This is a genomic window from Eisenbergiella sp. OF01-20 (genome assembly GCF_003478085.1).
Classification (GTDB): Bacteria; Bacillota; Clostridia; order Lachnospirales; family Lachnospiraceae; genus Eisenbergiella.
The window spans coordinates 594320-709662 of sequence record NZ_QUES01000001.1; the positions used below are offsets into that span (position 1 = coordinate 594320).

121 protein-coding genes (1 of these 121 cut by a window edge) are annotated in these 115343 nt (G+C 47.8%); 87 read left to right on the forward strand and 34 right to left on the reverse strand.

Annotated elements, in window-relative coordinates; translation table 11 throughout:
- Window positions 1-1838, forward strand: a 1838-nt coding sequence (locus DXA36_RS33455) for a glycosyltransferase (RefSeq protein ID WP_243114549.1), incomplete at its 5' end; no start/stop codon positions are given.
- A gap of 13 nt (window positions 1839-1851) precedes the next feature.
- A complete protein-coding gene (locus tag DXA36_RS02870) occupies window positions 1852-2316 on the forward strand; it encodes a pyridoxamine 5'-phosphate oxidase family protein (RefSeq protein ID WP_182478895.1) in 465 nt (154 codons plus the stop codon).
- 80 nt (window positions 2317-2396) lie between these two features.
- Here DXA36_RS02870 and DXA36_RS02875 read toward each other — a convergent pair whose 3' ends face one another.
- A complete protein-coding gene (locus tag DXA36_RS02875; protein ID WP_118676069.1) occupies window positions 2397-2969 on the reverse strand; it encodes a hypothetical protein in 573 nt (190 codons plus the stop codon).
- A 226-nt stretch (window positions 2970-3195) separates the two neighbouring features.
- On the opposite strand from DXA36_RS02875, the gene DXA36_RS02880 reads away from it, so the two are divergent.
- From DXA36_RS02880 to ilvC, 6 genes are all read left to right on the forward strand, one after another.
- Window positions 3196-5721: a homocysteine S-methyltransferase family protein gene (locus tag DXA36_RS02880; protein WP_118676070.1), complete on the forward strand. Its 2526-nt coding sequence runs from the start codon at window positions 3196-3198 to the stop codon at window positions 5719-5721.
- Window positions 5708-6196 carry a hypothetical protein gene (locus tag DXA36_RS02885; RefSeq protein WP_118676071.1) on the forward strand — a complete coding sequence of 163 codons (489 nt, stop codon included), beginning with the start codon at window positions 5708-5710 and terminating at the stop codon, window positions 6194-6196. Before DXA36_RS02880 ends, DXA36_RS02885 begins: the two co-directional genes overlap by 14 nt.
- Window positions 6197-6232: 36 nt before the next feature.
- Entirely contained in the window at window positions 6233-7849 is a 1617-nt protein-coding gene (gene ilvB, locus DXA36_RS02890) for a biosynthetic-type acetolactate synthase large subunit (RefSeq protein ID WP_118676072.1), read from the forward strand.
- A gap of 23 nt (window positions 7850-7872) precedes the next feature.
- Window positions 7873-8361: an acetolactate synthase small subunit gene (ilvN, locus tag DXA36_RS02895; RefSeq protein ID WP_118676073.1), complete on the forward strand. Its 489-nt coding sequence runs from the start codon at window positions 7873-7875 to the stop codon at window positions 8359-8361.
- Between the two features lie 184 nt (window positions 8362-8545).
- Window positions 8546-9055 (forward strand): acetolactate synthase small subunit, encoded by a 510-nt coding sequence (gene ilvN, locus DXA36_RS02900; RefSeq protein WP_118676074.1) that lies wholly within the window; start codon window positions 8546-8548, stop codon window positions 9053-9055.
- An 80-nt stretch (window positions 9056-9135) separates the two neighbouring features.
- Window positions 9136-10146: a ketol-acid reductoisomerase gene (gene ilvC / locus DXA36_RS02905; protein ID WP_118676075.1), complete on the forward strand. Its 1011-nt coding sequence runs from the start codon at window positions 9136-9138 to the stop codon at window positions 10144-10146.
- Window positions 10147-10239: 93 nt separating this feature from the next.
- Here ilvC and DXA36_RS02910 read toward each other — a convergent pair whose 3' ends face one another.
- A complete protein-coding gene (locus DXA36_RS02910) occupies window positions 10240-11184 on the reverse strand; it encodes a LysR family transcriptional regulator (protein WP_118676076.1) in 945 nt (314 codons plus the stop codon).
- A 166-nt stretch (window positions 11185-11350) separates the two neighbouring features.
- Between DXA36_RS02910 and leuC the strand changes: the two genes are divergently transcribed.
- Both leuC and leuD read left to right on the forward strand, forming a co-directional pair.
- Window positions 11351-12613: a 3-isopropylmalate dehydratase large subunit gene (gene leuC / locus DXA36_RS02915; protein WP_118676077.1), complete on the forward strand. Its 1263-nt coding sequence runs from the start codon at window positions 11351-11353 to the stop codon at window positions 12611-12613.
- Between the two features lie 54 nt (window positions 12614-12667).
- Entirely contained in the window at window positions 12668-13159 is a 492-nt protein-coding gene (leuD, locus tag DXA36_RS02920) for a 3-isopropylmalate dehydratase small subunit (RefSeq protein ID WP_118676078.1), read from the forward strand.
- A gap of 88 nt (window positions 13160-13247) precedes the next feature.
- Here the strand turns inward: leuD and DXA36_RS02925 are convergent, their stop codons facing one another.
- Window positions 13248-14123: a DegV family protein gene (locus DXA36_RS02925; protein WP_118676079.1), complete on the reverse strand. Its 876-nt coding sequence runs from the start codon at window positions 14121-14123 to the stop codon at window positions 13248-13250.
- 320 nt (window positions 14124-14443) lie between these two features.
- Here DXA36_RS02925 and DXA36_RS02930 point away from each other — a divergent pair, with 320 nt between their 5' ends.
- The 15 genes from DXA36_RS02930 to DXA36_RS32855 all read left to right on the forward strand — a co-directional run bounded on the left by DXA36_RS02930 (window position 14444) and on the right by DXA36_RS32855 (window position 27263).
- A complete protein-coding gene (locus DXA36_RS02930) occupies window positions 14444-15091 on the forward strand; it encodes a hypothetical protein (protein ID WP_118676080.1) in 648 nt (215 codons plus the stop codon).
- A complete protein-coding gene (locus DXA36_RS02935; RefSeq protein ID WP_118676081.1) occupies window positions 15092-15853 on the forward strand; it encodes a tetratricopeptide repeat protein in 762 nt (253 codons plus the stop codon).
- 5 nt (window positions 15854-15858) lie between these two features.
- On the forward strand, window positions 15859-16248 hold the full coding sequence (locus tag DXA36_RS02940; RefSeq protein WP_243114560.1) for a NusG domain II-containing protein: 390 nt from the start codon (window positions 15859-15861) through the stop codon (window positions 16246-16248).
- 10 nt (window positions 16249-16258) lie between these two features.
- On the forward strand, window positions 16259-16753 hold the full coding sequence (locus DXA36_RS02945) for a Gx transporter family protein (protein WP_118676083.1): 495 nt from the start codon (window positions 16259-16261) through the stop codon (window positions 16751-16753).
- A gap of 105 nt (window positions 16754-16858) precedes the next feature.
- Window positions 16859-17464 carry a Holliday junction branch migration protein RuvA gene (gene ruvA, locus DXA36_RS02950; protein WP_118676084.1) on the forward strand — a complete coding sequence of 202 codons (606 nt, stop codon included), beginning with the start codon at window positions 16859-16861 and terminating at the stop codon, window positions 17462-17464.
- A gap of 53 nt (window positions 17465-17517) precedes the next feature.
- On the forward strand, window positions 17518-18513 hold the full coding sequence (ruvB, locus tag DXA36_RS02955) for a Holliday junction branch migration DNA helicase RuvB (protein WP_118676085.1): 996 nt from the start codon (window positions 17518-17520) through the stop codon (window positions 18511-18513).
- A 68-nt stretch (window positions 18514-18581) separates the two neighbouring features.
- Window positions 18582-19016, forward strand: coding sequence for a cell division protein ZapA (zapA, locus tag DXA36_RS02960; RefSeq protein ID WP_118676086.1), 435 nt, complete (start codon window positions 18582-18584; stop codon window positions 19014-19016).
- 96 nt (window positions 19017-19112) lie between these two features.
- On the forward strand, window positions 19113-21350 hold the full coding sequence (locus DXA36_RS02965) for a peptidase U32 family protein (protein ID WP_182478897.1): 2238 nt from the start codon (window positions 19113-19115) through the stop codon (window positions 21348-21350).
- 5 nt (window positions 21351-21355) lie between these two features.
- Entirely contained in the window at window positions 21356-22960 is a 1605-nt protein-coding gene (locus DXA36_RS02970) for an FtsW/RodA/SpoVE family cell cycle protein (RefSeq protein WP_243114550.1), read from the forward strand.
- Window positions 22961-23087: 127 nt separating this feature from the next.
- Window positions 23088-24359 (forward strand): peptidoglycan D,D-transpeptidase FtsI family protein, encoded by a 1272-nt coding sequence (locus DXA36_RS02975; protein ID WP_243114551.1) that lies wholly within the window; start codon window positions 23088-23090, stop codon window positions 24357-24359.
- A gap of 173 nt (window positions 24360-24532) precedes the next feature.
- Window positions 24533-24985, forward strand: coding sequence for an NUDIX hydrolase (locus tag DXA36_RS02980; RefSeq protein ID WP_009252656.1), 453 nt, complete (start codon window positions 24533-24535; stop codon window positions 24983-24985).
- Window positions 24986-25268: 283 nt separating this feature from the next.
- On the forward strand, window positions 25269-25577 hold the full coding sequence (locus tag DXA36_RS02985; RefSeq protein WP_243114552.1) for a hypothetical protein: 309 nt from the start codon (window positions 25269-25271) through the stop codon (window positions 25575-25577).
- A 17-nt stretch (window positions 25578-25594) separates the two neighbouring features.
- Window positions 25595-26602, forward strand: coding sequence for a DUF2953 domain-containing protein (locus tag DXA36_RS02990; protein WP_118676090.1), 1008 nt, complete (start codon window positions 25595-25597; stop codon window positions 26600-26602).
- Window positions 26592-27002 carry a GerW family sporulation protein gene (locus tag DXA36_RS02995; protein ID WP_118676091.1) on the forward strand — a complete coding sequence of 137 codons (411 nt, stop codon included), beginning with the start codon at window positions 26592-26594 and terminating at the stop codon, window positions 27000-27002. The genes DXA36_RS02990 and DXA36_RS02995 overlap by 11 nt, the downstream gene beginning before the upstream one ends.
- 108 nt (window positions 27003-27110) lie before the next feature.
- Complete coding sequence (locus tag DXA36_RS32855) at window positions 27111-27263, forward strand: hypothetical protein (RefSeq protein ID WP_182478898.1); 153 nt, start codon at window positions 27111-27113, stop codon at window positions 27261-27263.
- A gap of 100 nt (window positions 27264-27363) precedes the next feature.
- Here the strand turns inward: DXA36_RS32855 and rpmB are convergent, their stop codons facing one another.
- Entirely contained in the window at window positions 27364-27549 is a 186-nt protein-coding gene (rpmB, locus tag DXA36_RS34175; RefSeq protein WP_118676092.1) for a 50S ribosomal protein L28, read from the reverse strand.
- Between the two features lie 194 nt (window positions 27550-27743).
- Between rpmB and DXA36_RS03005 the strand changes: the two genes are divergently transcribed.
- The 10 genes from DXA36_RS03005 (at window position 27744) to DXA36_RS03060 (ending at window position 40554) form a co-directional block, all read left to right on the forward strand.
- Window positions 27744-28097, forward strand: a complete 354-nt coding sequence (locus DXA36_RS03005) for an Asp23/Gls24 family envelope stress response protein (RefSeq protein WP_118676093.1) — start codon at window positions 27744-27746, stop codon at window positions 28095-28097.
- Window positions 28098-28111: 14 nt separating this feature from the next.
- Complete coding sequence (locus DXA36_RS03010; RefSeq protein ID WP_118676095.1) at window positions 28112-29800, forward strand: DAK2 domain-containing protein; 1689 nt, start codon at window positions 28112-28114, stop codon at window positions 29798-29800.
- Between the two features lie 2 nt (window positions 29801-29802).
- On the forward strand, window positions 29803-31917 hold the full coding sequence (recG, locus tag DXA36_RS03015) for an ATP-dependent DNA helicase RecG (RefSeq protein WP_118676097.1): 2115 nt from the start codon (window positions 29803-29805) through the stop codon (window positions 31915-31917).
- 87 nt (window positions 31918-32004) lie between these two features.
- Window positions 32005-32874, forward strand: a complete 870-nt coding sequence (locus DXA36_RS03020; protein ID WP_118676099.1) for a DegV family protein — start codon at window positions 32005-32007, stop codon at window positions 32872-32874.
- Between the two features lie 343 nt (window positions 32875-33217).
- Window positions 33218-35143 (forward strand): DNA gyrase/topoisomerase IV subunit B, encoded by a 1926-nt coding sequence (locus tag DXA36_RS03030; protein WP_118676103.1) that lies wholly within the window; start codon window positions 33218-33220, stop codon window positions 35141-35143.
- A 75-nt stretch (window positions 35144-35218) separates the two neighbouring features.
- Window positions 35219-37417 carry a DNA gyrase/topoisomerase IV subunit A gene (locus tag DXA36_RS03035; protein WP_118676432.1) on the forward strand — a complete coding sequence of 733 codons (2199 nt, stop codon included), beginning with the start codon at window positions 35219-35221 and terminating at the stop codon, window positions 37415-37417.
- A 175-nt stretch (window positions 37418-37592) separates the two neighbouring features.
- Window positions 37593-38150 (forward strand): 16S rRNA (guanine(966)-N(2))-methyltransferase RsmD, encoded by a 558-nt coding sequence (gene rsmD / locus DXA36_RS03040; protein WP_118676105.1) that lies wholly within the window; start codon window positions 37593-37595, stop codon window positions 38148-38150.
- A gap of 4 nt (window positions 38151-38154) precedes the next feature.
- Window positions 38155-38649, forward strand: coding sequence for a pantetheine-phosphate adenylyltransferase (gene coaD, locus DXA36_RS03045; protein WP_118676107.1), 495 nt, complete (start codon window positions 38155-38157; stop codon window positions 38647-38649).
- A 38-nt stretch (window positions 38650-38687) separates the two neighbouring features.
- Window positions 38688-39314 (forward strand): vacuolar family H+-ATPase subunit H, encoded by a 627-nt coding sequence (locus DXA36_RS03050; protein WP_118676109.1) that lies wholly within the window; start codon window positions 38688-38690, stop codon window positions 39312-39314.
- 196 nt (window positions 39315-39510) lie between these two features.
- Window positions 39511-40554 (forward strand): N-acetylmuramoyl-L-alanine amidase family protein, encoded by a 1044-nt coding sequence (locus DXA36_RS03060; RefSeq protein ID WP_118676113.1) that lies wholly within the window; start codon window positions 39511-39513, stop codon window positions 40552-40554.
- Between the two features lie 7 nt (window positions 40555-40561).
- Here DXA36_RS03060 and DXA36_RS03065 read toward each other — a convergent pair whose 3' ends face one another.
- Window positions 40562-41626: a nucleoside recognition domain-containing protein gene (locus tag DXA36_RS03065; protein WP_182478899.1), complete on the reverse strand. Its 1065-nt coding sequence runs from the start codon at window positions 41624-41626 to the stop codon at window positions 40562-40564.
- Between the two features lie 187 nt (window positions 41627-41813).
- Here DXA36_RS03065 and DXA36_RS03070 point away from each other — a divergent pair, with 187 nt between their 5' ends.
- The 37 genes from DXA36_RS03070 (at window position 41814) to rsfS (ending at window position 74792) form a co-directional block, all read left to right on the forward strand.
- Complete coding sequence (locus DXA36_RS03070) at window positions 41814-42572, forward strand: pseudouridine synthase (RefSeq protein ID WP_118676117.1); 759 nt, start codon at window positions 41814-41816, stop codon at window positions 42570-42572.
- Entirely contained in the window at window positions 42569-43243 is a 675-nt protein-coding gene (locus DXA36_RS03075; protein ID WP_330424967.1) for an HAD family hydrolase, read from the forward strand. Before DXA36_RS03070 ends, DXA36_RS03075 begins: the two co-directional genes overlap by 4 nt.
- Before the next feature lie 2 nt (window positions 43244-43245).
- Window positions 43246-45168 (forward strand): YgiQ family radical SAM protein, encoded by a 1923-nt coding sequence (locus DXA36_RS03080; RefSeq protein ID WP_118676119.1) that lies wholly within the window; start codon window positions 43246-43248, stop codon window positions 45166-45168.
- Window positions 45169-45212: 44 nt separating this feature from the next.
- A complete protein-coding gene (locus tag DXA36_RS03085; RefSeq protein ID WP_118676121.1) occupies window positions 45213-46130 on the forward strand; it encodes a helix-turn-helix transcriptional regulator in 918 nt (305 codons plus the stop codon).
- Between the two features lie 107 nt (window positions 46131-46237).
- Window positions 46238-47071 (forward strand): endonuclease VIII, encoded by an 834-nt coding sequence (locus DXA36_RS03090; RefSeq protein ID WP_118676123.1) that lies wholly within the window; start codon window positions 46238-46240, stop codon window positions 47069-47071.
- Window positions 47072-47183: 112 nt separating this feature from the next.
- A complete protein-coding gene (locus DXA36_RS03095) occupies window positions 47184-48890 on the forward strand; it encodes a DUF4153 domain-containing protein (protein WP_118676125.1) in 1707 nt (568 codons plus the stop codon).
- A 14-nt stretch (window positions 48891-48904) separates the two neighbouring features.
- Window positions 48905-49666, forward strand: a complete 762-nt coding sequence (locus DXA36_RS03100; RefSeq protein WP_118676127.1) for an SDR family NAD(P)-dependent oxidoreductase — start codon at window positions 48905-48907, stop codon at window positions 49664-49666.
- 448 nt (window positions 49667-50114) lie between these two features.
- The gene (locus DXA36_RS03105) at window positions 50115-50615 is read left to right on the forward strand and encodes a GNAT family N-acetyltransferase (RefSeq protein ID WP_182478900.1); all 501 of its coding nucleotides are present in this window, start codon (window positions 50115-50117) and stop codon (window positions 50613-50615) included.
- Window position 50616: 1 nt separating this feature from the next.
- Window positions 50617-51201: a GNAT family N-acetyltransferase gene (locus DXA36_RS03110; protein WP_182478901.1), complete on the forward strand. Its 585-nt coding sequence runs from the start codon at window positions 50617-50619 to the stop codon at window positions 51199-51201.
- Window positions 51202-51268: 67 nt separating this feature from the next.
- Entirely contained in the window at window positions 51269-51832 is a 564-nt protein-coding gene (locus DXA36_RS03115; protein ID WP_118676133.1) for a hypothetical protein, read from the forward strand.
- Window positions 51833-51841: 9 nt separating this feature from the next.
- Complete coding sequence (locus DXA36_RS03120; protein WP_118676135.1) at window positions 51842-52909, forward strand: RluA family pseudouridine synthase; 1068 nt, start codon at window positions 51842-51844, stop codon at window positions 52907-52909.
- Complete coding sequence (locus DXA36_RS03125) at window positions 52882-53418, forward strand: Holliday junction resolvase RecU (RefSeq protein ID WP_118676137.1); 537 nt, start codon at window positions 52882-52884, stop codon at window positions 53416-53418. Before DXA36_RS03120 ends, DXA36_RS03125 begins: the two co-directional genes overlap by 28 nt.
- A gap of 1 nt (window position 53419) precedes the next feature.
- Complete coding sequence (locus DXA36_RS03130) at window positions 53420-53950, forward strand: NUDIX hydrolase (RefSeq protein WP_118676139.1); 531 nt, start codon at window positions 53420-53422, stop codon at window positions 53948-53950.
- 110 nt (window positions 53951-54060) lie between these two features.
- On the forward strand, window positions 54061-55341 hold the full coding sequence (gene hisZ / locus DXA36_RS03135) for an ATP phosphoribosyltransferase regulatory subunit (RefSeq protein ID WP_118676141.1): 1281 nt from the start codon (window positions 54061-54063) through the stop codon (window positions 55339-55341).
- Window positions 55342-55393: 52 nt separating this feature from the next.
- Complete coding sequence (hisG, locus tag DXA36_RS03140; protein WP_118676436.1) at window positions 55394-56038, forward strand: ATP phosphoribosyltransferase; 645 nt, start codon at window positions 55394-55396, stop codon at window positions 56036-56038.
- 14 nt (window positions 56039-56052) lie between these two features.
- Entirely contained in the window at window positions 56053-57342 is a 1290-nt protein-coding gene (gene hisD, locus DXA36_RS03145; protein WP_118676143.1) for a histidinol dehydrogenase, read from the forward strand.
- Window positions 57343-57362: 20 nt separating this feature from the next.
- Complete coding sequence (gene hisB / locus DXA36_RS03150) at window positions 57363-57980, forward strand: imidazoleglycerol-phosphate dehydratase HisB (protein WP_118676145.1); 618 nt, start codon at window positions 57363-57365, stop codon at window positions 57978-57980.
- Window positions 57981-58057: 77 nt separating this feature from the next.
- A complete protein-coding gene (gene hisIE / locus DXA36_RS03155; RefSeq protein WP_118676147.1) occupies window positions 58058-59350 on the forward strand; it encodes a bifunctional phosphoribosyl-AMP cyclohydrolase/phosphoribosyl-ATP diphosphatase HisIE in 1293 nt (430 codons plus the stop codon).
- Window positions 59351-59501: 151 nt separating this feature from the next.
- Complete coding sequence (locus tag DXA36_RS03160; RefSeq protein ID WP_118676149.1) at window positions 59502-60878, forward strand: MATE family efflux transporter; 1377 nt, start codon at window positions 59502-59504, stop codon at window positions 60876-60878.
- Between the two features lie 90 nt (window positions 60879-60968).
- Window positions 60969-61355 (forward strand): hypothetical protein, encoded by a 387-nt coding sequence (locus tag DXA36_RS03165; protein WP_118676151.1) that lies wholly within the window; start codon window positions 60969-60971, stop codon window positions 61353-61355.
- Between the two features lie 183 nt (window positions 61356-61538).
- A complete protein-coding gene (locus tag DXA36_RS03170; protein ID WP_118676153.1) occupies window positions 61539-62528 on the forward strand; it encodes a MerR family transcriptional regulator in 990 nt (329 codons plus the stop codon).
- A gap of 12 nt (window positions 62529-62540) precedes the next feature.
- Entirely contained in the window at window positions 62541-63476 is a 936-nt protein-coding gene (locus tag DXA36_RS03175) for a hypothetical protein (protein ID WP_118676155.1), read from the forward strand.
- A gap of 326 nt (window positions 63477-63802) precedes the next feature.
- Window positions 63803-65815 carry a TIGR03960 family B12-binding radical SAM protein gene (locus DXA36_RS03180; RefSeq protein WP_243114553.1) on the forward strand — a complete coding sequence of 671 codons (2013 nt, stop codon included), beginning with the start codon at window positions 63803-63805 and terminating at the stop codon, window positions 65813-65815.
- Window positions 65812-66525, forward strand: a complete 714-nt coding sequence (locus tag DXA36_RS03185; RefSeq protein WP_118676157.1) for a TIGR03936 family radical SAM-associated protein — start codon at window positions 65812-65814, stop codon at window positions 66523-66525. The genes DXA36_RS03180 and DXA36_RS03185 overlap by 4 nt, the downstream gene beginning before the upstream one ends.
- Window positions 66522-67772: a ribonuclease E/G gene (locus tag DXA36_RS03190; RefSeq protein WP_243114554.1), complete on the forward strand. Its 1251-nt coding sequence runs from the start codon at window positions 66522-66524 to the stop codon at window positions 67770-67772. The genes DXA36_RS03185 and DXA36_RS03190 overlap by 4 nt, the downstream gene beginning before the upstream one ends.
- Window positions 67773-67787: 15 nt before the next feature.
- Entirely contained in the window at window positions 67788-68375 is a 588-nt protein-coding gene (locus DXA36_RS03195) for an NUDIX hydrolase (protein ID WP_118676159.1), read from the forward strand.
- Window positions 68372-69193 carry an HAD family hydrolase gene (locus DXA36_RS03200; protein WP_118676161.1) on the forward strand — a complete coding sequence of 274 codons (822 nt, stop codon included), beginning with the start codon at window positions 68372-68374 and terminating at the stop codon, window positions 69191-69193. The genes DXA36_RS03195 and DXA36_RS03200 overlap by 4 nt, the downstream gene beginning before the upstream one ends.
- Before the next feature lie 119 nt (window positions 69194-69312).
- A complete protein-coding gene (locus DXA36_RS03205; protein WP_118676163.1) occupies window positions 69313-70023 on the forward strand; it encodes a hypothetical protein in 711 nt (236 codons plus the stop codon).
- 139 nt (window positions 70024-70162) lie between these two features.
- Window positions 70163-70372, forward strand: coding sequence for a hypothetical protein (locus DXA36_RS03210; RefSeq protein ID WP_118676165.1), 210 nt, complete (start codon window positions 70163-70165; stop codon window positions 70370-70372).
- A 79-nt stretch (window positions 70373-70451) separates the two neighbouring features.
- On the forward strand, window positions 70452-70757 hold the full coding sequence (gene rplU / locus DXA36_RS03215) for a 50S ribosomal protein L21 (protein ID WP_118676167.1): 306 nt from the start codon (window positions 70452-70454) through the stop codon (window positions 70755-70757).
- Between the two features lie 9 nt (window positions 70758-70766).
- The gene (locus DXA36_RS03220) at window positions 70767-71096 is read left to right on the forward strand and encodes a ribosomal-processing cysteine protease Prp (RefSeq protein ID WP_118676169.1); all 330 of its coding nucleotides are present in this window, start codon (window positions 70767-70769) and stop codon (window positions 71094-71096) included.
- Window positions 71097-71101: 5 nt separating this feature from the next.
- On the forward strand, window positions 71102-71386 hold the full coding sequence (rpmA, locus tag DXA36_RS03225) for a 50S ribosomal protein L27 (protein ID WP_009252724.1): 285 nt from the start codon (window positions 71102-71104) through the stop codon (window positions 71384-71386).
- A gap of 137 nt (window positions 71387-71523) precedes the next feature.
- The gene (obgE, locus tag DXA36_RS03230; RefSeq protein ID WP_118676171.1) at window positions 71524-72813 is read left to right on the forward strand and encodes a GTPase ObgE; all 1290 of its coding nucleotides are present in this window, start codon (window positions 71524-71526) and stop codon (window positions 72811-72813) included.
- A 24-nt stretch (window positions 72814-72837) separates the two neighbouring features.
- A complete protein-coding gene (gene yhbY, locus DXA36_RS03235; RefSeq protein ID WP_118676173.1) occupies window positions 72838-73128 on the forward strand; it encodes a ribosome assembly RNA-binding protein YhbY in 291 nt (96 codons plus the stop codon).
- A gap of 32 nt (window positions 73129-73160) precedes the next feature.
- Window positions 73161-73817: a nicotinate-nucleotide adenylyltransferase gene (nadD, locus tag DXA36_RS03240; protein ID WP_118676175.1), complete on the forward strand. Its 657-nt coding sequence runs from the start codon at window positions 73161-73163 to the stop codon at window positions 73815-73817.
- Window positions 73810-74436, forward strand: coding sequence for a bis(5'-nucleosyl)-tetraphosphatase (symmetrical) YqeK (gene yqeK / locus DXA36_RS03245; protein ID WP_118676177.1), 627 nt, complete (start codon window positions 73810-73812; stop codon window positions 74434-74436). The genes nadD and yqeK overlap by 8 nt, the downstream gene beginning before the upstream one ends.
- The gene (rsfS, locus tag DXA36_RS03250) at window positions 74433-74792 is read left to right on the forward strand and encodes a ribosome silencing factor (RefSeq protein WP_118676179.1); all 360 of its coding nucleotides are present in this window, start codon (window positions 74433-74435) and stop codon (window positions 74790-74792) included. Before yqeK ends, rsfS begins: the two co-directional genes overlap by 4 nt.
- An 89-nt stretch (window positions 74793-74881) precedes the next feature.
- Here the strand turns inward: rsfS and DXA36_RS03255 are convergent, their stop codons facing one another.
- Window positions 74882-75784: an AraC family transcriptional regulator gene (locus tag DXA36_RS03255; protein ID WP_118676181.1), complete on the reverse strand. Its 903-nt coding sequence runs from the start codon at window positions 75782-75784 to the stop codon at window positions 74882-74884.
- Between the two features lie 158 nt (window positions 75785-75942).
- Between DXA36_RS03255 and DXA36_RS03260 the strand changes: the two genes are divergently transcribed.
- Together DXA36_RS03260 and DXA36_RS03265 are read left to right on the forward strand one after the other, a co-directional pair.
- Window positions 75943-76794 (forward strand): GNAT family N-acetyltransferase, encoded by an 852-nt coding sequence (locus DXA36_RS03260; RefSeq protein WP_182478902.1) that lies wholly within the window; start codon window positions 75943-75945, stop codon window positions 76792-76794.
- Window positions 76795-76921: 127 nt separating this feature from the next.
- On the forward strand, window positions 76922-77152 hold the full coding sequence (locus DXA36_RS03265; RefSeq protein ID WP_147366532.1) for a hypothetical protein: 231 nt from the start codon (window positions 76922-76924) through the stop codon (window positions 77150-77152).
- 111 nt (window positions 77153-77263) lie between these two features.
- On the opposite strand, the gene lexA is transcribed toward DXA36_RS03265, so the two are convergent.
- Window positions 77264-77884 carry a transcriptional repressor LexA gene (lexA, locus tag DXA36_RS03270; RefSeq protein WP_118676187.1) on the reverse strand — a complete coding sequence of 207 codons (621 nt, stop codon included), beginning with the start codon at window positions 77882-77884 and terminating at the stop codon, window positions 77264-77266.
- 195 nt (window positions 77885-78079) lie between these two features.
- Between lexA and DXA36_RS03275 the strand changes: the two genes are divergently transcribed.
- The 7 genes from DXA36_RS03275 (at window position 78080) to DXA36_RS03305 (ending at window position 87394) form a co-directional block, all read left to right on the forward strand.
- Window positions 78080-78433 (forward strand): peptidoglycan-binding protein, encoded by a 354-nt coding sequence (locus tag DXA36_RS03275; protein WP_118676189.1) that lies wholly within the window; start codon window positions 78080-78082, stop codon window positions 78431-78433.
- Window positions 78434-78783: 350 nt separating this feature from the next.
- Window positions 78784-79497 carry a response regulator transcription factor gene (locus DXA36_RS03280; RefSeq protein ID WP_118676440.1) on the forward strand — a complete coding sequence of 238 codons (714 nt, stop codon included), beginning with the start codon at window positions 78784-78786 and terminating at the stop codon, window positions 79495-79497.
- Complete coding sequence (locus DXA36_RS03285; protein ID WP_147366533.1) at window positions 79472-82333, forward strand: HAMP domain-containing sensor histidine kinase; 2862 nt, start codon at window positions 79472-79474, stop codon at window positions 82331-82333. The genes DXA36_RS03280 and DXA36_RS03285 overlap by 26 nt, the downstream gene beginning before the upstream one ends.
- Window position 82334: 1 nt before the next feature.
- Complete coding sequence (locus DXA36_RS03290) at window positions 82335-83012, forward strand: response regulator transcription factor (protein ID WP_118676193.1); 678 nt, start codon at window positions 82335-82337, stop codon at window positions 83010-83012.
- The gene (locus DXA36_RS03295; RefSeq protein ID WP_118676195.1) at window positions 82982-84136 is read left to right on the forward strand and encodes a sensor histidine kinase; all 1155 of its coding nucleotides are present in this window, start codon (window positions 82982-82984) and stop codon (window positions 84134-84136) included. Before DXA36_RS03290 ends, DXA36_RS03295 begins: the two co-directional genes overlap by 31 nt.
- Window positions 84137-84245: 109 nt before the next feature.
- The gene (locus tag DXA36_RS03300; RefSeq protein WP_118676196.1) at window positions 84246-84926 is read left to right on the forward strand and encodes an ABC transporter ATP-binding protein; all 681 of its coding nucleotides are present in this window, start codon (window positions 84246-84248) and stop codon (window positions 84924-84926) included.
- Entirely contained in the window at window positions 84923-87394 is a 2472-nt protein-coding gene (locus tag DXA36_RS03305) for an ABC transporter permease (RefSeq protein ID WP_118676198.1), read from the forward strand. Before DXA36_RS03300 ends, DXA36_RS03305 begins: the two co-directional genes overlap by 4 nt.
- Window positions 87395-87452: 58 nt before the next feature.
- Here the strand turns inward: DXA36_RS03305 and DXA36_RS03310 are convergent, their stop codons facing one another.
- Window positions 87453-88505 carry a tyrosine-type recombinase/integrase gene (locus tag DXA36_RS03310; protein ID WP_118676200.1) on the reverse strand — a complete coding sequence of 351 codons (1053 nt, stop codon included), beginning with the start codon at window positions 88503-88505 and terminating at the stop codon, window positions 87453-87455.
- A gap of 34 nt (window positions 88506-88539) precedes the next feature.
- Window positions 88540-89277, reverse strand: a complete 738-nt coding sequence (locus DXA36_RS03315) for a tRNA lysidine(34) synthetase (RefSeq protein WP_118676202.1) — start codon at window positions 89275-89277, stop codon at window positions 88540-88542.
- 159 nt (window positions 89278-89436) lie between these two features.
- Between DXA36_RS03315 and DXA36_RS03320 the strand changes: the two genes are divergently transcribed.
- Genes DXA36_RS03320 through DXA36_RS03335 form a run of 4 tightly spaced genes read left to right on the forward strand, consistent with a single transcriptional unit; the run spans window position 89437 to window position 91835 of the window.
- A complete protein-coding gene (locus DXA36_RS03320) occupies window positions 89437-90726 on the forward strand; it encodes an AI-2E family transporter (RefSeq protein WP_118676204.1) in 1290 nt (429 codons plus the stop codon).
- A gap of 29 nt (window positions 90727-90755) precedes the next feature.
- Complete coding sequence (dtd, locus tag DXA36_RS03325) at window positions 90756-91205, forward strand: D-aminoacyl-tRNA deacylase (protein ID WP_118676206.1); 450 nt, start codon at window positions 90756-90758, stop codon at window positions 91203-91205.
- Window positions 91206-91246: 41 nt separating this feature from the next.
- The gene (locus DXA36_RS03330) at window positions 91247-91645 is read left to right on the forward strand and encodes an AAA family ATPase (protein WP_330424968.1); all 399 of its coding nucleotides are present in this window, start codon (window positions 91247-91249) and stop codon (window positions 91643-91645) included.
- 28 nt (window positions 91646-91673) lie between these two features.
- Window positions 91674-91835 (forward strand): PD-(D/E)XK nuclease domain-containing protein, encoded by a 162-nt coding sequence (locus DXA36_RS03335; protein ID WP_243114555.1) that lies wholly within the window; start codon window positions 91674-91676, stop codon window positions 91833-91835.
- Between the two features lie 276 nt (window positions 91836-92111).
- Here the strand turns inward: DXA36_RS03335 and DXA36_RS03340 are convergent, their stop codons facing one another.
- Entirely contained in the window at window positions 92112-93065 is a 954-nt protein-coding gene (locus DXA36_RS03340) for an AraC family transcriptional regulator (protein WP_118676442.1), read from the reverse strand.
- Between the two features lie 304 nt (window positions 93066-93369).
- Between DXA36_RS03340 and DXA36_RS03345 the strand changes: the two genes are divergently transcribed.
- Together DXA36_RS03345 and DXA36_RS03350 are read left to right on the forward strand one after the other, a co-directional pair.
- The gene (locus tag DXA36_RS03345; protein ID WP_118676212.1) at window positions 93370-94623 is read left to right on the forward strand and encodes a galactokinase; all 1254 of its coding nucleotides are present in this window, start codon (window positions 93370-93372) and stop codon (window positions 94621-94623) included.
- An 80-nt stretch (window positions 94624-94703) separates the two neighbouring features.
- Window positions 94704-95330 (forward strand): DUF6320 domain-containing protein, encoded by a 627-nt coding sequence (locus DXA36_RS03350; RefSeq protein ID WP_118676213.1) that lies wholly within the window; start codon window positions 94704-94706, stop codon window positions 95328-95330.
- Window positions 95331-95337: 7 nt separating this feature from the next.
- Here DXA36_RS03350 and DXA36_RS03355 read toward each other — a convergent pair whose 3' ends face one another.
- From DXA36_RS03355 to DXA36_RS03470, 24 genes are all read right to left on the reverse strand, one after another.
- The gene (locus DXA36_RS03355; protein WP_118676444.1) at window positions 95338-95691 is read right to left on the reverse strand and encodes an MGMT family protein; all 354 of its coding nucleotides are present in this window, start codon (window positions 95689-95691) and stop codon (window positions 95338-95340) included.
- A 23-nt stretch (window positions 95692-95714) separates the two neighbouring features.
- On the reverse strand, window positions 95715-95840 hold the full coding sequence (locus DXA36_RS33835; protein WP_279221536.1) for a hypothetical protein: 126 nt from the start codon (window positions 95838-95840) through the stop codon (window positions 95715-95717).
- Between the two features lie 203 nt (window positions 95841-96043).
- The gene (locus DXA36_RS03365; protein ID WP_118676217.1) at window positions 96044-96685 is read right to left on the reverse strand and encodes a cytidylate kinase-like family protein; all 642 of its coding nucleotides are present in this window, start codon (window positions 96683-96685) and stop codon (window positions 96044-96046) included.
- A gap of 81 nt (window positions 96686-96766) precedes the next feature.
- The gene (locus tag DXA36_RS03370; protein ID WP_118676219.1) at window positions 96767-97312 is read right to left on the reverse strand and encodes a hypothetical protein; all 546 of its coding nucleotides are present in this window, start codon (window positions 97310-97312) and stop codon (window positions 96767-96769) included.
- A gap of 105 nt (window positions 97313-97417) precedes the next feature.
- Entirely contained in the window at window positions 97418-98344 is a 927-nt protein-coding gene (locus DXA36_RS03375) for an RluA family pseudouridine synthase (protein WP_118676222.1), read from the reverse strand.
- A gap of 10 nt (window positions 98345-98354) precedes the next feature.
- Window positions 98355-98930, reverse strand: a complete 576-nt coding sequence (lspA, locus tag DXA36_RS03380; protein WP_118676224.1) for a signal peptidase II — start codon at window positions 98928-98930, stop codon at window positions 98355-98357.
- A complete protein-coding gene (gene aroB / locus DXA36_RS03385) occupies window positions 98923-100032 on the reverse strand; it encodes a 3-dehydroquinate synthase (RefSeq protein WP_118676226.1) in 1110 nt (369 codons plus the stop codon). Before aroB ends, lspA begins: the two co-directional genes overlap by 8 nt.
- A gap of 96 nt (window positions 100033-100128) precedes the next feature.
- On the reverse strand, window positions 100129-100635 hold the full coding sequence (locus tag DXA36_RS03390) for a cell division protein SepF (protein WP_118676228.1): 507 nt from the start codon (window positions 100633-100635) through the stop codon (window positions 100129-100131).
- A gap of 37 nt (window positions 100636-100672) precedes the next feature.
- Entirely contained in the window at window positions 100673-101371 is a 699-nt protein-coding gene (locus tag DXA36_RS03395) for a YggS family pyridoxal phosphate-dependent enzyme (protein ID WP_118676230.1), read from the reverse strand.
- Window positions 101372-101393: 22 nt separating this feature from the next.
- Window positions 101394-102818, reverse strand: coding sequence for an HlyD family efflux transporter periplasmic adaptor subunit (locus DXA36_RS03400; RefSeq protein ID WP_118676446.1), 1425 nt, complete (start codon window positions 102816-102818; stop codon window positions 101394-101396).
- 114 nt (window positions 102819-102932) lie between these two features.
- Window positions 102933-103352 carry a twitching motility protein PilT gene (locus DXA36_RS03405; protein WP_118676232.1) on the reverse strand — a complete coding sequence of 140 codons (420 nt, stop codon included), beginning with the start codon at window positions 103350-103352 and terminating at the stop codon, window positions 102933-102935.
- Window positions 103353-103441: 89 nt separating this feature from the next.
- A complete protein-coding gene (locus DXA36_RS03410) occupies window positions 103442-104449 on the reverse strand; it encodes a D-alanyl-D-alanine carboxypeptidase family protein (protein WP_243114556.1) in 1008 nt (335 codons plus the stop codon).
- Window positions 104433-104828: a methylglyoxal synthase gene (locus DXA36_RS03415; RefSeq protein WP_009252765.1), complete on the reverse strand. Its 396-nt coding sequence runs from the start codon at window positions 104826-104828 to the stop codon at window positions 104433-104435. The genes DXA36_RS03410 and DXA36_RS03415 overlap by 17 nt, the downstream gene beginning before the upstream one ends.
- Window positions 104829-104845: 17 nt before the next feature.
- The gene (locus DXA36_RS03420; protein ID WP_118676234.1) at window positions 104846-105958 is read right to left on the reverse strand and encodes an FtsW/RodA/SpoVE family cell cycle protein; all 1113 of its coding nucleotides are present in this window, start codon (window positions 105956-105958) and stop codon (window positions 104846-104848) included.
- A gap of 87 nt (window positions 105959-106045) precedes the next feature.
- A complete protein-coding gene (minE, locus tag DXA36_RS03425) occupies window positions 106046-106309 on the reverse strand; it encodes a cell division topological specificity factor MinE (protein ID WP_118676236.1) in 264 nt (87 codons plus the stop codon).
- Window positions 106306-107115, reverse strand: coding sequence for a septum site-determining protein MinD (minD, locus tag DXA36_RS03430; RefSeq protein ID WP_118676239.1), 810 nt, complete (start codon window positions 107113-107115; stop codon window positions 106306-106308). The genes minE and minD overlap by 4 nt, the downstream gene beginning before the upstream one ends.
- A 48-nt stretch (window positions 107116-107163) precedes the next feature.
- On the reverse strand, window positions 107164-107847 hold the full coding sequence (locus DXA36_RS03435) for a septum site-determining protein MinC (RefSeq protein ID WP_118676241.1): 684 nt from the start codon (window positions 107845-107847) through the stop codon (window positions 107164-107166).
- A 46-nt stretch (window positions 107848-107893) separates the two neighbouring features.
- The gene (locus DXA36_RS03440; RefSeq protein ID WP_118676243.1) at window positions 107894-110776 is read right to left on the reverse strand and encodes a penicillin-binding transpeptidase domain-containing protein; all 2883 of its coding nucleotides are present in this window, start codon (window positions 110774-110776) and stop codon (window positions 107894-107896) included.
- Entirely contained in the window at window positions 110777-111286 is a 510-nt protein-coding gene (gene mreD / locus DXA36_RS03445) for a rod shape-determining protein MreD (RefSeq protein ID WP_118676245.1), read from the reverse strand.
- A 15-nt stretch (window positions 111287-111301) separates the two neighbouring features.
- The gene (mreC, locus tag DXA36_RS03450) at window positions 111302-112270 is read right to left on the reverse strand and encodes a rod shape-determining protein MreC (RefSeq protein ID WP_118676247.1); all 969 of its coding nucleotides are present in this window, start codon (window positions 112268-112270) and stop codon (window positions 111302-111304) included.
- Window positions 112267-113277, reverse strand: coding sequence for a rod shape-determining protein (gene mreB / locus DXA36_RS03455; protein ID WP_118676249.1), 1011 nt, complete (start codon window positions 113275-113277; stop codon window positions 112267-112269). The genes mreC and mreB overlap by 4 nt, the downstream gene beginning before the upstream one ends.
- A 17-nt stretch (window positions 113278-113294) precedes the next feature.
- The gene (gene radC / locus DXA36_RS03460; protein ID WP_243114557.1) at window positions 113295-113996 is read right to left on the reverse strand and encodes a RadC family protein; all 702 of its coding nucleotides are present in this window, start codon (window positions 113994-113996) and stop codon (window positions 113295-113297) included.
- Window positions 113997-114091: 95 nt separating this feature from the next.
- On the reverse strand, window positions 114092-114331 hold the full coding sequence (locus DXA36_RS03465; RefSeq protein ID WP_118676452.1) for a DUF4321 domain-containing protein: 240 nt from the start codon (window positions 114329-114331) through the stop codon (window positions 114092-114094).
- Between the two features lie 152 nt (window positions 114332-114483).
- Window positions 114484-115343 carry the 3' portion of a methionine gamma-lyase family protein gene (locus DXA36_RS03470; protein ID WP_118676251.1) on the reverse strand. The gene runs 433 nt beyond the window's last position, so 860 of the gene's 1293 nt are visible here — the last part of the coding sequence; its start codon lies off the right edge, out of view; its stop codon occupies window positions 114484-114486.

Here is a 115343-nt window from a genome sequence, read left to right on the forward strand (position 1 = left end):
TGGCGCACACCCTGTCGGCCCATGGACATGAGGTGCGTGTGGTAAGTACGGGAAACTCAGGCAACGGGAAGTATCTGGTAAAGGAATATTTTCTTCCCCCGGTGGTTCATCATATTGTGACGAAGCAGGGAATGGTTTTTGCCAGACCGGACGAAGAGGTATTGAGGGAAGCGATTGGCTGGGCGGATTTGGTACATTTCCTGCTGCCTTTCCTGCTGGGGATGAAGGGGCTGGAAATTGCCCGGGAACTTGGGGTCCCTCATACGGCGGCCTTCCATGTGCAGCCGGAAAACATTACCTATACGCTGCATCTGGGAAAGCAGCAGGCCGTGAATGCCTGGCTTTACCGTTTTTTCTGGGAACGGTTTTATAAATATTTCCGGCATATCCATTGTCCCAGCAGCTTTATCGCGGGGGAATTGCGGGCAAATAATTACAGTTCAAAGCTTCATGTCATATCCAATGGCGTGGATCCGGATTTTACTTATCGGAAAAGGCCGAAACCGGCGAAACTGAAGGATAAATTCATAGTACTCATGATCGGAAGGCTTTCCAATGAAAAAAGGCAGGATATCCTTATTGATGCCATAGCCAAGTCCAAATATGAATCCCGCATCCAGCTGGTGCTTGCCGGTCAGGGGCTGAAATACGGAAGCTACCGGTATCGTTCCAGGAATCTCACCAACAAACCTGTTATGCGTTTCTTTTCCCATGAAAAGCTTCTGCATCTGCTTTCCATAACCGATTTATATGTCCATGCGGCGGATGCCGAGATCGAAGCGATATCCTGTATCGAGGCATTTTCAAGCGGTGTGGTTCCGGTGATTGCCGACAGCCCCAAATCGGCAACGCCGCAGTTTGCCCTGGATGAGAGAAGTCTGTTTAAGGCAGGAGACAGCGACGAACTGGCCGCAAAAATTGATTATTGGCTGGGAGCGGCTGATGAACGAAAGCGCATGGAAAAAAAGTACAGTGAACACGGCAGGGAGTTCGCTCTGGAGGACTGTGTACGCCGTATGGAGCAGATGTTTGAGGAAGAGCTTCAGGATTACCGGAAGGAAAACCGCCGTATGGAAAACCGCAGAAAGTTTACGGAAGGGATAAAGGAGACAGCAGGTGTCGTTTATGAGGAAAAGCATATTGTGAAAATGTGGACACCTCTTCCCTTTCATGTGAAGGACTCCTATCATTTTTTCCCGTCCAATCCCTTTTTCCTATTGGGCGGGGGACTGGTAAGGCTTCTGATATATTTGCTGGTGGTATTGTTCATAAAACCTGTCTGGGGGCTGAAAATAGAAGGGCGTAAGAACCTGAAAGCCGTGAAAGGCGGTGCCGTCACGGTTTGTAACCATGTCCATCTGCTGGATTGTGTGATGGTTTCTTATGTCCTGCGGTGCAGGAATGTATGCTTCCCCACACTGGAATCTAATTTCCGGATCCCCTTTATCCGGCATATCATCCGTCTTTTGGGAGGAATCCCCATACCGGAAAGCGGACAGGGTTTTAAACGTTTTATGGAAGCAACCGGAAGCTGGGTAGCAAGAGGCAATTGGATCCACTATTATCCCGAGGTGGTGTTACATCCGTATTACCAGGGAATCCGCGGCTTTAAACGCGGCGCCTTCTTAACCGCCTGTGAAGCCGGGGTGCCGGTAATCCCCATGGTGATTTCCTACAGACATCCGGGAGGTGTGGCAGGCCTTATGAGGAGAAAACCTTGTCTTACCCTGAAGATACTGCCTCCGATCAAGCCGCCTGCCTGTGAGAACAAGAGACAGCAGACGATAGAACTGATGGATACGGTATATGAAACCATGCATAACGCTTACTGGGAGTGAAAGAAGGAGAGACATGATAAACACAGAAAAAACAGTAACGGATCTGGCCGGAAGGCTGAAAATCGTGGACAGCTGTGATATGTGCAGGCTGGGGCTGACGGACGGGAAACGGGTATCAGTGATTCCGGTTTCCTTTGGATATACGTTTCTGAACGGGAACTTCACCTTTTATATGAAAGGGGATTGGGATGACAGGGTAATGAAACTGTTGCGGGAAGCAGAGGAAATTGCTTTCCAGATGGACTCGGATCATTGTATGCTTCCTGTGGAAAACGGGGAATATACCATGTTTTATAATTGCGCAGAAGGCTATGGAAAGCCGGTTTTCCTGGAGGATACCGAAGAAAAGAAAACCGCGATGAAACATCTTCTGGCCCACTATCTTCCCCGGGAAGATACGGCAACCGATATACCGTGGGAAGAGGCCTGTATGCTGAAGCTGGAGGTTACGGAACTGGACTGTAAAGTCTGTAGATAAGAAAACCCGCCTTCCGGTGCGGAGCCTGTCAGGAGGACAGTTTCGTTCGATCAGAAGGCGGGTTTGTTTTCGTGACGGATTTATTCCGAAGGCGTATCAGTCCCTTCCGGTTCCCCATCGGGATCCCCTGTATTTCCCGAGTCTTCCTGGGAGTCTTCCTTGAAGCCGGGGGCTTCATTTTCCGTAATGATGGTAATGGAAGCATCGGTAGGCAATTCTCCCTGAAGGATCTGGGAGATATAGTCCAGACGCTTCACTGCGCGGTTATAATATTCCAAAGCGGCGGAAGCTACATTCTCATTATATTCTTCCCCGCCGTAAGCTTCCCGGTACAGGCTGGCGGCTTCCGCCATATATTCACCGGCTTCATCCGCCAGATCTTCCACTGCGGAGAACTGCCTGGGTACATCGATTTCGGCGAGCAGCGTAAATTTGGCGGCGAGATCATCCATAGCGGCAAGCATGTCCTCCACACTGGTTTCCGATTCGGGATCCACATTATTCAGGGTGTCGAAGGAGGCGTTGACCTGTGTGGTAAAATCCTCCATCTCTCCGTAAAATTTATCTAATTCCGCATCCTTGCCGCAGCCTGTCAAAAGGGCGGAAACAAGCAAAACAGCGGTAAACAGGTATTTTTTATTATTCTTTTTCATCCTTGCTGTACCTTTCTGTCCGCCGGACGTATCAGGTGCCGGCGCCTCTATTCAACTTACCATATTATCCGTATGAAATCAAGTGAGGAAAGATTGCAGCAGTTCGGACGGCCCCTTGTGTCCTGTGACATCGTCCGAACTGCTGCGAAAGATTTCTGTGGCTGGCGCTTTCTTTTTGCCCTGTTTCATGTTAGAATATTAAATATTTAAAAACGGAGAACAACTTATGACAAAACAAGAATTCAGAGAATATGTAAAAAACAGGATGATTTTTCTGGATGGGGCGACGGGATCCAACCTGATACGCAGAGGTATGCCCGGAGGAGTCTGCCCGGAAAAATGGATTATGGAAAACAAACAGGTGCTGATCGGCCTACAGAAGGAATATGTTGCCGCTGGCACCAATATTTTATATGCGCCCACGTTTACCGCGAACCGGTGCAAATTAAAGGAATACGGCCTGGAGGACCGGCTGGTGCAGATAAATACCGCTCTGGTGGCAGCTTCTAAAGAGGCCGCCGGAGGAAAGGCACTGGTGGCAGGGGATCTGACTATGACCGGGGAACAGCTGGCCCCTGTGGGCAATATGGATTTTGAAGAGCTGGTCGGTATCTATAAAGAACAGATACATTGTCTGGAAGCGGCAGGCGTGGATCTTCTGGTGGTGGAGACAATGATGAGCCTGCAGGAATCCAGGGCCGCTCTGCTGGCGGCAAAGGAGACCAGCCCCGGGCTGCCTGTGATGGTCACCATGACCTTTGAAGGGGACGGCAGGAGCCTGTACGGGACAGATGCGGTGACGGCCGCTGTGGTACTGGAGAGCCTGGGGGCGGCGGCTGTCGGCGCCAACTGTTCCGCCGGACCGGAACAGTTGGCCGGCATAATCCGCCGGATGGCTGCTGTTACCCGGATACCTGTGATTGCAAAGCCTAATGCAGGGCTTCCGTCCCTGAACGAAGAGGGAAAAACGGTCTATGAAATGCAGCCCCGGGAATTCGCGGAGGAAATGCAGGCAATCTATGAAGCCGGGGCAGCGATAGTGGGCGGCTGCTGCGGAACCACGCCGGAGCACATCGCATGTCTGTATGACAAATTCGGGAAATTACCGCCGGCGCAGGTTGGCAGACGGCCCTCCGGTATCCGTTACCTGACTTCCGAACGGAAAACAGTTGCTTTTGGGCTGGACGATCCGTTCCTTATTATCGGGGAAAGAATTAACCCTACCGGAAAGAAAAAGCTGCAGGCCGAACTGCGGGAAGGCAGTTTCGAAATGGTTACCCGTTTTGCAGAAGAACAGGAGGCCGGCGGGGCATCCATCCTGGATGTGAATATGGGGATGAGCGGCATCGATGAAAAAGAAAGGATGCTCAGCGCCCTGGAGGAGGTGGGAGGCGTAAGCCAGCTGCCTCTGTCACTGGATTCCAGCCATGTGGAGGTTATGGAAGCCGCCCTGCGCCGTTACCCCGGCAGGGCCTTGATCAATTCTGTTTCCCTGGAAAAAGAAAAGTTTGAAAAACTGATACCTATGGCTGAAAAATATGGAGCCATGTTTATTCTCCTTCCGCTTTCCGATGCGGGGCTGCCTGAAAGCCTGCAGGAAAAGAAGGATATTATTGAAACTATACTGGAACGGGCTTATTCATGCGGCCTGGCCAAAGAAGACATTATCGTGGACGGACTGGTTGCCACAGTGGGAGCCAACCCCCGGGCAGCCCTGGAGACGCTGGAAACGATCCGTTACTGTAAAGATAAACAGCTGGCCACTGTCTGCGGGCTGTCCAATATATCTTTCGGCCTTCCGGAACGCAGCTATGTGAACAGTGTATTCCTAACGATGGCAATCCAGGCAGGGTTGACAATGGCGATTGCCAATCCTTCCCAGGAACTTCTGGTAGCCAGTGCTTTTGCCTCCGATATGCTGTTATGCAAACAGGAAAGCGCCCTGCGGTATATTGAATATGCGGGGACCTGCACCGGCGGTAAACCTGCGCCGTCTGTTCCGCATACAGCAGGGGGAGGAGAGAGCGGCCAACAGACACCACACCCTACAGGGAAGGCCGGCGGGGAAAAGGCGGCGGCAGAGGATACCCCCTCTACAGCCGTTTACGAAGCGGTCCTGAAGGGGAACCGAAACGGGATTGAACAGCTTACCCGCCGTGCCCTGGAGGCAGGCGCTGCGGCCAGAGAACTGCTGGATACGTATTTACTGCCCGCCATTAATCAGGTGGGGGAGCTTTTTGATAAAGGGAAATATTTCCTGCCGCAGCTGATCTCCAGCGCGGAAGCAATGAAGCTGTCCATCGGTGTGCTGGAGCCTTTGCTTTCTGTTGACGGAAAACAGGAGCAGATGCCGGTTGTGGTGATTGCCACTGTGCAAGGGGATATCCATGATATCGGCAAAAACCTGGTAGCTCTCATGCTGCGTAATTATGGTTTCCGGGTTATTGATTTGGGAAAAGATGTGCCCAAAGAGAAAATAATTGCGGCGGCAAAGGAATATGGTGCAAGCATCATCGGACTTTCCGCATTAATGACCACCACCATGCAGGAAATGCGGCATGTGGTGGAACTGGCCCATGAAGAGGGCCTGGATGCCAGGATCATTATCGGCGGCGCTGTGGTCACCCGGGAATATGCGGAGGAAATCCATGCGGATGGCTATGCCTCCGATGCGGCGGATACGGTAAGGCTGGCAAAACGGCTGCTGGGTCTTGACGGGAAAGCAGAGGGAGACAGTCATGGAAAGGAATGACAATACAGAACAGACGGAAGCATTATGGGATGATTTACCCGGGGACATCCAGCATGAATCCCTGTGGGAAGCAGAAGGGACCGAACTGGCAGTCAGGCAGCTCATGGAACAGCTGAAAGCTTCGGAAGCCAGGCAGCAGAGTCTGATGAAAAAGCAGCTTCTGTTTACCCGGATATTTGCCGTCTCCAATTGTGTTCTGGTACTGCTGTTTCTGGTTTTTGTGGCGGGAGTGCTGCCAAGGCTTACAAATGCCCTGGATAAGGCATCGGAAACGCTTGTCGCGGTGGACGGGGCGCTGGAGGATTTCGGAGAGGTGTTTGATAACGTGAATTCTCTGGTGGATTCCAGCAGCAAGGCCGTGGAACAGACAATGGATAAGGTGGAGCAGATGGATATTGAAAGCCTGAATGAAGCGATTTCCGATTTGAATGACGTAGTGGCTCCTATGGCGGAATTTTTCGGCAGATTCCGGTAGCCGGAAGGATGAATAGATAAATGGAGGGATTGGAAGATGAATGGTGCGGATGCGATTGTAAAGTGTCTGGAATTAGAAGGAATAACGGAAATATTCGGTTATCCCGGTGTGGCTATCTGCCCTTTTTATAACAGTATCCTGGATTCCGATATCAGTACTGTTTTAATCAGGACAGAACAGAATGCGGCCCATGCGGCGAGCGGACTTGCCAGAGTGACAGGAAAAGTGGGCGTATGTGCGGTAACCTCCGGCCCCGGGGCCACAAACCTGATCACCGGTATTGCCACCGCTTTTGCGGACAGTATTCCCCTTGTCTGTATCACCGGACAGGTGAACAGCGAGCTTCTGGGAAGCGATGTATTCCAGGAAGCGGACATTACAGGGGCGGCGGAGTCCTTTGTGAAATACAGCTATCTCGTAAGAGACGTGAACGATATCCCCCGTATTTTTAAAGAAGCTTTTTATGTGGCCAATACAGGTAGAAAAGGTCCTGTCCTCATTGATATTCCCATGGATGTGCAGAATGCCCAGATTGCTAAATTCCGTTATCCGGAAGAGGTGAATATGAGGACCTACAAGCCCACTGTCAAAGGGCATATTGTCCAGATTAAAAAAGTAATGCGGGAGCTGGAAAAGGCAAAACGGCCGTTGATTTACGCCGGAGGCGGCGTTACCCTGAGCGGAGCCTGTGAGGAACTGCGGAAGTTTTCGGAGAAATTCCGCATTCCTGTGGTTTCCACAATGATGGGAATCGGTGTAATGCCCACAGAGCATCCCATGTACTTCGGCATGGTGGGAAACAACGGAAAACCCTATGCCAACCGGGCCATGAATGAATCGGATCTTCTGATTATGGTAGGGGCCCGTGTAGCCGACCGTTCCGTGAACCAGCCGGATCTGATCACCCATGATAAGGTGCTGGTACATATCGATGTGGATCCCGCTGAAATCGGGAAAAATGCCGGCCCCACCATTCCGCTGGTGGGAGACGCAAGGCATATTTTTGAGGATTTCGAAAAACAGGAATTTGATTGCGAGCATGAGGATTGGCTTGAGACGCTTGAAGGCTACCGGAAAAACATGAAGCTGGTGCGCCGGCCTAATCCGGATTATGTAGATCCGGAAGAACTGATACACAGGATCTCTTATAAAATGCAGCCGGACGGTGTCTATGTTGCGGATGTGGGACAGAACCAGATTTGGTCCTGCGCATTCCACGTTGTCAGGGAAGGACGTTTCCTTACCTCCGGCGGTATGGGAACTATGGGATATTCCATTCCGGCAGCCATGGGTGCCAAGCTGGGAGATATGTCCAAGCAGGTTATTGCTGTCTGCGGCGACGGCTCCTTCCAAATGTCCATGATGGAGCTGGCTACCATCCAGCAGTACCGCATCCCTGTTAAAATCGTGGTATTCCGGAATAATTATCTGGGTATGGTGCGGGAATACCAGCATTATTCCTATAAAGACAGCTATTCGGTGGTGGATATTTCCGGCGCTCCCCGCCTGGATAAGCTGGCTGAGGCCTACGACATCCCCTATATCCGTGTTTCCCGGAATGAAGAAATCGATGGGGCTTTGGAAGAATTCCTGAAGGATGACTGCTCTTATCTGATGGAATGTATGATTGATCCCATGGATCTGGTAAAATAAACGGAAAGAAAAGAGGTTTGGCAATGAAAAAAATATATTCTGTTCTTGTTGAAAACAGATCCGGTGTTCTGTGCAAGGTAGCCGGCCTGTTTTCCAGAAGATGCTTTAATATCAATTCCCTTGCTGTGGGGGAAACGGATGATCCGGCGGTGTCCTGCATGACAATTGTGAGCAGCGGTGATCAGCGTACGATTGAACAGATCGAGAAGCAGCTCAACAAGAAACTGGATGTCATCAAGGTAAAAACCTTTGACGAAACCTCCAGTATCAGCCGTGAACTGATGCTGGTAAAAATAAAGTACAACCGGAATAACAGGAAGGATATCATGGAGAACTGTGCGATTATGCATGCCTCCATTGTGGATATGTCAAAACACATGATGCTGATTCAGATATGTGATGCCCCGGAGCGTGTCCAGCTTTTCCTCACCATGCTGCAGTCCATCAGTATTGTGGAGGTGGCAAGAACCGGGACACTGGCGCTTCCCAAATGCATGGAGAGCGATATCTGACAGCGGGAGGGCAGCTTTATATAACACATATTACAGGGTTAACAGCCGATCATAACCTGAAGTTATAAAAACTATGACTGACTATCATACGTTGACAAGGGTTATAAATGTTGCTAGAATAATTGGAAAGACAGCACCGGTGGGACTTTAGCGTCCCTTGTGCGGGAGGGGCGTGATACATATAATGCGTAAAAGAGTTTTTCAGCTTCTGGTGGATAATACCTCAGGTGTCCTGAGCCGGATATCCGGCCTGTTTTCCAGGCGCGGCTATAATATTGAGAGCATTACGGCAGGGGTGACCGCAGATTCCAGAATCACCAGGATCACCATTGTTGCCAATGGGGATGATGAAATCCTGGAGCAGATTGAAAAGCAGGTTTCCAAGCTTGTGGACGTGAGGGATATCAGGGAGCTTAAACCGGATGAGAGCGTCTACCGCGAACTGGCGCTGATCAAGGTTAGTGTGTCCGTGGAAAAGAGGCAGGACGTTATCGCCATTACCAATATTTTCCGGGCCAATATCATTGACGTGGGGCCGGAAAGCCTGATTGTGGAGATTACAGGCAATCAGAGCAAGGTGGATGCCTGTATCAACCTTCTCAGCAATTATGAGATCCTGGAGCTGGCCAGAACCGGTATTGCGGGTCTTGGACGCGGAAACGGCAATGTGGTATATCTGGATCCGCTGGAATAATAATTTTAGGACTCTGAGGTTCAGCCATCCGCTGCGGCCTTTCAGTTATATAGTCATTCAAACAAATGGAGGAAAGAAAAATGGCAAAGATTTATTATCAGGAAGATTGTGACCTGTCATTATTACAGGATAAAACAATCGCAGTAATCGGCTACGGCAGCCAGGGACATGCACATGCCCTGAATTTAAAGGAGTCTGGCTGTAATGTCATTGTAGGACTTTATGAAGGTTCCAAATCCTGGGCAAAAGCAGAAGCCCAGGGCCTTACAGTATATACAGCTGCGGAAGCTGCCAAGAAAGCGGATATCATCATGATTCTGATCAACGATGAGAAGCAGGGGGCGCTTTACAAAGAATCCATTGAACCCAACTTAAGACCCGGTATGATGCTTATGTTCGCACATGGCTTCTCCATCCATTTCGGACAGATCAAGCCTCCCGCAGATGTGGATGTTGCCATGATCGCACCTAAGGGACCCGGACATACCGTAAGAAGCGAATACCAGGCAGGCAAAGGCGTACCTTGTCTGATCGCAGTAGCCCAGGACGCTACCGGAAAAGCAAATGATCTGGCCCTGGCTTATGCGCTGGGAATCGGCGGAGCAAGAGCAGGCGTTCTTCGCACCACCTTCCGTGAAGAAACCGAAACGGATCTGTTCGGCGAGCAGGCTGTACTGTGCGGCGGTGTCTGCGCACTGATGAAAGCTGGTTTTGAAACTCTGGTAGAAGCAGGATATGAACCGGAAAGCGCATATTTTGAATGTATCCATGAAATGAAGCTGATCGTTGACCTGATTTATGAAAGCGGATTTGCCGGAATGAGATACTCCATCTCCAATACGGCTGAATACGGTGATTATATTACCGGACCCAAGATCGTTACCGAGGATACCAAGAAGGCTATGAAGAAGGTCCTTACCGATATCCAGGATGGTTCCTTTGCAAAGGAATGGCTGCTGGAAAACCAGGTTGGATGCCCTCATTTCAATGCCATGAGAAAGAGAGAAGGCGCCCATCAGCTGGAGAAAACCGGCGCAGAGCTGCGTAAGCTTTACAGCTGGAACGATACCAACAAGCTGATTGATAACTAATCCTACAGCGCTATTCAGAAAAAAACAGGAAAGAGCTGCCGGTAAGGCAGCTCTTTTTTTGATACAAAGCCGGAGAGGGAAACAAAGCAGCCGTTATATGGCTGGGGAGGTTTTGGATACAGAGGTAAACAGCATATGCTCCCTGCAAAAATCTACGAATTTTTCCATAGTAGCGGAAAAAGCCTGGTTTTTCATATAGGCAAAGCCCACTTTTCTGGTTGGAACGGATACCGGAAGGGGCAGGCAGAGGAGTTTTCCCGAATCCAGTTCCTCCTGTACAAAGCTTTCTATTACACAGGCAATCCCCAGATCGATTTTGGCAAAATCAATGAGAAGATCCATGGAAGTGATTTCTATTGTCTGTGCCGCAGAGATTTCCTCCATTACCAGATATTTTTCCATATACTGCCTGGTGATATTTTCCTTATCCAGCAGCATGAGGGTAGCATGGGAGATAATATCCTTTGAGGAGGGCCGGCCGGAAAAGGAGACTCTTTTACACAGGTTATCCAGGTACCTTTGGGTACAGACGAAAACATCCCGTATCTCCTGAACCGGATGGAAAAGGAATTTCTCCATCCGGTCATTTTCACCGATCAGCCCGATATCCACCGTTCCTTTTTCCAAAGCGTCCATTGTCTGATACGTGGACTGGCAGGAAATCGATATCTGGATGTGAGGGTTTTCACGTGTAAACAGGCTCAGATAAGGTAGCAGTACATATTTGCACAGTGTGGTGCTCACGCCGATGGATAAATGCCCCATTCCCAGCTCCTGTACTTTGCGAAGCTGTTCCTCTCCCTGGCTGATTGCCTGAAACGCGCTTTCCACCTGGCGGTAAAGAAGTTCGCCGGTTTCCGTAAGCCGGACGCCTCTGGAGGAGCGCAGGAATAACACCGTATTCAGATTCTGCTCCAGACGGGATATCGCCTTGCTGATAGCCGGCTGGCTGATAAAAAGCTCCCTGGCCGCCCCCGATATATTCCGGCATTTCGCAACGGTATAAAAAATATGATATAAATTCAGATTCTGTTCCATAAAGGCCCCTCCTATAACTTTATTGCATTTTACAAAATTATACTATAACTTGAAATTATAGTAAACATGAAAGAAAAGTATTTTCCCAATAACTTATGTTATGGTAAACTGAACGTATGGAAGGCCCGGGTGCGGCCTGAATCAATGGAAACGGAGGAATAAAGAAATGGGTATGACAATGACACAGAAGATCCTGGCAGCCCATGCGGGCCTGGAAAAAGTGGAAGCGGGCCAGCTGATCGAGGCGGATTTGGATCTGGTGCTTGGCAACGATATTACCAGTCCGGTAGCGATTAAGGAAATGGAAAAAATGAAGGTGGACGGTGTTTTTGATAAAGATAAGATCGCCCTGGTGCCCGATCATTTTGTCCCCAATAAGGATATCAAATCCGCGGAACACTGCAAATGCGTAAGAGAGTTTGCTTACCGCAACCAGATTACCAACTACTTCGAAGTGGGAGAGATGGGAATCGAACATGCCCTTCTTCCGGAAAAAGGTCTTGTGGTGGCAGGAGATGTAGTGATTGGAGCGGATTCCCATACCTGTACATACGGCGCTTTGGGTGCATTCTCCACAGGAGTGGGAAGCACGGATATGGCTGCAGGAATGGCAACCGGTAAAGCCTGGTTTAAGGTTCCCGGAGCTATCCGGTTTACTCTTACCGGACAACTTTCCCGCTGGGTGAGCGGAAAAGATGTTATCCTGCATATTATCGGCAAAATCGGTGTGGACGGCGCCCTTTACAAATCCATGGAATTTGTGGGGGACGGTGTTGCGAACCTGTCGATGGATGACCGCTTTACGATTGCCAATATGGCGATTGAGGCCGGGGGCAAGAACGGTATTTTCCCTGTGGATGATCAGGCACTGCTTTATATGAAGGAGCATTCCATGAAAACGCCTGTTGTGTACGAAGCGGATGAGGACGCGGTATATGAGGAAGAGTATACCATTGATCTGAGTACACTGCGCCCTACCATTGCCTTTCCCCATCTTCCTGAAAATGCGAAAACGATTGATGAAATTACCGACGAGGTTTCCATCGACCAGGTGGTTATCGGGTCCTGTACCAACGGCCGTATCGGGGATCTCCGCTGTGCCGCCGCCGTACTGGAAGGCCGGCATGTGGCGCAGGGCATGCGCTGTATCGTAATTCCGGCCACACAGGCTATTTATCTGCAGGCAATGGAAGAAGGGCTTCTGAAAATATTTATTGAAGCCGGTGCTATCGTCAGCACCCCTACCTGCGGTCCCTGTCTTGGCGGTTATATGGGTGTCCTGGCTGCCGGGGAGCGTTGTGTGTCCACAACAAACCGGAATTTTGTCGGCCGTATGGGACATGTGGATTCCGAGGTTTACCTTGCCAGCCCCGCGGTAGCGGCTGCGAGCGCTGTAACCGGGAAGATTTCCAGCCCTGAACAGCTGTAATTTACGGCTGGTTTGCAGAATACATAGCCTGAAAGGCGGAAGGTGAGGTTTTTTATGATTAATGCAAAAGGAACCGTTTTTAAATACGGTGATAATGTGGATACCGATGTGATTATCCCCGCCCGTTATCTGAATTCATCAGATCCGGCGGAGCTTGCCGCACATTGTATGGAAGACATCGATAAAGAATTTATTAAAACAGTGAAAAAAGGCGATATAATTGTAGCGGAGAAGAATTTCGGCTGCGGATCCTCCAGAGAGCATGCGCCTATCGCTATCAAGGCCGCAGGTGTCAGCTGCGTGATTGCGGAAACCTTTGCACGCATTTTTTACCGGAATGCTATCAATATCGGGCTTCCTATCATTGAGTGTCCGGAGGCTTCCCGGGCAATCGAGGCAGGAGATGAGGTGGAAGTTGATTTTGATTCCGGCATGATTACGGATATTACGAAAGGAACCAGCTTCAAAGGGCAGGCATTTCCCGAATTTATGCAGAAAATTATTGATGCGGAAGGCCTTGTGAATTATATTAATAATAAAAATTAGGTTAATAAAGCCGGAACGGAAAGGACCGCATAGATGCCTTATCAAGGCTCCCTGCGGTCCTGTTGTATGTAACGGCAAAGGAATACCGTTAATTTTTCTTTTCTTCTCCGTAATAAAGGATTCCCAGCGCTCCGGGGCCGGCATGGGTTCCGATGCTCGGGCTGATATCGTTGATAATGATATCCGTTAGCCCCGTAAGCTCCGTGATAAAGTCCGCTGCCAGACGGGCATCATCCGGACAGTTTCCGTGGACAATTCCCACAGGGACCGTCTTGTCGGGAGCATCACCTAATGTATTTTTCATCCTTTCCACCAGTGTGCGGATGGATTTTTTCCTTCCTCTGGCGGTGCCGTCGGAGACAAGACTGCCATTTGTTCCCACATAAAGGAAAGGCTTCAGGTTTAAAGCCGTTCCCACGGCAGCAACAGCACCGGATATCCGGCCCCCTCTTTTTAAATGGAACAAATCATCCACTGTAAACTGCACATGCAGATGTTTTTTGTATTCTTCCAGCAGAGACGCGTTTTCTTCCAATGTTTTTCCTTGCTGAAAAAACTGGTTCGCCTTGATTACCAGAATCGTTTCCGCAAGGGAGACATTCAGGGAATCCAGAACGACTATCTTCCTGCCGGGATATTCCTCACAAAGTTCCTGCGCGGTAACATAAACATTATTATAGCTGCCGCTCAGTGCGGAAGAAAAAGCAATGTGAAGGATATCCATTCCTTTTTTCAGAATTTCTTCAAACCGTTCCCGGATAACAGCCGGATTATTCGCCATGGAAGAGGGGGGTTCTCCTTTTTTCATCCGTTCATAGAATTCTGCCGGAGGCATGTTTTTCTCGTCTCCATACACCTGATCGCCGAAGGCATAGTATTGAGGGATAATTACGGTTCCGAATTTTTCTCCGTAGGAAGAGGGAAGATCGGAATTGGAATCGGTGGTAATACAATAGTTTTGCATAAAAACTCTCCTGTGCTTGAAACTGTTCAGCCCCGTGCAGTAAATATGCAGATCTGACTGAATCGTTTCCTTTTTTTCTAATCAAATGTTTTGATTTTCAAAACAATATTGATTATACCGTTTTTCTTACCCGGTGTCAATGAATGCAGGGAACAGAACGAGGGGAGAGACAGGCAACGATAACGAAAGATTTTTGTATCAGCTTTGCCTTGTCGAACCGTTGCCGATTTTTTTCATGACTTTTAAGGCAAGATGGTGTAGAATAGGAGAGAAATGTTGTCTGTTGAATTTTTATGGAATCAGGAAGGACTGTTGCGGAAATGAGTTTTAAAGAGGATGTTTTTGCCAAGGTTATTACCTACATTACCATTGCCGTACTGTTAGGTGCGATGCTGGTGGAGGCCTTTGTTATTTATACGGAACGCAGCGAGAAAAAGGACACGGAGGCGAGACTGGCCTCCGCACAGGATACGATCAGCAACCTCTCCCAGGTAAATCTGAACCTGCAGGAGGAAAATCAGGAACTGCAGGAATTCAAGAATAACTGGGAAAATCTGGTGATCGTGGCGGATGATGAAACCTGCCAGATGCTGCGGGAGGATTTGTATGCCCGGCCGGAACTGATACCCCGGGAAGCGGCGGAAGCATCCCTGCTTGCGGAACAGGAAGAATTGACGGATGAGGAAGCGGAAGAACTTCTCGAAGAAGTACGGTTTGCTTTTCCGCCGCCCGGGGACAAAGAATGGCTTCTTCCTCTGAACCTGGGAAACCAGCCCAGTGTGGAATATCTTTTTTATGCCAGGGCAGTGGATGAGGAGCGGGACCGGTCTATTGATCTTTTGTATGAGGTGCCGGTAAGAGGGGAAGATGAAAAGCCCCTTACGGATGAAGACGGAGAAATTATCTGGAAATGCATGGCTTATGACGCGGGTCTTGGCTGGCAGCTGGTTACAGAGGAAGAGGAATAAATGAGGACAATTGACGGGATATTTGGAGAACTGAAGGAAATAGTGGACGGGCAGAAATGGGAAGAGGTTGCGCCTTTTTTGATAAAATGTCTGGAGGAAGCCCGGGAAGAGGAGAATTACGGTATTTATATCGGAACCGGTAATGAACTTCTCCGGTTTTACCGGGAAACAGAACAATTTAAAAAGGCATTTGACTTGTCTGAGGATCTTTTGCTGCTGATGGAAGAGCTTCAGCTGGAGGAAACCGAACACTTTGCCACAGTGATGCTCAATGTGGCGGCTGCCTGTCAGGCGGCCGGAAAGGCAGAAGAGGCCCGCCGTTATTATGTCCGGGCGCTTAAAATCCTGGAGGGCAAGCCGGAAACAGAAGAAGTGAGAGCGGATGTTTTTACACAGATGGCGCTTTTGTTTTTGAATCAGGAGAATTATGAAGAGGGAGAAGCCATGCTGAAGAAGGCGCTTCCTCTTTATGAACAGCTGGCGGATGAGCCGGACGCGGATCAGGAAAGGAAAATGAACCGTCTGGTGCATTATTCCACCGTGCTGTCAGGACTGGGGGAAGCCTCCTTCCGCAGAGGCGATCTGGAAAATGCCCTGTCCTATTATGAACAGGCGGCATCCCTGAGCCAGAAATGCTTTGGAGAGACGGAGGGAACCAGACTGCTGCGGGAAAATTGCGCCTCCATAGCGGGCCGGCTGAAAGATGCGGAAAAAGCGGCATATTATACCGGCCTGAACAGGAAGGAGGAACCACTTCCTTGAAACATATGTTCAGGCATGGTATAATGACAAAAGCGGATTTTTGGCTTATTGCCGCCGTACTGGTTCTGGCATGTGTGATTCTGGCCGGCCGGCTGTTCGGCCGGCCGCAAGAGGGCTGGGTGGTGGTAAGCCGCAGCGGCGTGGAGGAAGAACGGATTCCTCTTGGAGAGGATACCAGACTGCTCCTCCGGGATGAAAAAGGACAGGAGAACCTGCTGGTGGTGGAAAACAAGAGCGTATGGATAGAAGACGCCGACTGCCCGGACGGATTGTGTATCCGGCAGGGGCATATCAGCCATTCAGGCGAAAGCATCATATGCCTTCCTCATAAGCTGGTGGTGACAATAGAAGGAATGGAGCGCACTGCTTCCGTCCCGGATGCGATGGTTAACTGAGGACTGTAACATGAAAAAAACGGCTTTGCTCAGTATGCTCTTGGCATTTGCCCTGATTTTAGGCTATGTGGAGGCCCTGATTCCCCTGCCCTTTGGTATGCCGGGAATGAAGCTGGGCCTGCCTAATCTGGCAGTGCTGCTTACAATGTATCGTTTCGGAAATAAAGAGGCGCTGACAGTAAACGGGGCGAGAGTACTGCTGAGCGGCTTTTTGTTTGGAAATTTTTCTGCGATCCTTTACAGCCTTTCCGGTGCGGTGGTCAGCTTCCTTGTAATGGCGGGCTGTAAAAAGTTCTCCTGCTTCTCCGTGACAGGAGTGAGTGTGGCGGGAGGTACCGCGCATAACTGTGCCCAGCTTCTGGTAGCCATGCTGGTGGTACAGACATACCGGACCGTCTATTATCTGCCCTATCTGCTGGCAGCCGGGTGCGTGACAGGCCTTTGTCTGGGCCTTATAGCCGGACAGGTTATGAAACGGCTTCCGGAGGCCAGAGACTTATCATAAAAAGCCATAAAACGTGCATGCAACGGTAAAGCTGCGGAACAGCTGCAATGCCGGATAAAAATACAGGAAAGCGCGGCAGAGAGGCCTGCGCGGACAGGAGTGATAATGTTTGCATATCTGATCGGCAAAATTGCCGATGTTTCCGAGGATAATCTGGTGCTGGAGGTAAACCGAATCGGTTTTAATATCAAGATACCGTCCAGCCTCCTTTCGGCCCTGCCCGGTCTGGGGGAAGAGGTGAAAATACATACCTATACCTGCGTGCGGGAAGATTCCTTCCAGCTGTTTGGTTTTTTGACAAAGGATGATCTGGATATGTTCCGCCTTCTTATTACGGTAAACGGAATCGGGCCGAAGGGCGGTCTGGCGGTCCTGTCGGTTCTGAGCGCGGATGACATCCGCATGGCCGTGCTGTCGCAGGATGCCAAAACGATTGCAAAAGCGCCCGGAATCGGAGCCAAAACGGCCCAGCGTGTTATACTTGATTTGAAGGATAAGGTCTCTTTGGAGGATACCTTTGTGGCCAAAGAGAGCGTGGCTTATTCGGCAAACCTGTCCGGATTGACCGAAAGCAGAAATGAAGCGGTGGAAGCCCTTACCGCCCTTGGTTATTCGGCCACGGAAGCCCTTCGTGCCGTAAAACAGGTGGAAAATGCAGAAAATATGGATGTGGAAGAACTGTTGAAGGCAGCGCTGAAGCATATTTTATAAAGATACCCCGGGCGTGGAAGCGAAGCATTTCATGAAGGGGGTGGAGGAAACAAATGCCGAGAGTAATAGAAACTAATATTACGGAAGAAGATATCCGGATCGAAGGGACGCTGCGTCCCCAAAGCCTGGATGATTATATCGGGCAGGAAAAAGCCAAACAGAACCTGAAGGTTTATATCGAAGCGGCAAAGCAGCGAGGGGATGCCCTGGATCATGTACTGCTTTACGGGCCTCCCGGCCTTGGCAAAACCACTCTGGCAGGTATTATTGCCAATGAAATGGGTGTGAATATGAAGGTGACCAGCGGGCCTGCAATTGAAAAACCGGGAGAAATGGCCGCTATTTTGAATAATCTCCAGGAGGGGGATCTGTTGTTTGTAGATGAAATCCACCGTCTGAACCGCCAGGTGGAGGAGGTCCTTTATCCGGCTATGGAGGATTATGCCATTGACATCATGATCGGAAAGGGCGCTTCTGCCCGCTCCATACGTCTTGATCTGCCTCATTTCACACTGGTGGGGGCCACTACGAGGGCCGGTTTGCTGACTGCGCCTCTGCGGGACCGTTTTGGAGTGATTCATCGGCTGGAATTTTATACGGTAGAGGAACTTAAAAGCATTGTCATTCATTCCGCCAGGATCCTTGAGGTAGGTATTGATGAAGGCGGGGCAAAGGAACTGGCCCGGAGAAGCCGGGGGACGCCGAGACTGGCTAACCGGCTGCTGAAGAGAGTCCGTGATTTCGCGCAGGTCCGTTTTGACGGTGTCATAACAAGGGATGTGGCAAATCAGGCGTTGGATTTGCTGGATGTGGACAAGATGGGATTGGATCATGTGGACCGCAGTATGCTGGATACCATGATTTACAAATTCAGCGGCGGGCCTGTGGGATTGGATACTCTGGCTGCGGCTATCGGTGAGGACGCGGGGACCATCGAAGAGGTTTATGAGCCATATCTCATAAAAAACGGATTTATTAACCGGACGCCGAGGGGCAGAGTGGTGACGGATTTGGCCTATCATCATTTGGGGCTTGAAATTCCGGAGTAGTTTGTCTATAATTAATTCTATATAAAATGAACAGTACAATTCCTGATATTGTATGAAGGAGCAAATAAATGGCCGTTAAGACAGATACGGAAGTAATTATAGGTGGCAAGGTATTTACTCTGAGCGGTTATGAGAGTGAGGAATATCTGCAGAAGGTAGCCTCCTATATAAACAACAAAATGACAGAATACAGTAAGCTGGACAGCTTCAGAAGGCAGCCGGTGGACAGGCAGAATGTTTTGCTTCAGCTCAATATCGCGGACGATTACTTCAAAGCCAGGAAACAGATCGCACTTTTGGAAGAAGATATCCGTGCGAAGGAGAAGGAACTGTATGATTTAAAGCATGAACTGATCGCTTCCCAGATTAAGCTGGAAACTTCAGAGAAATCCCTGAAGGGCCTGCAGCGTGATTTGAATGAAAGTTCTAAAAAGATCATACGGCTGGAAACCGAACTGGCTGATAATAAGAAAAAAGGAACCGGTGATCCCCGGCAGAAATAAGTGCCGGCAGAGATATCGAAAAAGATAAATATGTGTACAAAGGCTGTCTATACAGGACAGCTTTTTTATATCCATATTACAGGGAAAGGAAGGCAGATGGATACAGCGACGAAAAAACCGGAGTTATTGGCGCCCGCAGGAGACTATTCCTGTTTTCAGGCAGCTTTAAAGGCGGGAGCTGACGCCGTTTACATAGGAGGGCAGAGGTTCGGGGCAAGAGCTTTTGCAGGGAATTTCAGTGATGAGGAAGTAGTGGAAGCGCTGCAGGAGGCACATTTTTATGGAAGGAAGCTGTATCTTACCGTAAATACGCTTCTTAAGCAGGAAGAGATAAAACAGCTGCCGGAATTTATGGCGCCCTTCTATGAGGCGGGGCTGGATGGCGTTATTGTGCAGGATATAGGGGCGCTGTCCCTGCTGGGGAACTGTTTTCCCGGTCTGGCGCTTCATGCCAGTACCCAGATGACAATTACCGATGTGAGAGGGGCCGTATTCCTGAAAAAGCTCGGCGTATCGAGAGTAGTTCCCGCCAGAGAGCTGACGCTGCCTGAAGTGGAGGCTTTGTGCCGGGAAAGCGGTATGGAGGTTGAGGCTTTTATCCATGGTGCAATGTGTTATTGTTACTCCGGACAATGTCTGTTCAGCAGTCTTTTGGGGGGACGCAGCGGTAACAGGGGAAGATGCACCCAGCCCTGCCGCCAGCCTTACCGGATTCGGACAGATAAAACAGGGGCGGAATGCTATCCGCTGAGTCTGAAGGATATGTGTACCATACAGTTTCTTCCGGATCTGATTAAGGCGGGCATTGATTCCTTTAAAATAGAAGGCAGGATGAAAAAGCCGGAATATGTGGCCGGGGTCACAAGTGTATACCGGCGCAGGATTGATACGTATCTGCAGGATCCGGAAAAGGACAGAGGGGTGTCAGACAAGGATATGCATATCCTTTCCTCCCTTTATATACGGAGTGAAATCAGCGGAGGCTATTATCACCGCCATAACGGAAAAGAGATGGTTACCCTGGAACAGCCGGGCTATGCGGGCTGCGATGAAGATGTACTGCAAACGGTGCGGACGGAAATCCTTGGAAAAGAGCTTTCCGTCCCGGTTGCCCTGAAGGCATATCTGTATCCGGGAAGCCCTCTGCGCCTTGAAGCGTGGGAAGGTACATCGCCGGAAGGGGCTGCTGCCGTCTTTGCGGAGGGGCAGCTGGTGCAGACGGCTTCCAACCGGCCTCTTGGCGCTGCGGATGTGAAAAAGCAGCTGGGAAAAACCGGAGGGAGCGGATTCCGGGCGGAGTGTATCCAGGTGGAGATGGCAGACAATGCATTTCTTCCCATAAAGGCTCTGAATGAAGTCCGGAGACAGGTGCTGGAATTACTGAAGGAAAAGCGGACGGCGAAGCAGAACCGGCTGGAAGCATTGCCGGCCTGTCCGTCCGGTGCCGGAACAGGAACCGGGAACGAAGAGGAATTTCCTGCGGTTTTGGGAAAAACACGGCTTCATGTTTCGGTGCGGACACAGGAACAGCTTCAGGCCTGCCTGCGGGAAGGTGTGGAACGGATTTACCTGTCTCATTCCCTCCTGTACGGCATGGATGAAGTACAGCTGTGGGATGGGAAGAGAAAACGGAACAATACAGAATGGTTTCTTTCGCTTCCGGCCATTGTGCGCAGAGGCGATGAACGCAGGTTGGAGAGACTGGCCAAAATCCTGAAAACAGGTATTTTTGAGGGCGTACAGATCGCCGGGCCGGGTGAAAAGCAATGGCTGGAGGAGATTGGCTGGCAGGGAAAAACAGCTTTGGATCACCGCATATATATATGGAACAGGGAAACCTATGATTTCTGGGCGGATCGGATGGACACCTATTGCGCCCCTCTGGAACTGAACCGGAGAGCGCTGTTTGAACTGCCGGGAGAGAAGCAGGAGCTTCTCGTTTATGGGAAAATACCTATGATGGTTACTGCGAACTGTATCCGCAAAACATCAGGCAGATGTCTGAAGGAAAGGGGAAATACAGATGTCTGCGCGCAGAGCAGGGTATGTCTGCTGGACAGATACCAGACCGGGTTCCCGGTGGAGACAGACTGCGGCTATTGTTACAATATCATTTATAATTCCGTCCCTCTTTCCCTTCATGCGTATATGGGGGAAATAGGAAAACACAAAGTCGGAGCTGTCCGTCTGGATTTCCTGGATGAGAAGGAAGAACAGGCCAGACAGAGGATTGCTCTTTTCCGCAGACTTCCGGAAAAGGACAAAGAGTCCGGGCTGCTTTCAGACATCGATTGGAAATTTACAACAGGGCATTATAAAAAAGGAGCTGAATGACGGAAATGGAGCAATATATTATTGTCTATTCCAGGTATATAATCACTCTGTTCATGGTATTGTATTCGGTCCTTGCCTTTATCCGGATTTTTTCCCGGGGAAAGCAGGGGCGTAAAAAAGCCCCGTTTTCGGGGCTTGACAATGTACAGAGCATTCTTATCTTTCTGATACAATTTGCCGCATTTTTAACCATCTGTGTGGAAAAAGGGGATGTGGATTATCTGTTTTTTTACGCACTGGCCCAGATAGCCCTGTTTTCCTCAATGATGATATTTTCTATGGCGTATCCGGAAATAAACCGCCTTCTGGTAAATAATATGTGTCTGCTTCTGGGGACGGGTTTTATAATGCTTACCAGGCTGGATATTGCCAAGGCGGGCAAACAGCTGCTCATTGCTTCCGCATCCCTGGCAGTCAGCATGGCGGTTCCGTTTATTATCCGACGGTTCCGGTTCTGGATGGAGCTGACCTGGGTTTATGCAGGCGTGGGGATAACAGCTCTGGGGGTTGTGCTTATCCTGGGGCAGGTCACCCATGGATCCAAGCTTTCTTTTTCTTTGGGCGGAATCACTTTTCAGCCGTCGGAATTTGTGAAGATCCTGTTTTTGTTTTGTATGGCGGCCATACTCTGGGAGGACGCTTCCCTGAAAAATGTGGTTATAAGCGGTGTGACGGCCGCCGCCCATGTGCTCATACTTGTCCTATCCAAAGATTTGGGGAGCGCTTTGATTTTCTTTGCCGCTTACGTGTTTCTGGTGTTTTTTGCCACGGGTAAAATAAGGTATCTCCTTGCGGGAGGCGCAGGAGGCTGTGCGGCTTCCTATCTGGCGTACCTGCTGTTTGCCCATGTAAAGGTAAGGGTACAGGCATGGAAGGATCCCTGGAGTGTGATTGACAGCCAGGGATATCAGATTACACAGTCACTGTTTGCCATGTCCCGGGGAAGCTGGTTCGGGCTTGGCATCGGCCAGGGGACGCCGAAAGATATCCCCTATGTGGAGACTGATTTTATATTTGCCGCTATTACGGAGGAACTGGGGATAGTGTTTGCTATATGCATTATCCTGATATGCATTTCCTGTTTTTTTATGATTCTCAAGATTGCAGCATCTTCCGGCGATTCTTTTTTCCGGCTTGTGGCATCCGGCTTTGGTATAATGTATATCTTTCAGATTTTTCTTACCATAGGAGGCGGTACTAAATTCATACCGCTGACGGGGGTAACCCTCCCGCTGATCAGCTATGGGGGAAGCAGCGTTATGACCACACTGATCTTGTTTTCCATAATACAGGGGATCTGGATCCGGGAGCGGGATGCGCGGGAAAAACGGCGGATGAACTATCCCTACGTTCAGGAAGAACGCAGGAGGCAGAAAGATTTGGGAGTTCGCGGACCTTATGAGGACGAGGAACCGGAAGAGGATGAATGTGAAGAAGAAGGCTGGGACGGAAATGAGTACGAAGAAGAATACGAAGACGACTTTGAAGAAAGCTACGACAACGGGCCGGAAGAAGAAATCATCTGGGACGACGAAATGGAAGCAGAGCGTTCCCGGGAAGAGTTCCTCAGGCGCGGAAGTAAAAATATACGATACCCGAAAGGGAAATAGAAACCTGATCGGGAGCGCGGTATTTTTCTGTTGTCTCTTTGCCGGCCTGATTGTTTATCTTTGTGTGTATGTTTCCTCAAATTCCGAGGCTTTGTTTAATAACAGCTATAACAGCAGACAAAGTGTATTGGCAACAAAAAATGCGAGAGGGACGATTTATTCCTCCGGAGGGGATATTCTGGCCCAGACTGTGACAGCCGGGGATGGAAAAGAAACGAGGAGTTACCCTTATGACAATATGTTCGCCCATATCGTCGGCTATTCCACAAAAGGAAAGACAGGCCTGGAGAGCCTGGCCAACTATTATCTGATCAATACCTCCGCCACCGTAGCACAGCAGGCCGAAAACTCCGCCGCGGGGCGGAAAAATCCCGGTAATAACCTGTATACCACACTGGATTTGGGACTCCAGCAGACGGCCTACAATGCCATGGGGATTTACAAAGGGGCGATTGTGGTTATGGAGGTGGATACCGGGAAGATACTCGCCATGGTATCAAAACCGGATTTTAATCCCAATGAAATTGCACAAATATGGGAGAAGGTAACTTCCGATACGGAAAATTCCCCCCTTTTAAACCGGGCGGCCCAGGGGATCTATCCTCCCGGATCCACCTTTAAAATTGTTACTGCCCTGGAATATATAAAAGAGAATCCTGACACCTGGAAAAGCTACAGCTACCAGTGCAGCGGAAGCTTTACCCACGGGGATAACACTATCCGCTGTTATCATGGCAGCAAACACGGACAGGTAAGCTTTGAACGTTCTTTTGCTAAATCCTGCAATTCCTCCTTTGCCAACATTGGCATGTCGTTAAATAAAACGGAATTTATCAGTACCATGCAGGATTTGCTTTTCAATCAGGAGCTTCCCGTGGATATTCCCTATTCCCAGAGCCATATCCAGCTGACACAGGACAGCGATGACGAAGATATGATTCAGACAGTTATCGGCCAGGGCAAGACACAGATCACCCCTCTGCATCTGTGCATGATTACCTCAGCTATTGCCAATGACGGAATTCTCATGCGGCCCTATGAAATGGAACGGATAGAAAGCGCGGAGGGTAAAATTATAAAACAGTTTCAGGCGGAGCAGTATGGGGTCTTGATGACACCGGAGGAATCGGCCTCCTTACGTGAGTTGATGACGGATGTGGTGGAGGAAGGAACCGCCTCCAAGCTTTCCGGCCTTTCCTACACGGCTGCGGGTAAAACCGGTTCTGCGGAATTCAATGCAGTAAAAGGGGATTCCCATGCATGGTTTACCGGTTTCGCCCCTGCGGATGACCCGGAAATCGCCGTGACGGTGATCATTGAAGGGATTGGATCCGGAGGAGACTATGCTGTCCCCATTGCAAAAAGAGTGTTTGATGCCTACTTTGAATCCGGTTTTTAAAGGCCATTCCCCATCCCGCCGCCCTGCGCCTGCCGTCTGCCCTTAGCGGCAGCATCAAATTTATACTTGCCTTACCTACTCTTTTGGGATATACTTGAACTAGTTTAGCATGTATATGCTGCCGCAGAGCGGCATTCGCAGGGCGGCATTCACACCATACAGGAGGAATTGCAATGATAGAAGCAACTAGCTGTGGCGGTGTGGTTATTTTCCGTGGGAAAATTCTGCTTTTGTACAAGAATTTCAAGAATAAGTACGAAGGCTGGGTATTGCCAAAGGGAACGGTAGAGGCAGGAGAGGAATACAAGGATACGGCGCTCAGGGAGGTTCTTGAAGAAAGCGGTGCGAGAGCATCGATAATCAAGTATATCGGAAAGAGCGAGTATACCTTCAATGTGCCGGAGGATACTGTGGACAAGGAGGTTCACTGGTATTTGATGATGGCCGACAGTTATTACAGTAAACCACAGCGTGAGGAGTATTTTGTTGACTCAGGATTTTACAAATATCATGAGGCTTACCATCTTCTTAAATTTGCCAATGAAAAGCAGATTCTGGAAAAAGCCTATCATGAATATCTGGAATTAAAGAAAAAAAATTTGTGGGGAAACAAAAAGTATTTTTGAGATTTCCGGCGTAAGCCGGAGACCGATACAGAAGGAAGGTGAGGCGGAATGGACATATTCCATGCCGCCTTTTTATTCCCGCGGGGTACAAAACAAACGAGTGCGCCTGCTGCGGGGTGTTTGACTAACATAAGAACGGCCGCAAAGCGGCAGTTGCAGGTCTGAGGGCCTGCAGACGGTTCCTAAAAATAAGTCCCTGCTATGAATAAAAAAGGTAAAATCAGGCAAATGTTAAGATAGCGGTACCATGTTGGCTGCCTGAGGAAAGAAAGTGATAGGCACAATGAAGTTCTACAGACATTTGTATGTCAGCGACAGTATCCGAAACCTGGAGAAGGTGAAGTGGAAGCTCCGCCATAATGCCGGACAGATTACGGTCTATATTATTGCACTGGCAAAATCCGACGATCAGCTGGATATTTTCCACTGCGCCCTTCTGCAGCAGAAATTCTATGAAAAGAAGGAGCTGTTTGTGGTGGGCCTGGCTTCCGGTTATGGGGAAGCGGTAGATATGGTGGTGGCTATGACGGAAAAGGTGGTTGCAGAAACAGGCGGGGCGGATATCAAAAAATATATTTTGGAGCACAGGTAACAGGAGCTGGGTAGCCTATGGGATTGGTAATTAGCATTTTAAAAATACTGGGCATGATCCTGCTCGTCATACTGGCTGTTCTTCTTTTACTTCTGCTCGTTATCCTTTTTATTCCCGTCAGATACCGGGCAAAAGGTGAAATCCCTGCAGAAGGCCGGCCGCACGGCATGGTAAGGGCCACATGGTTTCTCCGTGCTGTCAGTCTCCGTCTGGAATATGATTCCGGTAAATACAAGGATAACATCCATTACGAGCTCCGCATTCTGGGAATTTTGTTCCGGTTCAGACAAAAGGTGCGACCCCCTGAAAAATCGCAGGAGGAAGAAAAAGAAAAGGAAAAAGAAAGCAAAGAAAATACGGTTCCCGACCGGAAACAGCAGCCGGATAAGTCCGGTGAAGCCCTTGCGGAAAAGCCGGTGGAAGAGAAAAAGCAATTAGGTAACAGCCGGGAACAGACGGAACCTGCTAAGAAAGACAGGAAGCCGGGAAACTTTTCCGAAAAACAAGGGAAAGAAGAACAGAAAAAAGACAATTTTTTCACCCGGCTCTACAGGAAAATTTATTCTTTCTTCATTACTCTTAAGAAAACTTTTCAGAATATCAGGTACACAATTACCCGGCTCTGTGATAAAATAAAGCGGATCCTGAAAAATCTGGAATATTATATGGATATGTTAGGCCGGGAGGAAAACCTTCTGGTGCTCGGCAAAGTAAAAGGACAGACAGGAAGGCTTCTCAGGCATATACGGCCACAGAAGGCGGATGTGAATTTTATTGTGGGAACCGGAGATCCCGCTTCCACGGCGCAGATTCTTGCGGTACATGGAATATTATATCCTGTGATTGGCGAGACTGTTCATATCACTCCTGATTTTGATGATATCCGTCTGGAAGGGGATTTTGATATCAGGGGAAGAGTCCGGGTTGCAGTGGTGCTGGATGTGGTGCTGCGAATTATATTGGATAAAAAGACCTGGAGATTTATCAGACAGCTTAAAAAGGAGGAAATGACAAATGGCAGATAATAATAACGGTATCAATTCCGTAATGGAATCCCTTCTTAAGGGGGCAAATGCGTTGATGTCGACAAAGACAGTGGTAGGAGAGGCAACGAAAATTGATGATACCATTATTGTCCCTCTTGTTGATGTGAGTTTCGGAGTGGGGGCCGGAGCCAGCCGCAACGGCGGTAAGGACGGAGGTGCCGGCGGGCTTTCCGGAAAAATGACGCCAAGTGCCGTTCTTCTTATTAAAAATGGGCAGACAAAGCTGGTGAATATCAAAAACCAGGACAGCATAACAAAGATTCTTGATATGATTCCGGATCTGGTTGATAAGTTCACAACCAAGGAAGAGACTATGATGAGTGATGAGGATGCCGAGAAAGCAGCATTCCCGTCCGGTGACGAAGATATTGTGGATTGACCGTAAAACAGGAAAGGGCCGTCCGATTCATACAGCCGTGAGGATGTTGTATGAATCGGACGGCTCTTTCCTGCATATGATAATAGTAAAGCCGGCAGGAGTAAGCAGATGCGAGAGATGTGGAAAATAGTAGGAATTGTTGTATTCAGCATCGCCTTTGGTATGGTCCTTACGGTTCTCATTTCCAACAGGCTTGCCAGCCTGATTGTGGCAATTATCCTGCTGCTGGTCAGCTATAATATTATTTTCTGTGAAAGATAGGCACAAAAAAAGACTGTCTGTAAATTCTCATTGAATTCTGGCAGTCTTATCTTTGTGTCAAATATTGCAGCAGAAGCGAAAATAAGGGACACATGCCCAATTATGCTCTTTCAACTCTGCCGGACTTCAGACAGTTGGTACATACATGTAATTTCTTGGATGCGCCGTTAACCTTGCATTTTACATTTTTAACGTTCGAATTCCAGATATGATTGGATCTTCTATGGGAATGGCTTACGTTGTTTCCAAAATGAGCACCCTTACCGCAAATATCACATTTTGCCATCTTCGCACCTCCTAAACCAAATAAATTTTCAGACCACAACATGTGTATAATACCAGAAAAGTTATAGTTTGGCAAGCAAAATTTACAGCAAATTTTGTTTGCGATTTCTCTGAAAATGAAATAAGACTTCCATTTTTTTCGGAAAGCGGTTATAATAAGCATATATTTTTCGGTAAGAAAGAAGGAGGTACTACATGAAGGGCTCTTCTATGAACACCCATATGGGCAATATAACCATCGATAAAGAAGTTATTGCACAGTATGCGGGTACCGTAGCCACGGAATGCTTCGGTATTGTCGGCATGGGAATCACTGTGAAGGACGTAGTAAAGCTTTTAAGAAAAGATAATCTGACGAAGGGCATTACCGTTACGATTACTAACAATAAACTGACGCTGGACTTCCATGTCATTGTTTCCTACGGTGTAAGCATTCTGGCTGTCTCGGACAACCTTATAGATAATGTGAAGTATAAAGTGGAAGAATTCACCGGAATGGAAATTGAGAAAATCAACATCTTTGTAGAAGGTGTGCGAGTGATTGATTAAGGAGGACTTTAGTTGTGAGTTTAAATACGATAGACGCTAAGGTATTTGCAAAGATGTTCTTAGCAGGCGCCAAGAATCTTGAGAGTAAAAAAGAATGGATTAACGAACTGAATGTATTTCCGGTCCCCGACGGCGATACGGGTACTAATATGACGCTTACCATCATGTCTGCGGCCAAAGAAGTGGCGGCAATGAAAGAACCTGACATGATGACTCTTGCAAAGGCAATTTCTTCCGGTTCCCTCCGCGGTGCGAGAGGGAATTCTGGTGTTATCCTTTCCCAGCTTTTCCGCGGTTTTACCAAAGGGATCCGGGAAAATGAAGAAATTACCATTCCCATTCTGGCCGCTGCGGGGGAAAAAGCGGTGGAAACGGCTTATAAGGCGGTTATGAAGCCCAAGGAAGGTACGATTCTCACCGTTGCCAAGGGTGCGTCGATGAAGGCCCGTGAACTGGCAGATGCCGGAGAGACCGATATGGCCGTATTTATTAAAGAAGTGATTGCTCATGCGGAGTATGTGCTCAGCCAGACACCGGAAATGCTTCCCGTATTAAAGCAGGCGGGTGTAGTGGACTCGGGCGGACAGGGACTGATAGAGGTTCTGCACGGGGCTTATGATGCATTTATGGGAAAAGAAGTGGATTTTTCCATGAATGAGCCTGCCAGGGAGACTACCAGACAGACATTGGTTAATGCCAGTCTTGAGGCTCAGGCCGGTATGGAAATCAAGTTCGGTTACTGTACCGAATTCATTATTATGCTGGGCAAAACCTTTAATATCAAGCAGGAAATGGATTTCAAAGCCTATTTGGAATCGATCGGTGATTCTATAGTTGTGGTTGCGGATGAAGATGTGGTCAAGGTACATGTACATACCAATGACCCTGGTCTTGCAATCCAGAAGGCATTGAAGTATGGCGCACTTTCCAATCTGAAAATTGATAATATGAGGCTGGAGCATCAGGAGAAGCTGTTTAAATTATCGGAAGATGCAGCGGCGGCGGATGCTTCTCCCGCGGCGGAGGAAGCTCCTGCAGAACGTAAGGATGCCGGCTTTATAGCGGTTTCCGTCGGGGAAGGGATCGATGAGATCTTTAAAGGCCTGGGTGTCGATATCATCATTGCAGGCGGACAGACCATGAACCCCAGCACCGAGGATGTGGTAAATGCCATCAACCAGGTGAATGCGGACACGGTCTATGTGCTTCCCAATAATAAAAATATTATTCTTGCCGCCAACCAGGCCAAATATCTGGTGGAAGACAAGAAAGTGGTGGTAATCCCCTCCAAGACAATCCCGCAGGGCATTACGGCTGTCATCAATTATGTGCCCGATATGGGTTCCGAAGAGAATGAAGCCGCTATGTCGGAGGAAATCGGTCATGTAAAGACCGGTGAGGTTACTTATGCCGTAAGAGACACCATGATTGATGATAAGGAAATCAAACAGGGTGACTATATGGGAATCGGCGATGCCGGTATCCTTTCTGTCGGAGCGGATATCGAAGCGGTTTCCTTTCAAATGGTAGAAGCCATGATGGATGAGGAGCTGGAACTGATCAGTATTTATTATGGGGCCGATACCACGGAAGAAGCTGCCCAGAGGCTGAAGGCCAGAATTGAAGAAAAATATCCCTCCTGTGATATTGAACTGCAGTACGGCGGACAGCCAATTTACTATTATATTATTTCAGCTGAATAAAAATGGAAATTAATACGGAATTAACTGCAATAAAAGGAATTGGAGAAAAGACGGCAGGTCTTTTCTCCAAACTGCATATAAGGACAGTAGGGCAGCTGCTGGAGCACTATCCGCGGGATTACGAAAAAATGGAGCCTGCGGTAACTGTTTCTGCCCTGTGCCCGGGGAAAATCAGTGCGGTGAAGGCCTCCGTAATCGGAATGCCCTCCACCAAACGGGTGCGTAATCTATTAATCACTACCGTTCAGGCCGGGGATGCAACCGGCCTTTTTCGTATTACCTTTTTTGGAATGCCGTATCTTAAAAATATACTGAAACCCGGCATGACTTATGTTTTCCGCGGAGTCTGCCAGCACGGCTCTCCCTTGCGTATGGAACAGCCCAGGCTGTTCCGGGTGGAAGAATATACGCCGCTTCAGGGAACTCTGCAGCCTAAATATGCCCTTACCCAGGGCCTTACCAATAACGGTGTGAGCAAAGCGGTGCGGAAAGCATTGGACAGTACGGCGGAATGGGACAGGCCGCTGGAATTCCTTCCGGAAGAGATACGGGAAGAATTCCAGCTGCTTTCCCGGGGGGATGCCCTGGAAAAAATCCATTTTCCGGTCAGTACCCAGGATTTAATCGCCGCCCGCAGAAGGCTTGCGTTCGATGAGTTTCTTGAATTTTTTCTCGCACTCAGGAAATTCAAGGAAGAAAACCAGGTCCGGAAGGTGGATGAGCCTTTGGAAAAGGTGCCGGATACGGACCGGCTTATCGCCAATCTTCCCTACCGGCTTACCGGGGCACAGCATCGGGTCTGGAAGGAAATAGAAGAGGATCTTCAAAAAGAAAACGCCATGAACCGCCTGGTACAGGGGGATGTGGGCAGCGGAAAAACCATACTGGCTTTTCTGGCCCTGCTGATGTGCGCTGCCAACGGCAGACAAGGCTGCCTTATGGCGCCTACAGAGGTCCTGGCCAGACAGCATTATGAAGCTTTGCTTCAGATAGGCATGGAAGCAAAGCATTCCATGGAAGCAAAGCATTCCATGGAAGCAAAGCATTCCGAGGATCAGGGGCTGTGTGTACGCCCGGTTTTGCTCACCGGTTCCCAGACGGCAAAAGAAAAAAGAGAGATCTATGCCCGGATTGCGGAAGGGGATGTGAATGTAATAATAGGAACACATGCACTTATCCAGGAAAAAGTGGTTTACCGCCGTCTGTCCCTTGTGGTGACAGATGAACAGCACCGGTTCGGTGTCAGGCAGAGGGAACTGCTGGCGGATAAAGGGACCGGCACCCATGTCCTCGTCATGAGCGCAACGCCTATCCCAAGGACGCTTGCCATAGTGGTATACGGAGATCTGCATGTGTCCGTCCTTGATGAAATGCCTGCCGGAAGAAAGCCGATAAAGAACTGTGTGGTCAATACTTCCTACCGGCAGACCGCTTATAACTTTATCCGTAAGCAGACGGAGGAGGGACGCCAGGTTTATGTAATCTGCCCTATGGTGGAAGAAGGGGAAATGGACGGGCTGGAAAACGTAATGGATTATACCGACAAGCTGAAAGCCGTGCTGCCGTCTGCCATACGTGTCGCCGCCCTCCACGGGAAAATGAAGTCTGCGGAAAAAAACAGGATTATGGAAGCCTTTTCCCGTAAGGAGATCGATGTACTTGTTTCCACAACGGTAATCGAGGTGGGAATCAATGTTCCCAACGCCACGGTTATGATGGTGGAAAATGCGGAACGCTTCGGACTGGCACAGCTTCATCAGCTTCGCGGACGGGTGGGAAGAGGCGATTTCCAGAGCTATTGTATTTTTATCAGCGGAAATGATAATGAACAGACAATGAAACGCCTGAATATCCTCAATACCTCCAACGACGGCTTCCATATAGCCAATGAAGATCTGAAGCTGCGCGGCCCCGGCGATTTGTTCGGAATACGGCAGAGCGGACTGCTGGATTTCAAAGTGGGTGATATCTATCAGGACAGTGATTTGCTTCTCACTGCCAGCAGCCTTGCCGAGAGGATCGCTTCTCAGGATCCGGAGGAAAAACAGGAGAAGTACAGGCGTTTGTATGAGAGAATGAAAGAGAATGGGAATTCCATTGACTTTAAGACTATCTGACTGTAGAATAATTTTAACCTGTTTTATTGATTTTTAATATCAACAATCGGATTGACACATGAAAAGACATTCAGAAGGAGCGTAATTATGTCAAAGGTTGCAATTGTCACGGACAGTAACAGCGGCATCACCCAACAACAGGCGGAGGAGCTGGGTATCAGCGTATTGCCCATGCCCTTTATGATAGAAGGAAAGACCTATTTTGAAGGGATCAACCTGAGTCAGGAAGAATTTTACCGGAAACTGAAAACCGGCGCTGCCATATCCACTTCCCAGCCGTCCCCGGAATCCGTTTTGCAGCTGTGGAACGAGCTCCTGAAAAGCTATAATGAGATTGTTCATATCCCTATGAGCAGCGGCTTGAGCGGCTCATGCCAGACGGCACACATGCTCGCGCAGGATTATGAAGGAAAGATACAGGTGGTGAATAACCAGCGTATTTCCGTTACCCAGCGGCGTTCCGTCCTGGATGCCGTTTACCTGGCGGATCAGGGAATGGAAGCGGCGGAGATCAAGGAGTTCCTGGAGAAAGATAAGCAGAATTCCAGTATTTATATTATGGTGGATACCCTGCTCTATCTGAAGAGAGGCGGAAGGATCACCCCTGCCGCCGCGGCCCTGGGGACCATCCTTAAAATAAAACCGGTGCTTCAGATACAGGGGGAGAAACTGGATGCTTTTGCCAAAGCCAGGACTACCGCCCAGGGAAAGCAAATCATGGTTAATGCCATAAAGAATGACCTGGTGAAGCGTTTTGGCCGGCCCCTGGATCATGCGGATATGTGGCTGGATGTGGCACATACGAATAATGATGAGGCGGCATATGCCTTCCGGGACGAAGTGTTAAACAGCTTCCCCGGAAATGAAAGCTATGTGGATCATTTGTCCCTGAGTGTCGCCTGCCATATCGGGCCAGGCGCCCTGGCGGTTACCTGCACTGCCAAAAACCAGGAATAAAGCAGGATAATCCATCCTTACGTGCAATCGAAATACATGATATGGAAAAGCCAGGATCACTGTTTAGGCCGCCGGGTGAACAGTAATTACGCAGAATGGAAAGTTCCATATCATGTATTTTTTGCCTTTTCTTACCCAAACATTTGTGCTACAATATCCCGGGAGGACAGGCGGCTGACCTGTTTTTTTCTTGAGCATCCGGATAGCCCGCAGGCCGCAGCATCCGTAAATGATAGGTTGTAACTATTCAGTCAGGTCTGCACATTTTTGGCAGTAACGGACTGGACCGTTACCAGGTTTTAAAAGTTCATAATGCCGTAAAACGGCAGAATGCGAGGTTTACATGACTAAAAATAACAGCAATTATGACGCTTCCAGCATAACCGTCCTGGAGGGGCTGGAAGCGGTAAGGAAAAGACCCGGTATGTACATCGGAAGCGTATCCACCAAGGGTCTGAACCACTTAATATATGAAATTGTGGATAACGCGGTAGATGAGCATCTGGCAGGATATTGTGACCGGATCAGGGTTACTCTGGAAGCGGACGGCTCCGCTACGGTGGATGATAACGGCCGCGGTATCCCAGTGGGAATGCATGAAAAGGGAGTGAGTGCGGAACGGCTTGTATTTACCACCCTGCATGCAGGAGGAAAATTCGATAACTCCGCTTATAAAACGAGCGGCGGCCTGCATGGCGTAGGCTCTTCTGTGGTAAATGCCCTTTCCACCCGGCTGACCGTACGGGTCAGGAACGGGGGACTGGTGTATGAGGACAGATATGAACAGGGAATCCCTGTTGTGGAGCTGGAAAACGGCCTTCTCCCTGTTGTTGGAAAAAGCAGGGAAAGCGGGACCTGGGTTAATTTCCTTCCGGATGATACCATATTTGAAAAGACCCGTTTTAAAGAGGATGAGGTGAAAAGCCGGCTTCACGAAACGGCTTATCTGAACCCGCAGCTCACCATTGTTTTTGAAGATAAAAGAAAGGATACGCCGGAAACAAAAGAGTATCACGAGCCCGACGGGATTGTCGGCTTCATCAAGGATTTGAATAAATCCAAGGAAACGGTGAGCGATGTTATCTTTTTTTCCGGGGAAAGCGAAGGGATCTCCGTGGAGGTGGCCCTGCAGTATGTCAATGAATTTCATGAGAATGTGCTGGGCTTCTGCAATAACATATACAATGCGGAAGGCGGAACCCATCTTACGGGCTTCAAGACCATGTTCACCAGCGTTATCAATTCCTACTCCCGGGAACTGAATATCCTGAAGGAAAAAGATGCCAATTTTACCGGGGCGGATGTACGCAACGGTATGACGGCGGTGGTTTCCATCAAACATCCGGATCCCCGTTTTGAAGGACAGACCAAGACAAAGCTGGACAACCAGGACGCCTCCAAGGTGGTCAGCAAGGTGACAGGGGAAGAGATCACCCGGTATTTTGACCGTAACCTGGAAAACCTGAAAAATATTATCGGCTGTGCGGAAAAGGCTGCCAAAATCCGTAAAACGGAAGAAAAGGCAAAAACGAACATGCTGACCAAGCAGAAATTTTCCTTTGATTCCAACGGAAAGCTTGCCAACTGTGAATCCAGGGACGCGTCCCGGTGTGAGATTTTTATCGTGGAGGGGGATTCCGCCGGCGGCAGCGCTAAGACGGCGAGAGACCGTTCTTATCAGGCGATTCTACCTATCCGGGGAAAGATTCTGAACGTGGAAAAAGCCAGCATTGACAAGGTGCTTGCCAATGCGGAAATAAAAACCATGATAAATGCGTTTGGCTGCGGGTTTTCGGAGGGCTACGGAAATGACTTTGACATTACCAGGCTGCGTTATGACAAGATCATTATCATGGCGGATGCGGATGTGGACGGTGCCCATATTTCCACCCTTCTTCTGACGCTTTTTTACCGTTTTATGCCGGAACTGATATTTGAAGGCCATGTATATATCGCCATGCCGCCTCTTTATAAGGCCATGCCTTCCAAAGGAAATGAAGAATACCTGTATGATGATAAGGCGCTGGAACGTTACCGGAAACGGCATAAGGGGCCTTTTACCCTGCAGCGCTACAAAGGGCTCGGGGAGATGGATGCCCAGCAGCTGTGGGAGACAACACTGAATCCGGAAACCCGTATGCTCAAGCTGGTGGAAATCGAAGATGCCAGAATGGCCTCCGAGGTGACGGAAATGCTGATGGGGACGGATGTTCCCCCCAGAAAAGCTTTTATTTACGAATATGCCCCGGATGCGGAGCTTGATATTTAAACAGGTTTGTAATCGTTAGAAAGGAAGCAATAGAAATTGGAAGAGAAGATTATAAAAACAGAGTATTCTGAGGTCATGCAGAAATCCTTTATCGATTATGCCATGAGCGTTATCGTAGCCCGTGCCCTTCCCGATGTCAGGGACGGGCTGAAGCCGGTACAGCGCAGAACCCTGTATGATATGCATGAGCTGGGCATCCGTTATGACAGGCCTTACCGAAAGAGCGCCCGTATTGTGGGAGATACCATGGGTAAATACCATCCCCACGGAGACAGTTCCATCTACGATGCACTGGTGGTAATGTCCCAGGATTTCAAAAAGGGCCTTCCCATGATTGACGGGCACGGCAACTTCGGCAATATCGAAGGGGACGGCGCCGCTGCCATGCGTTATACGGAAGCCCGTCTGGAGCAGGTGACGCAGGAAGCGTTTCTTGCGGATCTGGACAAGGATGTGGTGGATTTTATACCCAACTTTGATGAAACGGAGAAGGAACCAAGCGTCCTTCCTGTCAAATTTCCCAACCTGCTGGTAAACGGTTCGGAGGGGATTGCGGTAGGTATGGCTACAAGCACGCCGCCCCACAACCTGATTGAGGTTATAGATGCCACCAAGGCCTATATGAATAATGAAAACATAACTGCCAGGGAACTGATGCGTTATATCCAGGGGCCGGATTTTCCTACCGGCGGAATCGTTACCAACAAGGACGATCTGCTGTCCATTTATGAAACGGGAGCCGGGAAAATCAAAATCCGGGGCAAGGTGGATGTGGAAAAGGGGAAGGGCGGTAAAATAAATATAGTCATTTCCCAGATCCCGTATACGATGATCGGATCCTATATCGGCAAATTCCTTTCCGATGTGGCAGCTCTTGCAGAAACGAAAAAGACCCAGGATATCAGCGATATTTCCAATCAGTCTTCCAAGGAGGGCATCCGTATTGTCATTGAACTTCGCAAGGATGCGGATGTGGATAACTTTATCAATATGCTCTACAAGAAAACCAGGCTGGAAGATACCTTCGGAGTGAATATGCTTGCTATTTCAAACGGCAGGCCGGAAACAATGGGGCTTAAAGAAATCATAAAAGCCAGCGTGGATTTCCAGTATGAAACCACAACCCGGAAATATGAGAACCTGCTTGCCAAGGAAAGCGCAAAGAGGGAAATCCAGGAAGGCCTGATCAAAGCCTGCAATGTCATTGATTTAATCATAGAAATCCTCCGCGGATCCAAGGACCGGGCTATGGCAAAGGCCTGTCTGGTGGAAGGAAAGACGGAAGGGATCCGGTTTAAATCCAGGGAATCCGGAATCATGGCCCAGCAGCTTAAATTTTCGGAAAACCAGGCGAATGCGATTCTGGAAATGCGTCTGTACAAGCTGATCGGACTGGAGCTGGAAGCGCTTATAAAAGAACATGAAGAGACGGTGGCAAATATTTACCGGTATGAAGATATCCTTGCCAGAAAGGATTCCATGGCCCAGGTTATCATGAACGAACTGGACGCCATCAAGAAAAAATTCGGCCGCAAACGCAGGACTGTGATTGATAACTGCAAAGAGGCTGTCTATGAAGAAAAACGGCTCGAAGAAATGGATGTGATTTTCCTCATGGACCGTTTCGGGTATGCGAAAACCATCGATCTTTCCGCTTATGAAAGGAATAAAGAAGCGGCGGATTCGGAAAATAAATTTGTATTCCCATGCAAAAATACGGGAAGAATCTGTATGTTTACTAACATGGGCCAGCTTTATACCGTGAAGGTACAGGACCTGCCTTTCGGAAAGTTCCGTGACAAAGGGATTCCGGTGGATAATGTGAGCAATTTCAATTCCTCACAGGAGGAGCTTCTTCTGGTCTCTGCGCAGTCCGAACTGAATTTGTACCGGGTGATCTTTGCTACACGGATGGGTATGGTGAAGATCGTGGACGGCGGAGAATTTGATGTGGCCAAACGTACGGTGGCCGCCACGAAGCTGCAGGAAGGCGATTCTGTGGTAAGCGTCGTGGTTATGAAGGAGCAGAAAAATATAATCCTGCAATCCAAAGCCGGTTATTTCCTGCGTTTTTCCGTGGATGAGATCCCGGAAAAGAAAAAAGGAGCGATCGGCGTACGCGGAATGCGCCTGAGTGAGGGCGATACCATAGAAGCGGTTTATTACACCCGTCTTTCCGATGAAGCATCTGTCCCCTATAAGAGCAGGGAGCTTGTTCTGAACCAGATCAAGGCGGCAAAAAGAGACGGGAAAGGAATAAAAGTACGGGCCTGATTCCCTGGATTAGATTATAAAATCTTTGATATGGCATTGCCTTTTTTTTCACAAGCAATTATAATGTGAAACAACGGATGTCCCGCTGTGCGGGTCATCCTTATGCGCAACAGAATCCGTATGGCTTCGGCAGTCCGTGGCGGTACCGGAAAATCAGATACAGTCAGGAGATAATATGAGAGTGATTGCAGGCGAGGCGCGAAGCCTTCCGTTAAAATCCCCGGAGGGGCAGGATACCAGGCCTACCACTGACCGGATAAAAGAGACGTTGTTTAATATTCTGCAGGGGGACATACCCGGCAGTATCTTTGTGGATTTATGCAGCGGCAGCGGTTCCATTGGTATAGAAGCTGTCAGCCGCGGCGCGAAAAGGGCCTATTTTGTGGAAAATGCGGCGAAAGCGGCAAAGTGTATCCAGGATAATCTGAACTTTACCAAATTTACGGACCGGTCAGTCCTTCTGAAACAGGATGTGGTATCCGCGTTGGGAAGTATTCATGAGAAAGAGGTGGATGTGATTTTTATGGATCCCCCTTATCAGGCCGGACTGGAGGAGCCTGTCCTTTCCGCCCTGGGACACGCTTCCTATGTGACGGAGGATACGCTTATTATTATTGAAGCAGAGCTGCATAAGGATTTTTCCTTTACGGCAGAATATGGTTTTGAAGTGGTAAGAGAAAAAAAATACAAGACGAATAAGCATGTTTTTATAAAAAGACAGAAGGCGGAGTAAGATTATGAAAGCAGCGATTTATCCCGGTAGTTTCGATCCGGTTACCTTCGGACACCTCGATGTCATCCGTCGGGCGGCGTCGATCTTTGACGAATTAACAGTCAGTGTGTTGAACAATACCCAGAAGACTCCGTTGTTTTCTGTGGAAGAACGTGTTAGAATACTAGAAGAAGCCACAAAAGAGATGCCCAATGTCAAGGTGGACTCTTTTTCGGGATTATTGATCAATTATGCCAGGGAAAAGGACGTGCATGTCGTTATCCGGGGGCTGCGTGCCATTACGGATTTCGAATATGAATTGCAGATAGCCCAGACAAACCGCAAGCTTTCCAATGGCGGGCTGGACACGATATTCCTTACGACCAGTCTGGAATATGCCTATTTAAGTTCCTCCAGTGTAAAGGAGATTGCGGAATTTCATGGAGATATTTCTCAGTGTGTACCGGAGTTTGTGGCAAGGCTTGTATATGAAAAATATGGACATGAGTATAAGCAATAAGTCTTTGTACCGGCGTATTGCTTGTGAAGGAGAAAAGGATGAGCAGCAGAATCGAACAACTAATTGACGAAATTGAAGAATATATCGACAGCTGTAAATACCAGCCCCTTTCCAACAGCAAAATCATTGTGAATAAGGAAGAGCTGGAAGAGCTGCTTCGGGAACTTCGGATGAAAACCCCCGATGAAATCAAACGCTATCAGAAAATTATTAATAATAAGGAAGCTATTCTGAATGACGCCCGGGAAAAAGCGGAAGCCCTGATCAACGAGGCTACCGTACATACCAGTGAACTGATTAACGAGCATGAAATCATGCAGCAGGCTTATGCCCAGGCAAATGAAGTGGTTTCTCTTGCCACCCAGCAGGCGCAGGAGATTCTGGACAGCGCCACGGTGGAGGCGAACAGTGTCAAGGCATCCGCTATCCAATATACGGATGATATCCTTGCTAATCTGGAAAGCATCATCGGTCATGGTATCGATATTGCCGGCGAGCATTATGGGCAGCTTATCAACGATCTGAATAATTGTTTAGGGGTTGTGCAGTCCAACCGGATGGAGCTTCGTCCGGACGAGGAGGACGACACCTCCTCTCTTCCTAACCTTGGAGGGATGGATGTTTCCGGAGGGGATGGAAGTGATCTGAATCTGGATATCCTGTAGTCCTCATGATTCCTTTTGTTCCTGCGGGAAGCAAGTTAAATGGACGCCTTCTTTTGGAAGGCGTTTTTTGCTGTCCGGGAGCGGGACATCCATTGTTTTCCATCTGGAAGATGCGCATTTTTTATGGTATGATAAAAAAGCTGATATTCCTGCGGGAGTATAGCTATACGAAAGAAGATAAAGGCAGGTATGGAAAGTGAAGAAAAAGACGGCAATAATAACATGTTTCCTGGCGGTGTGTATGCTGGCGCTGCTGCCCGGAGTACAGGCGGATGCGAAGGAACCGGTAGTCGTGGTTATCGATCCCGGACATGGCGGTGAAGAAAACAGGGGAGGAGAGGTGCTTCCCCATTATGTGGAAAAAAACCTGACGCTTCAGGTGGCTCAGGCTATGAAGCAGACACTGGAACAGTTTGAAGGTGTGGAGGTATATCTGACACGTACGACGGATCAGGAACTGTCCCTGGAGCAAAGGGCGCAGATAGCCAGGTCGTATGGTGCGGATTTTCTGTTTTCCCTCCATTTTAATATGTCCGCAGAACATAATCTGTACGGAACAGAGGTCTGGACCTCGGCTTTCGGTAAATACTATTCTGCAGGACAGACCTTTGGTAAACTGCAGCTGGCGGAAATGACACAGTACGGTCTTTTCAATAAAGGGATTAAAACAAGGCTGAACAGCCGCGGTACGGATTATTATGGCGTTATCAGGGCTTCCCGTGCCCTGGATGTACCCTGTGTTATTATTGAGCATTGCTATATGGATCATCCCATAGACAGCCCCCAGGCCAATTCTCCCCAGAAACTGGCCGCTTTCGGAGTCAGTGACGCCATGGCGGTTGCCAAGTATTTTCGGCTGAAATCCCCCGCTCTCGGACTGGACTTCAGCAATTATCCGTATGAATTGGTTGCTGCGCCGGCAGGCGGCATTTCCGTACCGGATTCCACGCCTCCGGAAAATGTGGCCATGACAGTTACCAGTGCCGATCTGAATACCGGGAAAGTGGATATTTCCCTGAGCGCTTCGGATCCCCAGTCCGGTATGCTGTACTACAGTTATAGTATTGACGGCGGTGCGACCTGGTCGGTACTGACTCCGTGGACAGGAGGAAATACGATACAGTTTTCCATTACGGTGCCCGGAGGGAGCCAGCCGGTCATCATGTGCCGGGCCTATAACGGCTATGATTACCATACGGACAGCAATTTCGCCGTTCCCGGCGTATTTGCCGCCAGATAGATTCTATCTAAAAGGCGTAGAGAAACGTATAATATACGAATGCCAGAGCGGTTTGCACGGCCTTATGGCCCACATAACAGCGCAGGGAAAGATCGGTTTCCCGTATCATGCTGTAGGTCTGTGCGATACAGGAAAGACCGCCAAAAGGAAGAATGACATATCCCCAAAAGGCCATGGAATGAGGCAGACGCGACAGGCCGCTGGTGATTTCCAGTAAACAGCCGATGATATCCTGTACGGCGGTCATTTTTGAAGGAAGCAGGATTTCAGGAATCAGATTCAGCAGATTAAAAAGAATCATATATCCGCCCAGGGATGCGATTGCGCACAGGGAGGATACAATGGAATCCTGCATTTCTTCAAACAGGGAAGGATCACCCGGCCGTTTTTTCCGTCCCGGTGAAGGAGGAATTACTGCCGGCGAAGGCGTCTGGGCCGCGTGAAGGCTGTTCAGCCTGCCGGAGGCCTGTATGGTTTCTTTCAGCCGGTTCCCTGCCAGGGACGGCTTCGGAATATCCCGGTAGGAGGTATACCGGAGGAATAGGCCATAGAGCAGAGGCAGCAAATACATGCCTGCCAGGAAAGCCCATGGATGGTCTACCGGAAACAAGAGGAAAACAAAGCCTGTAAAATAAATCGGACCGATGTTGTTGCAGAAGGCCAGCAGCAGTTCGGCCTCCCTGCGGGAGATTTTGCCTCGCTGATAGCTTTCCGCCGTTACGCGTGCACCCATGGGAAATCCGCACAGGAAGCCGATAACCAGCACATAAATGCAGGAATCGGACAGGCGGAATAAGGGTTTTAACAGCGGTGAAAATAAGCGGGCAAAGCTGTCGGACAGATTCATACGGATAAGGATACCGGAGAGTATCATAAAAGGGAGAAGCGTTGGAATCATTTTCTGAAACCACAGGTTCAGGCCTGTCAGGGAAAGGACCAGCGCTTTTTCATTTTCCAGAAGCATCGCTGTGGTAAGGAAGGCAAACAGGCAGAGGAAAAGTACTTTTTTCAGGTATTTTATTCGTGCTTCTTTCTTTCTCGAAGAGTACGGATTTGGCTTATAATCGTGCATCAGGCAGCCTCCTTTGGCAACTGTTATAACTGGTAACCTTGTAAGAATTCGGGGGATCATGTATACTTGACATGAATACGCTTGCTTCTCATTAGTAAATGCTATGTTCTTCGGAGGCGCGGAATGACTGCGGAATGGATTTTTCGTCAGAATACTGTCTGTCCGGGAACGTTGGAAGGAAAACAGAATGCTTCGTTTGGATAAATTTTTATGTGAAATGAAAACCGGGACAAGGAGCCAGGTAAAGGTATTTATCAGAAAAGGGCTTGTGACGGTGAATGGTACGACGGTGAAAAGCCCGGAACAAAAGATAAATGAAAAGGCCGATACAGTCTGTGTAAACGGAAAGAGGGTGTCTTATCAGAAATATGCCTATTTCATGCTGCATAAGCCCGCCGGCTATGTCAGCGCCACCAGGGACAGCCATGATAAAACGGTACTGGATTTGATGAAGGAACCCGGAAATCCGCTGCTTGACAGGGAACTGTTTCCGGTAGGGCGGCTGGACAAGGATACGGAAGGACTGCTTGTTATAACGGACGACGGCGAACTGTCCCACCGGCTGCTGTCCCCATCCATGCACGTCCCTAAGACCTATTATGTGGAGATTGACGGCAGCCTGTCAGCAGGCCAGCAGGAATGCTTAAGGCAGGGGGTGGATATCGGGGAAAAGCATGGGAAAACCCGTCCCGCCGTGCTGACGGAGGCGGAGAAGGGCGGTTTTTGCTGTGCGGAGGCGGAATCGGCCTGGCTTCTTACGATTACGGAAGGAAAATTCCATCAGGTAAAACGGATGATGCAGGCGGTGGGAAGGAATGTGGTATATTTAAAGCGTCTCAGCATGGGTGCTTTGCAGCTGGATGAAACGCTGCCCAGGGGAGCCTTCCGCCCCCTCACGGAGGAGGAACTGGAGAAGCTGCTGAAGGAGGGGGAAAGCAGGCTATGATGATGGATGGAATGGAAGCGGTAATCTTTGATCTGGACGGTTCCCTTGTGGACTCCATGTGGATTTGGAAGGATATAGATATCGAATATCTGGGGCAGTTCGGCCTGGAACCGCCCCGGGAGCTGCAGCGTGAAATTGAAGGAATGAGTTTTTCGGAAACGGCGGTGTATTTTAAGGAACGCTTCGGACTTCCGGATTCCCTGGAACAGATCAAAGAGACCTGGAACCGGATGGCCTGGGATAAATACAGGAACCAGGTGCCTCTTAAGGACGGCGCGCGGGAATATCTCGCCTGGTGCCGGCGGCACGGGATAAAAATGGGGATCGCAACGAGCAATTCCCGGGAGCTGGTGACCAGCGTAGCCCGGGTTCATGGGCTGGAACAGGATTTTGGTTGTATTATGACCAGCTGCGATGTGGGGCGGGGGAAACCGGCCCCGGATATTTATCTTGCGGTGGCGGACCGACTGCAGGCAGCTCCGAAGTCCTGTCTCGTCTTTGAGGATATCGTTCCCGGCATTCAGGCCGGAAAGGCGGCGGGGATGAAGGTATGTGCCGTGGAAGACGCGTATTCCCTGAACCAAAAGGAAGAGAAAAAAGCACTTGCTGATTACTATATCAGGGATTATTCAGAAATCCTGCAGGATATGCAGACAGGAGGATTACAATAGAAATGACAGCCAACGGATTTTTACCGGTAACAAGAGAAGAGATGGAAGCCCGGGGGATTACCCAGCCGGATTTTGTGTATGTGACAGGAGACGCCTATGTGGATCATCCATCCTTCGGACATGCCATCATTACCCGTATTCTGGAGGCACACGGCTACAGCGTATGCATTCTGTCACAGCCGGATTGGAAGGAGGAGGACAGCATCCGTGTGTTTGGCTGCCCCAGGCTGGGTTTCCTGGTTTCCGCCGGAAATATGGATTCCATGGTTAATCACTATTTCGTATCCCGGAAACGCCGTCCCTCAGATGCCTATACACCGGGAGGAGAAGCGGGGAAACGCCCGGATCACGCCACCGTGGTTTACTGTAACCTGATCCGCCGGGTATACCGTACAGTCCCGGTTATTATCGGGGGGATTGAGGCCAGCCTGCGGCGTCTGGCCCATTATGACTATTGGAGCGATTCCTTCAAACGTTCTATTCTTCTGGACAGCCAGGCCGACTTGATTTCCTACGGCATGGGGGAAAAATCCATTGTGGAGATAGCAGATGCCTTAAACAGCGGAATCGCAGTAAAGGATCTCACCTTTATCCCCGGGACGGTTTATAAAACGAAAGATATATCCGGCCTTTATGATTATCATATTCTGCCTTCCTACGAAGAGATGAAGGCAGATAAGAAAAAATATGCGGAAAGCTTTATGGTGCAGTATTCCAATACCGATCCCTTTAACGGAAAAGCCCTTGCGGAAGGGTATCCGGGAGGGCAGTATGTGGTGCAGAACCCGCCCCAGGCACCTCTTACCATGGAAGAGATGGATGACGTTTACGCCCTTCCGTATAGGAGGACCTACCATCCCTCCTACGAGGAAAAAGGCGGCGTCCCTGCAATCAGTGAAATCAAGTTTTCCCTGATCAGCAACCGGGGATGCTTCGGCGGCTGTAACTTCTGTGCATTGACTTTTCACCAGGGACGTACCGTACAGGTACGGAGCCATGAATCCATTCTGGAGGAAGCGGAGCTGATCCGTAAGGATCCGGAATTCAAAGGCTATATTCATGATGTGGGAGGACCCACAGCCAATTTCAGGGCGCCTTCCTGTGATAAGCAGCTGACCCAAGGCGTATGCAAGATGCGGCAGTGCCTTTTCCCGAAGCCCTGTCCTAACCTGAAAGCGGATCATCAGGATTACCTGGAGCTGCTGCGAAGCCTGCGTGCCCTTCCCGGTGTGAAAAAGGTCTTTATCCGTTCCGGCATACGCTTTGATTATCTGCTGGCGGATAAGGACGACACCTTTTTCCGGGAGCTGGTAAACTACCATATCAGCGGGCAGCTGAAGGTTGCCCCGGAGCATATTTCCGATGCGGTCCTGACCCGTATGGGCAAACCGGAAAACGCCGTGTATGAGAAATTCCGTAAAAAATATAAAAAGTTGAATGAAGAACTGGGGAAAAACCAGTTCCTCGTCCCTTACCTGATGTCCTCTCATCCGGGTTCCACACTCAAAGAAGCGGTGGAACTGGCGGAATATCTCCGGGATTTGGGGTATATGCCGGAACAGGTGCAGGATTTTTACCCTACCCCCTCCACCATATCCACGGTGATGTATTATACGGAAATCGATCCGAGAGACGGCCGGCCGGTATATATCTGCAAAAACCCTCACGAAAAGGCCATGCAGCGGGCGCTGATCCAATACCGGAATCCCAGGAATTACGATTTGGTATACGAGGCCCTGACCAGGGCGGGAAGAACGGATTTGATCGGATTTGATAAAAAATGCCTGATCCGTCCCAAAAGTGTGCCATATAACCGGGTCGGCGCCGCTGTCGGAGCAGGGAAGGGTACCGGCAGGACAAAGGGGAAAGCGGAAGCGAAACCAACGAAAAAAAAGACAATCCGCAACGTACACAAGAAGAAATAGAGAAGTAACTGTGAAGATACGGAACAGTTATATAGAGGGAAAACATGGTTAACCGACTGTTTGGGATCTGCTACCAGCTGATGCAGCGTGATAAAATACCGGCAAAGGAGCTGGCGGAACGATATGAGGTATCGGTGCGTACCATTTACAGAGATGTGGATATGCTCAGTATGGCAGGTGTCCCGGTTTATGCCAGCCAGGGAAGAAGCGGAGGCATATCCCTGATGGATCACTGCGTTATCGATAAGATGTTCCTCAATAATGAAGAAAAGTCACAAATCCTCGCTGCGCTGGAGGGGCTTAGAGAGGCCGATCCTTCCGACAGCCCTGAGCTTTTGCGTAAGCTTGGGGATTTTTTCCAGACTCCGGGCAGCAGTTGGGTGTCCATTGATTTTTCCGATTGGAGCGGAGAACAGGAAGCCTTGTTCTCCCTGTTAAAGCATGCCATCCTGCAGTGCCATGTCATTGCCTTTGATTATTATGGCAGTGACGGGAAAATGGAGCGCCGCACCGCGGAGCCTGTCCAGCTGTGGTTTAAAAGCCATAACTGGTATCTGCGCGCTTGGTGCAGGAACCGGCAGGCGATGCGTACCTTCAAGGTACTTCGTATCAAACGTCCTCAAATCCTGGACGAGACTTTTACAGCCCGCAGTTTCCCCTGCGGGGAAGAGGATGCCGCCGCAGCCGGTAACGAAGAGGATAAAACGTCCGCTGCCGCAGGATTGACCCCTGTGGTTCTGGAAGTGGACGGCTCTCAGGCATACCGGATTTATGACAGCTTTGGGGAAGAAGAAATTTCCTGCGGGGAAAACGGGAATTTTCTCATAAGGACAGCTTACAGTATTGATGACTGGGTATACGGAGTGATTTTGTCCTACTGTCCGTATATCAGGGTCCTTGAACCAGCGTGGCTGAGAGAAAAGATACATTGTATCCTCCGGGAAGCTGCAGAACAAATATGACATACTGTTGTCAGCTTTTAAATGCTATCATGTAAAAGTAACCGTTCAGACAGATCCGTGCATTTGCGGAACAGACCCGTGACGACAGAAAAAGGGAGGACAAACCTATGCTTGAAATACCGGAAAGCTATGTACTGGCAGAACAATTAAATGAGACAATACAGGGAAAAATCATTTCTTTTGTCCAGGCAGGACATTCCCCGCATTCCTTTACCTGGTATTCGGATAATCCGGACGGTTACGATGAGCTTTTGGCCGGAAAACAGATAGGGATATGCCGTGGAGTGGGCGGAATGCTGGAAATAGAGGTGCAGGACAGCCGTATCCTGCTTGGGGACGGCGTTTCCCCAAAATATCATGAGGATTGTAAAAAGGCTCCCGCCAAGCATCAGCTGTACGTGGAATTTGATGATAAGACGGCAATAACCTGCACCGTCCAGATGTATGGGGGGATCTGGGCCTACCGGGAGGGAACCAACGACAATCCTTATTATCTGGCGGCCTGTGAAAAACCTTCCCCCTTATCGGAAGCCTTTGATTATCCCTACTTTTTATCACTGAAGAGCGAAGAGGACGATAAGCTGTCCGTAAAGGCCTTCCTGGCTACCAAACAGAGGATTCCGGGACTGGGGAACGGAACTTTGCAGGATATTCTGTTTACCTGCGGGATACACCCCAAATGTAAAATGGGAGATCTCAGGGAAGAAGAATACCGGTGCATGTATGATGCGGTGAAATCGGTTCTGCGGGAAATGGCGGACAAGGGCGGAAGGGATACGGAAAAGGATCTGTTCGGCAGAAAGGGCGGTTATGTCACCATTTTAAGTAAAAATACGCTCTGGTCCCCCTGTCCCCGCTGCGGTTATGAGCTTCGTAAGGGGAATTATCTGGGAGGTACCATTTATTACTGTGAGCACTGTCAGAAGCTGCATCCCTCATAAATCCGGGATAAATTCTGAAATTAACAGTTGAAACCTTCCGCCGGCATGCTACAATAGGTGTATGTTGGCGGAAGGTTTTTGTGTGGGAAAGGGTTGCGGATAGGAGGTGCTTATGGAAGAAAAAACAGCTGTTACAGGGAGCGCTAAGTACATGAAGCTGCTGAAGGATAAACTTGCCTTTATTGGGAAAGGAATGAAAAATACGTTTCTTTATTTTCCGGTTACGCAGGGAAGCATTTGGCTGTTTACACTGTTGTGCACGATATTGGTCAGTTGTTCCGATTCCGTTGTCATGGATGTTGGGGAAAAGCTTATGTATTTCCTGATTTTTTATGGTACGGGAAGCTTTTTTGCAGAAGCCCTGTACCAAAAAAACGGAAAGCCGTGGCTGCGTTTTTCCCTGTATATCGTGTTTATCCTTCCGGCAGTCCTTTTTACATGGCTGCTTTCGCTGAAGTACGGCACCATGGTTTTCGGATGGGATTATGATAGTGTACAGTCTGTCCTTCCACGGTATATTGCCTGCTACGAACTCGTGCTGTTTATTCTGGCGTTTTATTTCTGTTTCCGTAAGACCCGTTTTTCCCTGGAAGCGTATTTTGTCCGTTTTTTTGCCTGGGCTGTCCGGATCAGTATCATGTATTTTGTCCTTATTGTGGGCGTCAGTATGGTTCTCGGAATTTTTGTGGAACTCTTTGAAGCGGACTTTGAAATATATATCCAGGCCCAAGTGCTTCTGTTTGGTATTTTCTATGTATCCTCCCTTCTGCGTGGGATACTGCCCGGGAAAGGGGAAGACGGCCGTTTTACGGAAGCTTTGATAAAATATGTGCTGACGGGACTGGTAGCCAGCGCATTTGTCATTATCTATGTGTATATCCTGAAAATACTATTGTTCCGGGATATGCCCTCCAATGCGGTATTCCGTATCCTGTCGGGATTGTTTTTGGCAGGCCTTCCCATATGGACGATGAATTCCTTTTATACGCAGCGCAATCCCCTTTTGAAAATCAGCCGGATACTGCCTTATCTGTTTTCCCCCCTTATTCTGCTGCAGGCATATTCCATCGGCATCCGCATTTATGAAAACGGGATCACACCCATGCGGTATATCTGTGTCATGCTGCTGGTTTTTGAAATACTTTACATCACTCTCTATTATTTCCGAAGGCAGGCTGTGGGCTGGCTTTTTCTCGTAGCTGCCGGCTTCGTTTTTACTGCCTGCTGTATGCCGGGCGTCAATATGTACCGCATCTCTTTCCTGGATCAGAAGGGAGCCATCAAGAAGGTCATGAAAGCGGAGGATCCTACCCTGCTATCACAACGGGAACGCGACAAAGCGGCGGGAGCCTACTGGTACCTTAAGGAGGATATGCCCGGAAGTTCCTATCTGGCGGGACTTACAGCAGAAGAAGAGGAAAAGCTGCAGGCTGTAAAAGGGGAAGACTATCCCGATTATCATGAAACCTATGACGTTTATCATACGGAATATTTTACGGTTCTGGATATATCCGGTTACCGGTATTGCTATCCGGTCCAGGATTCCTGCAGAAGCGGAACCGATACGGCTTTATTGACGGAATATCCTTTTTCCTACGGAGACGGTAAAAGCATAACGTTTAATCTGAAAGAGTATCTGGACGGCTTCCTGGATAAAGAAAAAAATGAGGACGAAAGCGGTGCGTATTTCCGGGCGAACCGGGAAATTCGTATTAACGCAGATATGAAACTGTGCCTGGAGTATCTTTCCTTTGATTATGATCTTGTAACCAAACAATATACCCATGTATCCCTGCGCGGATACCTTTTGGAAAAATAGGAGAGGAGAAGTATATGAATATTGTTATTATTACCGGAGCATCCTCCGGTATGGGGAAGGAATTTGCCCTGCAGCTGGACGCGGGGCTTTATACCGTGGATGAATTCTGGCTGGTTGCCAGAAGGAAGGACCGCCTGGAGGAGCTGGCAGCCCAATTGGATCATATGGCAAAAGTGATTCCTGCGGATCTTACCTGTGAAGAGGATATGGAAAAGTTCCGGAAGCTGCTGAAAGAAGAACGGCCAGTGATCCGGATGCTGATCAACAGCTCCGGCTATGGGATTATGGGCAGGTTTACTGAGATGGAACGGCAGGAGCGGCTGGGAATGGTGGATGTGAACTGCCGGGCACTGACGGATATGACCTGTGCCTGCATTCCCTACATGAAGAAAAACAGCCGTCTGATCATGATGGCCAGCAGTGCTGCTTTCCTTCCGCAGCCGGGGTTTGCCGTCTACGCCGCAACGAAGTCTTATGTACTCAGCCTGTCCCGGGCCCTGCGGGAAGAACTCCGGGAGAAGGGCATTTATGTGACCGCAGTCTGTCCCGGGCCTGTCAGAACCGAGTTCTTTGACCGGGCGGAAAAGTATGCTGCCACGCTGGCCGTCAAAAAGTTCAGCTGTGTGGAACCGGAGGATGTGGTGCGCGCGGCACTGACCGCCTCAGCCAGGAACCGGGCCATGTCCGTATACAGCCCCCTGATGAAAGGCTTCCATCTTCTTTCCAAAACGCTTCCGCACAGCCTGCTGCTGGAAATTGCGCAGAAAATGAAATAGTGGTGCCAATCTTTTTTATCTGCTCCCGAAATAGTGGATTTTCTTGACAGGCATACGTTAACGTGGTAGTATGAGAAAAAGTTTTCCGGACGCATCCGGAACTGACAAGAGGGAAAACATGAGTTGCTGCTTACAGACCGGCGGATGTAATATCCGTGCATATGTGCATAGCTATTTTTACGGAAGACGTATTCGCTTGTAGCCGTATGAAGGAATCCTTTCTTTTATGAAAGCCCCTTTCATGCACCGCATACAAGCCGGTAGGTCTTATATGTCTGTGCAGAAATGTAAGGAGCTGATATCTGTTTATCCATACTTCCTTTGCTTTTTTTCCGCATCAGACATATCCATGTCGGGTGCGGTTTTTATTTTCTGGAAAGTACGTGCGGAGCAGACTTTTCTTGCTTCCCGTGTGCCATTCATTGTTTATCCCGGAAGGAGGAGAATTATGGTAGCTGCAAAACAAAAGCCGGTTCAATTAATACTGGCACAGAAAAATGATGCACAGCTGATTCATCAGCTGAAAAAGGAGGCGTTTATGCCGCTTTACGAAATCTACCGGGATACGGATAGCAACCCGGCCCTGGATCCGGTAGATAAGGTGGTCTGCCAGCTCGCCCAGGAAGAAACCGATTACTGGCTGATCTCTTATGAAGGCCGGATGGCGGGTGGGGTGAGACTGGTACATAAAAGAGACGCGAACCTGATATCCCCCCTCTTTATTCTGCCGAAAGAACAGAATAAGGGCATTGCCACCTGTGTTATGAAGCAGCTGTTTGACATGTATCCGGATGTGCTTTGCTGGAGGCTCATCACGATCAAGGAAGAAAAAAGGAACTGTCATTTTTATGAAAAGCTGGGATTTCGCAATACGCTGTCCGCAGAAGAGCGTACGTTGCATATGACATTAATCGGATATGAAAGATATAGCCAGGAAAGGGAAGGGTAATATGGAAAAGGAACTTATACTGCTGCAGCCGTTATTAAGCATATTGCCGGATACGCCGGATTACCGCCGCTGGGAGAGTGAGATTATGGATTACCGCCGGGAGTTCCTGGAAAAAGGCGATACGATAAACGGCAGCAGGGGACTCCATCATTATGAGGATATCGCCGGCTGGCTGGAACAGCTGCGGGACTGTACTTATGATAACAATTCCTATATCGGCGTTCCGGTAACTACTTTTCTCGCGCTGGAAAAAGGGAATACGCAACAGGAAGGCCCCGGTTATGTGGTAGGTAACATTGAACTACGGCATCGTCTGAATCCGGCCCTGGAGGAACTGGGAGGACATATCGGCTACAGTGTACGCCCCTGTGAGAGGGGAAATGGTTATGCCTCCTGGATGCTGTCCAAAGTACTTGCAATCGCCCGTTCCCTTGGCCTGGAACGCGTTATGCTGGACTGTGATGGCGACAATACAGCCTCTTTAAAAACCATCCTGAAATGCGGTGGTGTATTTGACCGGGATACCATATCCGACTATCAGGGGAAAAAGATCTGGAACAGGCACTTCTGGATTTCTCTTACATAATGTGTTAAACTGTTACAAGGGTAAAAAAACCCACGGGAATTAGAAAATAACGGAGGAATTGCCTGTCATGCATCGAATAAAAAAAGGTCAGTACGGCTATATCAAAAGTCAGAGGAAGATAGAAATCATCAAAACAGTATCCCTTTTTCTTCTTTCCCTTGCCATCTATCTCGGTGGTTACTGGACTACCGGAACCAATAAAAACCTTCTCACCATTGTGGCCGTATTAGGCTGCCTTCCCGCAAGCAAATGTGCGGTGAATATGATTATGTTTTTCAGGGCAAAGGGCTGCAGTGAGGAGCTTCACCGGAAAATAGAGCCTCATACCGGAGGGCTGCCCTGCCTTTATGACAGTGTCCTCACCAGCTATGAAGCGACATTTGAAATTCCTCATCTTGTGTTTAAGGGAAATAATCTGATGGGTATCGCTGTTAACCCGAAATGGAAAACGGCCGCCTGTGAAAAGCATCTGCATAGCATGTGTTCCCAGAATAATATCAAGGATGTGAACATAAAAATTTTCCAGGATCTCCCCAAGTACCTGAACCGGCTGGATCAGCTCCGGGATCTGTCCTGTGAGGACACCCAGGCGGAGGCTGTCCTGTCTCTGGTTAAGGCCATATCCATTTAAGGAGGCCGCATGAAAGAGTTAACGATAGGAACCAATGAAGCCGGACAGCGGCTGGACAAGTTTCTCCGGAAATATTTAAAGGAAGCCGGCAGCGGCTTCCTTTATAAAATGCTCCGCAAAAAAAATATTACCCTGAACGGAGCAAAGGCGGACGGCAGCGAAAAGCTGGAGAACGGGGACCGGGTATGTTTTTTCCTTTCCGATGAAACGCTGGATAAATTCCGCGGCCCGATACCTGCTGGCGGGCAGGAACGCAAAACGGGGGCTTTTACCGGAACCTCTGAAAAAAAAGGGACAAAAACGTTTCCGCAAGTGCCGGTTATTTATGAGAATGAGCATATTCTGCTGCTGGATAAACCGGCCGGGCTGTTAACCCAAAAGGCAGTTCCGGAGGATTATTCGCTGAACGAATGGCTGATTGACTATCTGCTCCGGCAGGGACAGATAACGCAGGAAGGCCTGCGTACCTTCCGTCCTTCCGTCTGCAACCGTCTGGACCGTAATACCAGCGGGCTGGTAATCTGCGGAAAAACCCTGGCGGGAAGCCAGAAAATGAGCGAGCTTCTGCGGGAAAGGACCGTCCATAAATATTACAGGCTCTTTGCTGCGGGAAGGGTGGAGCTGGACGGGATTACGGATGCATGGCTGAGCAAGGACGAAAAAAACAATCAGGTGAAGATTCTTCCCGCAGCACCTGCCGACAGCAGCAAGGCTTTCCATATCATAACCGGCTGTCACCCGCTGGCCTGTTACAAAGGTTATACCTATCTGGAGGTGGAGCTGTTTACCGGGAAATCCCATCAGATACGCGCACATATGGCAGCGCTGGGACATCCGCTGATCGGGGACGGCAAATATGGGGATAAACAGATAAACGGCCGCTTCCGCAAACAGGGGATCCGTTCCCAGATGCTGCATGCGTACCGGATAGAATTTCCGGAAATGGACGGCTGTTTTGCCGGACTGAGCGGCAGATCGTTTACCGCACCGGAGCCGGAAGCCTTTTTGCGGCTGAAAAAACAGGATACTAAGGAAATGCGGAGGGAAACATGGCAACTTGGAATTCAAGAGGACTGAGAGGGTCCACTCTGGAGGATTTGATAAACCGCACCAACGAAAAATATCAGGAAAACGGGCTGGCGCTTATACAAAAAATCCCCACCCCGATTACTCCCATTAAAATAGATAAGGATGAGCGGCATATTACACTGGCCTATTTTGACCAGAAAAGTACGGTTGACTATATCGGCGTGGTCCAGGGCCTGCCCGTCTGCTTTGATGCCAAAGAATGTGCGGCCGACACCTTTGCCCTTGCCAATATCCATGAGCATCAGGTGACGTTTATGCACAGCTTTGAAAAGCAGGGGGGAATCGCTTTTTTCCTTATCTTTTTTTCCCATCGAAATGAATTTTATTACCTTCCCTATGTCCATCTGCTTTATTTTTGGGATCGGGCGAAGGAAGGGGGGAGGAAAAGCTTCCGGCGCGAGGAACTGAATCCGGAATATTTCCTTCCCAAAAAGCAGGGGGTATTGGTCCCTTACCTAGATATGCTGCAGAAAGATTTGGAAGAAAGGGAAGAATAATATGAGAATTCCGGTAACAACACTTTGCTATATCGAACAAGACGGCAAATACCTGATGCTCCACCGCGTGAAAAAGAAAAATGATCTCAATGAAGATAAATGGGTGGGGATCGGCGGTCATGCCGAGGAAGGGGAAAGCCCGGAGGACTGCCTTCTCCGTGAGGCCATGGAGGAAACCGGCCTGCGCCTTACCTCCTGGCAATTCCGCGGATTAGTCACCTTTGTTTCCGATAAATGGGGAACGGAATATATGTGCCTGTTTACCGCAGACGGTTTTGAAGGGGAATTAATCGATTGTAATGAAGGCTGTCTGGAATGGGTTCTTAAATCGGATATTCCCGGGTTAAACCTATGGACCGGTGATTTGCTTTTTTTCCGGCTCCTGGATGAGAAGGTGCCCTTTTTCTCCCTTAAGCTGCGTTATGAAGGGGATTTCCTGGCAGAGTGGCAGCTCAACGGCAGGGATATGACAGGGACTGTTTTATCCGATGAAAAGTGGGCGGAAATACTTGACAGCCTGAGACAGGTTTAGTATAGTATTGATAGTTTGCTTTGCTAATATGGTAATTGATTATCACGTTAAACTGGTAAAGTAAAATAGACAGATGAAATATAGTAAAGAATAAAAGGAGAGAAGCGGCAATGAGTAAACCATTAGTACATACCCCGGAAGGTGTCCGCGACATTTATGGCGAGGAATATTTAAGAAAGCTTATGGTGGAAGAAAAACTGCATCAATCTCTGCGTTTTTTTGGTTATCAGGATATCCAGACTCCTACTTTTGAATTTTTTGACGTATTCAGCCGGGAAATCGGCACCACACCTTCCAGAGAGCTGTATAAGTTTTTCGATAAAGAGGGCAATACTCTTGTCCTCCGGCCTGATTTCACTCCGTCCATGGCAAGGTGTGCCGCCAAATATTTTAGGGATGAAACACTTCCCATCCGTTTTTCCTATTTGGGCAATACCTTTACCAATACCTCCAACCTCCAGGGCAAGCTGAAGGAGGTTACCCAGCTGGGGGCTGAACTGATTCAGGAGCCTTCCGTGGAAGCGGACGGGGAAATGATCGCCATGATGGTGGAAGCACTGAAGGCTTCCGGACTTGAAGATTTCCAGGTGAGCATCGGGCAGGTGGAATATTTTAAAGGAATTTGTTCCCAGGCGGGGCTGGATGAGGAAACGGAGGATGAACTGCGGGATTTCATTTCCAGTAAGAACTTTTTTGGTGCCCAGGAGCTGCTGGAGCGTAAGGCTGTCCGCCGGGATTATTGTGAAATCCTGCTGAAGGTGAACGATCTGTCCGGTTCGGCGGAAGCGCTGCCAAAGGCGAAGGAGCTGGTAAGCAATGAGCGTTCCCTTCAGGCGGTGGAACGGCTGGAGGAGCTGTACCGGGTTCTGTGCGAATATGGGGTGGAACGTTATATTTCTTTTGATTTGGGCCTCTTAAGCAAATATCATTATTATACCGGCGTTATTTTCAAGGCTTATACCTATGGAGTGGGGGATGCGGTTGCCAAAGGCGGACGCTATGACAATCTTCTGAAATATTTCGGAAAAGAGGCCTCTGCTATCGGTTTTGTCATTGTGGTGGATGATCTTCTGGAAGCATTGGCCAGACAAAAAAAGGTCCCTCCGATCCATGCGGACGGCGTTTTGATTCTTTATGAAGAGGGACGCTTCCGGGATGCACTGGCAAAGGCCGGGACACTGCGGGAAAAGCAAATCCCTGCGGAACTGATCCCCGCTTCCTCTTATTCCGGTTCTTCCGGTGATCGCGCTTATCGGGAAAATGCCGGCATGTACCGGGAAAGGGCCGTAGCCCATATGCAGAAGGCAATTTACTACTTGCCCGCGGGAGGCGGCTGCATAGAGGAAATTCCGGACGGGCTGCAGCAAACAACGGATGCCGCGTGCCGCTGAAAAATCTAATAAACAGCCGGGTATGCCGCTGTATGGGAAAGGAATCAAAACCATGGATGAAAAAAGATATTTAACCTTTGCCCTCGCCAAGGGCAGGCTTGCCAATAAAACGCTGGAGCTTCTGGAGGAAGTGGGTATAACCTGTGAAGAAATGAAGGACAAATCCTCAAGGAAGCTGATTTTTGTGAATGAAGAGCTGAAATTGAAATTCTTTCTCTCTAAAGGGCCGGATGTCCCCACCTATGTGGAGTATGGAGCGGCGGATATCGGTGTAGTGGGAAAGGATACGCTCCTGGAAGAAGGGAAGCGGGTATATGAAGTGTTGGATCTGGGTTTCGGGAAATGCCGCATGTGTGTCTGCGGGCCTGTTAAATCCCGGGAATTGCTGAAGCATCATGCGATGATCCGTGTGGCGAGCAAGTATCCCAATATTGCCAAGGATTATTTTTATAATAAAAAGCATCAGACTGTGGATATCATTAAATTAAACGGATCGGTGGAGCTTGGCCCGATTGTAGGCCTTTCCGATGTAATCGTGGATATCGTGGAAACCGGAAGCACCCTCCGGGAAAACGGGCTTGAGGTGCTGGAAGAGGTATGCCCGCTTTCCGCAAGGATGATAGTGAACCAGGTGAGTATGCAGATGCAGCCGGAACGGATTAAGGGGCTTATTAACCAGCTGAAGGAAAAGCTGTAGGAGGATTAGCTATTATGAGAATATTGAAGCTGTCGGATAATACCAAAAAAGATCTGCAAAACGATCTTCTGAAACGAAGCCCGAATAATTACGGGCAGTATGAAAATGTTGTGGCGGATATCATTACCCAGGTAAGGGAAAAAGGGGATGAGGCTGTTTTTTCCTATACCCGTAAGTTTGACCGCTGTGAAATCACCCCGGAAACGCTGAAAGTCACCAGGGAAGAAATCGAAGAGGCTTATGCGCAGATCGGCGGTGAGTTTGCGGAGGTTATGCGTAAATCGGCGGAAAACATCCGCCTTTTCCATGAAAAGCAGCTGCGCAGCAGCTGGTTTGATCCCAAACCGGACGGGACGATCCTGGGGATGAAGCTGCTACCCATTGATACGGCCGGGGTATATGTACCCGGAGGGAAAGCGGCCTATCCGTCCAGTGTTTTGATGAATGTGATTCCGGCCAAGGTAGCCGGCGTCAGGCGTATTATAATGACCACGCCTCCCGGACCGGATGGAAAGGTGGATCCGGGAACGCTGGCGGCGGCCAATATCGCAGGTGTGGATGAGATCTATAAGGTGGGAGGCGCCCAGGCGATTGCCGCAATGGCTTTCGGAACGGAAAGTATTCCCAAGGTGGATAAAATTACAGGGCCGGGTAACATCTTCGTAGCCCTTGCCAAAAAGGCCTGCTTCGGCTATGTCAGCATTGACTCCATCGCGGGGCCGAGTGAAATCCTGATCATAGCGGATGAGACGGCGAATCCCCGTTATGTTGCCGCGGATCTGCTTTCCCAGGCGGAGCATGACGAACTGGCAAGCGCCATCCTCATTACCACCAGTGAAGAGCTTGCAGCTAAAGTATCGGAAGAAACCGAGAACTTTCTGGCGGCATTAAGCCGCAGGGAGACTATACGCAAGTCCCTGGATAACTATGGATACATACTGCTGGCAGACAGCCTGGACAGCGCTGTGGACACGGCAAATGAAATCGCTTCCGAGCATCTGGAAATCCTCACAAAGGATCCTTTCCCGGTCATGACCCGGATCCGGAATGCGGGAGCTGTTTTCCTGGGGGAATATTCCAGTGAGCCTTTAGGCGATTATTTTGCCGGCCCCAACCATGTCCTTCCCACAAACGGTACCGCAAAGTTTTTCTCCCCTCTCAATGTGGATGATTTCATGAAGAAAACCAGTATCATTTCCTATTCCAAAGAAGCGTTGGAGAAGGTTCATAAGGATATTGAATTATTTGCCGAAAGGGAAGGCTTGACGGCTCACGCAAATTCGATTAAAGTAAGATTTGAATAACTGTTAAGGAGGGCGGTCCCATGGAACAGGAGACAGGCGGATGCCAGCCGCTTAAGCGGAAGGCATCCATTACAAGAACCACAAAAGAAACCGACATCACGGTAACTTTAAATCTGGATGGTACTGGAATGAGCGATATTCATACGGGAATCGGTTTTTTTGACCATATGCTGGAAGGATTTGCCCGGCATGGATTGTTTGACCTGACAATACAGGGCAGCGGCGATCTGCATGTGGACGGCCATCATATGGCAGAGGATACCGGAATTGTCCTTGGACAGGCGATTGCACAGGCGGTTTCTGATAAAAAAGGGATACGCAGATACGGTTATTTTATCCTTCCCATGGATGACGCGCTGGCCCTGAGTGCCGTGGATTTATGCGGCAGGCCGTATTTCGAATTCGAATGCAGCTTCCCAACTCCTATGATCGGAGGTCTGGACAGCCAGCTTATCCGGGAATTTTTCTATGCCGTTTCCTATAGTGCCGCCATGAACCTGCATTTGAAAATGCTTTCCGGCCTGAACAGTCATCACATGGCAGAGGCCATGTTTAAGGCATTTGCCAAAGCGCTGGATATGGCGACGGGCAGAGACGAACGGATCGATGGGGTATTAAGTACAAAAGGAAGCCTTTGACCAAGTTGGTCAGGAAGAAAGGCTATGACTCAGTGGGTCAATGTGCCATAAAATGCAAATGAAAGAGCGGGAAAGCCATGAACTCGAAAAAATTTTTGCCTTGTATTTATCTTTATCAGAAAAGAGCGGTATGCGGATTGGACGATATGCGGGAGGCCAGCATTGATCCGGTTGCCCTTGCGGTAAGCTACAGCGATAATAAATGTGACGGGATCTTTGTGTTTGATTTGTCCGGAACGGATAATGAGCATGAAGAGAATCTTGATATGATAAAGGAGATAAGTTCCTCCGTGGCGGTGCCGGTTATCGGTGCCGGCCATATACGCCGTATGGAGGATGTGAAGAAGCTGCTGTACGCAGGCTGCCGGCAGGCGGTGCTGGATTATTCCCGGGAGGACAACGTGGAGATCACCAGGGAGGTATCCTTAAAATTCGGTGCCGATAAACTTCTTGCTATGGTTGACAACAGCAAGGTGGTGAAGGAGCAGTGCACGCTTATCAATCAATATATCAGCCGCCTGCTTATTAAAGAACCTGCCATATTGAAGGAAGTGGCACAGGTGAGTCCGGTCCCTGTGATTACCACGCTTCCGGAAGTGTCCCTGGAGAAAATCATTGAGATCCTGAAGCTGGAAAATGTGGGAGGGATCGCCGGGAAGCTGGTTAATGATAATATCCGGGAAATCCAGGCGCTTAAAGATTTGTGCAGGGATAACGGAATTGAAGTGACGGAGATAACCGCTGCCTACCAGTGGGAGGATTTTAAAAAGAATTCCGACGGCCTGCTCCCTGTTATCGTACAGGATTATAAGTCAGATGCTGTTCTTATGCAGGCATACATGAATGAAGAGGCCTACCGGGCCACTATACATACCGGAAAAATGACCTATTACAGCAGAAGCCGTCAGGAGCTTTGGATAAAAGGAGAGACAAGCGGCCATTACCAATATGTCAAATCCCTTCACGGAGACTGCGATATGGACACCCTTCTGGCCAGAGTGGTACAGATCGGAGCGGCCTGCCATACCGGATCCTACAGCTGCTTTTTTAATGAAATCCTGACTATGGATGAAAAGGCCGATACCCAGCACAATCCGCTGAAGGTATTCGAAGATGTTTTTGCGGTCATTAAAGACCGGAAGGAAAATCCCAAAGAAGGCTCCTATACCAATTATCTTTTTGATAAGGGAGTTGATAAGATCCTGAAAAAGCTTGGGGAAGAGGCTACGGAGATCGTAATTGCGGCTAAAAATCCCAATCCCAATGAGATCAAGTATGAAATCTGTGATTTCCTGTACCATATGATGGTTCTCATGGCAGAAAAAGAGGTAACCTGGGAAGAGATCACCACCGAGCTGGCGAACAGATAGAAATGAATTTTTTCTGTTACAGAGGAAGCAGGATAGATAATTCGTAACTGTGAAGGAACTGAACAGTTGACAATTCATCGCTTCCTCTGTATATTTATGTATGGAATTAGTTCTTTTTGGAACAATCCGGTTTTGGAAAGGGGATATTATTATGAAAGCAACACAGGAAAAAGAAGCGGATTTAGGGAACGGCGGCATAGGAAAGCTTCTTTTCAAGCTGGCGCTGCCGGCGATTCTGGCACAGATTATCAATGTTATGTATAATATGGTGGACCGCATGTACATCGGCCATATAGCAGATGTGGGACCGAGCGCCCTTACGGGGGTGGGGGTAACCATGCCCCTGATTATGGCAATTTCCGCTTTTGCGGCGCTGGTCAGCATGGGCGGCGCGCCGCGGGCTTCCATCATGATGGGAAAAGGGGATAAGGATACCGCTGAAAAAATACTGGGTAACTGCACCACCATGCTGGTACTGATGGCAGTTGTGCTCACCGCAGTTATCCTGTTGTTCGGCAAGCCCATTCTCCTGATGTTCGGAGCCAGTGACAACACCATCGGCTATGCCTGGGATTATATGAGCATTTACGCTATGGGCACTATTTTTGTCCAGATTTCCCTGGGGTTAAACGCCTTTATCAATGCCCAGGGATATGCGCGGACCGGGATGCTTACCGTTGCGATCGGCGCAGTCTGCAACATTATCCTGGATCCTGTCTTGATTTTCGGTCTGGGCATGGGGGTGAAAGGCGCCGCACTGGCTACGATATTATCCCAGGCCGTATCCTTTGTCTGGGTGCTTCGTTTCCTCACATCAGGAAAAAGCTTCCTTCGCATCCGGAAAGGCAACCTGAAGCTTTCTGCAGCGATTATCCTGCCCAGTATCGGGCTTGGGGTTTCCCCCTTTATCATGCAGTTTACGGAGAGTGTCATATCCGTATGCTTTAACACCTCTCTGCTGAAATACGGCGGGGATATCGCTGTGGGCGCCATGACTATAATGACCAGCGTTATGCAGTTCTCCATGCTGCCGCTTCAGGGGCTGACGCAGGGGGCGCAGCCGATCATCAGCTTTAATTACGGTGCAGGAAGCATTGAACGTGTCAAGAAAGCCTTCCGGCTGCTGCTGGTGTCCTGTCTGGCATACAGTACGTTATTATGGGCCATTGCCATGTTCCTTCCTCAGATTTTTATCGCTATTTTTACCAGTAACGGGGAGCTGGCCGCATATGTAACCTGGTCTATCCGTATTTATATGGCGGCCTCCCTTTTATTCGGCATCCAGATAGCCTGCCAGCAGACCTTTATCGCTCTGGGCAATGCGATTACCTCCGTATTCCTGGCACTGCTCAGAAAGGTAATCCTGCTGATACCGCTGATTTTCATTCTTCCCGCCCTGCTTCCGGATAAGGTGTTCGGTGTATTCCTTGCGGAACCTGTTGCCGACACCATTGCCGTTACCGTGACAGGGATCCTGTTCCTGCGGGAATACAGAAGGCTGTCCCACAAAAAAGTAGGTATGGACTGACATTTTCGATCATATTTTTTACTAAGAAGGACTTTCCCTGTAGGCAGAGGCCCTGCAGGAAGGTCCTGTTGTTAAATCAGGAGGTCGGAAATGAACCAAGATTCAAATACCCAGCGGAGGTTGGAGCTGATGCGCCTGATTCGTGAAGAAAATCATAATAACCAGCAGCGCATCCGCACCAGGGAAGAGATCCTTTATGGAAAAAGTGACAGCTACGGCGGTATTGATGAATACGGCTATCCGCTGAGCGCGGCAGAATACTCCCGTCCGGAAGAAGGGGTACATATGTCCTCTTTTGGCCTGCGGCTTGTTATTGCGGTCCTGCTGTTCGGTATTTATTATTTTTGCCGGGGGCAGGACCTTAGTATTGGAGGCATTACCACAGACCGGATCGAGGCGGCTGTTAATGAATCGGAAACGAAACTTGTCGATTTTATCAGCCAATTCTCCTATACTTTACATGATAAGCTGCCTTAATTAAAACTTGATGGAAGCCTGTACTGCGAGACAGACGATTGTGTATTGATCTATAAAATGTTCTATGGAAATTGCCGGCCTGGAATTTCCATAGAACATTTTCTTTTCAATCTCTCCTCTGTTTTTCTTGACACGAACACCGTGTCATGCTTTATAGTTAATCAAAAGGAAGGTGGAAATACTATGGAACAAATGAGGACAATCAGCACAGTAGCAAAAAATCTTGGTATTTCAAGCCGTATGCTCCGCTACTACGAGCAGATAGGATTGATAGAGAGCCGGCGCGTGGAGGATTATGCATACAGGGTTTATGATGAAGAAGCAATCAGGAGGCTTCGCCAAATCATCATATTACGGAAGCTGCGGGTACCTGTAAAGCAAATCCGGGAGATATTCGGCAACAGCAGCGCATTGGGGGTAATCGAAGTATTTGAGAGTAATATCAGGGAGCTTGACGAACAGATGACAGCGTTATCAACGGTTAAATCTTTACTCAGCCGCCTTGTTCAGGAACTTCAGGAAAAAGCAAATCTGCATTTGCAGCTGGATTATCTTGGAGACAGTTCAGTTTTTGCTGTTGTGAACAGCGTTTCCTTTCCCAAAAATACCATACAGGAGGAAAAGTCCATGGAAGACCTTAATAAAGCAAATGAAATTTTACAAAAGCTGGAGGACAAAGAAGTACGTATTATTTACCTTCCGCCTATGACCGTAGCAGCAGCCCGCTATTCGGGGAAAGCAGAATATGGAGTGGGGCCGGAAGCGACTGGTATGATTGAAAAATTTGTGTACGATACGGAATTGCTTAAAATAAAACCCGATGCCAGAGGGATGGGTTTTGACTGTTCCAGAGAAGATCTAAGAGTGGAAGCAGGAGTAACTCCAACGGCATATGAAGCATGGGTATCAATTCCTGAAAATATGGAAATCAAGCCGCCTCTGGTAAAAAAAACGTTCAGCGGCGGAATGTATGCCGCCCATGTATTGAGGGACTGGAATTTTCAGGATTGGCGTTTGCTTCGGGAGTGGGTCAGTGAAAGCGAGAAATATGAAGAAGCCGGCGGGCCATGCTTTGAAGAAACATTAAATTATTACAACCTTATGAATAATGGAGCGAAAATGGAAGATACACAAATTGATCTGCTGCTGCCTATTAAGGAAAAGACAAAGTAAAGGGGGGATGGAATGAGTACAAGCCATGGCGAGACAGTGATGCAAAAACCAATCAGTGCGTATGCGGCTTATCTAAAAAGCCTGATACCGGCGGATATACCTGACACTTATGAGCTGAAACCTAAGTTTAAAAATGTTGCAAGTGAAGAGAATATTCATAACGGCGTTATTGCCTTCAGAGATTTTCTGTATGTATTTTGTGACCGATTAATTTCTGACGGATATTTATACGCTAAACCGCAGAAAACAAAGAACCCATCGGACTACCCGTTCCTGAAGAAAATGAATCACCTCTTGATTGACATTGGTTATAACGGCAGACTGAATGAAAGCGGTGATTCTTTACTGGTCTCTGAAATTCCGTCATTTACGTCTATAAAGCCCAAAATCCCTGCCTCTAAGCAAATGGAATATTTACGCTTTTTAGCTCTCTGCGGTTTTGTTTTTACTGGTATTGATTTAAATGATAAGACATTCCATATGACAGGCGGTTTTTTGGAAGTAACTTATCCCAAGGCACCAGTCATGCTGACGGGGTTAAAGGCCCTGTCGATTGCGGCGGTGGAACAGTGGGTGCGGTTTTATAATAATGCGAATGATCTTTTACGATGTGATTACAGGGTAATGAAGGCGGAAGATACGGACGTATGCGATGTTTTGAAGGATATATTATTTCCGTTGCCTGAAAGCATACAAAGTTTTGCATTAGGATTACATAAACGCTATACGGATATAGGAATGACCTGTGCAATCATTAACGACAATGCAACTCATTTTGCCTATGCATATACAAAAAACAGCCGGCGGCTTTTATCGCCGCGGGATATCTATTCACGCAGAATATGGGAAATTGAAGTATCAATGAAATACGGATATAGTATCGTTATAAGACCCAAAAATACAGATAAGTACGCAGACCTTATCGAATCATTTCCCTTGCTGCCATGAGACGGGATATTGAGATATGGCTTGATCATGAGGTGCCATCTTCATAAATGGCATAACGGACAAGCATCTAAAACTTTATTATTGTTCGGATTATGGCATCCAAATAGAATCCGGCCCCGGAAAGGGCAGCACAGTGTTACTGGTCACGGAGTGAACAGTAACGGCACAGTTTTTCCGAATTATGTTCTGCCAAATAGTGTTGCTTAATACCGTGAAATGCCTTATAATTAGGCATTGCGGCATATTGTATTATCCTATGCTGCCATACCGGCCCTTAATGCACTTTATAAACACTATGCAAACATCACAATAAATAAGGAAAAACCATGAGAACACTAGCTTTAGATGATGAAATATTGTTAACGATAGACAAACCGGCCCGCTATATAGGCTGTGAAGTAAATTCGGTTATGAAGGATCCGGAAAAGGTGGACATCCGTTTTGCCATGTGCTTTCCCGATGTATACGAAATAGGCATGTCCCATCTGGGTATCCAGATCCTATATGATATGTTTAACAGCTGGGAAGATACCTGGTGTGAACGGGTCTATTCCCCCTGGGTGGATCTGGATAAAATAATGAGGGAGAAGGGCATTCCTCTTTTCGCCCTGGAATCCCAGGAACCGGTGAAGGATTTCGATTTTCTCGGCATTACCATCCAGTATGAAATGTGTTATACGAATATTCTCCAGATACTCGATCTGTCAGGTATTCCGCTGCTCGCAGAGGAAAGGGAGGAAACCCATCCTATTGTCATCGGCGGAGGCCCGTGTACGTATAATCCGGAGCCGATTGCAGATTTCTTTGATATCTTTTACATCGGGGAAGGGGAAACGATTTACCGCCAGCTGTTGGATCTCTATAAAGAGTATAAGAGAACCGGTATCACCCGGCGGGAATTTCTGATACAGGCGGCCGGTCTGCCGGGTATGTATGTACCCTCCCTGTACGAAACGGCTTATAAAGAGGATGGTACCATCGATTCTTTCACCCCGAAGGTAGAAGGCATTCCCCGTACTGTCCTGAAACAGATCCAGATGGATCTGACGGATACCTATTACCCCAGGAAACCGATCGTTCCTTTTACCAAAATAACGCAGGACAGGGTGACGCTTGAAATACAGAGAGGCTGTATCCGCGGCTGCCGTTTCTGTCAGGCGGGGCAGTTATACCGGCCGGTGAGGGAACGGGATGTGGAAATGCTGAAGCAGTGTGCGGTACAAATGCTGGACAGCACCGGGCAGGAGGAAATTTCCCTGAGTTCCTTAAGCTCCAGCGATTATTCCAGGCTGGAGGAACTGGTAACCTTTCTGATGGAAACATGCCGGGAACGTATGGTGAATATTTCCCTTCCATCCCTGCGTATTGATGCCTTTTCTTTGGATATTATGGGAAAGGTGCAGGATGTAAAGAAAAGCAGCCTGACCTTTGCGCCGGAAGCGGGCAGCCAGAGGCTTCGGGATGTGATAAACAAAGGCCTGTCGGAGGAAGTGATCCTGAAGGGTGCCGCTATGGCCTTTGAGGGAGGCTGGACCAGGGTGAAGCTGTATTTTATGCTGGGGCTTCCCACGGAAACCGAAGAGGACATCCGGGGAATCGCAGAGCTTTCCAATAAGATTGCGGCGTTGTTTTTTGAAACGGTTCCCAAAGAAAAAAGGACCGGTCAGGTACAGATCGTGACAAGCACTTCCTTCTTTATACCCAAACCCTTCACCCCTTTCCAGTGGGCGAAGATGAATACAAAGGAGGAATTCCTGGACAAAGCCCGACTGACGAAAGCGGCGGTAAGAGAGCAGCTTAACCAGAAACGGATTAAATACAACTGGCATGAAGCGGATGTGAGCATGCTGGAAGGCGCATTTGCCAGAGGGGATCGCAGGCTGGGACAGGTTATCCGGAAAGCTTATGAAAAGGGCTGCCTCTATGACTCCTGGAGTGAATTTTTCAAAAACGATATATGGCTGGAAACCTTTGAGGAATGCGGCCTGGATATTGATTTTTATACGGTCAGGGAAAGAGCGCTGGATGAAATCTTCCCCTGGGATTTTCTCGACTGCGGTGTTTCCAGGGAATTTCTGAAAAGGGAGTGGCTCCGTGCCCAGGAAGGAATCGTGACCCCCAACTGCAAAAGACAGTGCCAGGGCTGCGGGGCGGCCCGTTTCGGCGGCGGTATCTGTTTTGAAAAGAGAAATGCGGAGGGGGAAATTGAAGACGGAGCCGCCCAGACCCTTATGGAATATGCCCATCTGCATGAAAGCAAAGAAACGGCGGGCTGCCCGGAAGAAATGATCCTGAAAGAAATGTGTGCGAATGACGGGGAAGGAGGTGCGCAGGCATGAAGGTACGTGTTAAATTTGCCAAATATGGCTGTATGCGGTTTATCGGCCATCTGGACGTGATGCGTTTTTTCCAGAAGGCGTTGCGCAGGGCCGGGATCGATGTGGCGTATTCCACCGGCTTCAGCCCCCATCAGATCATGAGTTTTGCCTCCCCCCTTGGGGTGGGGATGTGCAGCAATGGGGAGTATATGGATATTGAACTGCGTTCCACAGAACTTCGTTCTGCAAAAATGTGCAGACGTCTGAATGAAGCCTGTGTGCCGGGAATAGAAGTCCTTAGTGTGAAAATGCTGCCGGAAACGGCGGGAAATGCCATGGCCAGCGTAGCTGCTGCCAGATATACCGTTCATTTTAAGGATCCTTCCTCCGATTTTCATTTTCTGGAAGGGGCGTTGGAAGGATTCCTGGAACAGCCAGGCATTACGGTCACCAAGGAAACCAAAAAAGGAAGCTCCCAAATGGATATCCGGCCCGGTATTTATGAATGCAGAGTAACTCCCGAAGGCCGTCTGGAATTTATGGTGGATGCCAGCAGCGGGGGCAATATCAAACCGGCGCTGCTTCTGGGCGCTCTCTGGGAATATGCGGGCATGGAACAGGAGCTTCCCCTGCTGAAGCTGCAGCTGACCCGGGAAGAGACCTACACAAATACCGGCACGGCGGAAAAACCGGTATTTGTGCCGCTGGATGAAGTGGGTGACGACTTTTGAAAGATGCTAAACTTATCTTCCTGAAACAGGAGAAACATATTTTATCCCTGCTTCTGGAGGACGGAAAACTGCTGGAGGCCAATGCCTATCCGCTTCCGGCTTCCGGTGCGGACGCCGCAGCTGCGCCGGATCAGGCACAGCTGCCCTGTTCCCTGGGAAGTATCTATGTGGGAAAAGTAAATCATGTGGTAAAAAATATTAACGCCGCTTTCCTGGAACTTGCCGGAGGGCAGCGCGCCTTTCTATCCCTGGATAACCGAAAAGCCCCCCGGCTGCTGAACCGTACTTACGACGGACGGCTGCTGGCAGGGGATGAAGTGCTGGTACAGGTGGAGAAGGAGGCGGTTAAAACCAAGGATCCGGTGGTTACTGCGGAGCTTTCCTTTTCCGGGCGGTATGCCGTCCTGCTTCCTTCCTTCCGGCCGGGCAGACTGGTCTTTTCCGGCAAGCTGGAAAGCTCCCGGAAAAAGGAACTGAAAGACTGGCTGGAAAGGAAAGACATACAGGCGGTTCTGGAACGGGCAACCGTCATTATCCGTACAAACGCATCGGAGCTGGCGGAGGCGGAGCCACTGGCCCTGGATATCCTGCGTCTGGACGCCCTGGCTGCTCAGATCCTTTCCGTTGCCGGCAGCCGGACCTGCCGCAGCTGTCTGTACCGTCCGGACAGCGCCTATCTCACTGAAATCCGGGACACCTATCACGATCAGTATGAGGCTATCCTTACCGATGCTCCCGATTTGTATGAAGAAGTGAAACAATTTCTGGCACAACAGTGTCCGGGTGAGCTGCATAAGCTGAAGCTGTATCAGGATTCACAGGTTACCCTGATGAATCTGTACGGCCTGTCCGCCAAACTGAAGGAGGCCACAGAGACGCGTGTATGGCTCAAATCCGGAGGTTATCTGGTTATCGAACCAACGGAAGCACTTACAGTTATCGACGTGAATACGGGCAAATACAGCGGTAAAAAGGCGGTCAGGGAAACCTTCCGTCTGATCAATCTGGAGGCGGCGGCGGAAATCGCCAGACAGCTGCGCCTGCGCAACCTGTCCGGTATTATCCTGGTGGATTTCATTAATATGGAAGCCAGCGAGGATAAGCAGGAGCTGCTCCAGGCCCTTTCCCGGGAACTCAGACAGGATCCGGTAAAGGCGGTGGTGGTGGATATGACGCCTTTGGGACTTGTGGAGATCACAAGGAAAAAGATACGCAGGCCACTGCGGGAACAGCTGGGAATAGAGTGACAGGAGAATGACGGCATGCGTTTGCTTCGTATGAAAAAAATCCATGAAGGGACCTATCTGAATAACTACGAACTGACTTATCTGAACAAGGGAGGCAGGGAAAAGGTGTTTGAGCTGGTAAGCCGCAGCCGCCTTTCCTGTGCAGAAGATATCGGGCGTCAGATAAACGGGGTAACCATTGTAGCCTTTCAGGAGGATAGGCTGCTTCTCCTGAAAGAATTCAGGATGAGCATCAATAAATCCATTTATAATCTCTGTGCGGGTATGCTTCAGGAAGGGGAAAGCGTGGAGGATTGTGCCAGGCGGGAGTTATATGAAGAAACCGGGCTGTCGGTTTCCCGGTTTCTGGATATTCTGCCCCCTTCTTATTCCGCGGTGGGGTTCTCCGATACCAGCACCCATTTGGTATTCGTACAGACCGAGGGCAGCTTTGCGGATCATACATCAGATAATGAAGAAATCCATGCAGGGCTATATTCCAGGGAAGAAATCAGGGAAATGCTGCGGACAGAGGAATTCAGCTCCCGTTCCCAGACTGTAGCCTATTTTTTTGCCGGCGGTTTTACGCCCTCCGGCTTGTACAAAGAGGATGATACCCTATGAAAACCCTGTATGTTACCGATTTGGACGGAACCTTGCTTCGTTCCGATAATACTATAAGCCCGTTTACGATAAATGCCATAAACGGACTGGTTGACAAAGGGATGCTTTTTACTTATGCAACGGCCCGTTCCCTTGTTTCTGCATCCGTTGTGACCAGGGGGCTGTCGGCCCGTATTCCCGTCATCGCATATAACGGCGCTTTTATTTTCCATGCGGACACCGGCCTTCCCCTGTATTCGCTGTTTTTTACCCCGGAAGAGAGCGCGTATATCACAACGCTTCTGAAGCGTTTCCGGCTTTACCCTTTTGTCTATTCATTTCAGGAGGGTGTAGAACGGCTCAGCTGGATATCCGGCACGGAAAACGAAGGGGCTTTCCATTATCTGCAAAAACGGAAGGGCGATCCCCGGCTGAATCCGGTGCCGGATGAAAGCAGACTGTATACAGGAGATATGTTTTACTTTACCTGTATCGGCGACAGGGAAATGCTTCTGCCCTTTTATGAAACGGTTGCTGCCAGCGGACTTTTTACCTGTACCCTGCAGCAGGAACTGTATGAGACGGAGTACTGGTGCGAGGTCATGCCAAAAAAGGCTACTAAGGCCAATGCCATTACCAGACTGAAAGAGCTGTGGGGATGTGACAGGATTGTCTCCTTTGGCGATTCCCTGAATGATATTTCCATGTTCCGTATCTCCCAGGAATGCTATGCGGTGGAAAATGCCGCCCCGGCGCTGAAGGAATATGCCACGGGACGGATATCCGTATGCGACGAGGACGGTGTGGCAAAGTGGCTTCTGTCCCATGTGCACCTCTGAGGGTATTTAGAGTCATTTTAGAGAATAGTCTGTTATCCTATACATGCGCGTAAAATGCGCTGCGGGATGACAGGCTCCTTTTTTTCCGCAGAAAAATACATGAGAGAAAGGGAGAAAACATGAAAACTTACCGAGCAAAACAAGTCAGATACCCGGCAATGAAAATTCTTTGGGGGAACAGGAAAACGACAGCCGCCGTACTTCTGGCCATGCTGTTTCTGGCTGCAGCCTGCCTGAGCGCCTGCGGCGATTCCGGGGACATGTTTGTTAGGATTCCGGAGGAGACGCTGCCTGCCGGGACGCAAAACAGACAGGAGGACAGCGCGGAAGCGTCAGATACTGCTGCGGATACTGCCGAAGCGCCTCCGTCCGACGTTACACCTACGGAGAAGGAAAGTGTCTCCCCGGAAGAGACTCCTGTACCCGCTGCCGGGAAGCAGCCGGAAACAACAGTTCCTGAAGAGGGCGGCGGGGAACAGACTCCGGCCGCGAATACGGTTCCCCATACTACTTCCGGCAGCCACGAATTGAACGGCTCCATTCAATCCGTCGGTGACGCGGGCTTTACTGTCTACCGGATTACAACGGCCCAACAGGATGACGGAGGAATGATTGCCTATTCCTCCAAGGAAGAAAATACACTGGTGGATATCAGCTTTACGGATCAAACGGTTTTTACCATTACCTCATCCGCAGACGGCGGCATTACTTCGTCCAGCACACCGGGGACAAAAGCCGATTTGGAAGTTTCCCGCACCGTATATATGACCGGACAGTGGGAGGGGAATCTTTTCCGTGCGGATACGGTAGTGATCTATCATTTTAGCTAAAACCGCCTGCTTCCCGCTTCCTGCTTGAAGTATCCATTGACCGCATATATAATGACGCCAGGATCCGGGAGGTATTTTATGCTGAAAATAGGGGAATTCTCAAAACTGACAAAAGTGTCTGTGCGTATGCTTCATCCTATTGGAAAAAAGAATCTCCGGCGGCAATACCGTAGTTATCGTGGAGCATAATACGGAGGTGATCTGCAGCGAGGACTGGGTAGTGGATCTGGGACCGGAGGGCGGAGACCGGGGAGGACAACTGGTGGTTCAGGGTATCGTATCGGATCTGATATGGAAAAATATCGTATTTTTAGTTGACACCTGTCCGCGCCGATGCTATTATATATGAGTATGCCGCATAGCGAGGTAAAAGTATGTCCGTTCGGACATCACCGCAGTTAGCGAGTTTTGGAAATAGGAGGTGCCCTATGTACGCAATTATTGCAACAGGTGGAAAGCAGTACAAAGTTTCCGAAGGTGACGTTCTGAAAGTTGAAAAACTGAACGCAGCAGAAGGAGATGCTGTTACATTTGACCAGGTAATCGCAGTGAGTGACAACGGCCTTAAAGTAGGCGAAGATGTTGCTTCCGCTACCGTTTCTGCTACTGTAGTAGGCGAAGGCAAGAGAAAGAAAGTCATCGTTTACAAGTATAAGAGAAAATCCGGTTACCATAAGAAAAATGGTCACAGACAGCCCTACACACAGGTTAAGATTGAAAAGATCAACGCTTAATCAGAAACCATGATGAAAATAGTAGTCAGGAAGACAAGCACAGGAGCTTATATAGGTTTTACCTGTATCGGCCACAGCGGTTTTGCTCAGGCAGGCAGTGATATTGTCTGCGCATCCATTTCCGTCCTTGTAATTAATACCATTAATTCCATCGAGCGGTTTACCGGGGAAAAGATGGCAGTAATTACCAATGAAGAGGAAGGTTTAATTGATGTCAGATTTGCAAATCCTGTTAATGAGAAGGCCTCACTCCTTATGGATTCCATGATGCTTGGCTTACAAGAAGTGAAAGAACAATATGGTAGTAAATACCTGAAACTTCAATTCGAGGAGGTGTAGACCCAATGTTAAAAATGAACCTTCAGTTTTTTGCTCATAAAAAGGGAGTTGGTTCCACAAAGAACGGCAGAGATTCCGAGTCCAAGAGATTAGGCGCCAAGAGAGCTGACGGACAGTTCGTTAAAGCAGGAAACATTCTTTACAGACAGCGTGGAACAAAGATTCATCCCGGCATCAATGTAGGACGTGGCGGCGATGATACTTTATTCGCATTAGTAGACGGTGTACTGAGATTCGAAAGAAAAGGAAGAGACAAAAAGCAGGCTTCCGTTTATCCTGTAGAAAAATAAGTACGTATCTGCCGGGCTTCAAACATCTTTTGTTTGAAGCCCTTTCCATTATAAATTTACTGCCGTACCTGAGAGTGTGTATCGCAGGGTACCTGCGCCTTAATATTCATTCCGGAGGCTGATTGAAAGGATTTTGTATGTTTGCAGACAGAGCGAGAATTTATGTCAGAAGCGGTAAGGGCGGGGACGGTCACGTTTCCTTCCGCAGAGAAAAATATGTACCCAACGGCGGCCCTGACGGCGGAGACGGGGGAAGGGGCGGAGATGTTATTTTCCAGGTGGATGAAGGCCTGAATACCCTGACTGATTTCCGCCATGTCCGCAAATATAAGGCCGTGGACGGGCAGGAAGGCGGGAAGCGCAACTGCCGCGGAAAAGACGGGGAAGATATCGTCATTAAGGTTCCGGAAGGGACGGTTATCAAGGAAGCGGAAAGCGGGAAGGTTATTGCCGATATGTCCGGAGATAACAGACGTATTGTGCTGCTCACCGGAGGAAGGGGCGGTAACGGGAACCAGCACTATGCCACAAGCACCATGCAGGCCCCCAAGTATGCCCAGCCCGGCCAGCCCGCAAGAGAGCTGGAACTGTTCCTTGAACTGAAGATGATCGCCGATGTGGGACTGGTTGGTTTTCCCAATGTTGGTAAGTCCACCCTGCTTTCCCGGGTTACCAATGCACGGCCCAAAATCGCCAATTACCATTTCACCACAATTATCCCCAATCTGGGAGTAGTGGATCTGGATGATGCGAAGGGTTTTGTCATTGCGGATATTCCGGGGCTGATTGAAGGCGCCTCCGAAGGCGTGGGCCTGGGCCATGAATTCCTGCGCCATATCGAACGGACAAAGGTGATCATTCATATGGTGGATGCGGCCGGAACGGAAGGCAGGGATCCGGTAGCGGATATTTATGCCATCAACAAGGAGCTGGAGGAATACAATATCGAAATCGCTTCCCGCCCTACCGTTATTGCGGCCAATAAAATCGATGCCATAACCGATACGGAAAACAATCCCATCGATGCCCTCAAAGCGGAATTTGAACCAAAGGGAATCCGGGTTTTTCCTATTTCAGCCGTAAGCGGACAAGGACTGAAGGAGCTGCTTTATCATGTGAGCGGCCTGCTGGATAAGGCTGATGATAAACCGGTGGTTTTTGAACAGGAATATTTTCCCGAGTTTGAAAACAGCTATTCCAATGAACCCTATACCGTGGAATACAACGAAGAGGACGACGAATATGTGGTGGAAGGCCCCCGTATTGAAAAAATGCTGGGTTACACCAATCTGGAGTCGGAGAAGGGCTTTACCTTTTTCCAGAACTTCCTTAAGGAAACCGGCATTCTGGAACAGTTGGAAGAGCTGGGAATCCAGGAGGGGGATACGGTCCGCATGTATGGTCTGAAATTTGATTACTATAAATAAACCGAATACGGGAGGAATATACAAATGACAAGCAAACAGAGAGCTTATCTCAAAAGCCTTGCCAGCAGCCTGGACCCTGTTTTCCAGATTGGAAAGGGAAGCCTTACCCCGGAAGTGACGGAAGCTATTTCCGAGGCGTTTAATACAAGGGAATTGATCAAGATTGCAGTACTGAAAAACTGTTTTGACGATCCGGGCGAAATTGCACAGATGATTGCAGAACGGACAAAGTCCCAGGTCGTACAGGTTATCGGAAAGAAAATCGTTCTGTACAAGGAAAGCCGGGATCATAAGAAAATCGAGCTTCCCAGGTAAAACGGAACCGGTTACGGAGGAACAATCATTCCATGGAAGATAAGAAGCGCAGAAGAATAGGAATTATGGGCGGAACCTTTAATCCCGTCCATGTAGGCCATCTGCTTCTGGCAGAAAATGCATATTCTATGTTTTCGCTGGATGAAATCCTTTTTATCCCCAGCGGATGCCCTTATATGAAGGATCCGAATGAAATCCTGGACGGAGCAACAAGGCTGCGGATGACGGAGCTTTCTATCAGGGATAATCCGCATTTTTTCCTGTCCTCCATGGAGATCGACAGAGGGGGATATACCTATACCTGTCAGACGCTGGAACAGCTGGAAAAGGAGAATCCGGACTGTGATTATTTTTTCATCATGGGTGCGGACAGCCTGTTTCAGATGGAGGAATGGAGGGAACCGGAAGTTATTTTCCAAAAAGCCGTAATCCTTGCCGCGGTGAGGGAAGGACGGGGAACCCGGGATTTGGAAGAGAAAGCGAAGCAGCTTACGGAAAGGTTCCGGGCGAGGATACATCTGGTACCGGCGGGTAATATCGCTATTTCCTCCTCCGATATCCGCCGCCGGATACAGGAGGGCCGTTCCATACGGTATATGGTCCACGAGAAGGTAAGGGAATATATCGAAGATAATCAGCTTTACCGGGGCGGCAGCGCTCCGGCCTCACAGGAGAACAGGCATGAATAAAGAAACAAAAAACTCCATGGAAACCCAGGAAATCCTTACGCTGCGAAAGGCGATGGAAAAAGTGCTGGAGGGAAAACGGTATGAGCATACCCTTGGGGTCGCTTATACCGCCGCGTCCCTGGCTATGTGCTACGGGCAGGATGTGCATAAAGCCCAGGTGGCGGGACTTCTCCATGACTGCGCTAAGAATTATACCAATGAAAAGCGGATAAATATCTGCAGGAAAAACGGCATTCCCATCAATGAAGCCGAACAGAAAAACCCGTTTCTTCTCCATGCCAAGGTTGGCAGCTTCCTCGCCAGGGAGAAATATGGGATCAAGGACAAGGAAATCCTGGATGCTATCACCTATCATACAACAGGACGTCCGGAAATGGGCATGCTGGATAAAATCATTTATATTGCAGACTATATAGAGCCGGGGCGCCGTCAGGCGCCGGGACTGCCTGAAGTCCGCCGGCTTGCCTTCGCAAGCCTGGATGATTGCCTCTATCGTATCCTGAAGGATACGCTGGATTATCTTGGCGCGTCCAAAATGGAAATTGACATGTCCACCCAACAGACTTACGATTACTATAAAGCACTCCGGTGCGACCAGAAAGGCAGGGAATCCCTATGACAGATAACCGTTCCAAAGAAATGACCAGGCTGGCTGTCTCCGCTTTGGAAGACAAGAAAGCAGAGGACATCAGCATTATAGACATCAGTGAGGTTTCCGTACTGGCAGATTATTTTATTATTGCCGGCGGAAGCAACCACAGCCAAATCCAGGCTCTGACTGATAATGTGGAAGAGAAGCTGGGACGTGCAGGATATACGAGAAAGCAGATAGAAGGCTATGATACCGCCAATTGGGTACTTATGGATTACGGTGATATTATTGTCCATATTTTTGACAGGGAAAACCGGCTCTTTTATGATCTGGAAAGAATCTGGAGAGACGGCAAAAGAGTAGGGCTGGAAGAATTTAAGTAGGCTACAAGGGAACGCGGTTTATGTATTAGCAGGTTTTTTCTCCGATTGCATAAACGCGTTCCTTTTTTTCAGAAGTATGTTGAATAACTTCAGATGATATTGCCGGAATGTTTTGGCGTGGTACCGAATTTTTTCTTGAAAGCACGGGAAAATGTGGAATAGTCCCGGAAACCGCAGGCATAACAGGCTTCGGTTACGCTCATTCCGTTTTGTATCTGTGTTTTGGCGGACAACAGACGTTTTTCGCTGATATAGGAGCCGATGGAATAGCCTGTTTCCGCTTTAAACAGGTGCATCAAATAAGAGCGGCTTATAAAAAAGCGCTCCGCCAGATCATCCACAGTTACTTCTTCCCGCAGATGGGAATTGATATAATCCACTATAGCGGCTATTTTCTCATTGGAAACTTCATTTTCCAGGTAATTCACATGATTGTTTATCAATGCGCGGTTCAGCCAAATCATGAATTCCAGAAAGAGAACCTTCTGATACAGCTCATTGGCATATTCATTTCCCGAAAAAGAACGCTCCAGTTCCCTGCACACCGAAAAGAGACTGCTCTTTTCCATATTTTCGATACGGAGTACATTTCCGTGGAACACTTTCTTTCCATGGAAATCTTCGCTTCCTTGGAACGCTTCGCTTCCATGTGTTGCCTTCGCTTCCCGGAAACAGCGGGTCAGATCATTGCTTTTATCCTTATAATCCTGCATAAAGCCGGAGGAGATATAAATAATTATTCTCTCATAGGGCAGACAGCTGTGAATGACCGGCCGGTGGATCTCTCCGGCGTTTACAAGGATGATATCATAAGGCTTCAGTTCATACTTCCTTCCCTCAATGGAGTAGGTGACATCACCGCTCAGAAAGAGGACTATCTTATCAAAATCATGGTAATGGTATGAAAATTCCATTTGCTTTGTATCGCAAAGATGGAAAATACGGAAATCATTCTGCAGATATCCTGTTTTCTCGTAGGCATTATTTTCCATGGACAAACCTCCATTTCACTTATAGCCCAGCCCACTTTCCAGTAAGGGTATGGGTTAAATTAATTATAAAGCACAATTTGCAAGATTGAAAGCACCAATTCTGTTTTTTGTAAGGAAAATGCCGTGTAAAATAGATGATAGTAGAGGAGGCCTGGAATATGAACTTTGCAGCATTACGCTATGAGGAGCTTGCACTGAATGCATTTCCTGTTTTGCATACGGAAGTATACGATGGTTGGATTCTTCGCTTTTCCGAAGGGAAAGGCTATCAGGGGAACTGCATAAGCCCTCTTTATCTGTCCACAAAATCCTACGAAGATAAAATAAACTATTGTGAAAATAAATTTAAAGAAAAAGGGCTTCCCTGTGTATTCAAAATGACTCCCAATGTCCCGTCCGCACTGGATCAGCAGCTGGCTATGAGAGCGTACGAACAGGAGGATAAAACCTATATAATGGAGTGCAGCCTCATGGAAGAACCGGAGTCATACCCGGCTTCAGACAGGAAAAAAACAGAGACAGGAACACAGGAGAGCTCCATATCAGGCAAAACAGAAATCCGTCTCAGCCGTAAAATAGACGATAACTGGCTGGAAGCCTTTGTTGGAATGGGTTGCTTCCGTTCTATGGAAGGGATGAATCAAAATATCTGTCCGGATACCGCAAGAGCTATGCTTACTGCGATACGGAATCCGGTTTACTGCGCCGCATTATATGAAAATGGCAGCCAGAAGTCCCCAGGAAAAATTGTGGGCTGCGGTCTTGGTGTTGTGGAAGATAATAAAATTGGCATTTATGATATCCGTGTTGACAGCGGTTTCCGGCAGAATGGTATTGGCGCCCGTATATGCCGGGCTATTATGGAAGAGGGGCGTAAGGAAGGAGCCTGCAAGGCGTTTCTTAATGTGGCCGCATCCAATTATCCTGCGCTCAGACTTTATCAGAGCCTGGGCTTTGAAGAGGTATATACCTGCTGGTACCGCGTACAAAACAGGGGACGCGGGGTATAAAAAGCAGTTCTGTTTTACAATTTCCGTACTGTACGAAAGAGATTAGTAAAATCTGGATATAATAGGTTTATATTTCCTCATGCCGGGAATACTTATGGTAAAACCAGGAAAGGAAGAAATTGCCTGTATGTTAAGAAGTTATCGACTGAACCATTTAACGGATGCCGGTAAGGCCGAACAAATTCTTCAAGAGATGGACGGCCTGGAGGGAATGCGTTCTGCCAGGATATCGGAGGATTTAAAGGAATTGGACGTGGATGCAGAAGAGGGGAAGTTCAGCTTTATCATGGATCATACGGTAAACATCTGCCGGAAAGTAGCGGATGGATGTGAAATAACCTTTATGTTTCGTTCCTGAGAGTGCCGCGTCAGCGCGGCACTTTTTTCAGGATTCGTAAAAGAAAAAAGAGAAACGCCTGTTGTGAAGGGTACATATCCCTTTCTCAACAGGCGTTTCCTGTAATATGTATCAGTTATAAATACGGAATACTCCGAAAACTTTACCCAGAATCTTGCAGTCATTGACAATGATGGGATCCATAGTATCGTTTTCCGGCTGCAGGCGGATATGCCCTTTCTCCCGATAGAACGTCTTTACCGTGGCAGAATCGTCAATCAGGGCCACAACCATATCGCCGTTTCTGGCTGTTGCACAGCTGTGCACAAAAATCTGATCTCCGTTGTTGATGCCGGCATTTATCATAGAATCCCCGCGTACCTTCAAAATGAAAGAAGGATCGCCGCCCGGAATGAATTCCGCCGGAATAGGGAAGTAGCTCTCTATGTTCTCTTCCGCCAGAATAGGCTGCCCCGCGGCCACATTACCTACCACAGGCAGGCTTACCATTTCTGTCCGAACCATTTGAAAACTGTCGTCGCAGATTTCGATCGCCCGCGGCTTCGTGGGATCCCTTCGGATGTATCCGTTCTTCTCCAGGGTCTCCAGATGAGAGTGGACGGAAGAGGTGGATTTCAGATGGACGGCCTCACAGATTTCTCTTACTGCAGGCGGATATCCCCTTTCCAAGATTTGTTCTTTTATGTATTCCAGGATTTCTTTCTGCTTTGCAGTAATTTTGCCCTGTGCCATATTTCATCCTCCTTAAAAGCCCCGTTGGTGTTTTTATTAGTATAGCATAGCAGGTTTTAAAAAGCAAACATATATTCCGAATAGCTGTTCGATTTTATGCCCGTATTTCAAGTAAAACTATTGACAATCGAATCTATGTTCGATATAATAAAAAGCATAAAGAACGTGTGTTCGAATATGTCTGGAGGGCGGAAAATGTTTGAAGAAAGAATCAGACTCAATAAAATCAGAAGAGAGCGGGAGCTGAGGCGGCATATTCTTATTTTTACGGTTTCCGCCGCTGTTGCCATTATTCTTACCATTGCAGGAGGGAGTCTTATTTCCAGGGCGCAGGAGCCAGGAACTCCCGTCTTTTATAAATATTATACCAGTATCCGGATTGACGAGGGGGATACCCTGTGGTCACTGGCGGATTCCTATGCCGATGAGAATTTTAAATCCAGGGAAGCTTTTATTCAAGAAGTAGTCCGAACCAATCATCTGCTGGATGAGACTATTTGTGAAGGAGACTATCTGATCGTTCCCTATTATTCGGCAGAATTCAAGTAAATGTCTGTGTCCGGCCCCGGACAGAAATATATATAAAACGCGTTTAATTTCCAGAAAACCAAAGGGTTTCTTAAGAAATTCTTTGGTTTTTTCTGTGCCCATTTTTCAGCTTTCAGAGCTATTCTATTTGTAAACCTGATTATTGCGGCTCTGTTTGTTCCGATTTGTTGGGACTGTTACCGGAGTTGCGTTACTATTCACTCTGTGACCAGTAACTAAGTTACCACTGATTACCTGTCTTATGTATTTTATTTAGAAGAAAAAAGGGGGAAAGTATGCTATAATACTACAAGGATACGGCTCAGACACGCCGTAAATTATACATGACAGCAGAGGGAGGAAGTTATAAAGTGGAAGCAAACCGTATTTTAGTAGTGGAAGATGATAAGGATATCAGAGAAGGAATTGAGATATATCTGAGGAATCAGGGCTATATGGTGTTCCAGGCCGGAGACGGGGTAGAGGGCTTACAGGTTATTGCGCAGGAGGAAATCCATCTTGCCATAGTTGATATCATGATGCCCCGGATGGACGGCATTACCATGATGATGAAGGTCAGGGACAAAGGCTATGATTTTCCTGTTATTATGCTTTCTGCTAAATCAGAGGAAGTGGATAAAATCATGGGGCTTAACATGGGGGCAGATGACTATGTGACTAAACCCTTTACCACTATGGAACTGTTAGCCAGGGTTAATTCTCACCTCCGCCGGTACAGCAGATATCTGGATGCCGTTAACAAGGCTTCGGAACCGGAAAATGATACCTATCATTGTCTGGGCGGTATTGAGGTCAACGAAGAAACTGTAGAGGTTTTCGTGGATGGCAGTCCGGTTAAGCTGACTCCTATCGAATTCAAAATTCTGCTTCTTCTTATTAAAAATCCGGGACGGGTATTCAGTGCAGATGAAATTTATGAACGTATCTGGAATGAAAAAGCGATCAATACAGATACCATTATGGTCCACATACGTAAAATCAGGGAGAAAATCGAAATCGATCCGAAAAATCCTAAATATTTAAAGGTGGTGTGGGGTGTTGGATACAAAATGGAAAAGCAATAAGAAAAATTCCTTTTTACTGCCGGCGATAGCTATCAGTGCGGCCGTCAGTATTCTATTCATGTCTCTTTTCCCCCTTTTCCAGAAAAAGGCGGAAGAGAGTTATATCGATCCTCTTACGGAACAGGACTTCATCAGCGATTTGTTTGCTGTAAATCTGGTTCAGTATAAATATCTGCGGGAAAAAGCGGATCAGAAGCAGTATGAGTATTCCGAGCTTTATCTTGATACAGAGGTACGGAATACTAATGGCCAGTCAGGGGATTTTGAGGAGGAATCGGAAGATTTTTCCGATTCTTATACTGATATGGCCATACAGACCTTCCTTTCGACACAAAGAGAATCGGTTAACAGCCAATGTGCAAAGTTCGAAAGCATGCTGGCCTCTTTAGGCGAAATGATGGATTACTACGTGGAAGACTTGAACAGCGGAACCATCCTTTCCAACAGCGGTACGAGTCTGCCGGATGCCCTGGACGAAGATCAGTCCCAGGCGGATACCGATAAAAAATCGGATTATCTCTATTATCTGAACCTGCAGTATGACAGTGCCGGCAATATTTCCAATGTTAATGTGAGATGCCGGGATAATGCCAAACAGTTCCTGAGCCGGGTCCAGAATGCCGGCCATGAATTCCCTCTGAAGCTGGATGAAAATGTGCCGTCAGGATATTCTTATAATTATGAAGCAAACGGACGTGCGGCGGATTATACGGTCTATGATGAATACGATGATACGCTTGCTGCGGCATCCGTCCATCTTTCTCTTTCCGCCCCCTCCAACATGCGGGTTATTTATGGACTTACCCAGGCCCAATATGCGGAACTGATGAAACCGGATAATTATTATATATATACCAACAATTTCCAAAGCCTGCATTATGCAGGGAGAAACAGTTATTATGATGCAGGAATTGCCCCTGCGTACCTTCTGTTTCTTGTGGCGGCCTTATTTATCGGATTTTTCCTGTGCCGGAAACGGATTCTGCACGGGGAGGAGACCATAGCTAAAATAGAGCGGATTCCATTGGAATTTACGGCTGCGGCTGTCGTATTTCTGTTTGCCTCCGCTTCCCAGATAATCCAATATGTGTACGAATTCCAGAACGACCTGTTTTTGCGCAATGTGAGAGCCGGAATCGGGGCCAATGGCAAAATAGGCTTCCTCCCGCTGGATAAAACAGTAATGTTCCTTTTGTTACTGGCTGTTTTTCTGTTTGCTTTTCTGATAGGCACAAACCTTTCAGGCTTCGGAAGAGGATATTTGAAACAGCACAGCCTGATCTGTAAATACTGGACCCGTATTGTCGGCAAAATCCGGGAAGTTGTGCATGCTTTTTATATTGACCTGGTTACCTATGATATCGGAACAGATGCAAACCGGATAATTCTGAAGGTCATAGCAGTAAATTTCGGCATACTGTTGATAATCTGCTGTTTCTGGTTTGCCGGAATTTTTGGCCTGGCGCTTTATTCCGTTATTATTTATTTTATCCTGAAAAGATATGTCAAGGATATTCAGTCCAAATACAGAAAGCTGCTGAATGCCACCAGTTCTATTGCCCAGGGAAATCTGGATACGGCGTTGTCTGAGGATTTCGGTATTTTTGAAAGCTATAAATCCCAGCTGTGGCAGATCCAGGCGGATTTCAAACGCGCTGTGAATGAAGAGGTCAAGAGCCAGAGAATGAAGACAGAGCTGATCACCAATGTGTCCCATGACCTGAAAACGCCGCTGACTGCAATCATTACCTATATTGAACTGCTTCGTGATCCTTCCCTGCCGGATGAAAAAAGGAAAGAGTACCTGGATATTCTCCAGCGAAAAGCAAACCGCCTGAAGGTGCTCATCGAGGACTTATTTGAAATCAGCAAGGCCAGCAGTAAATCCGTAACGCTTCAAATCGTGGATGTGGATATCTGCAACCTGCTGCGGCAGGCTTATCTGGAACAGGATGACCGGATTTCTTCCGCCGGGCTTGATTTTAAATTCAATCTTCCGGATGAAAAGATTATCCTGCCTCTGGACAGTCAGAAAACGTACCGTATTTTTGATAATCTCTACAGCAACATTGTGAAATATGCCCTTTCGGGCACCCGGGTTTATGTTCTGTTAAAGAACGAGGCCGAATATGTAAAAATTGAACTGAAAAATATATCCGCCACCGAATTGTCTATGGCTGCGGAAGAACTCACAGAACGTTTTGTACGGGGGGATGATGCCCGAAATACGGAAGGCAGCGGCCTTGGCCTTGCCATAGCAAAAAGCTTTGCCGAACTGCAGGGCGGTTCCATGAAAATTGATATTGACGGGGATTTATTTAAAGTAACCCTTCGCTTTAAAAAGAAAAGTCAGGATATCCCGTCCTCCGCAGATAGTGCCGGTATACCGCCTGAAGCAATGGTGTTCGGAGACAATACTAAAACCATGCAGCAGCCGGCGAACGGGTTTATTCCGGGAAACAACGGCTATCCGGCCATGCCGGGCTACGGTCCGCAGGCCGGCAGTCCGCAGGGTGGATACGGCGGACCGAAATACTATGGCAGCCGTCCGGGGATGCAGGGAAACACGGGCAGAAGCTTTGGGACTCCCTATCCCAACAGCTACAACGGTTATCCGGGAAATAATACGGGCCGTCCGCCGTTTCCCTATCAGACCAATGTCCCCAACATGGAATGGCAGAATCCGGGTGCCGCCTATCCCCGGGAAAACAGGAACCCGTCTCCGGGTATGACGGCCAATCCGGGAAATACCCCGGGAACGGAGAGCGTGCAGAAGAATACCTTTCTGAAAAAACGCCCAAGAAGAGAACGGAAGAAAGATACGAAAGAGGAATAGCTTGAAAACGATATTATTGGTGGAAGATGATGAAAATCTGAACAGAGGTATTACCCTCCGGCTTCAGAGGGAAGGCTATGACGTACTGCAGGCGTTTACAATCCGGCAGGCGGGGGAGCGGTTCCGGGAAAAGGAAGTATCGCTGATTATCAGCGATATTACTCTCCCGGACGGAGACGGCATAGCTTTCTGCCGGGAAATAAGAAAAACAAGCAGTGTTTACTTTATTTTTCTTACCGCCTTAAATCAGGAAATCGATATTGTAAATGGATATGATTATGGTGCGGATGACTATATTACGAAGCCATTCAGCCTGATGATTCTGCTTTCCAAAGTAAACGCCCTTATGAGAAGGGTGGAGACAGCGGATATCAGGCGGCTGCGCTCCGGCAATATCTGTCTGGATTATCATGAAATGAAAGCCTCCAGGGATAATATCCCTGTCGTTCTCAGCAAGAAGGAGTGGCTGTTGCTGGCGTTTTTTTTGGAGAACCCCCGGCGTATCCTTACCAGAGAGCAGCTTTTAGAAGCTGTATGGGGCCAGGACGGCCAGTTTGTGGATGATAATACCGTTCCGGTCAATATCAGCCGGCTGCGGAATAAAATAGCATCTGAAGAAATACAGACAGTGAGGGGGATGGGATATATATGGACAAAAGCAGTTACAAAAGAAGCCTGAGCTATGCCGGGCTTCTTTTTATACTTGTACTTTTTTTCCTGTTGTTTGCATCGATGGGAAAAGAGCTTCAGAAAAAGGAATATATGCTGTTGGGCTATATGTCGGCATCTTTCCCGGAAATGGAAAGTGAGCTTCTGGCAGCGGTAAACGAACCGGAGCACTATGATACAGCTGCTGCCTTGGAAACCGGCAGGGCGCTGGAAGAAAAATACGGTTATGACGCAGGCAACAGGGCATCCTCACGCCTTCTGACCCGTTATTTCCTGGTTTTCTGCGGCCTGACGGCCGGGGCAGGCCTACTGCTGCTGTACACCGGTAAAAAGAACCGGGACCGTTATCAGGTTCTGGAAGAAAATTACAGACGGCTGTTGCTTTTATCCCGGGAAGAAGCAGAAAAAAATACGGTTATCCAGGAACGGCTGAAACAGGAGGAAGGAAAAACAAAAGCTATGGTGACCGATATATCGCACCAATTGAAGAATCCTCTTGCATCGCTGAAAATGAGCTATGAACTGGCCGATACCGGCTGTCTGACACCACAAGAACAGCAAAGCTTTCTACAGCAGGGGCTTGCGGAAATACTGAAAATAGAACATCTGCTGGACGGGTTCCTTCAGGTTTCCCGTCTGGAAGCGGGCATGATACATCTGGAACCGAAAATAACGGGCCTGAAGGACACTATCGTCAATGCGGTAAACAGTATCTATATGAAAGCCTTTCAAAAGCAAATATCCATAGAATTAAACGACTTTCCCGAATTTTGGGTATCCCATGATCCCCACTGGACACAGGAGGCCCTCATTAATGTGCTGGATAATGCAGTAAAATATTCCCCGCCGGAAAGCCATATAGATATACGGGTAACTCCTGCTGTCAGCTATTTGTTTATTGAGGTGGAGGATGAAGGGATTGGGATACCTACAAAAGAATATACCCGGATTTTCCAGCGATTCTACCGCAGTGACATCCCCTGCGTACGCCGGGAAGAAGGGACGGGCGTCGGGCTTTATCTGACAAGAAAAATCCTGGAGGAACAAGGCGGCAGTATCCGGGTAAAAAGAGGAAGGAAGGGAACCATATTCCAGATGGTTTTACCTATGGAATATCAGGACATAGTCTCCTGAGCAGGAAAAAGTTTTCTTACAAATCTGTTATCTTTATTGCAATGTTCCTGTAAGAATAGCGGGTTATCATTGAATTATCAAAAGATCGCAGAGGAAAGGAATACTTGATATGAAAAATCTTACTTCTATCTTAAATACCTGTGAGCTGGTCAAATATTATGGCTCCGGAGCAAATACGGTGAAAGCGGTGGATCACACTTCCCTGGAGGTGCAGAAGGGCGAATTCACGGCAATTGTAGGCCGTTCCGGCTCCGGCAAAAGCACCTTGCTCCATCTTCTTGGAGGACTGGACCGGCCCGATTCAGGAAAGGTCTTTATGGAAGGCAGGGATATCTTCGCTCTGAAGGATGAAGAGCTTGCCGTATTCCGCAGAAGAAAAATCGGATTTATTTTTCAGGACTATAATCTGGTGCCTTCCCTGAACGTCTGGGAAAATATCGTACTTCCCATAGGGCTTGACGGAAAAAAGGCGGACAGGGAATTTGTCTCCTCCGTTGTCGAACGGATCGGCATAACGGACAAAATAAAAGCACTTCCCGCCACTCTGTCGGGAGGCCAGCAGCAGCGGGTCGCCATAGCCAGGGCTCTTGCCTCCAGACCGGCTATCATTCTTGCTGACGAGCCTACAGGCAATCTGGATTCCAAAACGGAAATGGAAGTTATTTCTCTTCTGAAATCCTGTGTTGCGGATTATTGCCAGACCCTGATTATGATCACCCATGATGAAACCATCGCGCAGATGGCCGACCGTATTCTCATCATTGAAGACGGAAGGGTGGTGAAACAATGAATACCATTAATTCCACCGCCCTGGCCAATCTGAAAAAAAACAGAGGCCGGAATATGCTTACAGGCATCGCAATCCTGCTAACCACATTCCTCCTTTTCACAATTACCACTCTGGGTTTCGGCGTGATCCGTTTCCAGTTCCATGCCGCAAACCAGCTTTACCCGACTTATCATTTTATGTACCGGGGCGTAAGCGGGCAGACTGCTGCGCAACTGTCGCACCATGCGGAAATTGCCTCCCTTGGACTGCGGCAGGATACAGCCGAAATCATACTGGATAATGCCAGATGCCGACTTATTTATCTGGATGAAACAGGGTTGGAGCTGGGACGGATTGCTTTGGAAAAGGGCCGTTATCCATCCGCAACGGATGAAATTGCGATATCGGAAGGAATGCTGCATGCTCTCGGCCTTAATGCCGATCTGGGAGATTCGGTGACCCTGAGCTATCAGCCTGCGGAAGCCCACGGCTTGGGCTATGAACAGCAGAAAACTTTCGTCATATGCGGAATCCTTCCCACCCCCGACACGGAGGAGGAGTATAGTTTATATTCCGCTCTCGTTTCCCGGGATTTTATGCTGGAAACCCTCGCAGAGCCTGACCGTTTATACAGGGCCATGATCCGCCTGGAAAATCCGGAAAGCCTGACAACAGATGCCATTATAAATAAAGCGGAAACGATTGCGCAGGCTTTTTCCATTCCCAAAGGGGAGATATCGGAAAATACGCCGTATCTGATTGCCAATTATATCGATCCTTCCTTTTATGCGGCGATTGCCGGCATCCTTCTTGTGACTATCCTGGCTGGGGTTATCACCATCTACAGCATTTATTATGTTTCAACGATGTATAAGGTACAGGAATACGGTAAGCTGAAAGCGCTTGGAGCAACCCAGCGCCAGGTGCGTGCCATCGTTTTCCGGGAAGGAATTTTCACTGCCCTATTTGCCGTTCCGCCCGGACTTGTTTTAGGTACCGCCGCCTCTCTTGGCGGATTTTACATTCTCCTGAACAGCTTTGCCAGTGACGATATCCTGGGGGAAACCCTGCGCTCCATATACAAAAGCGGAGAGCTTTCCCTGTTACAGCTCTGGATTTATATTTTCGCGGCAGCCGTGGCACTGTGCACCACCGCCATAGCCCTGATGCGCCCGGTTCATATAGCTGGCCGGATTTCTCCTATGGAAGCTATGCGCTATGACGGACCCGGTAATTCGGTCAAATCCAAATCCAGAAAAGGGTATGAGAATGTACATTTGTTCCGGCTTATGAAGGCTAATCTGGCACGGAATAAAAAAAGGACAGTGATTACGCTGGCATCCCTGAGTATAACCGGAGTTCTTTTCCTTGCGGTTTCCACCATATTATCCTGTGCCGATCCGGATGAAATCGCCCATGACACAATTCTGTACGATCTGGAACTATCCATCTATTCCATCAGCGGCGATAAGATGAGGCCGGAATATGACTGGAAATCCATCCAGCAGCAAAATCCACTGGATGAGGAAATGAAGCTTCGTATCGGGAATATGGCCGGTGTTTCCGCCATTCTTGAACAGAAAAACACCAAGGTGCTGCTTCCGGATGTTTATGACGGAGACGCCCTTTGGAGCACTTCTATATCCGGAATCCCTCCGGAACTGGCCGATGTTATGGAAGCTTCAGTCATAGAAGGCAGCATTACCTATGAGGATCTGACGGACGGCAGCCGGATAATTTTAAACAAAAAATCCTTTAACTGGTCACCGGACTGGAAGGTGGGCAGCGTTATCCGCATGATTCTCCAGGATGGTGATAAAGAAATCCCCATGGAATTCCAGGTAGCGGCTATTGCGGATCCCCCCGCTTACCTGAGCCACTATGCTTCATTTATGCTGCCTTCCTCGGTACTGGAGGAAATCTGCAGCAATAACCAGACCTACTATTATTCTATAGATGCTGACAAAGAGAAGCTGGAAGCCGTAGAGGAAAATCTTTTGTCACTGACAAAAGAAAACCGGTTTCTCCGGTTGTATACTTTTGAGGAAGAGAAGGCGGAGCATGAGGAATTAACCGTTTTTACATCTGCCATATGCTATATTTTCCTGGCTGTTTTGGGTGGGATCTGTATCATGAATCTGATAAATACCATGACAAACAGCGTTTATGTACGCAGACGTGAACTAGGTATGATGCAGGCGCTGGGAATGTCGGAAAAGCAGCTGTTCCTGCTGTTCCAGATGGAAGGCCTTTTTTATACATTCGGGACATTGCTGATATCCCTGCTGCTTGGAAGCGCGGCCGGTTTCCGGTTTTTCCAGTGGGGAAAAGACAGCGGATTCTTAGGGATTATCCGCTTCCATTATCCGTTTGCACAGGCCCTGCTCTTGTTTCTCGTCATTGCCGTCACACAGTTTGGCATGACATGGCTTCTTGCCCGGAGCTTCCGGAAGCGGAGCATCATCGAAAGAATACATTATAATACCTGAAAAATAAGGATCCTTTCTTTTCACGGAAAGGATCCCCTTTTTGTGGAATTACACGGGCCTACGGTTCCCTTAATTTAACAGCCTTGGCTGCTTTGCGCTTATTCTCATCCTGCATGGCCGCATAATGTTTTCTTGTCGTGTTGACATCCTTATGCCCCAGAACATCAGCTACCAGGTAAATGTCACCGGTTTCCTGGTACAGGGTGGTGCCGTAGGTACTGCGCAGCTTATGCGGCGTGATTTTTTTCATTGTAGTTACTTTGGACGCATATTTCTTTACCAGGTTCTCCACGCTGCGCACGGTTATTCTGCGGTTCTGCATGGAAAGGAAAAAAGCATTTTCGTGGCCGGTGAGAGGGATTATCCGTTCCCGTTCCTCCAGATAGTCCTGCAGCGCCAGGGAAACCTCCTCGCCGAAATATACGATATCCTCATAGCCGCCCTTCCTGCGTACTTTCATACGCTGGTTATCAAAATCCACATCATGGATATCCAGGCCCACACATTCCGATACACGGATTCCTGTTCCCAGCAGGAGAGTAAGCAGCGCCAAATCCCTCAGACGGGTTTTATCATGATAGCGCTGTTCATTCTTGGTAAGCTTGTTCCCTTCCTCCACTTCATCCAGCAGCACTGCCACTTCATTGGGATCCATCCGGATGATTTCCTTATCATGGAGCTTGGGAAGAGGAACGAGGACAGCAGGGTTATTTTCTATTAATTCATTCCGGTAATAATAATTATAGAAGCTGCGCAGCGATGCCAGTTTCCTTTTTTTCCCCCGTTCATCATTGGTATATTCCACACCATCCTTCCTGTAATAGGAAAGGTATTCCATATACTCTTCGATATCCTCCCTGCCGATTTCATCCAGGATGGAAAGCGGGAAATCCACGATATCTTTTTTCCGGTATACGCCGTTTGTTTCATGGATAAACTCAAAAAATACCTTTAAATCATACGCATAAGCTATCCGGGTCCTGGAAGCGGTAGTGTCCTCGATCCCTCTGAAAAACTGTTTGCAGAAGGGCGGGAGGCCGGCCAGCAGTTCCCTGAGCTTCAGAATGTTTTTTTTATTCAATTCATCATGGTAATTCGTATTCTCAGCCATTTCATTTCCTCCCTTATAACCTCGTTATCCGGCTTTACCTGCGCATGGTATCCGGAGGCGGCCAGCCTGCCATATTTCCGTCCTGTATGGCGGTAAACATCCGCTCCTTTACGCCGGGATTTTCCTGATTCAGTTTTTTCAGGAGCTGCTTCACATATTCCCTCTTGGTGTAACCGTCGGCAGGACAGGGGCTTTTGACTACCGGAACCTGGTTTTTATTTACAAATCCGATGACATCCGCTTCATTCATATACATCAGCGGACGGATTACCGTCAGATCCATCCGGTCCAGATAGGTTACCGGGCTGAAGGTATGGAAGCGTCCTTCATAAATCAGGGACATGAGCATGGTTTCCACCACATCATCCTTATGATGGGCATAGGCCACCTTGTTGCAGCCTTCCTTTTTAATGGTTTCATTCAGCGCCCCTTTTCTCATTTTAGCACAAAGGGAGCAGGGATTGGACTCTTTACGCTGTTCAAATATAATATTGGCAATATCCGTTTTTACTATTGTATAAGGAATCTGCAGCTCCTGAGAGCAGATTTCTTCAATGCGGCTTAAATCCAGATTGCCGAAGCCCAGATCTACGGTTACCGCATGGATATCAAAATGCAGCGGATAAAAACGGCGGAGACCGTGGAGCGCATAGAGCAGGGTCAGGGAATCCTTGCCCCCCGAAATACCAACTGCAATTTTATCCCCTTCTTCAATCATATGATAATCATCCACCGCTTTCCGGACATAGCTTAAAACCTGTTGCAGTCTCATATGTAATCCTTTCTTCCGTTAAATTTGCTGTTAATAAATGCTGAATTATTATTATACAATTATTTTAGAATTATTTCATTAATTTTGCTTAATTTTTTAAGTGCTCTGGTATATAATGTTCTTACTGACCTACATAAAACTAAAAGGAGACCACTTTATATGAAATTCCGCTGGGACAAAAAATACCTTTATTGGGGCATCACGGCCCTCCTTGTCATAGGAGCGAGTATATGCCTCTTTTTCTTGATGTTCCGGGGCGCCAATTTCAAAGACGGGGTGACCAAAATCATAGCTATAGCAATGCCGATTATTGACGGCCTGGTTCTGGCTTATCTGCTGACTCCGGTTCTGAACGTTATAGAAAATAAGGCCCTCAAATATATTTTTAAAAAGGGACGGCAGGAGCTGTCGGACAAACAGAGAAAATATATGCGTATGTCAGCTGTAACGCTGACCCTTTTGTTTGTTTTTTTCATCATCTATGCCTTTTGTTCCATGGTCCTTCCCCAGTTGTTTAAAAGTATCCAAAGCATTGTATTCCAGTTTCCCGTATATGTGAATAACCTGACGGAGTGGCTTCAGAAGGTTCTGGCTGATAATCCGGATGTGGAAACCTATATCAATGACCTTATCAATACCTATACGCCGGAGCTCAGAAGCTGGATGAATGATACCCTGCTTCCCCAGATGAACGCCGTTCTCAAGGTAGTCTCCAATTATGCCTTTAACGTCCTTAAGGCATTGTGGAACATGATAATCGGTCTGATCATATCCGTATATATCATGGGCAGCAAGGAAAAATTCATCGGACAGGCCAAAAAGGCCATTTATGCGGCATTTGACATCAAACGGGCCAATTCCGTTATTGAAGATATCCGCTTTGTGCACCGTACCTTCGGCGGTTTTATCAGCGGAAAGCTGCTGGATTCTTTAATTATAGGAATCCTTTGCTTCGCAGGAACCAGCATTATGGGCACTCCTTATCCGGTGCTGATCAGCGTTATCATAGGTGTTACTAATATTGTTCCCTTTTTCGGACCTTATCTCGGAGCGATTCCCAGTGCCATCCTGATATTGATGATCAACCCTATACAATGTCTCTATTTCCTGCTATTTATTCTCGTTCTGCAACAGTTTGACGGCAATATACTCGGCCCAAAAATCCTGGGCGATTCCACTGGGCTTTCCAGCTTCTGGGTTATTTTTTCCATAACCCTGTTCGGCGGATTTATGGGGGTGCCGGGTATGGTAATCGGGGTGCCTACCTTCGCAGTTATTTATGCCATGTGCAGACGCCGCATCAACCGTAATCTCAAAAAGAAAGATCTGCCTACGGAAACTGACGAATACAAGGAGCTGGGCAGCATCGACGAAGTGAGCAAAGAATTCATACCAAACCATCCGGTTCCGGAGACAGGCAAAGAAGCGAAAGAAAAGAAAAATAACTGATCCATTCAGGAGAACAGGAGATTATTTTCATGAAGTTTGTGATTCAAAGGGTTACCAGGGCAGAAGTCACTGTGGCTCAGGAAACTGTAGGGGCCATTAAAAAAGGCTTTTTGGTGCTGATTGGCGTAAACAATACGGACACGGAAGCGATTGCCGACAAAATGCTTCATAAGCTTCTGAACCTGCGGATATTTGAGGATGAGAACGGTAAGACCAATTTGTCCCTGAAAGAAGTAAACGGCGGTTTACTTCTTGTTTCGCAATTTACTCTGTACGCAGACTGCAGGAAGGGCAACAGGCCCTCCTTTGTAAAAGCGGGTTCTCCGGAGCATGCCAAGCTGCTGTACGAATATCTTATGAAATCCTGCCGGAAAGAAGGCTTCCCTGTGGAAAGCGGCATATTTGGGGCACATATGAAGATAGACCTTCAAAATGACGGGCCTTTTACCATTGTGCTGGATTCAGAGGAGATCATGTAAAGGGCAGGGGATATAGTAAAGGAACGGGGGGAACTATGGTTATGAGACCATTGCCTATTGGAATTGAGGATTTCAGGAAACTACGAGAAAAAGATTATTATTATATTGATAAGACCACATTCATAAAAGAACTACTGGACAATGGGAGTGAAGTCAGCCTGTTTATGCGTCCCAGGCGTTTTGGAAAAACATTGAACCTCAGTATGATAAAATATTATTTTGAGAAAACCTTCGACCAGGATGGTAAGGAGGAGAATAACTCCTATTTGTTTGATGGCCTCAACATTATGGCATCCGGTGAAGCGTATACGAGTCATTTGGGGCAATATCCGGTAATCAGCCTATCGCTAAAGTCGGCAAAGCAGCCTGATTTTCCCAGAGCTTATGCTATGCTCAAACGTCAGATTGCTAATGATTTTGCTGTTGTCGGCACCCTATGATGGAATTGCTATAATAGTTGAGATCAAAGTGGCGGATACCTATGCTCAATTAAATAAAAAGGCGGAATCAGCGCTGGATCAGATTGAGCAAAAACAATATGATGCAGAATTGAAACTGGAAGGCTACCACGAATTTATTAAATATGGAATTTCCTTTTATAAAAAACTTTGCAAAGTTTTATGTATATAGATTGGATATCCAAAATACGGGAAAGCGGCCTGCCTGGTTTAAACATATGCTTAAACCAGGCAGGCCCATTGCTAAAAAACCCGTGCAGGGTGCGCGTAGGAAGCCCCGGGTGCGCCAGGCTGGTGCCCGCGGGAAGGGTTCACCCCCAGGAGCCGTCCTCAGCCATCTATTCGTTAAACTTGTGTTTTGCGAATAGTCCTCAATTCATGCTATGATGCTATCACACACAGTTTATCATTGTCAAGGGCAAATAATAAACCTCATATATATACAACCTTATCGCTCATGATACCGTCTGCGGTACTCTCTTGGCGAACATCCCTTTATCCGGCGAAATACCTTGGAATAATAGTTGGAGTCCGTAAAACCAACCCGGAGGGCAATTTCCGTCAGAGTATCCTTTTCTGCCAGAACGTCCGGCAGACTCTGTTCGATTCGGTATTTTAAAAGGTAATCGAACAGGGATTCCTTCATGTAACTTTTAAATATTCTGCAGCATTCGCTTTTACATATATGAACATGGTGCGAAATTTCCTCCAGTTCCAGCTTTTGCGCATAATTTTCCTGGATATAAGAAAGCATCTGACGAATCCGTTCGTAATTTTTTTCATCCATGGAATGTTTTGCTGCCAAGGAATGCGTTGCCCCCTTCTCCTCTCCGTCCGTGCCTTCAGAGAGGCCATGCTTCAGCAGGATAAGCCATAAATGTAGAAGAAGCTCCTGTATCCTCACTTCATAAAAGGGCTGTTTTTCCTCATCTTCCTTTATGATTTGCCGGAGTCCCTCTACAAAATCATTATGCCAGCTTTGGGAACCATCAAAATGAACTGCAGCCAGGGTACTGGGACGGAGGAAAGGTTCTGTATATTTATTTTGGATAAGGCTTCCCTCGTATCCATAGAGAAGCCTGGGGGCGAAGGTAACGGAAATATATGCGCAGTCCTTTCCATCCGCCATATGGGCAGAATGCAGCGTGGAGGAATTACCGAACAAGGCATCTTTCTCCTTCATACAAAATTGCCGATCATTAATCTGGTATATCATGTTTCCTTTGGTTATCAGAGTCAACTCAATTTCCCTGTGCCAATGCCATAAAAAAGAGCCGGATTCATAACCGGAAAGCCTTTCATAGCTCACAAGAAAAGGAAACTGGTAACTTCCGTGTTCCTTCAGCTCCCGCTGAGAAGGGCCGGTTATAATCTGTGTTTTCCCGTTCTTTGCTTCCTTCATACAGCCCTCCTCTTCCCTCTTTCTGCCGGATAAAAACAGAATGCTCTTTGTTGAATACCGATGTTTCTTTATCAGGGATAACAAGCGTAACATAATAAAAGCGTAGCTTATTGTAAATAAGCGTACCATGTTTTATTGGAAATCGCAATTCCTATCTTCCTCACCAATAACACAAAACATAATATATTCCTTATAATCCGCATAATTTTTAAGGTATAACTTATTTTCAGGAGTATAATTAAAAATATCAGAGGCGCCGGAATAACAAAAAACTATAACACATTTTCGTGAAAGGAAAGAAAAAATGCCTGAGAATATGGAGAAATTAAAAAACAGTCTACACAAAATATATGGGGAAAGTGAAAAAAGTTACGCACGCTATACGGCGTTGGCACAGAAATACAGGGAATACTTTCAAAAAGAAGGAACAGAATATTTTACTTCTCCCGGCCGTATGGAGCTTATTGGTAACCATACGGATCACAATGGCGGAAAAGTCCTTGCGGCAAGTATTCAAATGGATACTATTGCCGCCGCATGGCCGAATCAGTCAGAAAAAGTGACCATCGTAAGTGAAGGCTATGATAAGCCTTTTGTACTTGATTTGGAGGATTTAGGGAGCATTTCCGTAAACAATGGGACTCTCGCCCTTCTGGCCGGGCTTTTCCGGGGCTGCCGGTCCTTTGGATTCCGTATACACGGATTTAACGCCTGTATCTCCACGAATGTTCTCAGCGCTGCCGGAGTCAGTTCCTCAGCCTCGTTTGAAATGCTCCTATGTGCTGTAATTAATTATTTCTTTAATGATAACAGAATGACCAGCATTGACTATGCCAAGATCGGCCGTTATGCAGAAAATCATTTCTGGAACAAGCAATCCGGATTAATGGATCAGCTGGCCTGTGCCGCCGGAGGAATGATCTTCCTGGATTTTTCCAATTCGGATTTCCCCTGTGTGGAAAAAACGGATCCTGCATTGATGCTGGAAGGCTATGACATTCTTCTTGTAAACACAGGAAAAGGGCATGGTGATTTAAGTGCGGAGTATTCCGACGTCCCTTTGGAGATGAAAAATGCGGCGAAACAGATGGGAAAGAATCTGTTATGCGAAGCCAAGCTTCCGCTTCTGTTGGATAAGCTTCCCGAGATCAGGGCACACTGCGGTGACCGCAGTTTCTTGCGTTCTCTTCATTTTTATGAAGAAAATGAAAGGGTGCAGACAGCAAAAGAAGCTATCAGGAATGGAAATACGGAGGAATTGCTGGCACTTATCGGAGATTCAGGAAATTCCTCCTGGAAGTACCTTCAAAACTGTTATACTCCATCCGATACCAGGGAGGAAAGTGTCTGTACCGCATTGGCGCTGACGGAGCTGTTCATAAAAAAAACGGGCCGGGGTACCTGCCGTGTGCACGGAGGCGGTTTTGCAGGAGTCATCCTCAGTATATTGCCGGCAGAAGCAACAGAGGAGTATATCCGCTATATGTCCCGTTTTACGGAAAAAGAGAATATCTTCCGGATTTCCCTGCGAAATACGGGAGCGGTACATGTAGAATAATTATCCAGGATATTGACGCTGGACATATGATGCATTAGACTGGAGATCAGTAAATACGATTAATGAATAAGGAGAAAAAAATGATCAAAACCAGTTCTCGTCATTCGGCCCGTACAATTTATCAGAGGATTATGCTGACCCTGTATGGGATTGCTCTTTTAACCTGCTTTATCTGCAATCTGGCCGTTTCCCATTCACTGTCCTGGTTTTTTATTGTATTCTGCTCCGTTGCCCTTGCTTTTTCTGTAACAAACTTGCCTTTACTTCTTCCCGGGCACAAGCTTCTGGGATCTGCTTTTGCGGTTACTGTGTTCCTATATCTTCTGCTTTATGTATGTAATCTCTATACCGGAGGAGGCTGGTTTGTCCGCTATGCCGTTCCGATTGCCTCTTTTTCAGTTGCTTTTGCCTGGCTTATGCTGTTAACCATAGCTGCCCGACGGATTAACTGGTTTTACAGATCGGCGGTGCTTTCGCTTCTTTCCGGAATCCTGATTCTTACACAGAATGTGTGGGTGAGTATGGTTATCGATGGAAGGCCGGAAAGCTTCGGGGCGTTTTTTCAGGCTCAGTTTTCGGAAAAAGGGGCCGGTTATATTGGAAATGCCATCCTGGCGGCCTGCTTTTTTATTTATTTTCTGATTGGGATTCTATTAGGGATTCTTGCCTCTGTACGGCACAGTGCAACGAAAAACAGGGCACATTAGAATATGTTCAGATCCCCAGCCTGCGGAAGCTTTCTTTCAGTGTAAGCGCTTCTTCCAGCGTGTTATGCCAGCCATATTTTTTTAAATCCACCCTGCCTTCCCTCACTTCCACGCCTTCTTCCTCCAACAGACATTTCTGCATATCTGGCGTATCAAAGGCAGGGGCTCCGGTAAGGAACCCCTGAGAATTAACAACACGGTGAGCCGGCAGATTTTTGCCGGCAAGTCCACGGTTCAATGCATATCCTACCTGTCTGGAATTCCCGGGCTTGCCGCAGAGAAGTGCCAGCTGCCCATAGGTTGCCACCCTCCCGCAGGGGATCGCTTCTCCTGCCAGGGCCAGTCTTTTGTAAAAATCTATCATATCCCTGTTATCCTTTGCTGTCAGTAAATGGTACCAAAATATAGGAGGCTTTTCCGTAACGCATGCGCACCCAGCAAATAAATCATAGTGCATGCCGTACCGATTCCGAAAAAGGTATAAAGCAGATAATTTTGTTTTTTTTCCATAATGTACTCCCGGATGAAAATAGGGTGAACTGGTTTACCTGCATTTATTATTCCCCGGTCTGGATGAAACATGTTTTATTTTGGAAGCCTAATTTTACCATTGGTTTACATAATTATATTATGTAAACCCAAGCGGCGTAATAAGAAAGAGAAGCCTCACTTATCAGGATCCGCTTCCCTTTCTTATTCTTCAGCACCAACATCTATGCGTTTGCGGTACCGCCATTCAAAGCTTCAAAATCTTCCACGATCTGGATTATCAGCTTCACTGTACCATCCACACCAAGTACGGTACTGTTCAGGCAGAAATCATAGCTGTCCGCACGGCCCCATTTCTTGGAGGAATAATAATTGTAATAGCTCTGACGCTGCTTATCCTTTTTCGTCATCATGTCACGGGCTTTGTCTTCGGTCAGATTGTATTTGCCCATAATACGCTTAATTTTTACATCCTCGTCGCCATAGATGAAAAGATTGATACAATTCTTGAAATCATGGAGAGCATAATCGGCACAGCGGCCTACGATAATACAAGGGCCCTCTTCCGCTACCTTCTTGATTGTGTCAAACTGGGCAAGAAATACCTTATGGCTGATTGGCATATCCATAAAGGAGGATGCGTTATACCCAAAGGAATAGGTATCCATAACCAGATTATAGAGGAAGGAGTTAGTAGGCCTCTCATCGTGGCTCTTAATCATCTCCTCACAAAAGCCGCTTTCCTTCGCCGCTCTTGTCAGAAGCTCCTTGTCTAAACATTTGATGCCAAAATATTCTGCTAACTTTTCGCCGATTTCTCGTCCGCCTGAGCCAAACTGACGGCCTATTGTAATGATTGTATTCATACAACTACCTCCTTTTTCAAGGTAAGCACGCTACCTTTTATAAATCTAATTATATATAAAAATTGTCAAAAATTCAATGTCTTATTTATTCAGGGCCAATCTTTCTTCTCCAAAAATATCCTGTAGAAGCGGGCGCTTCTTTTCAGCAGCCGGACTGCATGTGATTTTCCGGTCCTCCATGCTTACCAGCGCCAGCTGTCCCGTACAAAAACCTCTCAGTTTAAAACGGTACTCTTTTTCAAAAGAATACCGCTTCACCGCTTTTATGGTGTCTTTGTCCGGCGGATATTGGCTGATTAGTATGACAGTAAGGAAGCTGTACATGTGGTTTTTCTCCGGTACCCTGCAGTTCTTCAGCACCAGTACAGGCTCCATATAATCAGAAATAATTGTACGGGCTTCGTGTAACTGCGTCTGCATGATTTTGTCCGCAGTCAGGAACAATATATGTTCATAGCTGTGGGATGCCCATAAACCGGCGTTTTGTTCCAGTTTCCGCTCCTTGAGATCTGAAAAAAAGTATCCATATGCCGGATATTCCTTCCCGTCAATATAATAAGGCTTATATATGTCAAACGTTCCCTCATATTTTGACAGCAGCTTTTCCAGATATTGTGATTTTTCCATAGCAATCCCTCTTCCGTTTCTTTCTGCGGCAAGACGTCAGGTGCCGCATTCCTTGTCTATGGAAAAGCAGCATCCAAAACCTGCCGGGCCGTTATGTAAATCCTTTTATTTAGGAAGGACTTCCAGTAAGTGTAGGAAATATGCGGGCAGAGGCGCTGTTGTTTCCACATATTCCCCGGAGGACGGATGGATAAAACCAAGGGTCATGGCATGAAGTGTCTGCCCCTGCAGCGTCATGGCGGCCTTCGGCGGTTTCCGGTTCCCATATACCGTATCTCCCAGCAGCGGATGCCCAATGGAATCCATATGGACCCTGATCTGATGGGTCCTTCCGGTTTCCAGACAGCATTCAATGTAGGTAAAGGACCGGAAACGTTCCAGCACCTTTACATGAGTGATCGCTTCCTTTCCGTTCCGGACGCCGGCGGCCATCTTTTTCCTGTCCGTAGGATGTCTTCCGACAGGAGTGTTGATATCTATTTCCTCTTCCCGGATAACACCATGTACGATGGCCCGGTAACGGCGGACAATGGTATGTTCCTTTAACTGCGTTGCAATGGATAAGTGAGCTTTATCATTTTTACAGACAATCAGACTGCCTGTGGTATCACGGTCAATACGGTGGACAATACCGGGACGCAGAGTTCCGTTTATTCCGGAAAGGCTGCCGCGGCAATGATACATGACGGCATTCACCAGCGTACCGCTGTAGTGCCCCGCCGCCGGATGAACCACCATCCCTTTAGGCTTGTTTACCACCAGAACATCCTCATCTTCATAAAGAATATCCAGAGGAATGTCTTCCGCCCCGATATCCGGTTCAATGGCTTCAGGAAGGGTAAAGCAGATATCATCCTCCGCCTTCAGACGATAGTTGGCTTTTACGGGAGAGCCGTTGACCAGTACCTTTTCTTCTTTCAGCATTTTCTGGATAAAGGAACGCGACAAAGAATCGATAAGCGATGCCATATACTTATCGATTCTTTCCTCTTCATATTCTTCAGTTACCTGAAACCGAAACAGATCCGGCATACATTATCCCCTATTCTTCTTCTTTTTCTGCCGTTTCCTGCTTCTGCACGGCGCTTCTCCCGGATTTCCAGGAGAGGAAGCGGAAGTCCTCATCCTTATATTTATTGCTGAATAAAATCAGAATAGCCCCAACCACACAGGCGATGGAAACAAACATATCTGCGACATTAAAAATCGGAAAATCAATCAGGCTGATATAAATAAAATCCACAACATAATCCAGCCGGATGCGGTCTATCATATTCCCTACCGCTCCTACCGCCACACAGTCCAGCAGAATATGCAGAACCCGGTATTTGCCGTCGGAAGGCATTTTTACCAGGGCATAGATGACAGCAGCCAGAATGATGGGGGTTATGATAAGAAAGAAGATCTTCGCTCCCTGCATCATGCCGAAGGCCGCCCCCCGGTTTTCCAGATAACGCAGTTCAAGCACTCCGGGTATCAGGGAAATGGGGGCCTTTCCCTTTAGATGAACCACTGCCAGATGTTTGGTAAACTGGTCAAGCAGGATACCTGCGAGAATCAAAAAGATATCCGGCAGCCATATAATTTTCCTTGGAATATTCTGTTCCATTTTATTCATGCCCATCCTCTTCCATAAAATTAATTTCGTCTATCGCTGCCAGGATTTCTTCTTCCGTTACCGTGGTATCCAGCACAGCTTTGCCGATTTTTTGGAGAAGTACAAATTTAATATGTCCGGCTTCCATCTTTTTATCTGATTTCGTCAGCTCCAGGATCTGTCCCCTGTCCAAATTATCTACGGAAATCGGGAGATTGAATGGAACAAACATATCCCTGATTTCATAATATTCTTCCATGGGAAGGAGTTCTTTTTTCCAGGAAATAAAAGCGGCGGCCACACATCCAAGAGCCACACACTCCCCATGGGTAAGTGTGAAGCTGCTGGCTTTTTCCACTGCATGGCCAATGGTATGTCCTAAATTCAGCAGAGCCCGCTCCCCTTTTTCTGTGGGATCGTTTTCTACAATCTTGCGTTTGATGTCACAGCTTCGGCGTACCATCTCTTCCATGGCGTCAGGATCCCTGTCACAGATTTCATAGAGATTGGCAACCAGCCATTCGTAATATCTGGCATCCCTGATAAGCGCGGATTTCATAGCCTCTGCAAACCCGCTGTAATACTGGCGGGGCTCCAGCGTGGAAAGGGTGGAGAGGTTCATATAGACAAGCCTGGGCATATGAAATGCGCCGACCATATTTTTATATTGATCAAAATCAACGCCTGTTTTCCCGCCGATGCTGCTGTCAACCTGGGCAAGAAGAGTTGTGGGAATCTGTATAAAATCGATGCCGCGCAGATAAGTGGCGGCGGCAAACCCGGTTAAATCGCCGGTTACACCTCCCCCCAATGCGATAAGGCAGTCTTTTCTCGTATAATGCTTTTCTATCAGAAAGGAATACAGGGCCTTTACCGTATCCAGGCTTTTGTTTTCCTCCCCTGCCGGAAAAGTAAACACATCCGTGCCCGCGCATACGGAGGAAACTGTCTTTACGACCTCATCCCCATATAGAGCACCTACATTGGAGTCCGTAACAACACATATTTTTTTGTGTGATACATCCAGTGTATTCAGCTCTTCAGCCAATGCCTGGAAATCCCTTTCAAATACAATATCGTAGCAGGGCTTCTTCTGATAGGAAACCGTCATTCTTTCTGCCATTATGTCACCTCATTCACATGGTATTTTTTATCCTGTTTTCCGCCTAAAAAGCGCCGCCTCACGACGACGCTTCTGAAAACCGTTCTTCTTTTTTACTTAGCTGGAAAATCCCGGAACATCTACGGAGCCGCTGAAAATTTCCTGAAAATCACCTGAAATGTCCACGCTGGCCGGTGTGATAATAAATATGTACTGGGAAATCTTCTGCAGGTTTCCGCTGATTGCAAAGCAGGAACCCGAAGTAAAATCTATAATTCTCTGGGCAATATCCACATCCAGGCCTTCCAGATTCAGCACAACTGTCCGGTTGGCAAGCAATGTCTCCGTAATTTCTCTTGCGTCCTCTATACTTGTAGGCTTAATCACACATACCTCCATCCCGTTGCCGACAGTACGGCGGGGCTGTCTCATAGGAGTAACCTTAGGAGAGGTTTTCTTGGGCTTGTCCTCCTCCATAAAAGGTTCCGCTTTCGCTTTAGGTGTCATTTTTGAGATTTTCTCTACCGGTTCATCGTCGTCATAATAATCATCATCGTCGTAATCATCATACTCTTCATCGCCATTCAGCTTCATATAACTCAAAAACTTGTCCATTACACCCATCGTGCTCAATCTCCTTTATGATTACCCGGCAGATAACCTAATCCGTCACCTGATAGGATCTTTCACCAAATATTCCGGTTCCTACACGTATAAAGGTGGCGCCCTCTTCTATTGCCACCTCGTAATCCCCGGTCATTCCCATAGAAATATAATCCATACGTACATTATCAATGTTTTTGTTAGTTATGTCAACACATAACTTTTTCAAGGCGCTAAAAAATATCCTGTTATCCTCCGCATTTTCGACAAAAGGGGCGATTGTCATCAATCCTCTTACCTTCAGTCCGGGCAGACATGCGATCTCACGCACCAGTTCGGGTGTATCCTCCGGGGAAATCCCGAACTTGCTTTCTTCCCCTGCGGCATTTACTTCTATCAAAATATTGACGGTAACACCCTGCTTTACCGCTTCCCGGCTGATCTCTTCAGCCAGCCTGAGAGAATCCACACTGTGTATCATATATACCTTATCAACAATATATTTGACCTTATTCCTCTGGAGATGACCGATCATATGCCATCGGATATCGCCGGGCAGCTGTCCGGCCTTGTCCACCAGCTCCTGTACCTTATTTTCGCCGAAATCCCGCACACCCATGGCATATATTTCCTCAAGCATAGGAACCGGCTTCGTTTTGCTCACCGCTATGAGCGTAACATCACTCTCCGCTCTTCCTGCCCTGCAGCAGGCATTTTTCATATTCCTTTGTACCTGGTATAGATTTTCTTTCAGCATGTCAATCTCCTTTTGGATGAGGTCAATCGATAAATTCGTTTCCGGTTACGGTTTCCGCATCCAGGACAATACGATCAAAAGCGTTTAAACCGTAGGCCGTGTTGGATTTAATAATCGCATACTCATCATTTTGGGAAAGAATCTGGATTTCCTTGAAATCCGCATAACCCTTGTTTATATTATACACACCAATGAGAGTGGCGCTCCGGGATATGGTATACTTATCCGTGGAATCCGGCTTGACCAGGTTATTTCCCAGCTCCAGCACGGAATTGTCAATATAATAATCATCTTCCGTTTCAAAATAGATAGAGGTGGCGATAAATTCCGTGGTAACCTCTCCATTTTCCGTATACGTTTCCTTGAGGACACCGTTTTCACTGCTGTTTCCTTTTGTGACATATTCCTTGGGTACCAGGAAAAATTCTTTTTCCGCAATGGCGGAATTCGGCACCTTCAGTCCCTGCTCGTCCTTAGTGACAAGTTCAATGTCAATGTAGCGGTCCGTGCAGAAGGAAATCATGGAATTGTTGAAATCCAGCTTAACGTATGTATATCCATCTTCATTATTAAGTACATTCACCTTCGCCCAGGAAGTACATTGGTTTTTCAGGAAGCGTACCTGCACATATTCCTCTTCCAGAAGCTCCTGTGCCCTCTCGGGGTCGGACTGGATGACAATGGACCAGTTTTCGTCCGTAGCCAGTTTATACAGGGTATCACCGGAAGCCACCAGTTCATTGTTAATCAGCTGTTTCTTCGTATAATTTTCCTTGTCGAACATATCCTGGGTAATCTGGTCCGCCGTAAGGCTTTCATAGCCGTCCGTGGAATAAACCACGATACCGGAAACCGGAGCACTGCACAAGGATATGAGGGATGTCCCCGAACCGTTCAGTGACTGTAAATCCTGAAGCACATTGATGTTAGCCAGTTTCAGGGCCGTACCTTCAAGAGAATACTTAAAATCATATACCCCCGAAAACTGTTTCTTGTCGAAACCACCCATATAGCCTGTGATCTCGCTTTTGATATCCGACAGATTGCTGTCCGACAGCTGGGTATCTTCCGCTTTTCCGGCATCGAACAGCTCTTTCAGCTGCCCGCTCTCATCGATGCTGCACACAAGCTTCCCGAACCCAACCCGTTCTCCTTCCCGGGCGTAATAATTAATATAACCGGAGTCATCGCTTGTAACTATAGTTTCATCACGCAGTGCAATTCCCTGGTAAACGTTCCCTATGGAAAGAGAACCATTTTTCACTTCGTATCCCATTATATGCTTTTGTGTAAAATATAGAAAAACACAGATAACTACATATACGAAAATGACACTAAAAATAATAATCCCAAGATTAATATTCAGCGGTCTTCTGTATTGTCTGATTTTTCTATTGGAAGAACCGTTTCCGCGGGATGTTCCGCTTCCGTTTTCTCTGACAGCCAATCCACATACCTCCGGGTAAAAAACGATACAAATGATGCCAATTCTTGCCGGTACTCCATCCGGCCAATGCATTAAAAAGCCCCGGAAAGCATCCGAGGCTCTTTTCCTTTATTTTTAAAGAGATACAATAATCTTCGATTTCAGGCTTTCCGGCAAATCTTGTTCATCAAGGGAAATGCTGAGGATGAAATCAACCTGGAACATTTCGCTGATTTTTTCCAATTTAGTGATAACAGGAAGGATATCACCATCTTCGAGATGGGCAATCTTCAGGAAGCTGTCCAAAAACATTTTCTCAAGATCCCGATCCTGAGAAACAATACCACAGATAAAACCTAAAAATTCTGAACTGTTTTCCACCATGAATTCACTTACATCAATCAGCCTGACTTTGTTATTCAGTTCATACATATGCTTCGTACTTTTGTCCAAATAGACAATATTTCCGGAGACTTCTTTTACTTCGGTGTTTACTTTATCCAATAATTGTTTTGTCTTGCCTTTCCCCTTCTTGCCTACGATTAACTGAACCATTGTAATCCCTCCTAAAGTAAATTGGCGTTTATAAGCGCCTTTTAGATATGATATTATTATAGTTGATATCTGTTTAAAAAACAACCTTTTTAATGAATAACATTCAAAAGCTCTGTCATCTCCGTATAGAGGATCGGTTTCTCTTTGGAACGCAGAATTACGGAAATATAGGGATTACCAGAGGTATCTTTACTGAGCAGAATCAGGCAGTTCCCGGCCGCGCTGGTCGTCCCGGTTTTACCGCCGATAATGGTAACCTGCTCCGGGGCCTTGTAATTGCCGTTCAGATACTGGTTTGTCGTTTTCAGGGACATGGATTTGGAATTCCCGTCTTTATCCATATATACCGTTTCATAGCTTGTCATATGAATGATTTCGTTAATCAGATCTTTTTTTAATGCCTCATTAAAGATTAGATAGAGATCATAAGCTGTTACGTAATGGTTGTCCGCAGTCAGTCCGTGGGGATTTACAAAATGGCTGTTCGTGGCGCCTATCGCCACAGCCTCTTTATTCATCATCTCAGCGAAACCTTCTATGCTTCCGCCGATATGGACTGCTATTGCCGCCGCCGCATCATTGGCGGAATGGATAAGAAGCGCATGCAGCGCCTGATTCAGTGTGAGCTGATCCCCTGTCTTTAAGCCGCACAGCACGGCTCCGGACTCTGTTATGTTGGCCTCGTCGGTAACCGTTATCATATCATCCGGATTCCCGTATTTAAGAGCGACCAGGGCAGTCATTATTTTGGTAAGACTGGCCGGCTGAAGCCTTTCGTGGACATTCTTGGCATACATTACGTTATTTTTGTTAAGATCAAAAAGCCCGGCGGCCGTAGCCTCCGACATATCCACCGTATCGATTTCCGTTCCCACATCTCCTGTTACCACACAGAGATCATCGGCAAAGGAGTCCGCCACAACACTGGAAACTTCATTGACCACACGATAACTGGACACTTCATAATCCGGGTCATAAGCAAAGGGCAGCTCCTCTTTTCCGCAGCCGGTCAGGGCTCCTGCCGACAGGATAACTATCAGGCAGACAGCCGCAGCCTTGGAACGAATTCTAAATTTTTGCTTATTTGTACATTTCACGCCATTCCAAATCCCCTCTGTCAAGTGATTTGATTAACAGTTCAGCTGTCGCAAGATTGGTCGCCAATGGAATATTATGGATATCGCACAGACGAACCACATTGTTTACATCCGGTTCGTGAGACTTGGGTGTAAGCGGATCCCTCAGGAAAATGACCAAATCGATCTGATTATGCTCAATCTGGGCACCTATCTGCTGTTCGCCTCCCAGATGACCGGCCAGAAATTTGTGGACGTTCAGGTTGGTCACCTCTTCTATCAGCCTTCCTGTTGTACCCGTGGCAAAAAGTACATTTTTGGTTAAAATCCCTCTGTAAGCGATACAAAAATTCTGCATCAGCTTCTTCTTTGCGTCATGCGCAATCAATGCAATATTCATAGCAACCTTCTCCTATACTAGTATAAATTTTTTCTCTGCAATCGCACATTCAGTACAAATCCCATACCGATAAACAGGCTGACAAGGGACGTCAGGCCATTGCTTACAAACGGCAGCGGGATTCCTGTATTAGGCATAATCATTGTGGTTACCGCTATGTTCATAAAGCTCTGGAAACCTATTACAGCGGCCATTCCGGAGGCGATAATCATTCCGGCGGTATCCTTTGCAGTCCTTGCTATGCAGATGCACTCAAGAGCTATGAGCATCAACAGCACAATCACCGCACAGGAACCCACAAAACCCATCTCTTCCCCGATTACGGCAAATATGAAATCCGTCTCCGGTTCTGAAATAAAATTGCCATTTTTTACTGATGCTATTACATTATTATTCAGGCCTTTCCCCCATAATTGGCCTGAACCAATCGCCATCACTGAATTGAGCTGCTGATAAGCCTCGGCATCCGCATATTTTTCCGGGTTAAGCCATGCCAGGATACGGGTCAGCTGATAATTCTGAATCAACTGCTGTCCCGGCTGCATTACCAAATAAAAAGCAACCGCCAGCGACGGAACAATTACAGCCAAAACGCCTCCTATAATCTTGTAATTCAAACCGCCCACAAACATCAGTACGCAGAAAAGAATACAATACAGAATCGTGGTGGACAGGTTCGGCTCTTTGTATACAAGGATAATAGCCGGCAGCATCAATCCCACACACAGGATAAGTATTTTGAATGTATTCAACTTCTCCTTATACTTCATAATAAACTGTGCATAGAATAAAATCAATAATATTTTTGCAATTTCTGATGGTTGGAACTGAAACAGGTGGGGAATATTAATCCATCTTGTTGCCCCGTTTACCTTTTCTCCCCAGATTAAAACAGCGATTAGCATACCGATGGAAAAAATATAATAAAACCAGTAAAGCCTCAGCAGCTGGGAATAGTCGATCAATGATATGATAATCATAATGACCATTCCCATTGCAACACCGGCAATCTGCCTTTCCTGCAGAGATTCCTTCGCGCTGCCCACCGCCATAATACCGATGATGGATATGGCAAGAACCAGCAGAACCAGCTTGAAGTCGTAATTCCTTAATTTGTATCTTTTCAGCATTCTTTCCTCCAACTGCGACAGCAGTCTGCGCCTGAGCACTTTCCGCCCGGAGCTTTTTTAAGCTCTTGGCGGCAACGCATGTAAAAACTAATTATGAAGGTCCAGAATGGGGATATCCGCGTACAGGGTAGGATTTTTACCTCTTCCCCGCGCCGTGGATTTGCTGATCTGTATCTCCATATTGTTTGTATCTATCTTCATGTATTTGGATATGACTTTTGCAATATCCTGCTTGATCATTTCAAGCATTTCAGGCGAACAGCCCGCCCGATCGGAAATCAGCAGTATTTTCAGTCTGTCCTTGGCAATTTCCCTGGAAGTTTTCTTTTTGAATAAATTTGGTAATCTCATGATATCCGCCCCTCCTGACTCTTATGAAAGATTCCGGTAAACCTTGCCCACAAGGAGACCGGATGTTCCAGATCCAGGAATGGCACTTCCTTTCCCAGGACTCTGAGGCAGATATTCTGATAAGCTTGTCCCGCCAGCGTATTGTTCCCTACAAGAGGCTCTCCCTGGTTTGTGGCAATAACCACGTTCTCATCATCAGGTACTATGCCGATAAGAGGAATGGAAAGGATATCCACCACATCCTCCGGCGTCATCATATCCCCGCGCTTTACCATATCGAAGCGCATACGGTTGATGACCAGTTCAATCTGGCTGAATTCATGTGCTTCCAGCAGCCCTACAATGCGGTCTGCATCGCGGATGGCGGAGACCTCCGGGGTAGTCACCACCAGAGCATGATCCGCTCCGGCTATAGCGTTCTTGAACCCCTGTTCAATGCCTGCAGGACAGTCCAGTATAATATAATCAAACTGCTCCTTAAGATGATCGATTAATTTAATCATCTGGCTTTCATTGACGGCTGTTTTATCCCTAGTTTGTGCGGAAGGGAGCAAATACAGGCTGCTGTATCTTTTGTCTTTAATCAGGGCCTGCTTCACCCTGCAGTTTCCTTCCACCACATCCACCAGATTATATACAATCCGGTTTTCCAGTCCCATAACCACATCCAGGTTGCGAAGGCCTATATCGGTATCGATTAAGACAACCTTCTTTCCCATGGCGGCGAGACCTGTGCCCACATTTGCAGATGTGGTTGTTTTACCCACACCGCCTTTTCCTGATGTAACTACAATTACTTCACTCATGCAAATACCTCCGGTTAGAAATATTTGTTCCCTGAGCGCTCCTGGAACTTACTGAACGTTCAGTAATTCATTCGTAATTGGTTTCAGGATTATGCGTTCTTTTTCCACATAAGCCGTCTGCGGCTGTATTTTAGGAGAATGGCCCGCGTAGCGTGTCAAACGTTGTTTTTCATTGGTAATATATTTGAAATCCCCGATTTTGATTTTTTGCGGGGCCATTTCAAGCGCTGCCACATAATGTCCGGGCCGGCCGTTTCCGCCTGCGTAAGCATTCCCCCGCAGGCTTCCCAGCACAACAATATCCCCGGCGGCAATCACACTGGAACCGGGATTTACATCCCCCAGCACAATAATGCTGGATTCCGTTTCCAGGATCTGCCCCTTTCGCAGGGTCCCCCGGTAGAATTGTCCCACGGATTCCTCTTCTTCCCTTTTTCGCCGGTAAGCTTCCAGAGCTTTGCCGTAAATACGGCTTTTCTCTTCATCTTCCCCAACAATACAGGTTATATTTAAATGGGAATTCACCCGGACGGCTTCTATCAGGCGGTCCTCCTCCTCAAAGGATAAATCCCGCCCTTCAAAAGAAACCGCCACAGTGGCATCCCTGAAGAATTCTTTCGATTCTTTAAACTTGTCCGCCACTTCTTCCAGCAGCTGTTCAAATTCCATATTGCCGTCCAGATACAGGGTAATCCCATTCCGGAAGCTTTTTACAATTACCGCATTTTTCATATCTGCTCCTGTCCCGATAGCTTCTGACAATTCCTGACGGAATCCGTTAATCTCCGGTATTGGTAACAGCTTCCAGATGGCTGGCCGTACCGCCCAGGATCTCTTCCTCATTATCCGGATTGAAATAATACTGCATTACCTTACAGGATATCTGTGCAGCATAGTCGGAAGCATATCCGTTACCGATTCTGGTTGCAATGGCTATTTCCGGGTTGTCATAAGGCGCATACCCCACGAAAAGAGCATGGGCGGGGCGCAGCTTATTCTCATCTGCCGTACCTGTCTTACCTGCGGCAAATACGCCTGCATCGCCAAAATACTTCTTATTTTCCACGACACCTCTCATACCGCTGTGAATGGCATCCCAGTATGCGGTAGGCATCTCTATGGTATTACGGACCTCAGGAGTAAAATCCTCCAAAAGGTTTCCGTTGCGGTCAGTCACACGATCCAGCAGGCTCAAATTATAACAGGTACCGCTGTTTGCCACGGTCGCCACATATCTGGCAAGCCCTACTGTTGTATAGTTATGCTCCCCCTGTCCGATTGCTGACTGGGACGGGTTTACCATGGAAAACTGCGGGGTGGATTCTTCGATTTCTATTCCTGATTTTTCCGTCAGCCCATAAAGGTCCGCATATTCCCGCATCCGGTTATTGGCGAGTTCAAAATTGGTACCGCTTTCCGAATCCCCGGAAAGGCCGAAACGGTAACCCATTTCATAGAAGAAATAGTTACAGGAATGGGTCAGGGCCTGGGATACATTCAGATTCCCATGACCGTAGATATTCCAGCACCTGAAAACAGCATCGGAATAACGGGTAAAGCTTCCCACACAGTCCACCGTACTTCTGGTATCAACGATTCCTTCCATCAGGGCGGCTGAGGCAACCACCATTTTGTAGGTGGATCCGGGTGCACTCCGCATCTGTGTGGCATAATCCCACAGAGGCAGGGACAAATCGTTCTGCAGGCTGGCATAATAATCGGCATCAATGCCGTTGGCCAGCTTATTATTGTCATAACTCGGATAGCTGACAAGCGCCAGCACTTCTCCGGTATTCGGATCCACGATAACACAGGAGCCGGAAAAAGGATCCAGAGCCAGCTGGGCAGGCGTAATCTGAAGGTTTTCAATCAGACTGCGCATAAAGGTATAGGCGGAGACGCTGCCGTTTTCCAGACCCGCTTTCTCCTCTTCGGAAACAGATACAAGCCCCTGTTCCAGAAGCACCAGACATATCTGCCTGCCATTGATGGAATTATCGCGGATCATATATTTATACAGCTTCTTATGAAATGCCGTTTTGTCCAGTTCCAGGCTGATATATTCCACAAGCCTGTCAAATACTTCCGAGGAATCCGCATACTGGGTATCCATATCCAGCCTGCTCACGTCCACCCAGTTCCGGGAGATGGCGTATTCCAGAAATTCACTTAAGGAAATACTCTCTTCCTCCGACCAGGCCTTATAGGTTTCATCTTTGCTGTCTACCGAAAGCACTTTGGTATCGTTAATCAGAAGATTGGTCACAATGTAGCTTTCATAACTCTGGTATTCCTCAGACAGCTGGTTATAAGGGGTTCTCCCGTTATAAAGTTCTTCGGTAAGCCAGTTCCAAACCTGTTCTTTTTTCCGTAAAAAAGCCTGCTGAACCGCACGTTCATTTACCCCCGCTTCACCGGCGGACAGATGCTCCAGGCTGATTACGTTGTTATTGAACAAAGCGAAATAAACATCGTCAATAGGAATCTTGATTGTAGAGGCTTTTTGATTAGGCCCCAGCTTGAATTCCTTAATATTCTCTATCTTATCCAGAAGCAGGCCGGCAATACTCCGTTCCAGAATATTATAAACCGCTTCCTGCAAATCGGCATCCAGTGTGAGATATACATCATTTCCGGCAACCGGATCCACCCGGCCCTCCGAATCGATTTCTTTGCCCAGGTTATCCACATAAATGGTTTCACTGCCTTTTTCCCCCTGGAGATAGGTTTCCATAACCTTTTCGATTCCGGATTTACCTACCGTATCGTTCATCTCATAACGTTCCGGTTCCTCCTCCCCCCGGCTTGTCTCCTCATTCAGGCTCTTGAGTTCCTCCGAGGAAATTTTTCCGGTATAGCCGATGATATGGGAAAAATAAGTTCCGTTTATATAGCGCCTTATAGTATCCTCCGCGATATCGATCCCAAGAAGCTCTTCGTTGTTTTCTTTAATGGCGGCTACCGTTTTTTCACTTACGTCCGTGGCTATGGTTGTGGGTATGTATTTCTGAAAGCTGTTTGCTTTCATGGCATAGCGGATCGTAATCAGCTTAAGGACTTCCGCCTTTGTATACCCTTTGCCGGGTACAAAGGTATCCTTGTCATCAGGATCCGTCCTTTCCCCGATCTCATAGGTTTTCGCCATGGAATCGATCACATCCTGGGGCGTTGCATTTTTTTCTTTTTCCTTCAGGCTGTCAATGGAGGCATATCCGTAGACATCCGCCAGGAAACGCAGCAGTTTCGTATCCGATACGCTGAAGGCATATTCCCCGTTTTTATCCAGGTAGATATTAAAATCACTGATAATACTGTCACCGTTGCTTTCAATAATATGAATGGTTTCCAGCAGGGTGGCATTCAGATTTTTGTTTTTATTCTTGTTTGATTCATACACATCTTCTATCGTTACGGAATAAGCCAGATCATTATAAGCAAGCAGCTTTCCGTTCCTGTCGAATATCTGTCCCCTGGAACTGGAAATGGAACGTTCCTTTTTTATCTTCAGGGAAAATTCATTCAGATAATTTTCTCCGTTGACAATCTGCAGGACAAAAACCCTGTGAATCAGGGCCCCGCCCATGAGAAGTACAACAAGAGTGAGTACGATCAGCCTGGAATTTATGAAGTTGACAAAATTATCTCTGAATCTCTCAAACAATTATTCATTACTCCTTCTTTCCGCAGCTTCCAGTTTTTTATGTATCAACAGGAGAAGCGGATATACAACAAAAGCAATTACAATCGTATACACGGTTTCCGGCAGAATGACATGGAGGAAATAATATCCGATATCCAGCCTGTTCCTCAGAAGGAACAAAAGCACGTAGCATACGAAATTATAGCCGATATCACTTACTAAAATCAGAATCAACGGCAGTTTGATATCCTCCGGATAAAACATCCTCTGGAACGTGCCGTTGAGAAAACCTACCATCATATAGAGCAGCGCATAAAACCCAATGACATCCCCGCTGAAAATATCCACCAGCAGGCCGCAGAAAAAACCGATAAGCAGGCCGTTCTTTTCCCCGTTCATAAAACCGCAGGATGCGACGAGAATGATAAGCAGGTTCGGCATGATGCTGCTGAATGCAGCTGCCGGAAGGACGCTGGTCTGCAGGATAAAGCAGGATAACACCAGAAGGATCGAGATTAGAATCCTTTTCATCAAATCCCCTCCTCCCTATTCGTTGCCCGTGGTCAGATCCGCTTCCGTGGAATTCTCTGTTTCCATGGGATTCTCCGCTTCCGTGGAATTCTCTGCTTCCATGGAATGCTCCGCTTCCATATCCTGCTGCTTTAACTCCATAATAACCAGGACCTCCTGGATATGCTGAAAATCCACTGCCGGCGTAATGTAACCGAATTTGGTCATGTTGTTGGAGGATGTATTGATCGTGCTGATAAAACCAACAGGTATCCCCGGAAGATATTTACTGCTTATGTTTGAGGTGACTACCTTATCACCTTCTGAAACCTTATTTTCCTTATCGTAAAGCTGTTCAAAATGTATGACTCCGCTGGACATAACGGATTGTAAATCGCCGGAGACCATCAGATTCCCGGAAGTGGAAAGAACCGTTCCATACAGATTGGAATTGTCGGCAATGATGGAAAGCACCCGGGAATAATTGGGGCCTACACTGATCACCCTTCCTGCCAGACCGCTGCCGGCAAGGACGTTCATGTCCACCTGTATGCCGTCGTCGGAGCCTTTATCTATAACAAAGGAATAAAACCAGTTGCTGGAATCACTTGCTATCACCCTGGCGCCGGTTTTTTCGTAATCCGATGTGGCTTTGTCAATATCGTAAAGCTCCCGGAGACTGGCAAGTTCATATTTATCCTGCTGGAGCTGGGCGTTTTCCATGGTAAGGGAATCCACCTGCTCCTTCAGCGCCTGATTTTCGGCGAGCACTTCCTTCAGCTGTCCCATTTCCTCCGCCCGGTCGTAGATATAACCTCCTACGGAAGCGATCCCCTTTTGGAAGGGAACCACCACGTATCCGGCCACCGCCCGAAGAGGGCCTTCAAACAAATCTGTTTTAAAGGTGACAAGCATCAGAAGGACACAAAGCCCTGACAAAAGCAAAAGCAGATATTTACTTGGCAGGGTGAATTTATTTCTTTTTTTCTTGATTACAGGACTCATTTACCCATCCCTTCAATCGCATAGGCAACTGATTTATAATTTTCTTCATTGAGAACCTTGGAAAGGCCGATCACAACGCTTTCCACCGGTCTGTCTGCCACATTTACGCGAAGTCCTGTGTTCTTCCCCAGCTTCTCCGCAAGATGGCTGATCTGGGACGCTCCGCCTGTCAGATAAATTCCATGACGGTATATATCCGCTCCCAGCTCCGGAGGCGTACGCTCCAGAATGACCTTTACACTGTCAATAATGGTATCAAAATGCTCTTCCAGACAGGATACCACCAATTCTGTGGGAATCGTACGTTCCACAGGAAGGCCTGTCACAATATCCCGGCCGAACACTTCCGCACCGGCACCGGCTTCTTCCAGCTCGGAAAGGGATTTCTTAATTCCTTCCGCGGTCTTGCCGCCGATGAGCAGACCGAACTCCTTGCGCACCGTGCTGCGGATTGCCTCGTCGAATTTAAGGCCGCCGGTCTTAATCAGACGGCTCAAAACAATACCTCCCAGAGAAAGGATGGACACTTCCGTAGTATCATAGCCTACATTCACCACAAGCACACCCTGGGAATTTTTAACGTCAATATCGAGGCCCAGGCCGTCCGCCACCGCTTTTTCCACCACCATGATCTTACGGGCTTTCACGTTGGCATCACGGATCAGATCATAAAACGCACGTTTCTCCACCTCCGTGATATCCGTAGGCACCGCAATATAAAAATCAGCCGGTTTGATATTCCCTCCGGACATATCCGTAACAAAGAAACGGATCAGGGTTTCCATATTCTTGATATCCGCAATGACACCATTGCACAGAGGATAAGAAATATGGATGTTTCCGGGGGCTTTTTCGTACATCTCATAGGCAGAATCCCCGTAAGCAAAGACTGTTTTCTTGTTCTGTACGGCTATCATGTTCTTTTCAATCATGATCTTATCATCCGCCGCACTGTAAATCTTAATATTGCTCGTACCTAAATCGATTCCAAAAGCATTCGTAGACAAAATGATTTTCTCCTTCCTTATTTCAACAGGCCGGATTCCCTGAAGCTGACATAACAGTTATCCCCCACGATAATATGATCGATCAGCGGAAGCTGCATCATGCTGCAAAGCTCAGCCAGATGTTTTGTAATTTCAATATCCTGCCCGCTGGGCGATGCGTCGCCGCTGGGATGATTGTGTATCAGCAGGATATGTACGGCGTGGTACTCAAGCGCCACCCGGAATACCTCCCGGGGGGAAACCAGGGAACAGTTCACGGTTCCCCTGGATAATACCCGGTCACAGATCATGCGGTTCTTATTATCAGTCATAACAAGAATCACCTCTTCGGTTTCCAGATACCGCATCCTCTTCATGTAATAGTCTGCCACAGTTTCCGGTTTGGTAAACTGCAATCTGTCACGGGTATCCGCCATGGACAGCCTTCTGGACAGTTCTATGATGCATTTGATTTTTACCGCTTTGACCTGTCCGATGCCATTTACCTTGCACAGGTCAGCTACAGATAAATGCCGGATCCCCAGAAGCCCCTTATCCCTTCCCTTCGGGAGGGAAAGTATCTGCCTTGCTAGCTGCAGGGAACCCATACTCTTTGTGCCGGTCCGGATAATGATAGCCAGCAGTTCTGCTTCGGAAAGAGACTCCGGCCCTGTTGCAAGAAATTTTTCATAAGGCTTCATCTCTTCATAGCATGGTTCTTTTTCATTCTTTTGATTCATTATTTACCCCGTTTCTTCACGTATTCCGAACGCTCCTCACGGGTACCGCCGCCTGTATGTACACGTAAAAGCCGGCTTTATACCGGCCTTACAGCTTATAGAATGCGGTAAATCAGCAATGCAACCACTATCCCCAGTATGCTTGCGATTGTAATTTTGATTGTCAGTGCAAAGGTGATACTCAGGATTCCGAAATCCAGGATAAGAGGGTTCGTCAGCCCAAAGGTCTGTCCAAAGTTCATAAAACTTGAAGGAAACAGGTTTCCGATAAAGCCGCCCAGTACAATCCCGGCCAGAACGAGTATCAGACAAGTCCATCCGTTTTTGCTTTTCATTTTCTTCATTCATTCATCCTTTGTATTTACTGCCATTACCTATATTAGCATACTTCCAAATCCATGTATAGAATCTAAAAGTAAAAAATTTCGCCCTATCCGACAGCGATTGACACCTTCCTTCCGGAATCGGCAGGAGAAGATCTGTTTAATTACGGCAATTGGACGGCTTTCGCCTCGACACAGTGCTGAAGGGATTTTAATATGCCGAATTTTGCATGCGGCCAGGTCAGCCCTCCCTGGAAATACGCGGCATAAGGCGGTTTTAATGGCCCGTCCGCGCTCAGTTCAATGGAGGAGCCGGATACAAAAGCCCCTGCGGCCATAATCACCTGGCTGTCATAACCGGGCATATCCCAGGGTTCGGGCCTTACATAACTGTCAACCGGAGCCGCCTCCTGAATCCCTTCGCAGAAAGCGATAAGCCCTTCCGGTGTTCCGAAGGTCACCGCCTGTATGATATCATGACGGCTTTCTTTTCCGTCCGGCACTACCCGGAGTCCCAGGCGTTCGTAAATATTGGCGGCAAAAACAGCTCCCTTCAGCGCACTGGCAGTGACGGTGGGCGCGAGGAAAAGACCCTGGTAAAACTGGGGCAGGATTCCGAGGGAAGCACCCACTTCCTTTCCCAGCCCCGGTGAGGTAAGCCGGCAGGCCGCATTTTCCACGCATTCCTTTGTCCCCGCTATATATCCGCCGATGGGGGCAAGGCCGCCGCCCGGATTTTTAATCAGGGATCCCACACACATATCGGCTCCCACATCCGAAGGCTCCAGCCGTTCCACGAATTCCCCATAACAGTTATCCACCATACAGAAACAATCCGGTTTGCGTTCTTTGATAAACGAAATCAGCTCCCCGATACGCTGCACGGATAAAGTGGGCCTTGTCTGATACCCCTTAGAACGCTGTATGGTTACCACTCGGGTCCGTTCATTCAGGGCGCCGGCTATCTCTTCATAATCAAAACCGCCGTCAGGCAGCAAATCCACCTGCCGGTAGGTGATTCCAT

Excerpts from the sequence above, each read along its gene's own strand:
- DXA36_RS02870 (WP_182478895.1), top strand. The coding sequence starts at position 1,852 with ATGATAAACACAGAAAAAACAGTAACGGATCTGGCCGGAAGGCTGAAA.
- DXA36_RS02875 (WP_118676069.1), bottom strand. The coding sequence starts at position 2,969 with ATGAAAAAGAATAATAAAAAATACCTGTTTACCGCTGTTTTGCTTGTT.
- DXA36_RS02880 (WP_118676070.1), top strand. The coding sequence starts at position 3,196 with ATGACAAAACAAGAATTCAGAGAATATGTAAAAAACAGGATGATTTTT.
- DXA36_RS02885 (WP_118676071.1), top strand. The coding sequence starts at position 5,708 with ATGGAAAGGAATGACAATACAGAACAGACGGAAGCATTATGGGATGAT.
- ilvB (WP_118676072.1), top strand. The coding sequence starts at position 6,233 with ATGAATGGTGCGGATGCGATTGTAAAGTGTCTGGAATTAGAAGGAATA.
- ilvN (WP_118676073.1), top strand. The coding sequence starts at position 7,873 with ATGAAAAAAATATATTCTGTTCTTGTTGAAAACAGATCCGGTGTTCTG.
- ilvN (WP_118676074.1), top strand. The coding sequence starts at position 8,546 with ATGCGTAAAAGAGTTTTTCAGCTTCTGGTGGATAATACCTCAGGTGTC.
- ilvC (WP_118676075.1), top strand. The coding sequence starts at position 9,136 with ATGGCAAAGATTTATTATCAGGAAGATTGTGACCTGTCATTATTACAG.
- DXA36_RS02910 (WP_118676076.1), bottom strand. The coding sequence starts at position 11,184 with ATGGAACAGAATCTGAATTTATATCATATTTTTTATACCGTTGCGAAA.
- leuC (WP_118676077.1), top strand. The coding sequence starts at position 11,351 with ATGGGTATGACAATGACACAGAAGATCCTGGCAGCCCATGCGGGCCTG.
- leuD (WP_118676078.1), top strand. The coding sequence starts at position 12,668 with ATGATTAATGCAAAAGGAACCGTTTTTAAATACGGTGATAATGTGGAT.
- DXA36_RS02925 (WP_118676079.1), bottom strand. The coding sequence starts at position 14,123 with ATGCAAAACTATTGTATTACCACCGATTCCAATTCCGATCTTCCCTCT.
- DXA36_RS02930 (WP_118676080.1), top strand. The coding sequence starts at position 14,444 with ATGAGTTTTAAAGAGGATGTTTTTGCCAAGGTTATTACCTACATTACC.
- DXA36_RS02935 (WP_118676081.1), top strand. The coding sequence starts at position 15,092 with ATGAGGACAATTGACGGGATATTTGGAGAACTGAAGGAAATAGTGGAC.
- DXA36_RS02940 (WP_243114560.1), top strand. The coding sequence starts at position 15,859 with ATGTTCAGGCATGGTATAATGACAAAAGCGGATTTTTGGCTTATTGCC.
- DXA36_RS02945 (WP_118676083.1), top strand. The coding sequence starts at position 16,259 with ATGAAAAAAACGGCTTTGCTCAGTATGCTCTTGGCATTTGCCCTGATT.
- ruvA (WP_118676084.1), top strand. The coding sequence starts at position 16,859 with ATGTTTGCATATCTGATCGGCAAAATTGCCGATGTTTCCGAGGATAAT.
- ruvB (WP_118676085.1), top strand. The coding sequence starts at position 17,518 with ATGCCGAGAGTAATAGAAACTAATATTACGGAAGAAGATATCCGGATC.
- zapA (WP_118676086.1), top strand. The coding sequence starts at position 18,582 with ATGGCCGTTAAGACAGATACGGAAGTAATTATAGGTGGCAAGGTATTT.
- DXA36_RS02965 (WP_182478897.1), top strand. The coding sequence starts at position 19,113 with ATGGATACAGCGACGAAAAAACCGGAGTTATTGGCGCCCGCAGGAGAC.
- DXA36_RS02970 (WP_243114550.1), top strand. The coding sequence starts at position 21,356 with ATGGAGCAATATATTATTGTCTATTCCAGGTATATAATCACTCTGTTC.
- DXA36_RS02980 (WP_009252656.1), top strand. The coding sequence starts at position 24,533 with ATGATAGAAGCAACTAGCTGTGGCGGTGTGGTTATTTTCCGTGGGAAA.
- DXA36_RS02985 (WP_243114552.1), top strand. The coding sequence starts at position 25,269 with ATGAAGTTCTACAGACATTTGTATGTCAGCGACAGTATCCGAAACCTG.
- DXA36_RS02990 (WP_118676090.1), top strand. The coding sequence starts at position 25,595 with ATGGGATTGGTAATTAGCATTTTAAAAATACTGGGCATGATCCTGCTC.
- DXA36_RS02995 (WP_118676091.1), top strand. The coding sequence starts at position 26,592 with ATGGCAGATAATAATAACGGTATCAATTCCGTAATGGAATCCCTTCTT.
- DXA36_RS32855 (WP_182478898.1), top strand. The coding sequence starts at position 27,111 with ATGCGAGAGATGTGGAAAATAGTAGGAATTGTTGTATTCAGCATCGCC.
- rpmB (WP_118676092.1), bottom strand. The coding sequence starts at position 27,549 with ATGGCAAAATGTGATATTTGCGGTAAGGGTGCTCATTTTGGAAACAAC.
- DXA36_RS03005 (WP_118676093.1), top strand. The coding sequence starts at position 27,744 with ATGAAGGGCTCTTCTATGAACACCCATATGGGCAATATAACCATCGAT.
- recG (WP_118676097.1), top strand. The coding sequence starts at position 29,803 with ATGGAAATTAATACGGAATTAACTGCAATAAAAGGAATTGGAGAAAAG.
- DXA36_RS03020 (WP_118676099.1), top strand. The coding sequence starts at position 32,005 with ATGTCAAAGGTTGCAATTGTCACGGACAGTAACAGCGGCATCACCCAA.
- DXA36_RS03030 (WP_118676103.1), top strand. The coding sequence starts at position 33,218 with ATGACTAAAAATAACAGCAATTATGACGCTTCCAGCATAACCGTCCTG.
- DXA36_RS03035 (WP_118676432.1), top strand. The coding sequence starts at position 35,219 with ATGCAGAAATCCTTTATCGATTATGCCATGAGCGTTATCGTAGCCCGT.
- rsmD (WP_118676105.1), top strand. The coding sequence starts at position 37,593 with ATGAGAGTGATTGCAGGCGAGGCGCGAAGCCTTCCGTTAAAATCCCCG.
- coaD (WP_118676107.1), top strand. The coding sequence starts at position 38,155 with ATGAAAGCAGCGATTTATCCCGGTAGTTTCGATCCGGTTACCTTCGGA.
- DXA36_RS03050 (WP_118676109.1), top strand. The coding sequence starts at position 38,688 with ATGAGCAGCAGAATCGAACAACTAATTGACGAAATTGAAGAATATATC.
- DXA36_RS03065 (WP_182478899.1), bottom strand. The coding sequence starts at position 41,626 with ATGCACGATTATAAGCCAAATCCGTACTCTTCGAGAAAGAAAGAAGCA.
- DXA36_RS03070 (WP_118676117.1), top strand. The coding sequence starts at position 41,814 with ATGCTTCGTTTGGATAAATTTTTATGTGAAATGAAAACCGGGACAAGG.
- DXA36_RS03075 (WP_330424967.1), top strand. The coding sequence starts at position 42,569 with ATGATGATGGATGGAATGGAAGCGGTAATCTTTGATCTGGACGGTTCC.
- DXA36_RS03080 (WP_118676119.1), top strand. The coding sequence starts at position 43,246 with ATGACAGCCAACGGATTTTTACCGGTAACAAGAGAAGAGATGGAAGCC.
- DXA36_RS03085 (WP_118676121.1), top strand. The coding sequence starts at position 45,213 with ATGGTTAACCGACTGTTTGGGATCTGCTACCAGCTGATGCAGCGTGAT.
- DXA36_RS03090 (WP_118676123.1), top strand. The coding sequence starts at position 46,238 with ATGCTTGAAATACCGGAAAGCTATGTACTGGCAGAACAATTAAATGAG.
- DXA36_RS03095 (WP_118676125.1), top strand. The coding sequence starts at position 47,184 with ATGGAAGAAAAAACAGCTGTTACAGGGAGCGCTAAGTACATGAAGCTG.
- DXA36_RS03100 (WP_118676127.1), top strand. The coding sequence starts at position 48,905 with ATGAATATTGTTATTATTACCGGAGCATCCTCCGGTATGGGGAAGGAA.
- DXA36_RS03105 (WP_182478900.1), top strand. The coding sequence starts at position 50,115 with ATGGTAGCTGCAAAACAAAAGCCGGTTCAATTAATACTGGCACAGAAA.
- DXA36_RS03110 (WP_182478901.1), top strand. The coding sequence starts at position 50,617 with ATGGAAAAGGAACTTATACTGCTGCAGCCGTTATTAAGCATATTGCCG.
- DXA36_RS03115 (WP_118676133.1), top strand. The coding sequence starts at position 51,269 with ATGCATCGAATAAAAAAAGGTCAGTACGGCTATATCAAAAGTCAGAGG.
- DXA36_RS03120 (WP_118676135.1), top strand. The coding sequence starts at position 51,842 with ATGAAAGAGTTAACGATAGGAACCAATGAAGCCGGACAGCGGCTGGAC.
- DXA36_RS03125 (WP_118676137.1), top strand. The coding sequence starts at position 52,882 with ATGGCAACTTGGAATTCAAGAGGACTGAGAGGGTCCACTCTGGAGGAT.
- DXA36_RS03130 (WP_118676139.1), top strand. The coding sequence starts at position 53,420 with ATGAGAATTCCGGTAACAACACTTTGCTATATCGAACAAGACGGCAAA.
- hisZ (WP_118676141.1), top strand. The coding sequence starts at position 54,061 with ATGAGTAAACCATTAGTACATACCCCGGAAGGTGTCCGCGACATTTAT.
- hisG (WP_118676436.1), top strand. The coding sequence starts at position 55,394 with ATGGATGAAAAAAGATATTTAACCTTTGCCCTCGCCAAGGGCAGGCTT.
- hisD (WP_118676143.1), top strand. The coding sequence starts at position 56,053 with ATGAGAATATTGAAGCTGTCGGATAATACCAAAAAAGATCTGCAAAAC.
- hisB (WP_118676145.1), top strand. The coding sequence starts at position 57,363 with ATGGAACAGGAGACAGGCGGATGCCAGCCGCTTAAGCGGAAGGCATCC.
- hisIE (WP_118676147.1), top strand. The coding sequence starts at position 58,058 with ATGAACTCGAAAAAATTTTTGCCTTGTATTTATCTTTATCAGAAAAGA.
- DXA36_RS03160 (WP_118676149.1), top strand. The coding sequence starts at position 59,502 with ATGAAAGCAACACAGGAAAAAGAAGCGGATTTAGGGAACGGCGGCATA.
- DXA36_RS03165 (WP_118676151.1), top strand. The coding sequence starts at position 60,969 with ATGAACCAAGATTCAAATACCCAGCGGAGGTTGGAGCTGATGCGCCTG.
- DXA36_RS03170 (WP_118676153.1), top strand. The coding sequence starts at position 61,539 with ATGGAACAAATGAGGACAATCAGCACAGTAGCAAAAAATCTTGGTATT.
- DXA36_RS03175 (WP_118676155.1), top strand. The coding sequence starts at position 62,541 with ATGAGTACAAGCCATGGCGAGACAGTGATGCAAAAACCAATCAGTGCG.
- DXA36_RS03180 (WP_243114553.1), top strand. The coding sequence starts at position 63,803 with ATGAGAACACTAGCTTTAGATGATGAAATATTGTTAACGATAGACAAA.
- DXA36_RS03185 (WP_118676157.1), top strand. The coding sequence starts at position 65,812 with ATGAAGGTACGTGTTAAATTTGCCAAATATGGCTGTATGCGGTTTATC.
- DXA36_RS03195 (WP_118676159.1), top strand. The coding sequence starts at position 67,788 with ATGCGTTTGCTTCGTATGAAAAAAATCCATGAAGGGACCTATCTGAAT.
- DXA36_RS03200 (WP_118676161.1), top strand. The coding sequence starts at position 68,372 with ATGAAAACCCTGTATGTTACCGATTTGGACGGAACCTTGCTTCGTTCC.
- DXA36_RS03205 (WP_118676163.1), top strand. The coding sequence starts at position 69,313 with ATGAAAACTTACCGAGCAAAACAAGTCAGATACCCGGCAATGAAAATT.
- rplU (WP_118676167.1), top strand. The coding sequence starts at position 70,452 with ATGTACGCAATTATTGCAACAGGTGGAAAGCAGTACAAAGTTTCCGAA.
- DXA36_RS03220 (WP_118676169.1), top strand. The coding sequence starts at position 70,767 with ATGATGAAAATAGTAGTCAGGAAGACAAGCACAGGAGCTTATATAGGT.
- rpmA (WP_009252724.1), top strand. The coding sequence starts at position 71,102 with ATGTTAAAAATGAACCTTCAGTTTTTTGCTCATAAAAAGGGAGTTGGT.
- obgE (WP_118676171.1), top strand. The coding sequence starts at position 71,524 with ATGTTTGCAGACAGAGCGAGAATTTATGTCAGAAGCGGTAAGGGCGGG.
- yhbY (WP_118676173.1), top strand. The coding sequence starts at position 72,838 with ATGACAAGCAAACAGAGAGCTTATCTCAAAAGCCTTGCCAGCAGCCTG.
- nadD (WP_118676175.1), top strand. The coding sequence starts at position 73,161 with ATGGAAGATAAGAAGCGCAGAAGAATAGGAATTATGGGCGGAACCTTT.
- yqeK (WP_118676177.1), top strand. The coding sequence starts at position 73,810 with ATGAATAAAGAAACAAAAAACTCCATGGAAACCCAGGAAATCCTTACG.
- rsfS (WP_118676179.1), top strand. The coding sequence starts at position 74,433 with ATGACAGATAACCGTTCCAAAGAAATGACCAGGCTGGCTGTCTCCGCT.
- DXA36_RS03255 (WP_118676181.1), bottom strand. The coding sequence starts at position 75,784 with ATGGAAAATAATGCCTACGAGAAAACAGGATATCTGCAGAATGATTTC.
- DXA36_RS03260 (WP_182478902.1), top strand. The coding sequence starts at position 75,943 with ATGAACTTTGCAGCATTACGCTATGAGGAGCTTGCACTGAATGCATTT.
- DXA36_RS03265 (WP_147366532.1), top strand. The coding sequence starts at position 76,922 with ATGTTAAGAAGTTATCGACTGAACCATTTAACGGATGCCGGTAAGGCC.
- lexA (WP_118676187.1), bottom strand. The coding sequence starts at position 77,884 with ATGGCACAGGGCAAAATTACTGCAAAGCAGAAAGAAATCCTGGAATAC.
- DXA36_RS03275 (WP_118676189.1), top strand. The coding sequence starts at position 78,080 with ATGTTTGAAGAAAGAATCAGACTCAATAAAATCAGAAGAGAGCGGGAG.
- DXA36_RS03295 (WP_118676195.1), top strand. The coding sequence starts at position 82,982 with ATGGACAAAAGCAGTTACAAAAGAAGCCTGAGCTATGCCGGGCTTCTT.
- DXA36_RS03300 (WP_118676196.1), top strand. The coding sequence starts at position 84,246 with ATGAAAAATCTTACTTCTATCTTAAATACCTGTGAGCTGGTCAAATAT.
- DXA36_RS03305 (WP_118676198.1), top strand. The coding sequence starts at position 84,923 with ATGAATACCATTAATTCCACCGCCCTGGCCAATCTGAAAAAAAACAGA.
- DXA36_RS03310 (WP_118676200.1), bottom strand. The coding sequence starts at position 88,505 with ATGGCTGAGAATACGAATTACCATGATGAATTGAATAAAAAAAACATT.
- DXA36_RS03315 (WP_118676202.1), bottom strand. The coding sequence starts at position 89,277 with ATGAGACTGCAACAGGTTTTAAGCTATGTCCGGAAAGCGGTGGATGAT.
- DXA36_RS03320 (WP_118676204.1), top strand. The coding sequence starts at position 89,437 with ATGAAATTCCGCTGGGACAAAAAATACCTTTATTGGGGCATCACGGCC.
- dtd (WP_118676206.1), top strand. The coding sequence starts at position 90,756 with ATGAAGTTTGTGATTCAAAGGGTTACCAGGGCAGAAGTCACTGTGGCT.
- DXA36_RS03330 (WP_330424968.1), top strand. The coding sequence starts at position 91,247 with ATGAGACCATTGCCTATTGGAATTGAGGATTTCAGGAAACTACGAGAA.
- DXA36_RS03340 (WP_118676442.1), bottom strand. The coding sequence starts at position 93,065 with ATGAAGGAAGCAAAGAACGGGAAAACACAGATTATAACCGGCCCTTCT.
- DXA36_RS03345 (WP_118676212.1), top strand. The coding sequence starts at position 93,370 with ATGCCTGAGAATATGGAGAAATTAAAAAACAGTCTACACAAAATATAT.
- DXA36_RS03350 (WP_118676213.1), top strand. The coding sequence starts at position 94,704 with ATGATCAAAACCAGTTCTCGTCATTCGGCCCGTACAATTTATCAGAGG.
- DXA36_RS33835 (WP_279221536.1), bottom strand. The coding sequence starts at position 95,840 with ATGGAAAAAAAACAAAATTATCTGCTTTATACCTTTTTCGGAATCGGT.
- DXA36_RS03365 (WP_118676217.1), bottom strand. The coding sequence starts at position 96,685 with ATGAATACAATCATTACAATAGGCCGTCAGTTTGGCTCAGGCGGACGA.
- DXA36_RS03370 (WP_118676219.1), bottom strand. The coding sequence starts at position 97,312 with ATGGAAAAATCACAATATCTGGAAAAGCTGCTGTCAAAATATGAGGGA.
- DXA36_RS03375 (WP_118676222.1), bottom strand. The coding sequence starts at position 98,344 with ATGCCGGATCTGTTTCGGTTTCAGGTAACTGAAGAATATGAAGAGGAA.
- lspA (WP_118676224.1), bottom strand. The coding sequence starts at position 98,930 with ATGAATAAAATGGAACAGAATATTCCAAGGAAAATTATATGGCTGCCG.
- aroB (WP_118676226.1), bottom strand. The coding sequence starts at position 100,032 with ATGGCAGAAAGAATGACGGTTTCCTATCAGAAGAAGCCCTGCTACGAT.
- DXA36_RS03390 (WP_118676228.1), bottom strand. The coding sequence starts at position 100,635 with ATGGGTGTAATGGACAAGTTTTTGAGTTATATGAAGCTGAATGGCGAT.
- DXA36_RS03395 (WP_118676230.1), bottom strand. The coding sequence starts at position 101,371 with ATGCTGAAAGAAAATCTATACCAGGTACAAAGGAATATGAAAAATGCC.
- DXA36_RS03405 (WP_118676232.1), bottom strand. The coding sequence starts at position 103,352 with ATGGTTCAGTTAATCGTAGGCAAGAAGGGGAAAGGCAAGACAAAACAA.
- DXA36_RS03415 (WP_009252765.1), bottom strand. The coding sequence starts at position 104,828 with ATGAATATTGCATTGATTGCGCATGACGCAAAGAAGAAGCTGATGCAG.
- DXA36_RS03420 (WP_118676234.1), bottom strand. The coding sequence starts at position 105,958 with ATGCTGAAAAGATACAAATTAAGGAATTACGACTTCAAGCTGGTTCTG.
- minE (WP_118676236.1), bottom strand. The coding sequence starts at position 106,309 with ATGAGATTACCAAATTTATTCAAAAAGAAAACTTCCAGGGAAATTGCC.
- minD (WP_118676239.1), bottom strand. The coding sequence starts at position 107,115 with ATGAGTGAAGTAATTGTAGTTACATCAGGAAAAGGCGGTGTGGGTAAA.
- DXA36_RS03435 (WP_118676241.1), bottom strand. The coding sequence starts at position 107,847 with ATGAAAAATGCGGTAATTGTAAAAAGCTTCCGGAATGGGATTACCCTG.
- mreD (WP_118676245.1), bottom strand. The coding sequence starts at position 111,286 with ATGAAAAGGATTCTAATCTCGATCCTTCTGGTGTTATCCTGCTTTATC.
- mreC (WP_118676247.1), bottom strand. The coding sequence starts at position 112,270 with ATGAGTCCTGTAATCAAGAAAAAAAGAAATAAATTCACCCTGCCAAGT.
- radC (WP_243114557.1), bottom strand. The coding sequence starts at position 113,996 with ATGAATCAAAAGAATGAAAAAGAACCATGCTATGAAGAGATGAAGCCT.
- DXA36_RS03465 (WP_118676452.1), bottom strand. The coding sequence starts at position 114,331 with ATGAAAAGCAAAAACGGATGGACTTGTCTGATACTCGTTCTGGCCGGG.